Origin of the sequence: Fulvivirga imtechensis AK7 (assembly GCF_000331535.1) — a bacterium.
In the GTDB taxonomy this organism is placed as follows: Bacteria; Bacteroidota; Bacteroidia; order Cytophagales; family Cyclobacteriaceae; genus Fulvivirga; species Fulvivirga imtechensis.
This window is the reverse complement of the sequence record NZ_AMZN01000032.1, coordinates 1-83,821: the sequence shown is the minus strand read 5'-3', so window position 1 is coordinate 83,821 and position 83,821 is coordinate 1. Positions and strand designations below refer to the sequence as shown.

79 protein-coding genes and 1 pseudogene are annotated in these 83,821 nt (G+C 41.9%); 52 read left to right on the top strand and 28 right to left on the bottom strand.

Annotation, left to right across the window (positions count from 1 at the left end):
- Positions 1-43 precede the first annotated feature (43 nt).
- From C900_RS09785 to C900_RS09765, 5 genes are all read left to right on the top strand, one after another.
- Complete coding sequence (locus C900_RS09785) at positions 44-2,770, top strand: TonB-dependent receptor (RefSeq protein ID WP_083867473.1); 2,727 nt, start codon at positions 44-46, stop codon at positions 2,768-2,770.
- A gap of 505 nt (positions 2,771-3,275) precedes the next feature.
- On the top strand, positions 3,276-4,514 hold the full coding sequence (locus tag C900_RS09780) for an ammonium transporter (RefSeq protein WP_245558417.1): 1,239 nt from the start codon (positions 3,276-3,278) through the stop codon (positions 4,512-4,514).
- 105 nt (positions 4,515-4,619) lie between these two features.
- Positions 4,620-5,774, top strand: a complete 1,155-nt coding sequence (locus tag C900_RS09775) for an outer membrane beta-barrel protein (protein WP_009579650.1) — start codon at positions 4,620-4,622, stop codon at positions 5,772-5,774.
- 20 nt (positions 5,775-5,794) lie between these two features.
- Positions 5,795-6,331, top strand: a complete 537-nt coding sequence (locus tag C900_RS09770; protein WP_040496349.1) for a DUF4468 domain-containing protein — start codon at positions 5,795-5,797, stop codon at positions 6,329-6,331.
- A gap of 20 nt (positions 6,332-6,351) precedes the next feature.
- On the top strand, positions 6,352-7,374 hold the full coding sequence (locus C900_RS09765) for a glutamine synthetase beta-grasp domain-containing protein (protein ID WP_040496347.1): 1,023 nt from the start codon (positions 6,352-6,354) through the stop codon (positions 7,372-7,374).
- A gap of 34 nt (positions 7,375-7,408) precedes the next feature.
- Here the strand turns inward: C900_RS09765 and C900_RS09760 are convergent, their stop codons facing one another.
- Complete coding sequence (locus tag C900_RS09760) at positions 7,409-7,708, bottom strand: sll1863 family stress response protein (RefSeq protein WP_009579647.1); 300 nt, start codon at positions 7,706-7,708, stop codon at positions 7,409-7,411.
- A 64-nt stretch (positions 7,709-7,772) separates the two neighbouring features.
- On the opposite strand from C900_RS09760, the gene C900_RS09755 reads away from it, so the two are divergent.
- From C900_RS09755 to C900_RS09720, 8 genes and pseudogenes are all read left to right on the top strand, one after another.
- Positions 7,773-8,456: a hypothetical protein gene (locus C900_RS09755; RefSeq protein ID WP_051052815.1), complete on the top strand. Its 684-nt coding sequence runs from the start codon at positions 7,773-7,775 to the stop codon at positions 8,454-8,456.
- Between the two features lie 193 nt (positions 8,457-8,649).
- Positions 8,650-9,354 (top strand): (d)CMP kinase, encoded by a 705-nt coding sequence (cmk, locus tag C900_RS09750; RefSeq protein ID WP_009579644.1) that lies wholly within the window; start codon positions 8,650-8,652, stop codon positions 9,352-9,354.
- Positions 9,355-9,465: 111 nt separating this feature from the next.
- Positions 9,466-10,830: a Na(+)-translocating NADH-quinone reductase subunit A gene (locus tag C900_RS09745; RefSeq protein ID WP_009579643.1), complete on the top strand. Its 1,365-nt coding sequence runs from the start codon at positions 9,466-9,468 to the stop codon at positions 10,828-10,830.
- A 24-nt stretch (positions 10,831-10,854) separates the two neighbouring features.
- Positions 10,855-12,060 (top strand): annotated as a pseudogene (locus C900_RS09740) (NADH:ubiquinone reductase (Na(+)-transporting) subunit B).
- Positions 12,047-12,808, top strand: coding sequence for an NADH:ubiquinone reductase (Na(+)-transporting) subunit C (gene nqrC, locus C900_RS09735; protein WP_040496345.1), 762 nt, complete (start codon positions 12,047-12,049; stop codon positions 12,806-12,808). Before C900_RS09740 ends, nqrC begins: the two are co-directional and overlap by 14 nt.
- 44 nt (positions 12,809-12,852) lie before the next feature.
- Entirely contained in the window at positions 12,853-13,533 is a 681-nt protein-coding gene (locus C900_RS09730) for an NADH:ubiquinone reductase (Na(+)-transporting) subunit D (RefSeq protein ID WP_009579638.1), read from the top strand.
- A 13-nt stretch (positions 13,534-13,546) separates the two neighbouring features.
- Positions 13,547-14,158 carry an NADH:ubiquinone reductase (Na(+)-transporting) subunit E gene (gene nqrE / locus C900_RS09725; RefSeq protein ID WP_009579637.1) on the top strand — a complete coding sequence of 204 codons (612 nt, stop codon included), beginning with the start codon at positions 13,547-13,549 and terminating at the stop codon, positions 14,156-14,158.
- A gap of 79 nt (positions 14,159-14,237) precedes the next feature.
- Complete coding sequence (locus C900_RS09720; RefSeq protein ID WP_009579636.1) at positions 14,238-14,816, top strand: DUF502 domain-containing protein; 579 nt, start codon at positions 14,238-14,240, stop codon at positions 14,814-14,816.
- A gap of 285 nt (positions 14,817-15,101) precedes the next feature.
- On the opposite strand, the gene mnmA is transcribed toward C900_RS09720, so the two are convergent.
- A complete protein-coding gene (gene mnmA / locus C900_RS09715; protein ID WP_009579635.1) occupies positions 15,102-16,298 on the bottom strand; it encodes a tRNA 2-thiouridine(34) synthase MnmA in 1,197 nt (398 codons plus the stop codon).
- Between the two features lie 446 nt (positions 16,299-16,744).
- Here mnmA and C900_RS09710 point away from each other — a divergent pair, with 446 nt between their 5' ends.
- From C900_RS09710 to C900_RS09700, 3 genes are all read left to right on the top strand, one after another.
- Positions 16,745-17,857: a helicase associated domain-containing protein gene (locus C900_RS09710; RefSeq protein WP_040496343.1), complete on the top strand. Its 1,113-nt coding sequence runs from the start codon at positions 16,745-16,747 to the stop codon at positions 17,855-17,857.
- A gap of 191 nt (positions 17,858-18,048) precedes the next feature.
- Positions 18,049-18,258 carry a hypothetical protein gene (locus C900_RS09705; protein ID WP_009579633.1) on the top strand — a complete coding sequence of 70 codons (210 nt, stop codon included), beginning with the start codon at positions 18,049-18,051 and terminating at the stop codon, positions 18,256-18,258.
- 41 nt (positions 18,259-18,299) lie between these two features.
- Positions 18,300-18,500, top strand: coding sequence for a hypothetical protein (locus tag C900_RS09700; RefSeq protein WP_009579632.1), 201 nt, complete (start codon positions 18,300-18,302; stop codon positions 18,498-18,500).
- A 114-nt stretch (positions 18,501-18,614) separates the two neighbouring features.
- On the opposite strand, the gene C900_RS29850 is transcribed toward C900_RS09700, so the two are convergent.
- Positions 18,615-18,755: a pinensin family lanthipeptide gene (locus C900_RS29850; RefSeq protein WP_157493971.1), complete on the bottom strand. Its 141-nt coding sequence runs from the start codon at positions 18,753-18,755 to the stop codon at positions 18,615-18,617.
- A 529-nt stretch (positions 18,756-19,284) separates the two neighbouring features.
- Between C900_RS29850 and C900_RS09695 the strand changes: the two genes are divergently transcribed.
- The 14 genes from C900_RS09695 (at position 19,285) to ftsZ (ending at position 36,607) form a co-directional block, all read left to right on the top strand.
- Positions 19,285-20,493, top strand: coding sequence for a CaiB/BaiF CoA transferase family protein (locus C900_RS09695; protein WP_245558416.1), 1,209 nt, complete (start codon positions 19,285-19,287; stop codon positions 20,491-20,493).
- A 420-nt stretch (positions 20,494-20,913) separates the two neighbouring features.
- Positions 20,914-21,357, top strand: coding sequence for a division/cell wall cluster transcriptional repressor MraZ (gene mraZ / locus C900_RS09690; protein WP_009579627.1), 444 nt, complete (start codon positions 20,914-20,916; stop codon positions 21,355-21,357).
- A gap of 134 nt (positions 21,358-21,491) precedes the next feature.
- On the top strand, positions 21,492-22,409 hold the full coding sequence (gene rsmH, locus C900_RS09685; RefSeq protein ID WP_281168988.1) for a 16S rRNA (cytosine(1402)-N(4))-methyltransferase RsmH: 918 nt from the start codon (positions 21,492-21,494) through the stop codon (positions 22,407-22,409).
- Positions 22,410-22,411: 2 nt separating this feature from the next.
- Positions 22,412-22,780 carry an FtsL-like putative cell division protein gene (locus C900_RS09680; RefSeq protein ID WP_009579625.1) on the top strand — a complete coding sequence of 123 codons (369 nt, stop codon included), beginning with the start codon at positions 22,412-22,414 and terminating at the stop codon, positions 22,778-22,780.
- Positions 22,777-24,867: a penicillin-binding protein gene (locus C900_RS09675; protein ID WP_009579624.1), complete on the top strand. Its 2,091-nt coding sequence runs from the start codon at positions 22,777-22,779 to the stop codon at positions 24,865-24,867. The genes C900_RS09680 and C900_RS09675 overlap by 4 nt, the downstream gene beginning before the upstream one ends.
- A complete protein-coding gene (locus tag C900_RS09670; RefSeq protein WP_009579623.1) occupies positions 24,867-26,330 on the top strand; it encodes a UDP-N-acetylmuramoyl-L-alanyl-D-glutamate--2,6-diaminopimelate ligase in 1,464 nt (487 codons plus the stop codon). The genes C900_RS09675 and C900_RS09670 overlap by 1 nt, the downstream gene beginning before the upstream one ends.
- A gap of 3 nt (positions 26,331-26,333) precedes the next feature.
- Positions 26,334-27,539 carry a phospho-N-acetylmuramoyl-pentapeptide-transferase gene (gene mraY, locus C900_RS09665; RefSeq protein WP_009579622.1) on the top strand — a complete coding sequence of 402 codons (1,206 nt, stop codon included), beginning with the start codon at positions 26,334-26,336 and terminating at the stop codon, positions 27,537-27,539.
- Between the two features lie 200 nt (positions 27,540-27,739).
- A complete protein-coding gene (murD, locus tag C900_RS09660) occupies positions 27,740-29,098 on the top strand; it encodes a UDP-N-acetylmuramoyl-L-alanine--D-glutamate ligase (protein WP_009579621.1) in 1,359 nt (452 codons plus the stop codon).
- On the top strand, positions 29,095-30,255 hold the full coding sequence (locus C900_RS09655) for an FtsW/RodA/SpoVE family cell cycle protein (RefSeq protein WP_009579620.1): 1,161 nt from the start codon (positions 29,095-29,097) through the stop codon (positions 30,253-30,255). The genes murD and C900_RS09655 overlap by 4 nt, the downstream gene beginning before the upstream one ends.
- 95 nt (positions 30,256-30,350) lie before the next feature.
- Positions 30,351-31,460, top strand: coding sequence for an undecaprenyldiphospho-muramoylpentapeptide beta-N-acetylglucosaminyltransferase (murG, locus tag C900_RS09650; protein WP_009579619.1), 1,110 nt, complete (start codon positions 30,351-30,353; stop codon positions 31,458-31,460).
- Positions 31,457-32,854, top strand: a complete 1,398-nt coding sequence (gene murC, locus C900_RS09645) for a UDP-N-acetylmuramate--L-alanine ligase (protein ID WP_040496342.1) — start codon at positions 31,457-31,459, stop codon at positions 32,852-32,854. Before murG ends, murC begins: the two co-directional genes overlap by 4 nt.
- A complete protein-coding gene (locus C900_RS09640; RefSeq protein ID WP_009579617.1) occupies positions 32,847-33,611 on the top strand; it encodes a cell division protein FtsQ/DivIB in 765 nt (254 codons plus the stop codon). Before murC ends, C900_RS09640 begins: the two co-directional genes overlap by 8 nt.
- A 117-nt stretch (positions 33,612-33,728) precedes the next feature.
- Complete coding sequence (gene ftsA / locus C900_RS09635) at positions 33,729-35,027, top strand: cell division protein FtsA (RefSeq protein WP_009579616.1); 1,299 nt, start codon at positions 33,729-33,731, stop codon at positions 35,025-35,027.
- A 41-nt stretch (positions 35,028-35,068) separates the two neighbouring features.
- A complete protein-coding gene (gene ftsZ / locus C900_RS09630) occupies positions 35,069-36,607 on the top strand; it encodes a cell division protein FtsZ (RefSeq protein WP_009579615.1) in 1,539 nt (512 codons plus the stop codon).
- Here ftsZ and C900_RS29845 read toward each other — a convergent pair.
- Positions 36,604-36,783 carry a hypothetical protein gene (locus C900_RS29845; RefSeq protein WP_157493970.1) on the bottom strand — a complete coding sequence of 60 codons (180 nt, stop codon included), beginning with the start codon at positions 36,781-36,783 and terminating at the stop codon, positions 36,604-36,606. The genes ftsZ and C900_RS29845 overlap by 4 nt on opposite strands.
- A 174-nt stretch (positions 36,784-36,957) precedes the next feature.
- Between C900_RS29845 and C900_RS09625 the strand changes: the two genes are divergently transcribed.
- The 6 genes from C900_RS09625 (at position 36,958) to C900_RS09595 (ending at position 44,914) form a co-directional block, all read left to right on the top strand.
- Positions 36,958-39,339 carry an ABC transporter permease gene (locus tag C900_RS09625; RefSeq protein ID WP_009579613.1) on the top strand — a complete coding sequence of 794 codons (2,382 nt, stop codon included), beginning with the start codon at positions 36,958-36,960 and terminating at the stop codon, positions 39,337-39,339.
- Between the two features lie 842 nt (positions 39,340-40,181).
- Positions 40,182-41,198, top strand: a complete 1,017-nt coding sequence (locus C900_RS09620) for a glycosyltransferase family 2 protein (RefSeq protein ID WP_040496340.1) — start codon at positions 40,182-40,184, stop codon at positions 41,196-41,198.
- A gap of 489 nt (positions 41,199-41,687) precedes the next feature.
- Positions 41,688-42,335, top strand: coding sequence for a class I SAM-dependent methyltransferase (locus tag C900_RS09610; protein ID WP_040496338.1), 648 nt, complete (start codon positions 41,688-41,690; stop codon positions 42,333-42,335).
- A gap of 27 nt (positions 42,336-42,362) precedes the next feature.
- Positions 42,363-43,397: a metal-dependent hydrolase gene (locus C900_RS09605; protein ID WP_009579607.1), complete on the top strand. Its 1,035-nt coding sequence runs from the start codon at positions 42,363-42,365 to the stop codon at positions 43,395-43,397.
- 79 nt (positions 43,398-43,476) lie between these two features.
- Positions 43,477-44,190, top strand: a complete 714-nt coding sequence (locus C900_RS09600) for a hypothetical protein (protein WP_040496336.1) — start codon at positions 43,477-43,479, stop codon at positions 44,188-44,190.
- 7 nt (positions 44,191-44,197) lie between these two features.
- A complete protein-coding gene (locus C900_RS09595; protein ID WP_009579605.1) occupies positions 44,198-44,914 on the top strand; it encodes a hypothetical protein in 717 nt (238 codons plus the stop codon).
- 3 nt (positions 44,915-44,917) lie between these two features.
- On the opposite strand, the gene C900_RS09590 is transcribed toward C900_RS09595, so the two are convergent.
- The 5 genes from C900_RS09590 to C900_RS09570 form a co-directional block, all read right to left on the bottom strand.
- A complete protein-coding gene (locus tag C900_RS09590; RefSeq protein ID WP_009579604.1) occupies positions 44,918-45,448 on the bottom strand; it encodes an NADPH-dependent FMN reductase in 531 nt (176 codons plus the stop codon).
- Positions 45,449-45,451: 3 nt separating this feature from the next.
- A complete protein-coding gene (locus C900_RS09585) occupies positions 45,452-46,201 on the bottom strand; it encodes a head GIN domain-containing protein (protein ID WP_009579603.1) in 750 nt (249 codons plus the stop codon).
- Complete coding sequence (locus C900_RS09580; protein ID WP_009579602.1) at positions 46,186-47,292, bottom strand: acyloxyacyl hydrolase; 1,107 nt, start codon at positions 47,290-47,292, stop codon at positions 46,186-46,188. The genes C900_RS09585 and C900_RS09580 overlap by 16 nt, the downstream gene beginning before the upstream one ends.
- A 268-nt stretch (positions 47,293-47,560) precedes the next feature.
- On the bottom strand, positions 47,561-48,295 hold the full coding sequence (kdsB, locus tag C900_RS09575; RefSeq protein ID WP_040496333.1) for a 3-deoxy-manno-octulosonate cytidylyltransferase: 735 nt from the start codon (positions 48,293-48,295) through the stop codon (positions 47,561-47,563).
- Positions 48,296-48,413: 118 nt separating this feature from the next.
- Positions 48,414-49,766, bottom strand: coding sequence for an NfeD family protein (locus C900_RS09570; RefSeq protein WP_009579600.1), 1,353 nt, complete (start codon positions 49,764-49,766; stop codon positions 48,414-48,416).
- 55 nt (positions 49,767-49,821) lie between these two features.
- On the opposite strand from C900_RS09570, the gene C900_RS09565 reads away from it, so the two are divergent.
- From C900_RS09565 to C900_RS09555, 3 genes are read left to right on the top strand one after another with little or no spacing between them, the layout of a single operon-like run.
- Positions 49,822-50,613 carry a DUF4905 domain-containing protein gene (locus tag C900_RS09565; protein ID WP_009579599.1) on the top strand — a complete coding sequence of 264 codons (792 nt, stop codon included), beginning with the start codon at positions 49,822-49,824 and terminating at the stop codon, positions 50,611-50,613.
- Between the two features lie 6 nt (positions 50,614-50,619).
- The gene (locus C900_RS09560; protein WP_185113966.1) at positions 50,620-51,738 is read left to right on the top strand and encodes a LysM peptidoglycan-binding domain-containing protein; all 1,119 of its coding nucleotides are present in this window, start codon (positions 50,620-50,622) and stop codon (positions 51,736-51,738) included.
- Between the two features lie 5 nt (positions 51,739-51,743).
- The gene (locus C900_RS09555) at positions 51,744-52,517 is read left to right on the top strand and encodes a TIGR02757 family protein (protein WP_009579596.1); all 774 of its coding nucleotides are present in this window, start codon (positions 51,744-51,746) and stop codon (positions 52,515-52,517) included.
- 3 nt (positions 52,518-52,520) lie between these two features.
- Here the strand turns inward: C900_RS09555 and pyrE are convergent, their stop codons facing one another.
- Positions 52,521-53,156, bottom strand: coding sequence for an orotate phosphoribosyltransferase (gene pyrE / locus C900_RS09550; protein ID WP_009579595.1), 636 nt, complete (start codon positions 53,154-53,156; stop codon positions 52,521-52,523).
- A gap of 103 nt (positions 53,157-53,259) precedes the next feature.
- Here pyrE and C900_RS09545 point away from each other — a divergent pair, with 103 nt between their 5' ends.
- Positions 53,260-53,955 carry an NUDIX hydrolase gene (locus C900_RS09545; RefSeq protein ID WP_009579594.1) on the top strand — a complete coding sequence of 232 codons (696 nt, stop codon included), beginning with the start codon at positions 53,260-53,262 and terminating at the stop codon, positions 53,953-53,955.
- Positions 53,956-54,234: 279 nt separating this feature from the next.
- On the opposite strand, the gene coaD is transcribed toward C900_RS09545, so the two are convergent.
- The 4 genes from coaD to C900_RS09520 form a co-directional block, all read right to left on the bottom strand.
- Complete coding sequence (coaD, locus tag C900_RS09540) at positions 54,235-54,690, bottom strand: pantetheine-phosphate adenylyltransferase (protein ID WP_009579593.1); 456 nt, start codon at positions 54,688-54,690, stop codon at positions 54,235-54,237.
- 15 nt (positions 54,691-54,705) lie between these two features.
- On the bottom strand, positions 54,706-55,593 hold the full coding sequence (locus tag C900_RS09535) for a DUF3822 family protein (protein WP_009579592.1): 888 nt from the start codon (positions 55,591-55,593) through the stop codon (positions 54,706-54,708).
- Positions 55,594-55,597: 4 nt separating this feature from the next.
- On the bottom strand, positions 55,598-56,407 hold the full coding sequence (locus C900_RS28320; RefSeq protein ID WP_009579591.1) for a biotin/lipoyl attachment domain-containing protein: 810 nt from the start codon (positions 56,405-56,407) through the stop codon (positions 55,598-55,600).
- A 76-nt stretch (positions 56,408-56,483) separates the two neighbouring features.
- Complete coding sequence (locus tag C900_RS09520; RefSeq protein WP_009579590.1) at positions 56,484-56,969, bottom strand: NUDIX domain-containing protein; 486 nt, start codon at positions 56,967-56,969, stop codon at positions 56,484-56,486.
- Between the two features lie 81 nt (positions 56,970-57,050).
- On the opposite strand from C900_RS09520, the gene C900_RS09515 reads away from it, so the two are divergent.
- The 3 genes from C900_RS09515 to C900_RS09505 all read left to right on the top strand — a co-directional run bounded on the left by C900_RS09515 (position 57,051) and on the right by C900_RS09505 (position 59,393).
- The gene (locus C900_RS09515) at positions 57,051-57,497 is read left to right on the top strand and encodes a PaaI family thioesterase (protein ID WP_040496332.1); all 447 of its coding nucleotides are present in this window, start codon (positions 57,051-57,053) and stop codon (positions 57,495-57,497) included.
- A 2-nt stretch (positions 57,498-57,499) separates the two neighbouring features.
- Positions 57,500-58,903 (top strand): ATP-dependent DNA helicase, encoded by a 1,404-nt coding sequence (locus tag C900_RS09510; protein ID WP_009579588.1) that lies wholly within the window; start codon positions 57,500-57,502, stop codon positions 58,901-58,903.
- A 73-nt stretch (positions 58,904-58,976) separates the two neighbouring features.
- Entirely contained in the window at positions 58,977-59,393 is a 417-nt protein-coding gene (locus C900_RS09505; protein WP_009579587.1) for a DUF1573 domain-containing protein, read from the top strand.
- Positions 59,394-59,451: 58 nt separating this feature from the next.
- Here the strand turns inward: C900_RS09505 and C900_RS09500 are convergent, their stop codons facing one another.
- From C900_RS09500 to C900_RS09490, 3 genes are all read right to left on the bottom strand, one after another.
- Entirely contained in the window at positions 59,452-60,114 is a 663-nt protein-coding gene (locus tag C900_RS09500; RefSeq protein WP_085950827.1) for a DUF4136 domain-containing protein, read from the bottom strand.
- Positions 60,115-60,273: 159 nt separating this feature from the next.
- Positions 60,274-60,654: a DUF423 domain-containing protein gene (locus C900_RS09495; RefSeq protein WP_009579585.1), complete on the bottom strand. Its 381-nt coding sequence runs from the start codon at positions 60,652-60,654 to the stop codon at positions 60,274-60,276.
- Between the two features lie 117 nt (positions 60,655-60,771).
- Positions 60,772-61,440, bottom strand: coding sequence for a YggS family pyridoxal phosphate-dependent enzyme (locus C900_RS09490; protein ID WP_009579583.1), 669 nt, complete (start codon positions 61,438-61,440; stop codon positions 60,772-60,774).
- A gap of 66 nt (positions 61,441-61,506) precedes the next feature.
- Here C900_RS09490 and C900_RS09485 point away from each other — a divergent pair, with 66 nt between their 5' ends.
- Positions 61,507-63,051 (top strand): GH3 family acyl-acid amido synthetase, encoded by a 1,545-nt coding sequence (locus C900_RS09485; protein WP_009579582.1) that lies wholly within the window; start codon positions 61,507-61,509, stop codon positions 63,049-63,051.
- Positions 63,051-63,659 (top strand): LysE family translocator, encoded by a 609-nt coding sequence (locus tag C900_RS09480; protein WP_009579581.1) that lies wholly within the window; start codon positions 63,051-63,053, stop codon positions 63,657-63,659. The genes C900_RS09485 and C900_RS09480 overlap by 1 nt, the downstream gene beginning before the upstream one ends.
- Positions 63,660-63,723: 64 nt before the next feature.
- On the opposite strand, the gene C900_RS09475 is transcribed toward C900_RS09480, so the two are convergent.
- The 3 genes from C900_RS09475 to C900_RS09465 are packed head-to-tail and all read right to left on the bottom strand — an operon-like array spanning position 63,724 to position 66,548.
- Complete coding sequence (locus C900_RS09475; protein WP_157493968.1) at positions 63,724-64,776, bottom strand: vWA domain-containing protein; 1,053 nt, start codon at positions 64,774-64,776, stop codon at positions 63,724-63,726.
- Positions 64,769-65,677, bottom strand: a complete 909-nt coding sequence (locus C900_RS09470) for a hypothetical protein (protein WP_009579579.1) — start codon at positions 65,675-65,677, stop codon at positions 64,769-64,771. Before C900_RS09470 ends, C900_RS09475 begins: the two co-directional genes overlap by 8 nt.
- The gene (locus tag C900_RS09465; RefSeq protein ID WP_009579578.1) at positions 65,670-66,548 is read right to left on the bottom strand and encodes a DUF58 domain-containing protein; all 879 of its coding nucleotides are present in this window, start codon (positions 66,546-66,548) and stop codon (positions 65,670-65,672) included. Before C900_RS09465 ends, C900_RS09470 begins: the two co-directional genes overlap by 8 nt.
- A gap of 162 nt (positions 66,549-66,710) precedes the next feature.
- Here C900_RS09465 and C900_RS09460 point away from each other — a divergent pair, with 162 nt between their 5' ends.
- From C900_RS09460 to C900_RS09450, 3 genes are read left to right on the top strand one after another with little or no spacing between them, the layout of a single operon-like run.
- Positions 66,711-67,106 carry a DUF4296 domain-containing protein gene (locus tag C900_RS09460; RefSeq protein WP_040496327.1) on the top strand — a complete coding sequence of 132 codons (396 nt, stop codon included), beginning with the start codon at positions 66,711-66,713 and terminating at the stop codon, positions 67,104-67,106.
- A complete protein-coding gene (locus C900_RS09455; RefSeq protein WP_009579576.1) occupies positions 67,107-69,497 on the top strand; it encodes an endonuclease MutS2 in 2,391 nt (796 codons plus the stop codon).
- 41 nt (positions 69,498-69,538) lie between these two features.
- Positions 69,539-70,186, top strand: a complete 648-nt coding sequence (locus tag C900_RS09450) for a hypothetical protein (protein ID WP_009579575.1) — start codon at positions 69,539-69,541, stop codon at positions 70,184-70,186.
- 48 nt (positions 70,187-70,234) lie between these two features.
- Here C900_RS09450 and C900_RS09445 read toward each other — a convergent pair whose 3' ends face one another.
- The 6 genes from C900_RS09445 to C900_RS09420 form a co-directional block, all read right to left on the bottom strand.
- The gene (locus C900_RS09445; protein ID WP_009579574.1) at positions 70,235-70,693 is read right to left on the bottom strand and encodes a hypothetical protein; all 459 of its coding nucleotides are present in this window, start codon (positions 70,691-70,693) and stop codon (positions 70,235-70,237) included.
- A gap of 147 nt (positions 70,694-70,840) precedes the next feature.
- Entirely contained in the window at positions 70,841-71,467 is a 627-nt protein-coding gene (locus tag C900_RS09440; protein ID WP_009579573.1) for an ABC transporter ATP-binding protein, read from the bottom strand.
- Between the two features lie 11 nt (positions 71,468-71,478).
- Positions 71,479-72,258, bottom strand: a complete 780-nt coding sequence (lpxA, locus tag C900_RS09435) for an acyl-ACP--UDP-N-acetylglucosamine O-acyltransferase (protein WP_009579572.1) — start codon at positions 72,256-72,258, stop codon at positions 71,479-71,481.
- Between the two features lie 37 nt (positions 72,259-72,295).
- Entirely contained in the window at positions 72,296-73,690 is a 1,395-nt protein-coding gene (locus tag C900_RS09430) for a bifunctional UDP-3-O-[3-hydroxymyristoyl] N-acetylglucosamine deacetylase/3-hydroxyacyl-ACP dehydratase (RefSeq protein ID WP_009579571.1), read from the bottom strand.
- Entirely contained in the window at positions 73,690-74,748 is a 1,059-nt protein-coding gene (gene lpxD, locus C900_RS09425) for a UDP-3-O-(3-hydroxymyristoyl)glucosamine N-acyltransferase (protein WP_009579570.1), read from the bottom strand. Before lpxD ends, C900_RS09430 begins: the two co-directional genes overlap by 1 nt.
- Positions 74,749-74,779: 31 nt before the next feature.
- The gene (locus C900_RS09420) at positions 74,780-76,009 is read right to left on the bottom strand and encodes an HD domain-containing protein (protein WP_009579569.1); all 1,230 of its coding nucleotides are present in this window, start codon (positions 76,007-76,009) and stop codon (positions 74,780-74,782) included.
- A gap of 201 nt (positions 76,010-76,210) precedes the next feature.
- Here C900_RS09420 and porX point away from each other — a divergent pair, with 201 nt between their 5' ends.
- The 4 genes from porX (at position 76,211) to C900_RS09400 (ending at position 80,024) form a co-directional block, all read left to right on the top strand.
- The gene (porX, locus tag C900_RS09415; protein WP_009579568.1) at positions 76,211-77,776 is read left to right on the top strand and encodes a T9SS response regulator signal transducer PorX; all 1,566 of its coding nucleotides are present in this window, start codon (positions 76,211-76,213) and stop codon (positions 77,774-77,776) included.
- Positions 77,766-78,212, top strand: coding sequence for a tRNA (adenosine(37)-N6)-threonylcarbamoyltransferase complex ATPase subunit type 1 TsaE (tsaE, locus tag C900_RS09410; RefSeq protein WP_009579567.1), 447 nt, complete (start codon positions 77,766-77,768; stop codon positions 78,210-78,212). The genes porX and tsaE overlap by 11 nt, the downstream gene beginning before the upstream one ends.
- A complete protein-coding gene (locus C900_RS09405) occupies positions 78,205-79,431 on the top strand; it encodes an alanine dehydrogenase (protein WP_009579566.1) in 1,227 nt (408 codons plus the stop codon). Before tsaE ends, C900_RS09405 begins: the two co-directional genes overlap by 8 nt.
- A 212-nt stretch (positions 79,432-79,643) precedes the next feature.
- Positions 79,644-80,024 (top strand): GxxExxY protein, encoded by a 381-nt coding sequence (locus C900_RS09400; protein ID WP_009579565.1) that lies wholly within the window; start codon positions 79,644-79,646, stop codon positions 80,022-80,024.
- Positions 80,025-80,710: 686 nt separating this feature from the next.
- On the opposite strand, the gene C900_RS09395 is transcribed toward C900_RS09400, so the two are convergent.
- Positions 80,711-83,329, bottom strand: coding sequence for a valine--tRNA ligase (locus tag C900_RS09395; protein ID WP_040496326.1), 2,619 nt, complete (start codon positions 83,327-83,329; stop codon positions 80,711-80,713).
- 212 nt (positions 83,330-83,541) lie between these two features.
- On the bottom strand, positions 83,542-83,821 hold a 280-nt coding region (locus C900_RS09390), incomplete at its 5' end, for a transposase (protein ID WP_221408118.1).

The window sequence follows — 83,821 nt, the reverse complement described above, 5'->3', positions numbered from 1 at the left end:
AAATCGCTGATTACTAATTAGTTGAATGTGACAAAGTAGTACTATGATAAGAAACTTACGAATATGCCTAAAGGTATTACTCTTCTGGTTGGTGACAGCGGGGCTGGCTTTTGGTCAGGACTTTGCCATCAGTGGCAAAATCACTGATATAGAAGATGAACCCATGGCAGGGGTAAACGTAGTGGAAAAAGGCACTGGTAACGGTACCATCACAGATGTCAATGGAAGCTATCAACTTACGCTGAGTTCTCCACAGGCCACCGTTGTTTTTAGCTTTATTGGCTTTATCACAGAAGAGGTAAGGGTGAACAGCAGGTCTCAGATCAATATGGTGATGATGCAGGATGTGATGCAATTGATGGAAATAGAGATCGTGGGTTCTCGTAGCCTGACCAGATCAGCTACGGAAACACCGGTGCCGGTAGATATTATTCCTTTGTCGGAGATCGCTACTGCCTCAGGACAACTCGATGTAAATCAGATGCTACAGTATGTGGCGCCATCGTACAACGCTAACCAGCAATCAGGGGCAGACGGTAGTGATCATGTGGACCCGGCCAGTATCAGAGGACTTGGTCCTGACCAAACACTTGTGCTGGTAAACGGTAAGCGCAGGCACCAATCCTCATTGATAAATATTTTCGGAACAAGAGGTAGGGGTAATACCGGTACCGATTTAAATGCCATCCCTATTTCAGCTATCGACAGGATTGAGATCCTTCGTGACGGTGCCAGTGCACAGTACGGTTCCGATGCTATAGCCGGGGTAATAAATATTGTCCTCAAATCCAGTGTAGATGAACTTAGTGGGTTTGTTACCAGCGGAATAACGAAAGAAGGAGATGGTGAGAAGTTTCAGGTCAATGGCAACTATGGAGTAAGAATAGGGGATAAGGGTTTCGTAAACATGACCATGGATTACCTTCACAAAGGAAGGACCAACAGGCCCGCCGACCCTGGTCAGTTTGATATTTACAGACGACAATTTGGAGATGCTGAAGCTGATAACTTCGGTGTTTACTTCAATTCCGAAGTGCCAATAACGGGTGAAACCAAGTTCTATGCTTTTGGAGGCTTTAACTTCAGAGATACCGATGCCTACGCCTGGAGTCGTGGTGATATTGATGAACGTAATGTACTGGCTATTTATCCCAACGGCTTTGATCCGCATATTCTGTCCAAAATTGTTGATAAGTCTGTATCAACAGGTATTAAAGGTCAATTGAATGATTGGAAGGTAGATTTTAACAACACGTTTGGGCAAAACATGTTTCATTATTTTGTTGAGGGCTCTTTAAATGCCACGCTATTGGAAAATTCAAATACCCGGTTTGATGCAGGAGGATTCAAACTTAGTCAAAATACCACAGGCATAAACTTTTCACGGTTTTTTGAAAACACCTTTGAAGGAATAAATGTGGCTTTTGGAAGTGAATACCGGCTGGAAAATTATTCAATATTTGCCGGTGATGTCGGGTCATATTCGCGTTTCGATATTAATGGAAATGTGGTGGATAAAGACACGCCTATTGATGAAATTGTTTATTGGCAGAATGAAGCTGGTGACTACCTGGACAGTGACGGTAACGTTGTTTTATTTGATAATAACGATATCCTGGTAGATGAATTTGATAACCCAATCCTTGACGGCCAGGGAAATACACAAAATAAGTATGATATTGTAGTGGCACGTCCCGGAGGTTCGCAAGGGTTTCCTGGCTTCAGGCCTGACAATGAAGTGGATGAATACAGGACTAACCTTGCAGGATATGTGGATGTTGAAATGGACTTTACGAAGTCTTTCATGATGGGAGTGGCTATAAGAGGCGAGCGATACAGCGACTTTGGTAATACATTAAACGGTAAAATAGCTGCGCGCTGGGCTCCTACAGGCAAATTTGCCGTGAGAGGATCGGCAAGTACCGGCTTCAGAGCCCCCTCGCTCGCGCAGATCCATTTCAATTCTGTTTTTACCGATTTTGTATCAGGTAACGCTATTGATAAATTCATTGCTCCTAATAACAGTCCTATTACCCGGGCGCTGGGCATTCCTGAGCTAAAACAGGAAAAGGCGCTTAACTTTAGTGCAGGTATTACCGCTGAGCCTGTCAGTGGGCTTTCAGTGACAGTGGATGGGTATTTTGTTGATATTCAGGACCGGATCGTGCTAACCGGAGCTTTTGAGGATACTGATCCGCAGATTGGAGATGAGTTACAAACGCTTAATGTAGGCGCAGCTCAGTTCTTTACTAACGCGGTAGACACACGAACAACCGGAGTAGACATAGTGCTGCAATATTCAACACGACTTCGAGCAGGGGACCTAAGAACTACATTGGCAGCCAATTTTAACAACATGGAAATTGAGGATGTTAAAACAAATGAGAAACTACAGGGTAAAGAAGATATCTATTTTGGAAGGAGGGAGCAATATTTTCTACTGGCATCGGCACCTAATAGCAAAGTTAACCTTACGCTGGACTACACCTGGAAAAGACTCAATGCTAATTTGAGGCTGGTGCGGTTTGATGAAGTGGTGCTAATCGATTGGATAGATGAAAAGGATATATATGAAGCACGAATTACTACTGACGTTTCCGTAGGATGCCGGATAACAGATAATATACGAGTGGTTGTTGGGGGAACAAATATATTTAATGTACTCCCTACTAAACAGGACACTGAAACAGAAACAGGTGGCAATTGGGATCCTGTTCAGATGGGATTCAATGGTGCATTCTACTTTGCTAAACTCGGATTTAAGTTGTAACGACCTGGTTGAATCACACTTTTAAAAAGGCCCTTCAGGACATACTGGAGGGCTTTTTTGTTGCTTTTTCATTGGATTAGCACTCTATATTTTAATTTTAGCTTTTTTTAAGAGTTTATAGCACTTGTGGCATTATTTTACGCTATAGTGGCAAAAATTTTCACATTTTTAAAAAATCAGCTTCTGTAATTCCAATTCTGTTAATGCAAAGGTTTTCTAAATACCCATAATATTTATTTTTTGTAAATATTTAAAAATAATAAGGTTAAAAAACACCCTATTACATTAAATATAGGTATGTATATTTCCAATATAGGGTAAAAAATAACCCTAACGATTTCATAATTACCTTTTTTTGTATTTGTTTTGGTTTATAATTCGATACTTTCGAATGCTTTCACTACTTAAAACAATGCAAGTAATTATGGAGAAGCTATTTCTAAGCGAGTTCTTAATGGCATCCGGAGAGAGTGCTCTGGATGCAACAGCCAAGGTGGACGATCTTATGGCCATTTCGGTCGAAGGTTTGTTTACAGCCAACAATGTCTGGATGATGTTGGCCACAGTTTTGGTTTTTATTATGCACCTGGGATTCGCAGGTGTAGAAGCAGGGTTCAGTCAGTCAAAAAACACCGTAAATATCCTGTTTAAGAACACTTTGACACCAGTTATTGGAATTCTTACCTATTATATAATAGGCTTTAACCTGATGTACCCCGGATTTGAGGTCCCAGGATGGTTTTCATTCGGAGGTTTTTTTCTCGATGTTCCCCTTAATGGCAACTCCACAGAATATGCCAGCGGAGGTTATACCTATTGGACAGATTTTCTTTTTCAGGCCATGTTTGCCGCTACAGCAGCTACTATAGTATCTGGTGCTGTTGCCGAAAGAATAAAAATTTCATCATACCTCACCTTTACACTGCTTTTTGTGGGTATCGTTTATCCGATCATCGGAAGTTGGAAATGGGGTGGTGGTGCATTGGATGCTGCCGGATTTTACGATTTCGCGGGCTCTACCCTGGTACACTCGGTAGGTGGTTGGGGTGCATTAGCAGGTATTATTCTACTAGGGCCACGTATTGGCAAGTATGTCAACGGTAAAGTGATTGACAAACCAGGTTCAAGTGTGCCACTGGCAACTATTGGTATATTTCTGCTATGGTTGGGCTGGTTTGGGTTTAACGGAGGGTCAGTGCTATCCGGGAAGCCCGGAGCGGTATCGTATGTGCTGGTAACCACCAGCCTGGCAGCCTGTACCGGGGCGCTGGGAGGCCTATTTGCAGGATATTTTGTGTTCAAAAGGCTGGATTTTGGTATGGTACTCAACGGAGTACTGGCCGGTTTGGTAGGGATCACTGCCGGGGCTGATGTAATAAGCCCGGGATGGGCGCTTGTCGTGGGTCTGGTGGCCGGAATTCTCGTGGTGTTTTCAGCAGTTACTTTAGATAAATTCAAATTAGACGATTGCGTAGGAGCAGTATCTGTACACCTTACATGCGGTGTGTGGGGTACATTGGCTGTGGGTATATTTGGTGTGGATACAACGGGTAATGCCCTGCCTTTCCTGCCGCAACTATTCGGGGTCGCTGTATGTGGTATCACTGCATTTACATCAGCATTCCTGATCTTCTTCCTGTTGAAAAAGGCATTTGGTATCAGGGTTTCAGAGCAACATGAGCTGGAAGGTCTTGATAGCCATGAGCATGGCATTCGGGGATATACTATCGTCTACGATGAATAGACAACTCATAAATTAGAAGCCCTCCCGGAGAAAGATCTCACCTTTTCTCCGGGGAATACAGGCTTCTGTCAGTTAACTCAATTATTAACTTAACTCAAAAGTAAAATGAAAAAGTCATTTACGCTATTTGCAATGCTACTATTTTTCACAACTTTCAATCAACTACTGGCTCAGGACGAAGATACTAAAAACGAATTTTCTTTCTCAGGCTCCGTGGATGTGTACTTTCGGTCCAATTTAAATGCCAATAACAGCGGAGAAGGATATCAGGCGCCAGGAACTTCATTTGGTAACCTGCCGGGTTTTAGCCTGGGAATGGTCAATCTCATAGGTTCTTATGAGGGTGATAGAGGTGGCTTTGTTGCAGACCTTGTATTCGGACCAAGAGGAGAAGATGCTGTTTTTGCTTCGCCCTATTACAGTGCGGAAAGAGGTAGCTCTCAGATGATTAACCAGCTTTATGCTTACTGGAATGTTAGTAGATCAGTAACACTGACATTAGGTAATTTCAATACCTTTCTGGGATACGAAGTAATATCACCGGCAGGAAACTTTCATTATACCACTTCATATATGTTTTCCTATGGTCCTTTTTCCCATACAGGGTTGAAAGCCGACATTGCTCTGTCAGATGATATCTCGGTGATGGCTTCAGTGATGAACCCTTCCGACCTTACGGAATTTAATCCATTTGGTACCTATACCATGGGGCTTCAGGTTGGTTTGTTTGGTAAAACCTTCTTCAACTTTTTGTATGGAGATCAGGATGGTAAAATCAAAGACAACCAGCCCGTTGGAGGAATTGACGAGGTATCTGCCGGGAAGACCTTTCAGGCAGATCTTACCACTGGCTTTGATCTGTCAGATGCCTTTTACCTGGGCGTAAATGCTACTTATAACACTACTGGCGTAGGCGAAGTTTATGATGGCGCTGATGTGCATGATGCTGAAGGTGATGGCGCCGGTTTTTACGGAGCCGCGGGCTATTTGCAGTTCAAGGCATCTGAGGCAATAGCTGTAGGTACTCGCCTGGAATATTTCAAAGTATATAATGGCGGACTTGATGTAATCGGCCTTGATGCTCATGGAGATGGTAGCGTGGTGAATTTGACACTTTCTGCCAATGCAAAGGTGGGTAATCTTACAATAATACCCGAATTGCGATTGGATGCTACATCTGAAGATTCTTTCCAGGATAAAGACCTACATGCAAGTACTAAACTGATGTCATTTTTAGTGGCGGCAGTTTATACTTTCTAAAAATCTTAATAGATACAACAATGTTAAAGATTGCTTTGATCCTCAACTTATTGATGGTAGCCAGCCTCGATACTGGTTGGAGTCCGGCTGGTATACCATCAATTCAATATGAAGGTATAATAGCCTGCAAAGGGTATGATAAAGCAACAATATACCATGAAATAGTCGACTATTTTAAAACGCATAATATTTCGGAACTCAAACTGGATTGTGTTAATCAAATTAGCGGCTCAGGAAAGCTGAGAATTTACAACAAGTTGATTGGATCTATTAAGAATCCTGCTGGCGAGGTCGCTTTCGATTTTATAGTCGATGTAAAGGATGAGAAGTTCAGGTACACTATGCATAATATCTGGTTCACAGCAATTGAAAGAGACCGGTATGGCCGGTTCGAAAAATCTCAAGATGAACCGGTGCCAGTTGATAACGAGCATTTTAAGTTTAAAAGTGCCCTGTTACGAAAGATTGAAAAGCAAGTTCAGGCTCATATGGATGAAGTGCTTTGGGCTATCAAAAAAGAAATAGAAGCAGATAAATTAGAAACGACAGATTGGTAAATAATAAATATATTAAAACTATGGCAAAAACTAAATTAGAGTATGTGTGGCTGGATGGTAACAAACCAACCCAGTGTCTAAGAAGCAAAACAAAAATAGTAACTGATTTTGATGGCAGTCTTGACAACTGCCCCATGTGGTCATTCGATGGTAGCTCAACACAGCAGGCAGAGGGAAATTCGTCCGATTGCTTGCTCAAGCCGGTAGCCATATTCCCGGACCCTGATAGAAAGAACGCATACCTGGTAATGACGGAAGTGCTAAATCCTGATGGTACACCTCATGAAAGTAATGGGCGCGCGCTTATTGATGACAATGATAATGATTTCTGGTTCGGATTTGAGCAGGAATATTTTCTGTGGAATCCTGAAACCAATCTTCCGTTAGGCTTCCCTACCGGAGGGTACCCTCGCCCGCAAGGTCCGTACTATTGTTCTGTAGGCGCCACCAATGCTTTTGGCAGGTCAGTTGTTGAAGAGCATCTCGATCTATGCCTGGAAGCTGGGATCAATGTGGAGGGTATTAATGCCGAAGTGGCTACAGGGCAGTGGGAATTCCAGATCTTCGCCAAAGGAGCCGCCGAGGCTGGGGATCAGGTGTGGATTGCCCGTTACCTGCTGGAAAGGACCGCAGAAAAATATGGCTTGTCCATCAACTGGCATCCAAAACCTCTGAAGGGTGACTGGAATGGTTCAGGAATGCATGCTAACTTCTCTAACGACTTATTGAGAAATGCAGGTTCACGAGGGGTTTATGAGCAGGTGTGTGAATCTTTTGCTCCACTTGTAACAGAACATATTGAAGTGTACGGAGCTGATAACGATCAGCGGTTAACAGGCGCCCATGAAACACAATCTATTGATAAATTTAGCTATGGTGTATCTGACAGAGGTGCATCGATAAGAATACCTATAGGGACAGTGGAAAATGGCTGGAAAGGCTGGCTTGAAGACAGACGACCTGCCTCCAACGGTGATCCCTATAAAATTGCTGCCAGGATTATCAGAACGGTCAAAAAGGCAGAAGTAGAGGTCGCTGCATAACGTTGCAGTGTATTGCTTGTCGGGAGAAGCAGGTCTAGGCCTGCTTCTCTGTTTTTGATTTTTTCGAAAAGGCAGCATCAAAAGCATTCCGAAGTTCATTCCCGGCTTTTTCAAGGCTGGCTTCGATATCCTCCCAACGCTCTTTATTATTTTCCTTAAACTTATTGAAGCCACTTTTAAGCGTTTCTCCATTCCGCTTTAGCTCTTCGATCTCATCCGCATATTCTACTTTAGCACGCTCCTTGGCTTTATCAAGATCCTGAATAAGCTCATCGATCTTTTTTCCGATATCCTTGAACATTTTTTCTGCTTTTCCCTCAGGTTTTCTTCCCATAACACAATTTGTTTGTTTATTTGTTAATACGTAAAAGATCAGCAGGAAGTTCAAAGATCAATATATGAGCCAATACCAAGACCCGATGCAGCACATAGCCCATGTGCTGGAAACAAAATGTTGTGCAAAACAAGAGACCTATCGCAATCTGAAATCAGTCTTTGAGCTGCAAAAAGAAGAGGCCCTAAAGGTAATTGCCAGTATAAGCGGTAACCTGAAAAAGAAAGATAAAGACATAACTCTTGCTGTGATCAATGTTAGTGAAAATGAATTTCATGTAAAGGTGGCTGGAGACCTTTTGGTTTTCTTTATGCATACTAATATTATAACCCTGGATAAAGAGCACAGGGTCAATAAAAGCAGGTATGTGACGGATAATCTTATGAGGAAGTATTTGGGGCAGATAAATGTCTACAATTTCATGGCCGATTCTTTTAAATATAATAGGATAAATGACCCCGGCTACCTGATATCCAGGTTCTTTGTTAATGTCGAAAATCATTTTTTTGTTGAAGGTGACGGCCAGCTTAACTATATGTTTGAAGGTCTTTCAGGACACCCGTACACTCCGGCAGATATAAGTATATTCATACAGTTGGCCATATCTCAGGCTATTGATTCTGATCTGGTTACCCTTCCTTTCCCTTCAATAAGAAGTATTACACTGCAGCAAAAAATGGAGAAATCCCTGGCGTTGGGCGGTGGTCAGAAGATAGGATTTCAGATGTCGTATCAGCAAGAGCTTTAAAACAAAAAATTAGAAGCTTGCGAATCATAATTACATTATATTTGTAATTGAAAAATGAAACTGACATTACGATCCTTATTGATATTGATGATTTCAGCGTTGCTGTTGCTGGGTTGTGCTTCATCAAAAAAGAGAAATGGAAAGTTGAAGCCGGGCAAGCCTATACCTTGTCCGATGAAAGACTGCTAACAATATGAAAAAAATTGTTTTAGCCATTGATGGTTATTCTGCCTGTGGGAAAAGTACAACTGCCAAAGCCGTAGCAATTATCCTTGGGTATACCTACATCGACTCCGGAGCCATGTATAGGGCTGTTACACTTTATTTTCATCAACATCATGTTAGTCTCACCAATAAAAAAGACATCATAAAAGCATTGGCAAACATAGACATCACCTTTCACCCTAACGAAAAGACAGGTGTTGCCGAAACATTCCTTAACGGACTAAATGTTGAGAACGAGATCCGTAAAATGTATATCTCTGAAAATGTTAGCCAGGTGAGTAGCATAGTTGAGGTAAGAGAGGCTATGGTAGCTCAACAAAAGAAACTGGGAAAGAAAAAAGGGGTGGTAATGGATGGAAGAGATATCGGTACGGTAGTATTCCCCGATGCCGAGTTGAAGATATTTATGCAGGCCGATATATATGTGCGTGCAGGCAGGCGCCAGGCGGAGTTGCTCGAACGTGAACAGTTGATTGATCTGGGAGTTATTATTGAAAACCTGAAGAAGCGCGATCACATCGATAGTACACGTGAAGTAAGCCCACTACGGAAGGCAACTGACGCTGTAACGCTTGATACTACTTTCCTCACCTTTGAAGAGCAGGTAGATGAAGTAGTCAGTCTTGCTGTCACCAAAATCCTGGCTGACGAAAAACAATCCATAGATGCATAATAATGCCTTAATTTTTATTTGTTTAAAATTTTGCATTACATTTTTATTGTAGGAAAAATTGTTAATTTTGCCCTCGATTTTAATGATTAGATTTGAATCTTAAAGTAAAGCATGTCTAAATTCATCAAGCTAAAAAAAGGGTTTGATATCAACCTGGCGGGCAAAGCTGAAAAGAAGATCGCAGAAGTTGGGCAACCTGAAACTTTTGCGTACAAGCCTGCAAGTTTCCACGGTATTTTAAGGCCAAAATTAAAAGTCAAAGAAGGGGATACCGTTAAAGCCGGTACGCCCATACTTTTTGATAAGAAGAATGACAAGATACTACATGTTGCTCCTGTGAGTGGCGAGGTGGTGGAGATCAGACGAGGGGCTAAAAGAAAGCTCCTTGAGATCGTTATTCTGGCTGACAAAGAGATCGAATACGAAACCTTTGACAAATATACCGTTTCTGATATCTCCGGTTTGTCAAAAGAGAAGATACTGGAGCAGATGCTAACCGGTGGTGTTTGGCCAAGCATTGTTCAACGCCCGTATGGTATCATAGCTGATCCTGAAGAATCTCCAAAGGCTATTTTTATTTCAGCATTTGATAGCCATCCCTTGGCTCCTGACTATGATCTCATCTTCAAGGGTCAGGAAAACTACTTCCAGGCAGGGGTAGATATCCTTAAAAAGCTTACAACGGGTGCGGTACATGTAAATATTAATGCCAATGCCGAGGTGTCGCCAATCTTCGCTCATGTGAAGAATGTGGAATTGAATAAATTTTCGGGTCCACATCCGGCAGGCAATGTAGGGGTACAGATACATCATCTCGATCCTATAAATAAAGGTGATATTGTATGGACACTCAACCCTTTTGGAGTGATCCAAATCGGTAAGTTGTTCCTGGAAGGAAAATATGATGCCTCCAGAATCATTGCGGTGGCAGGGTCGGAAGTGAAGAACCCGCAGTATTACAAAACTTACACAGGTGCATCCATAAAGAAATTTATTGAAGGAAACCTTGCAAATGATCATGTTCGATTTGTGTCGGGCAATGCGCTGACCGGTCATATGATAGGCAGTGATGGACACTTAGGCTTCTTTGATCACATGCTTACGGTGCTTCCTGAGGGTGATAATTATGAGTTATTTGGCTGGATCAAGCCTACAACTCAAAAACTTAGCTTTCAAAGAGCATTCGGACTGTTCTCCTTCCTTTTCCCTAACAAGGAATACAAACTTGATACCAATGTGAAGGGAGAGCCGAGGGCATTTGTGCAGTCAGGTATATTTGAAAAGGTTACTCCTATGGATATTCTCCCCACTTACTTATTTAAAGCTATTTTGGCTGAGGATTTTGATGACATGGAGGCGCTTGGGATCTATGAAGTAGTGGAAGAGGACGTGGCCTTATGTGAGTTTATTGATGTTTCAAAGCACGATCTGCAGGAAATCGTCAGAGAAGGTATTGATTTGATGCAGTATAGTTAATTGATAAAGTAATAGAGCGATAAAATGAAGTTTTTAAGAGATGCACTTGATAAAGTAAAACCTCACTTCGAGAAAGGCGGAAAGTGGGAGAAGTTTTACTATATATATGAAGCTCATGATACCTTATTGTTTGCGCCCAACCATGTAACCAAACCTACAGGTGTGCAGATCAGGGATGCTATGGATATGAAGCGATTGATGATGACGGTTATCATCGCCATGATCCCATGTTTGCTTTTTGGTATTTACAATGTCGGCTATCAGCATTTTCTGGCTACGGGTCAGCCTGATGCCGGCTTCGGTGATATAATATGGATAGGACTTGTGCAGGTAATCCCTATTTTGGTGGTATCTTATGCCGCGGGTTTAGGCACGGAGTTTATTTTTTCTGTAATCAGGCAACATCCTATCAATGAAGGTTTTTTGGTTACCGGAATGCTGATTCCATTGGTTATGCCGCCAGCTATTCCCCTTTGGCAGGTGGCGCTTGCTACTATTTTTGCAGTAATTATCGCCAAAGAGGCATTCGGAGGCACAGGTATGAACGTACTCAACGTTGCGCTTACGGCAAGAGCTTTCTTGTACTTTGCCTATCCCAGCCAGATATCAGGCGATGTCTAGGTTTATATCGGAGAGCAAAGTCAGGCTATAGCCGGATTTACCGGAGCTACTCCTCTGGCTATTGCAGCTACCACTGTAGAATCAGGTGAGAATGTTATTGCTGCCCTGGGAGCTTATGGAAGCGGATGGGCTAACGATATTTATTCATTCTCTAATATGTTCTTTGGCTTTATACCCGGCTCAATAGGAGAAACATCAACCTTGATGTGTTTGATAGGGGCATTGATATTAATAGCCACCGGTGTTGGAAGCTGGAAGGTGATGTTCAGCGTGGTGTTGGGAGGGTTGGCAGGAGGCTTCTTGCTCAACGGAATAGCAGTTAATGAGTATATGGCTATGCCGGCTTATTATCATTTAATAATTGGTGGTTTTGCTTTCGGTACCGTATATATGGCTACTGACCCTGTAACCGCATCACAAACGGAAACGGGTAAGTGGATATATGGTTTCCTGATAGGTTTGCTTACGGTTGTGATCAGGGTGTTTAACCCTGCTTATCCGGAAGGTATAATGCTGGCCATTCTGTTTATGAATGTGTTTGCACCACTTATTGATCACTATGTAGTAATAGCTAATAAAAAAAGGAGGTTACAACGTGCGACAGTCTAACGGATATATCATATTATTTACAGCAATAATGACCGTAATAGTTGGGGGATTGCTGTCACTGACTTCTCAGGGATTGGCCCCTGCTCAAAAGAAGTCCATTGAGTTGGATACCAAGAGTTCTATACTATCATCAGTGATGGATAGGGAAGTACTTGGCAAAATGAAGCCCAATGAGGTTCTCACCAGGTATAATGAACGGATCACTTCATTGGTGGTGGATATTAATGGCAATGAGATCACCTCAGATGAAAAAGGCGGAGCGATAGTGGCTGAAGAGGTGAATATTTTAAAAAATTACAAGAGGAAGCCTGAAGAAAGACAATATCCCGTATTCAAATATATGAGTGCGGAAAATCCGGATCAGGTAGAAGCCTATATTTTGCCTGTCTATGGTGCAGGTCTTTGGGATAAGATCTGGGGATATGTGGCTCTTGATAGTGAGTTGAAAACTATTGTGGGAGTTTCTTTCGATCATAAGGCTGAAACCCCTGGTTTGGGAGCCAGAATAGGAACCCCTGAAATCCAACAGCGATATGTTGGTAAGGAGATTTACAATCAAAAAGGCGAGTTGGTTTCCGTGACTATGGTTAAAGGTGAAGGAAATGCTGGCTTGGACGACCATCATGTAGATGGGCTGTCAGGCGCTACACTTACTGCAAAAGGGGTGAACGCAATGCTGAAAAACTACCTGAATGCTTATCAGGGATACTTTAAGAAATTAAATTCTGGAGCAACCGCTACGCTGTAATATCAGGTGAGGTTGTCAGAAATAACAGATACTATAAAAACATTATGAGTACTGAAACTTTAGAGCAAAAGAAGCAGGAAGAAGTTGTTCAGAAGCCTTCTGAAGCCCTTCTTTCAAAAAGAAGAAAGAGATTAATATCAGACCCTCTAAACGAGGACAACCCGATCACTGTCCAGGTATTGGGGATTTGTTCTGCTTTGGCGGTAACGGTTAAAATGGAGCCCACGCTTATCATGTCGATAGCTGTGGTATTTGTAATTGTATTTGCTAACCTGATCATATCTGTACTCAGAAATCTTATACCTAACAGAGTAAGGATCATTGTACAGTTAGCGGTTATTGCCACGCTGGTTACTCTGGTAAGCGAGGTGTTAAAGGCTTATAGCTACGATATGTATAAAGTATTGGGTGCCTTCGTTGGGCTGATCATTACAAATTGTATTGTAATGGGTAGGCTTGAGGCTTTTGCAATGGGAAACAAGCCGTATGATTCAATTCTTGACGGATTGGGTAGCGGTTTTGGATATGCATGGATCATCCTTACTGTGGCATTTTTCAGGGAATTATTCGGCTCCGGATCTATATTTGACTTCAAACTTTTTGAGGCGGTAGGTATTACAAACTTCCCCACAAATGGGTTGATGGTAGATTCCATCGGAGCATTTATGGTGCTGGGAGTATTGATATGGGTACAGCGTTCAAAAACAGGTTACGTAGAACACTAAAATATTTGACAAAATGGAATTAGTAAGTTTAGGAATAAAATCCATATTTATAGAGAACATGATCTTCGCCTACTTCCTGGGCATGTGTTCTTTCCTGGCTGTTTCTAAAAAAGTGTCTACTGCTGTGGGCCTGGGAGCTGCTGTTATTTTTGTGTTAACTATAACTGTTCCGGTTAACTGGTTGTTGCAAGAATATATTCTAAAAGAAGGAGCATTGGCATGGATGGGGGCTGGGTTTGCCGATATTAACCTTGAATTTCTTCAATTCATCATGTTTATTGCCATTATTGCTGCTATGGTGCAGTTGGTGGAGATGATCATTGAAAAATTCTCTCCTGCTTTGTATGGTTCACTAGGTATATTTCTTCCTCTGATAGCTGTAAACTGTGCTATATTAGGATCGTCTCTTTTCATGGTTCAAAGAGACTATGTGTTGTCAGAGGCAACAGTTTTTGGATTTGGATCAGGAATAGGTTGGATGTTGGCTATTGTTGCATTAGCAGCCATCAGAGAAAAGCTTAAATATTCAAATGTGCCGGGTGGATTAAAAGGATTAGGCATCACTATGTTGATCACAGGCTTAATGGGTATTGCTTTTAAGTCGTTTATTGGTATCGCTATATAAGAAACACCAGTTTTATAAATAAGATTACAAGGGTTTTCGGTAGCGGAAACCCTTTTTTAGTGGCTTCAACTTGAAAATCATGAGCAGATTCACTTTTAACCGGATATTAACATATTTCTTCAGAGGGTTGCTGTTTGTGGTGCCATTGGCACTGACTATTTATATTATTTACCAAACGCTGGAATGGCTGGATGGACTGATACCTGTGAAATTTCCCGGCCTTGGACTTATTATTATCGTTATTAACATAACCTTTTTGGGTTATCTGGCTTCATTTTTTATTACCCGGCCTTTTTTTGATCAATTAGAAAAGTACCTGATCAAGATTCCCCTGGTGAACATTATATATACCTCCATTAAGGACCTGATATCTGCTTTTGTCGGGGAGCAAAAGAAATTTAATGTTCCCGTTACAGTTGCCCTTAATCAGGAGCAAACAGTTTTGAAGGTAGGCTTTATCACGAGAGATGATCTTGCTGAAATCAATCTTCCCGGTTACATGTCAGTTTACCTGCCACATTCATACAACTTCTCAGGAAATCATTTTCTTGTAGACAAGAGTTTGGTGCGTCCATTGCATATGAATAGTACCTCCGCGATGAAATTTGTGGTGTCCGGTGGAGTTTCAGGCCTCGAAGAGGAGAAACATAAAAAATAGCGCTACCCATGTAATTAACGTGAGTTCGATATAAAAATGCTTAAAAAAGGACAGGCAGAATGACTTCAAAAAGAGGTTTTTAGGTTATTTTTTGGATACGAATGCAATTTAATCGGTTCTACTATATCGAACCCAGGTTAATTAGTGTCTGAAAGCAAACGCCAATGTCGGTGTTACGCTCGCCCCAAAAATGCTCACCTCAAGTACGCTCCGCTTTTTGGCACTTCGCAAGCCTTGACCTTGACGTTTTCTTAAAGTCACTTAGAGTTTTCTTATAGACACTAATTAGCTGATTACCCCGGAACCGATTAATTCATCTTCTTTATACCACACGGCAAATTGTCCGGGAGCGATGGCTTTTTGAGGGTGCTCGAATATAATGTAGAGACCCTCTTCTCTCATAAAAAGGGTAGCATGTTCCAGGTCCTGCCGGTAGCGTATGCGTACCATATAATTGATCGTGTCACCTGCACTTAAAGCCAGATCTTCACGAACCCAATGAATATCTTCGTTTTGAATGAAAAGCCCCTTTCTATACAAACCCGGATGATCTTCACCCTGGCCTGTGTAAATGATGTTTTCACGCATATCTGTTTCGATAATAAAAAGTGGCTTAGGTGTGCCCCCAATATTTAACCCTTTCCTTTGGCCAATGGTATAGTAGTGTGCTCCGCTATGTTCACCTACCAGCCGTCCGTCTTGCGAGGTATAAGTAAACGCAGCGGTTATTTTTCTCAAGGTCTCCGAGGTAGCTCCATTAAGGCTCATTTGAGCAGGGTTATTCTCAAAAGTAGGTGCATCAGCGGGTATCTCTACTACTTTGCCTTTTTTTGGCTCCAGCTTTTGTTGTAAAAATTCCGGCAGCCGAACTTTTCCTATAAAACACAGACCCTGACTATCCTTTTTGTCTGCAGTAACCAACTCCTGCTCCTTTGCAATTTTTCGCACTTCCGACTTTTGCAGTTCACCTATGGGAAATAAGGCTTTTGATAGCTGATCTTGTGTGAGCTGGCAAAGGAAATAGCTTTGATCCTTGTTAGTATCCCTGCCGGCAAGTAATTGGTAGGTGCTTTTACCATTTACCTCAACAATGCTTTTTCGGCAGTAGTGACCAGTGGCTATAAAATCAGCCTTTAATCGCATAGCCGCTTTTAAAAAGATATCAAACTTTATCTCCCTGTTACATAATACATCGGGATTGGGCGTGCGGCCCTTTTGGTACTCATCAAACATATAATCGACAATACGCTCCTTGTACTCCTTACTCAGGTCTATAGCATGGAAAGGAATACCGAGCTTTTGCGCTACGATCATCGCATCGTTACTGTCTTCAAGCCATGGGCATTCTTTGCTAATAGTTACAGAGTCGTCATGCCAGTTCTTCATGAACATGCCTATTACATCATACCCCTGCTCTTTTAGCAGATAGGCGGCAACACTACTGTCGACCCCGCCGGACATGCCTACAACTACTCTCTTCATGTGTATATATTTAGTATTGAGATATTAGTATTGCGTATTGAAAATGATTTACGATTTACAATTTTTGATTTACGAATTAAGCTGAGAAGCCACAAGTTTCAAGCTGAATGTTTTCACTAATGACACCCGTGTTTATTGCACAGCCTCCTTTGCCTACTCCTTCTGCCAACCGCCTATTATTCATCTTGTTTGATAGGGCTTGGTCTTATGGTTATTTCATTAAGTGCAAAGTTAGGCGTTTTAATCCAATATGCTTTATATCAAGTATCCACCTGTACGAAAGGTTCCCCTATTAAAGTAAACACTCATACAAAGTATTAACCTTTAATCATATAATATACGCCCTCATTGAAGGTATGGTTAGCTTTTTGCTACGAATAAGTTAAATTCCCTGCAATTTTTTAAGGATTGGTTAAGTTAGACAAGATAGGGTGGTAAGGAATAATATGTTTGAAAGAAACGAAAAGATCTGGAATAATAGGTATCAGGAATTAATAGCATACAAAAACAGGTTTGGTCATTGTAAGGTGCCTTCGAGTTGGAAGGAGAATCCCTCGTTGGCGAAGTGGGTAACACGACAGCGCGAGAATGAGGAAACAATGCCCGAAGCCAGAAAAAAATTACTTAATGAGATAGGGTTTTTATGGCGGTCGGATATTAGAAAGAAAAAGAATGACAATTGGATGAGGTTCTATGAAGAACTTAAAGAGTTCTATTCAGAAAACGGTCCGTCCAAGGTGCCGGAGACACAGGAAGAGTACAGGTCCCTATCGCTGTGGGAATCACGGCAGCGTAAAAGAAAGAAAAAATTATCAGCACAACGAAAAGCTTTGCTGGACAAAATAGGTTTTCTATGGCAGGCAGATCTTGAAAGGCAAAAGAAGGATGCCTGGATGCGCCAGTATGAAAAACTTAAAAAATTCTATACCGAACATGGCCATAGCAGTGTCCCCTCACATAACGATAGCAGTGAGCTGAACAGGCTGGGAGGTTTTGTGTCGCGAATGCGGAACCGGGAACAGTACCTTGAGCCATGGCAGAAGAAATTGCTGGAAAAGGTTGAATTTGTATGGTCCCCGGACATTGAAAAGAACAGCAGAAAGAAATGGCTGACAATGTTCAATAAACTGAAAAGGTTCAAAAAGGACTACGGCCATTGCGATGTTCCCTCAAAATTTGATGAAAATCCTCCTTTAGGTAGGTGGGTGGAAGTGCAGCGTAAAGGATTTTCCAAGCTGGACGATTGGAAAAAGAAAAGTCTGCTTGATCTTGGCTTTAATACCTCAGCCATGCTCAAGAGGAATGATTGGCAAAAATGGCTGAAGATGTATAATAAGCTGGTAGCCTTTTATGAAAAATTCGGACATCCCAATGTGCCGGAAAATTGGCCGGAAGATCCTGATCTGGCGCGTTTTGTAGTTAACCAACGCTGGGCCAAAAATCCACCAAAGGAAAAAAGAGAATACCTGAAAAGGATAGGTTTTAACTTCAAAGGCGACCTTGCCGGCAGAAAAAGGAAACGCGATGAAAAGGGCAGGTATATTAACGAACTGGAGTAACGGCAAGTCATTTATAAATACCATCACTATTTACCATTAACCTAAAACCGTGGATTAATGATCACGGTAGTTGGTTATTTATTAAAACCCTGTGTTTTAGGGATTTTAGAAGTGGACACATTATTCGACATTAGTGTCATAATCGTTGCGCAATGTGAATACCTTATTTTAACTTTTAAAATTTCAAAAACATGAAAACGATCAATAATTTTTCAGAGCATGCAATGCTGAAAGGTGAATTAAAAAATCTTACAGGCGGAGGCCTTATGGATGCAGTTGAGTTCGGAGGCTGGATTCATGATAATCTGTCTCAGTTCGATTGGTACAACAATGGTGTCGACAACTTCTTCGGCTTCTTTGAAGGTTTGGGAGATGGTATGAATGATGCATTGCAAAACTAAATTCATTTTAAAAATTATTCAACCTAAAAATTTAATAAATCATGAACAAGATAAATAAACTTGAATTGACGCAATTAAACCGTGAAGAGCTTGCTGGCCTTATGGGAGGTAATGATGGTTATGACCTGGGGCATATGATCGGATATGTAATTACGGATGCATGGGTTAACGGAAACAACCTGATTTACAACGCTATAGGTGATCAGGATTGGTTTATAGATGCCGTAGATGCTATTTTCTAACAAGGAAAATGATAAGTACTTTGAATCCCCATAAGGAGTTTCAAAGTACTTTATATATATAAAGGGTAACCCCGATAGTGCTTACACACTACCGGGATTGAAACACACTAACCTTCACATTTCACATTCCGGTCCTACCAAGGTAGGCTCCAGACATGTTCCTCCTCTGAGTACATTTTGATTTTTAATTGAGGTAACAAAGCTTTTTACCTGTAACTTCTTCAACATAGACTTTTGTTTCTTCTGGTTTTTCATTGGTTTTAGAAATTTAATAGTAGTCCCTACTCTGTTTGTATACAGGCTTTTCGGGAAACGCCTGAAATTATGAGTTTCAGGGAGTCCAGCACCAATCTACTGATTCCACACAGGTTTTTGGTTGGGTTTTAAAGTATGGACAATCCGCTTGGAAAGTAAGTGCCGCTCCTCCCCGTAATTCCCGGGTGGAAGTAATGAAGCTGCTGATCTTCAATGTGCTGATTTTGAATTTTTTACGGTTTCCGAACATCATAGGTGCAAAAGGTTTAGTTAGGTGGTTTAAAGTTGGAGTTTTGCGAGTTAAAGAAGTAATCAAAAATCGCACTAAACTTACTTGTACAATTTTCTTTGGCAGATAGCAATGTTGGAAAGCCGTAAAGATGCTTTATGTAGAAAAATGCCCAATTTGGTTGTTTAAACATATTTTTTGAATACGTTAGTTTTACTTTGAATTCCTACTGATGGGCTTGTGCTGACGAGAATTATATGCTGTTGCGATGGAATCAAGAGGTAAATCTTGATATTTTTGATGCTCAAAATCAGAACGATTATGCAGGATCAGCAGTTTTTTTCGGGTGTAAAGGTGATAGAATTGGCCTCAGTTTTGGCAGGTCCCAGTGTAGGGCAGTTTTTCGCTGAACTTGGTGGTGATGTAGTGAAGATCGAGAATCCTGCAACGGGCGGAGACGTAACACGCTCATGGAAGTTAAAGGAAGAAACCGGAGATCAGTTGACCGCTTATTTTACCAGTATTAACTGGGGTAAGCGCTCTGTCAGTCTGGATATATCAAAACCGGAAGGATTGTCCATATTATATCGAATGGTGGAAAAGGCGGATATAATCATAGCAAGCTACAAACCAGGAGATGCGAAAAAACTGAAGGTCGATTACCGTTCTCTCTGCCAGATTAATCCAAACATTATTTATGGTCAAATAACCGGGTATGGCACTGAAAATGTCAAGGTAGGCTATGATGCAATCATACAGGCAGAGGCGGGCTTTATGTCCATGAATGGTGAGCCTGGGGGAGCTCCGACAAAAATGCCCGTGGCTTTAATGGATATTTTGGCTGGCCATCATTTGAAAGAAGGCATACTTTTAAGGCTGATCCATAAATTAAAAACCGGAGAGGGAGGTAAAGTGTCGGTATCCCTTATCGAATCAGCAGTAGCCTCTTTAGCTAATCAGGGAGCTAACTGGTTGGTTGCCGGCAAAGTGCCATCCAGGCAGGGTTCTGCGCACCCCAATATTGCTCCCTATGGAGATATCTTTGTAACAAAAGATAGTAAGCAAATAATATTAGCAGTAGGTACTGACAGACAGTTTGTTAATTTATGCAAGGTTCTGGAAATGACCGCTATAGCTAATGATTTGCAGTACGCTAGCAATGCCCTGCGTGTAAAGCATAGGCAACCTCTTTATGATCTTTTGCAAGGAAGGATCTGCAGGTATAACCAGCAATACCTGATAGACGAACTTAATGCGCTGAAAGTGCCTGTGGGCGCCATTCACGAAGTACCTGAAGCCTTGCAAATGCCCGAAGTGCAGCACCTGCTAATGACGGGTGGAGGAGTGCGTGGAGTGAGAACGTTTGTGGCGCATTTTGCAGACGAAGAGAGAAAGTCTGGCATCCTGCCACCACCCAGGTATGGAGAGCATACACAACAGGTTTTAATGGCCGAATTGGGATTGAGTGCTTCTGATATTCAGCGCTTGTCAGAAAACAAGGTAGTTTGAATAGTGCAAAAGGTACATGAAGATGGCTCAAAAGTCATTTTTCATCTTGTTCCCAAGTTATTAGAAGGGAATAGATCCGAAGCGTTTTTATTAAAAAATGCATGGATTAAGATTGATCCGGAAAAAATCTCCCACTTTCTCCCACTTGCGTAATTATGAGCTGTCATAGAGCCTAATCTTCTGATAATAAGTATGTAATCTTTTAAAAGTGCCTGTCACGGATGTTTCTGAGCAAATCCTGCTAATAATGTTTTCTTTTATTCTTCAATAGATTTATTGTCATTCCTATATCTTTTTTGCGCTTTTTCTGTTAGAAGTGTATGGCAAATGTAAAAAAGTGGTGGAAAGTGGTAAAAAGTGGTGGATTATGTCAAATATTTTTTTATGTTTGTTTATTAGAATCAGAGCATACAGACCACAATGGCATTTTTCACCAGTGAATATGAGTGCAAGATCGATGCTAAGGGAAGACTTGTTTTGCCTGCAAAGATCAAAGCAAATTTGCCGGAATCTTCTGGCAATGAGCTCGTTGTGAGACGTGGGTTTGAGCCGTGTCTGATTCTTTACCCCATGGTAGAATTCAAAAAGATCTATTCAAAAATTGCCGGATTAAATGAGTTTAATGAGGAGTATCGCAAGCTCCAGCGCAATTTCTTCAGGGGTAGTTCTGTGGTTGAGCTTGATAATAATGGTCGTTTTCTGATTCCGAAATTGATGTTGAACTATGCCAGTTTGGAAAAAGATGCAGTAGTGGTAGGTATGGGAAACAAAGTTGAAATATGGGACCCTATCACATATGAGCAGCATTTGATCAGTGATCCTTCTGAGTTTTCGAAGCTGGCGCAGAAGTATTTGGATGAGTAGCTGGTTGCTGGTTATTGGCTACTGGTGACTAGTCGCTAGTTGCCAAGAATAAGAAACGAGAGACCGGAAACGAGAGACCAGAGACCAGAGACAATAGGAAATGTAATGTCTATAACTGAAACTAGTATAAAGAATTGACGCCTGAGGCCAGTAACTACCATAATCCTGTCATGCTAAAAGAGTGCATTGACGGATTGGATATTAAACCGGATGGCGTGTATGTGGATTTGACATTTGGTGGTGGTGGGCATTCGAAGGCGATTCTGGAGAAGTTAAAAGGTGGGCATTTGTACGCATTCGATCAGGATCAGGATGCAAAACAAAATGCTCAGCAAATAAAGAATAGTTCTTTCACATTTATTGAAGGCAATTTCAGGTACCTGAAAAGATATCTGAAAATGTACGGGGTAAAGGCCGTTGATGGCATTTTGGGTGATTTGGGTGTTTCATCGCATCAGATTGACGATGCAGAACGGGGCTTTTCAACTCGATTCGATGCGGAGCTGGATATGCGAATGGATCGTTCGGCTGCTAAAACAGCCAGGCAGGTGATCAATGAGTATAGTCAGGAGGAGCTGCATCGAATACTTGGCATGTATGGGGAGGTGCGCAATGCTAAAACACTTGCTGCGGCTATAGTGGCGGCACGTGTAAATGCAGAGATCAGCACAATAAATGACCTGAAACATATATTGAGCAGGTATGCCAAGCGTGGGAAGGAAAATAAGTACTATGCCCAGGTATTCCAGGCTATCAGGATTGAAGTGAATGAAGAATTGAAAGCGCTTGAAGAAATGCTTGAACAAAGTAGCGAGGTGCTGACAAAAGGTGGACGGCTTGTAATAATGTCTTACCACTCTCTGGAAGACAGACTGGTGAAGAACTTTATACAGAAGGGCAAACTGGCAGGTGAGGTGGAAAAGGACTTTTATGGTAATGTGATTCGACCATTCGAGGCTGTAACGCGGAAGCCGACAACAGCTTCAGACGAAGAAATAAAGGAAAATAACAGAGCGCGTAGCGCCAAGTTACGAATAGCAGAAAAATTATAACTATGGCTACAAATACCTTTAGGATCAACGAGGGAGCATCGAGAAAGGGAAGTATTTTCTCCAGGTTGGAGAGCCTTGTTAGGCTTGATGCTGTTTTTGAGCATGGTTTGCCGGTAAAATACCTGCCTCATATACTGTTTGTGACGGCTATTGGGATATTTTATATCGGTAACAGCCACTATGCGGAAAAAAATATTAGAAAGATAGATCGGCTGAAGAGTGAGGTGGAAGACTTACGGGCCGATTATACCACGTTAAAAGCTGACTATATGTATGCCAGCAAGCAGTCGGAAGTTGCCAAAAATGTTAGGAAACTGGGAATAAAAGAAAGTTTACAGCCACCGGAAAAAATTGTGATAAAGAATAAGTGAATATAAAGAAGTCCATACTGCTGAGAGTAAGAGTGGCATTTTTGCTGGTCGCACTATTTGCCATTGCTATTGTGGCAAAGGTGGCAAAGGTACAGTTTGGAGAGGGTGAAAAATGGAGAGAATTAGCAGATCAGATTAATGTGAAGTATATGACAGTTAAAGCTACCCGGGGTAATATCTACTCTGATAACGGAAGCTTGCTTGCTACTTCTTTACCTTTTTATAAAGTCGCTTTTGATGCTACTATTGCTTCTGAGAAGGTATTTAATGAAGGAGTAGATTCACTGGCTTATCTTCTGTCACGACACTTTAAAGACCACTCTAAAGAGACCTACAAAAGAAAACTCAAAAATGCCAGGGCTACAGGAAGGCAATACATGATCATCAATCGTCAGCAGGTCGGATACCAGACAAAAAAAATGATGTCTGAGTGGCCGGTCTTCAGGCATGGAAGACTTGGAGGGGGGGTGATTTTTCATAAAGTAGATAAGCGATTTAGTCCCTTTTCCAACCTGAGTAAACGTACAATCGGATTTATCAATGAAAATAACCGGGGAGCCGGTTTGGAGTATAGCTTCAATGAACAGTTGGCGGGTAAAGACGGGGAAGCGCTGTATCAAAAAATTGCCGGGGGAAACTGGAAGCCTGTTTTTGATGGTAGTGAGGTAAAGACTGAGAATGGCTTTGACATAGAAACAACAATAGATATCAATCTTCAGGATGTTAGTGAAACCGCCCTTCTGAGGGCTTTGGAGTATCATGAAGCCGACTATGGTGTAGTAGTGGTCATGGAGGTGAAGACAGGCGAGATAAAGGCCATTTCCAACCTAAGCAGAAATAGCAAAGGCTATTATCATGAGCAGTATAATTATGCTGTAGGTGGCTTGCGGGAGCCTGGGTCTACCTTTAAGCTGGCTACAATGATTGCACTTTTGGAGGATTCAAATATTTCGCTTGGGGATAGTATCGATACCGGCAATGGCATATTCAAATTTTATAGCGACTATGTTCGAGATCATGATGAGGGGGGGTATGGTACCATTACAATACGAGAGGCATTCGAAAAATCATCAAATGTGGCAATGGCTAAGCTTGTAGATAGGCATTTCGGTTTAAAACCGGATCGCTTTCTTCATTATATTGATCACCTGGGGTTGTCTCAACCCCTGGGCCTGCAGATCAAGGGTGAAGGAATGCCCAACATAAAAAGGCCGAACAGCAAAGCATGGAGTGGTATCACCCTGCCATGGATGGCCTACGGGTATGGCCTTGAGTTGACACCTATGCAGACGCTTACTTTGTATAATGCAGTGGCAAACAATGGCAAGATGATCAAACCTGTGATCGTAAAAAAGGTGAGGAAGGCCGATAAAGTATTGGAGGAGTATGAAACCGTAGTGCTCAACAAAAAAATATGCTCTCACGAAACGCTGGCAAAGTTAAAGGTAATGCTTGAAGGTGTGGTGGAAAGGGGAACTGCTTCCAATATAAATAATGCTCATTATAAAATAGCCGGTAAAACAGGTACTGCGCAGATACTTGAGAATGGAAAGTACACCAAGAAATACATTACTTCTTTTGCGGGATACTTCCCTGCTGACAACCCTAAATATAGCGCTGTGGTTTTGATCAGGAACCCGAAAGGATGGAGGCAGTATGGTAGCAACGTGGCTGCACCCGTCTTTAAGGAGATAGCCGACAATATCTACTCTCGAGATATCAATATGCATGAGGAGATGCCCGGGGATTTTGTAGCGGATGCCGGAGTTTTTCCTGTGATACGTTCAGGCTATCATGACGAGTTAAAATTCTTGTGTAATGAATTAGGTATTTCCAATCATAGTGCCGGCGATGAAGATTGGGTGACAACACAGCGGTTTGGGAATTCTATAAAATGGAAAGACAATAAAGTAAATCCACAGTTCGTACCTGATGTATCGGGAATGACACTTCGTGATGCAATATATCTGCTTGAAAATTGTGGGTTAAGAGTAAATATAAATGGAAAAGGGCGGGTAAGCCGACAATCTCAGTTGCCCGGGACCAAAGCATTGAAGGGAAGTACAATTACAATCGAGCTGAGTTAATGGCGATATTAAAAGACATATTATATAAAGTATCTCTTGTGTCTACCTCCGGTGATATGGGCCGGGTGGTTGATCATATTGCTTTTGATTCCCGCAAAGTAAAAGAGGGTACTCTTTTCATTGCTGTCAAGGGTACGCAGGTAGACGGGCACGACTTCATCTTGCAAGCTGTTAATGCAGGGGCTGCTGCAGTGGTGTGCGAGATACTGCCCGAGGAAGTTACTGATAGCGTAACCTATGTGGCTGTAAAAAATAGCGCAGGTGCCTTGGGTTTAATAGCTTCCAACTTTTATGACAATCCATCGACAAAGCTCAAATTAGTGGGGGTGACTGGTACCAATGGAAAGACGACCATTGCTACCTTACTTTTCAACCTTTTCAGAAGCCTGGGCCATAGTGCTGGCCTGTTGTCCACTGTAGTGAACAGGATCAATGATGATCAGATACAGGCATCGCACACTACTCCTGATGCTATTCAACTGAATGAGATGCTTGACAGCATGGCGAGAAAAGGGTGTAAGTATGTGTTTATGGAGGTAAGTTCCCATGCCATACAGCAGGAGCGTGTGGCAGGGCAGCGATTTGCGGGAGCAATATTTACCAATATATCTCATGATCATCTGGACTATCACAAGACATTTGATGCCTATATCAGTGCCAAAAAGAAATTGTTTGATGAGCTAAGCTCGGAAGCCTTTGCTTTGGTAAATGTAGACGATAAACGGGGCAGAGTGATGCTGCAAAATACAAAAGCCGGCAAAAATACATATGCGCTTCGCAGTGTGGCGGATTTTAAAGGTAAGCTGATCTCCAATACCCTGCAAGGGTTGGAAATGGAGATAGATAATAAGAATGTATGGTTCCGGTTGATCGGAGATTTCAATGCCTATAACCTTTTAGCAGCATATGGAACAGCGGTATTGCTTGAAGAGGATCCAGATAAGGTATTGACGGGCCTTTCATTGCTGGATGGTGCGCCTGGCAGGTTTGAGCAGGTAGTCTCAGATGCCAACGTAACAGCCATAGTAGATTATGCGCATACACCTGATGCATTACAAAATGTGCTGGAAACGATTGCTGAATTAAGAACAGGGAATGAGCAGGTGATAACAGTAGTAGGCTGCGGGGGTAACAGAGATAAAGGCAAGAGACCTTTGATGGCCTCTATTGCGTGCAAGCTGAGTGATAAAGTGGTATTTACATCCGATAATCCGCGTGATGAGGATCCTGCTGAGATCATCAGGGATATGCAGGCTGGGGTAGGTCCTGCTGATTATAAAAAGACTGTTGTGCTGGCAGACCGGGAAGAGGCTATTAAAACAGCCTGTCTACTGGCTAATGATAATGACATAATACTAGTGGCAGGAAAGGGCCATGAGAAATATCAGGAGATAAAAGGGGTGAAGCATCCTTTTGATGACAAGGAAGTTTTAGGTCGAATGTTAAACTTATTTGCCAACTGATCTATGCTATATTATTTATTTGACTATCTGCAACGGGAATTTGATCTGGTAGGAGCCGGTGTATTTCAATACATCTCCTTCAGGGCGGGTATGGCTGCCGTTATTTCGTTGTTGATAACCATAGCATTTGGCAAACGGCTCATCAACTTCCTAAGGAAAAAGCAGGTTGGTGAAACGGTAAGAGACCTGGGCCTTCAGGGACAAATGGAAAAGAAAGGTACGCCTACCATGGGCGGGTTGATCATCCTGGCAGGTATACTGGTGCCGGTACTGCTTTTTGCCAAGCTGGACAACGTATATGTAGTGCTGTTGATTGTTGCAACCATATGGCTCGGGCTGATCGGTTTTCTTGACGACTACATCAAAGTATTCAAGAAAAATAAGGAAGGCCTGGCCGGCAGGTTTAAAATTGTAGGACAGATCGGCATCGGGATCATTGTAGGTGTTACTTTATACTTTCATGAAGATGTGGTAGTGAGAGAATATGACCAGGTAGTGATAGAGAATAATGAAGTAACGAGAAGCTATGAAGATGTGAAGTCAACCAAAACAACTGTCCCCTTTTTAAAAGACAACGAGCTGGATTATGACTCTATTCTATCCTTTTTGGGGCATGACTACACATGGGTCATGTATGTATTGATTGTGATTTTGGTTGTTACAGCAGTTTCTAATGGAGCTAATATTACAGATGGGATTGATGGCTTGGCGGCAGGGACCTCCGCTATAATTGGCCTTACACTTGCCATTTTTGCATACCTCTCAGGCAGGGTTGACTTTAGTGATTACCTGAATATTTTACATATCCCCAATCTGAGCGAGGTAGTGATTTTCTGTACCGCATTTGTAGGTGCATGCTTAGGGTTTTTGTGGTATAACTCTTTCCCGGCGCAAGTTTTTATGGGTGACACAGGTAGTTTGTCACTAGGCGGAATTATTGCCGTAGTAGCGCTTGTCGTGCGCAAAGAGCTAATGATACCACTCCTTTGCGGGATATTTTTAATAGAAAATCTATCGGTAATTATTCAGGTGTCCTGGTTTAAGTACACCAGGAAAAAGTATGGTGAAGGAAGACGAGTCTTTTTAATGTCCCCCCTTCATCATCATTATCAAAAGAAGAATTTACATGAATCCAAAATCGTAACTCGGTTTTGGATTGTAGGTATACTGCTGGCCATACTGAGTCTGGCCACATTGAAGTTAAGATAAACTGGTAGCTGGTTACTAGTAGCTAGTAGCTAGTAGCTAGCAACAAGCAACTTAAAATAAAAAATGTTGAACATAAGTGACATATACTCTTTCATTTTAGACCTTGTTCGAGGTCAGGTGAAGGTATTGTTGTCTATCGTAGTGGCTTATGTTTTAAAGAAAGTTAAAATAAATCCGTTGAACCGTCAGCTACAGATCGAATGGTAGGAAGGAAAGTAACCATATTGGGAGCAGGAGAGAGCGGAACAGGCGCTGCGCTTTTAGCCCATGCTAAAGGGTATGAGGTGTTTGTTTCTGATTTTGGCAAGATCAAAGACAGCTACAAACAAGAGCTGACGCAGGCGGGTATTGCTTTTGAGGAAGGTAAACATTCGGATGATAAGGTGCTTGCCGCCAGCTTTATCATTAAAAGCCCTGGTATTTCTGATAAGACAGATATTATCAAGAAGGTGAACAAAAAAGATATCCCCGTAATTGATGAGATAGAGTTCGCTTCAAGGTATACCAATGCTAAAATTATCGCTATTACCGGTACCAACGGAAAAACTACCACCACATTGCTTACCTATCACCTGTTGAAGGAGGCCGGTTTAAATGTGGGGCTGGCTGGTAATGTGGGTGCAAGTCTGGCCAAGCAGGTAATCGAAGATGAGTATGACTATTATGTTGTTGAGCTAAGTAGTTTCCAACTGGATGGCACCGTCTATTTTAAGCCATTTATAGGGGTATTGCTGAATATCACACCTGATCATATGGACAGGTATGAGTATAAGCTGGACAAATATGCCGATTCGAAGTTCCAACTGGTGCGGAATATGGATAACGGTGACCACTTCATCTATTTTTCGGACAATCCCTTGATCAGGGAAAGAGTTGAGCATAGGGCAATTAAAGCTCAGTTGCACCCTGTTTCGTTAACAGAACCTTCCGGTGTCAGGTATGCCAATGGAGAGATGTGCTTTGCCGATGATTTCACGGTCGACATAGAAGGGACGGCATTGCGGGGAGAACACAACGCTATTAACATGATGGCGGCAGTTTCGGCAGCTTTACTGGTGGGTATCGATAAGGAAAATATACGGCAGAGCTTGAAGACTTTCCGAAATGCTCCACATAGAATGGAGTATATCGGTACAATAAATCATGTGAATTTTATCAATGATTCCAAAGCGACTAATGTGGATGCTGTAAAGTATGCACTGGAGAGTTTTCAGGAGCCCTTGGTGTGGATAGCAGGAGGGATTGACAAGGGCAATGATTATAGTCTGATAATGGAGACCGTAAATGCCAAAGTGAAGGCCCTGGTATGCCTGGGAAAAGATAATTCCAGGTTAAGAGATGCATTTCACGAGCAGATCATCAGCCTGCTGGAAACTAACAATATGAAAGATGCCGTAAGATCGGCATTGAATTATGCGGAGGCGCATGATGTGGTGCTACTATCACCGGCATGTGCAAGTTTTGACCTATTTAAAAATTATGAAGATCGAGGGGAGCAGTTCAGGCAAGCTGTGATAGAGTTAAAAGAGGAGTTTGAAAGTAAAGCTTTAAAACAATGAACAGGATTAAAGCATGGGCAGATGAACATTTAAAAGGCGACCCGGTAATCTGGGTGGTGGTTTTTGCATTGTCACTTGTTAGCATTCTTGTGGTGTACAGCGCCACAGGTACCCTGGCATTTAAGCGTATGAGCCATCCCGAGACCTACCTGTTTAAACATACCGTGCTGTTGGGGGTAGGCCTGGTAGCCATGTGGTTTGCCCATAAAGTTGATTACCGATACTATTCAAAGCTTTCAAGGCTGGCGCTGTGGGTGAGCGTGCCGTTGTTGCTCTATACCTTTACCAATGGTGTGAGCCTAAACGATGCTTCCCGATGGATCATGGTGCCCGTGATCAATACCTCATTTCAGCCTTCTGATCTGGCTAGTCTGGCCCTGATCACGAGCCTGGCCAGCATGCTGTCGAAAAGACAGCAGAATATTGCAGATTTTAAAGAATCTCTTATCCCAATGCTGATCTGGTGCGGAGTAATCTGCGGATTGATAGCACTGACCAACTTATCATCGGCTATTTTACTATTCCTCACCTGCATGTTGATCATGTTTATTGGTCGTGTACCGGTGAAATACCTCGCTATGCTGGTGTTTGTTGGAGCGCTGGCTGGTGTGACGGCATTAAAATTCGGTGTACGGGGAGATACTGCTAAAAATAGGATTGAAAATTTTATCCAAGGTAAGGAGTTGCCTTTCCAGGCTAAGCATGCCCGGATAGCGGTGGCAACCGGTGGCATTATTGGCAAAGGGCCGGGACAAAGCCAGCAGCGAAATATTTTGCCACATCCTTATTCTGATTTTGTGTACGCTATCATTATTGAGGAATACGGGCTGATAGGAGGGGTTGTCGTTTTGGTGCTTTATCTCGTACTCCTTTCGCGGGGAATGAAAGCGGTCTATAAAAGTGAAAGAGCCTTTGGTGGACTACTGTCTGCCGGACTAAGTTTTGCCCTGGTGTTGCAGGCTATGGTAAACATGGGTGTTGTTGTTGGCCTGGGGCCTATTACCGGATTACCGTTGCCAATGGTAAGCATGGGAGGTACTTCGCTTCTATTTACCGGTCTTTCCATAGGAATAATATTAAGTGTGAGCCGGGGCGAAGTAGACCAAAGCTGGAGTAGTAGTGGTAAAGAAATTAAAAATATAGCAAAAGCAGCGTAGCAGTTCACAGTTCACGGTTCTGAGTTCACAGTTGGCTCAAGACAAGAACTGAAAACTGAGAACTGAGAACTGAAAACTGAAAACTGAAAAATTTTTTGAAAACTGAAAAACCATATCGATTCATTATCAGCGGTGGGGGCACCGGAGGACATATCTATCCTGCTTTGGCAATAGCTAATAAGATCAAAGAGCGTTATGCAGATGCCCAGATCTTGTTTGTAGGTGCACAGGGAAAAATGGAGATGAAGAAGGTGCCGGAGGCTGGTTACAAGATCATAGGGCTGTGGATCAGTGGATTTCAGAGGCGGGTTACTATAGATAATCTCTACTTCCCGTTCAAAGTATTGTTCAGCTATATCGCTGCGAATAATATTATTAAAAGGTTTAAGCCACATGCAGTGGTGGGTGTTGGTGGGTATGCCAGTGGTCCGATTATGTTGGCCGCTACTAAAAGGCGAATACCCTCTTTGATACAAGAACAAAACAGCTATGCAGGACTCACCAACAGACGATTGGGGAAAAAGGTAAATAAAGTTTGTGTGGCATATGATCAAATGGAGCGGTATTTCCCTAAGGAAAAAATAGTGCTCACAGGAAATCCGGTACGAAAGGACATTCTGGATATAGCCGAGAAGCGTGAGAAAGCTTTTAAGCACTTTGGTATTTCAGGAGACAAAAAGACTATTCTGGTGCTGGGGGGCAGTTTGGGGGCGCGAACCATTAACAACAGCATAAGTGGTGACCTGGAAAAGATAATTGCTGCTGGTGTCCAATTGATTTGGCAAACAGGTAGGTTCTATTACGATGAAATGGTAGGGCGGGCTAAAAGTAAAGATCTTGCTAATATCAGGATACTGGAGTTTATCAAAGAGATGGATTTGGCTTATGCTGCGGCTGATGTGGTGATCTCACGAGCAGGAGCTCTGTCTATTTCCGAACTTTGTCTGGTTGGAAAGCCGGTGGTATTTGTACCATCACCTAATGTTGCGGAAGATCATCAGACAAAAAATGCCCGTGCATTACTTGAGAAGCATGCTGCGGTACTGATAAAGGATCAGGTAGCAGAAAAGAAACTGGTAGATGAGGCATTGAGCTTACTTAAGGACGAGGACAAGCAAATGGAGCTATCAAAAAATATAAAAAGTTTAGCACGGCCAAATGCTGCAGATGACATTGTTGATCAATTGATAGGAATACTGAATTGAGATTAGAGAACTACGATAGCGTGTATTTTATAGGAATAGGTGGCATCGGTATGAGTGCGCTGGCCAGATGGTTTAAAGCTAACAACTACTATGTGGCAGGGTATGATCGTACTGACACTGATCTTACCAGGCAATTGGTGGAGGAAGGTATGGACATCCACTATGAAGATGAGGTGGACGCTATTCCGGCAAGGATCAGAGATAACAGAGAGCGATCGCTGGTGGTGTTTACACCGGCCATACCTAAATCACATAATGAGTACAACTATTTGAAAGAAAGTGGATTTTCAATTCACAAGCGTTCTCAGGTGTTGGGTATGATCTCCAATGCATTTAAAACTGTGGCTGTAGGTGGTACCCATGGGAAAACGACTACATCATCTATGGTAGCACATATTTTGAAAAATGCAGGCATGGATATTACAGCGTTTTTGGGAGGTATTGCTACCAATTATGATTCTAACTTCATCAGAAATGAGAAAATAGATGAAAATACAGTAGCGGTAGTGGAAGCGGACGAGTTTGACAGGTCATTCCTGGCGCTTAACCCGGATATTGCAGTGGTAACAGCCTCAGACGCTGATCACCTGGATATCTATGGTGACAAGGCGAGCCTGGAAACATCCTTTAAGGAGTTTATAGCAAAGGTAAAAGCAGACGGAAAACTCTTTGTAAATGAAAAAATAGCAAAAGATCTGGTGGATAGTTCTTATTCGAGAACTGTTTGCACCTACGGAATAAATCAGGGGCAGTTTTTTGCCAGTGAAATTACCATGAGTAATGGGTTTTTTGAGTTTAACTATTCTGACGAGAGGTTTAAGATTGAACGAATTAAGCTCGGTGTCCCTGGTTTTCATAATGTGGAAAATGCTACTGTGGCTATAGCCATAGCGCTGGAGTTGGGCCTTCATCCTGAGGAGGTAAAGCATGGCATTGAAACATACAAGGGAGTAAAAAGACGGTTTGAATACCTTTTGCGCTCCGATAAAATAGTGTTCGTGGATGATTATGCGCATCATCCGGTGGAGATAGAGGCGTTTTTGGGGTCGCTTCGGGCAATGTATCCTGACAGAAAGATCACAGCAATCTTTCAACCACATCTGTATTCGAGAACTCGTGACTTTGCGGAAGGTTTTGCGAAAAGTCTGAGTCTGGCAGATGAAGTGATACTGCTCGATATTTACCCTGCCAGGGAGGAGCCTATTGAAGGAGTGTCTGCCGACATCATTTTTAAAGATATATCGGCAGATAGCAAAATGATGTGTAGCAAAACACAATTGGTAGAAGTGTTGAAGAAGAAAGACCTGGAGGTGGTGGCTACAATTGGCGCCGGTGATATAGACCGGCTGGTGTATCCGGTTTTTGAATATTTAAAAGACAGGTATCATGCTTAAGAAGCTAAGACTAAAAAAAGGAGCTAAAGTAGTGATCGCTGCCCTGGTGTTGGTATCTGTTATCGGATTTACTGAAAATAAACAGGGGGGCGACAGGTGTATGGATATTGTCATCAGGATTAGCAATCAGTATGACAATTACTTTATCGATGAGCAGGACGTGTTGTCTTTGATGACAGGAAGCGGAGCTCACGCGGTAAAAGGTGTAAGTTTTAATGAGTTGAATTTAAAGGAAATAGAAGAAAGGGTTAAGAGTGAAAAGTTTATCAGGGAGGCCGAAATATATAAAGACTTAAAAGGGAATGTACTTGTCAATGTTGACCTGAGAAGGCCTTTTGCAAGAGTGATACAAAATGCAGCCCCTGATGCGTACATCGCCACTGATGGTGCGGTGTTGCCGGTATCGGAAAAGTTTTCTTCAAGAGTAGTGCTGATCACCGGAAGCTATATGAAGGAGCTGGTGAAAAACGATCTGAATCAAACTGAGGAGGGCAGGAAAATACTGAGTATGATCCGGTTTATCAATGGTAATAAATTTTGGAAGGCTCAGATCGCTCAAATAGACATTGACAAGAAGCTGAATATGACTCTCTATCCACAGGTAACCAAGCAATACATAGAGTTTGGACAGCCTGAAGAGTTGGAGGAGAAATTCAGGAAGCTGGAAATATTTTATAAGAGAATATTACCCCAGAAGGGTTGGAATACCTACGACAGGGTAAATCTCATGTATGAAGGACAAATTATAGCGGAGTAGCAGTTCACAGTTCTGAGTTCACAGTTGATGTTGAAATTAAAGAACTGAGAACTGGGAACAGTGAACTGAGAACAGATAAAGAAAACAACCACTAACAATATAAATTAATTTACAACCATGGAAAATGACAAAATAGTAGTCGGACTTGACATTGGTACCACAAAGATCTGCGCTATTGTGGGACGCAAGAATGAGTTTGGGAAGCTTGAGGTCCTCGGTATGGGAAAGGCCGAGTCTGATGGTGTTATCCGGGGTATTGTAACTAACATTGACAAGACAGTAAATGCCATAGAAAAGGCGGTAAGGGAAGCCGAAGACCAATCAGGCATCGATATCAGAGTAGTTAATGTAGGTATAGCCGGTCAGCACATAAAGAGTTCAATACATCACGGTAGCATCACCAGGTCATCAAACGATGATGAGATCACTATCGAAGATGTAAATCGCCTGACCAATGATATGTACAGGATTGTGATCCCTCCCGGAAGTGAGATCATTCACGTGATGCCGCAGGATTATACTGTTGACTATGAAGATGGTATTAAGGACCCTGTGGGCATGTCCGGTGTAAAACTGGAGGCTGATTTCCACGTGATTACCGCACAAACCAATGCTATCAATAATATCAATAAGTGTGTAAGAAGAGCCGGACTTGAAATAGAAAATCTTATCCTTGAACCGCTGGCTTCCAGCCTTGCTGTGCTTAGCGATGAGGAAAAAGAAGCTGGTATATGCCTGATCGACATCGGTGGTGGAACTACAGACATCGCCATTTTTCATGATAATATTATCAGACATACAGCAGTGATACCTTTTGGCGGCAACATTATCACCTCGGATATCAAGCAGGGGTGTATGGTGATGCAACACCAGGCGGAACTTTTGAAAACAAAATTTGGAAAGGCTATTGCTGAGGAAGCAAGTCCTAATGAGATCGTGTCGATACCTGGTATCAGAAATCGTGCGCCTAAGGAGATATCGGTGAAAAACCTGGCTCACATCATCGAGGCCAGAATGGAGGAGATCATTGAGCTGGCACATGCTGAAATTATTACCTCAGGCTATGAAAACAGACTTGCAGGAGGTATTGTGATCACAGGTGGCGGTGGCCAGTTGAGCTGCCTGAAGCAGTTGGTGGAGTATATGACAGGCATGGACGCCCGGATAGGATACCCTAACGAGCACCTGGGCAGAAGTAAAATGGATGCTGTGAAGAGTCCGATGTTCGCCACCTCTGTTGGTTTGGTGTTGTCAGGCTTTAGGGCTGTTGATGAGCGTGAAAACAGATACAAAGAGAAAGTAGTGAGTCGCCCTCAGCAGAAGAAAAAGGAATCCGGTGGGGATTTCTTTAGCAAGATCCTTAACAAAACAAAGGGTTTATTGATAGATGACCTCGATGGTAAGAACGATTATTAAACCCAATTTCAAAAATTCGCAACCACTAAATATTAATAGTTATGTCTGAAAATGCATACAAGTTTGATCTTCCCAAACACCATAAGTCGATCATCAAGGTGATCGGTGTTGGTGGTGGTGGAAGCAACGCAGTGAACCACATGTTTAATCAGGGCATTAAAGATGTTGAATTTGTAGTGTGTAACACCGATTCTCAAGCTCTGAAAACCAGTGCAGTTCCGGGAAAAATTCAAATAGGAGTTAATCTAACCGAAGGCTTAGGCGCAGGGGCCAATCCTGAGGTAGGAAAAAATGCTGCTTTGGAAAGCAGAGAAGATATAAGAGACCTTTTAGGCAATGATACAAAAATGGTATTCATCACAGCAGGTATGGGTGGAGGCACCGGTACCGGAGCTGCCCCGGTGATAGCCAAAATTGCTAAGGAGATGGATATCCTTACCGTAGGTATTGTTACAGCGCCTTTTGCTTTTGAAGGAAAGAAGAAAGCAAAACAAGCTGAGAATGGCATCAATGCCTTGAAAGAAAGTTGTGACACCGTACTTGTTATTCTCAATGATAAACTTCGTGAGATATACGGAAACCTGTCAATAGGTAGTGCTTTTGCTCAGGCTGACAATGTACTGACCACAGCAGCCAAAGGCATCGCTGAGATCATTACTGTGGCAGGTTATGTAAACGTGGATTTTCAGGATGTGAGAACCGTTATGCATAATGCAGGCGCGGCGGTTATGGGTTCTGCTCAGACCAAAGGAGAAAACAGAGCCAGAAAGGCTGCTGAAGAAGCGCTTGCCTCACCGCTTTTGGATAACAAAGATATCCTGGGCGCTCAAAAAATATTACTCTCTATCATCTCAGGAGAGCAGGCGGAGCTTCAGATGGATGAGCTTACTGAGATCACTGAATATATCCAGGAACAGGCTGGTGATGATGCTGAGGTGATCTTTGGTCACGGGGTAGACCCTGAGTTGGGGGACAGCATAAGAGTAACGGTAATTGCTACCGGCTTTGATCATGATGAAGCTTACCTTCCGGAAAATAGAATGAAGCAAAAGCAGGAAGAAAGAAGGGTATACGATCTTGAAGCCAACAAACAGATAGACATGTTCAGCAACGACAACTCTGTCAATCAAAGAAATAATGAGATCACCAAAAAAGAGGTAGAGAAACCCTCCAATAATGGCTTGCAGGAAGAAAGAGGATACTCATTTACCAGTCCGGTAAACGCCAGTGATGATGACGGAGACGATGGACTGTTTTCAGAGCTTGAGGATGAATTTGAATTCATGGATGATTATAACGATCAGCATATCAATGACGAAGGTATGATGGACAGGGTCAGCACGAAAGACAGGCTGCAGCAGAAGGCTCAGGAACGAATGCAGAAGCTGAAAGGGCTGAACAAACATGAGATGAATGCTGATGAATTCAAAGAAAAACTGGATGTGCCAGCTTATCTGAGACGTGACGTACGACTTCAAAACGTGCCTCACTCTTCGGAGCCTCATGTATCAAAGTACAATCTGAATGATGATAACCAAATATTGGGTAATAACAGATTCTTGCATGACAATGTGGATTAAAGGTACCTATTGACATCTGCAGCATCAACCGGCTTTACTTTCCAATTGTAGTGGTTGTTGGTTGTAAATTTTTTCTGCCGGTGCTGTGATGTCATTTTTTCAACTGAACCTCCTGGGTGCGCCCTGGAGGTTTTTTTCTTGGTATAATCGAGGTCGTAATAAGAAAGTCGCATCAAGTAACGGATGTCTCATTTTGGGACAATGAAATGTTTCAAATTAAGACGACAGTTTTATGTTGTTTTGTTGTAACACATTGATATACAGAATGTTAATTTTTTGGTATTGTAAATGAATAACCTTGAAATAACAGATAAAAATGAGTCTGTTGGAATTCAAAATAAAGAGCCATAATGCTTAAAAATTTTTACAAAATTGCCTATCGCAACCTGCTGAGAAATAGCCTTTTTTCTATTATTAACATATTAGGTCTGGCGTTTGGTCTGGCATGCTTCTTACTCGTAACCCTATGGATATGGGATGAGCTGAAATACGACCAGTTTCATGTAAAAGGGGAACATATTTATAAGGTCTTTGGTGAATTAAAAAATGAAGGCGAAGCTCAGATAATGCCCTATAGTCCTTCCGCTCTTGCTCAACCCATTGTAGAAAAGCTACCGGAAGTCAATAACCTGACGCGTGTTTTTCCCGCTGAAACGGTTATTGCATCAGATAACGCTAAATTTTTAGAGTCAGGCATCTATGCAGACTCCTCATTCTTCAGCATTTTTAGTTTTCCTTTACAGGAGGGAACTGTCCAGCACTTGTTTTCAGAACCCGGAACCATACTGATCAGCCACCAATTGGCTCAAAAGTATTTTCCAGGAGAAAGTGCGTTGGGTAAGTCTCTAAGCATAGTAACTCCTGATAATGAAAAAATGGACTGCAAAGTATCGGGCGTACTAGCCAAAATACCCCGACAGTCGTCATTACAATTTGATTTTGTAATGAACTATCAATGGTTCGAAGAAAAATACAGGCCGTGGTGGAGTAGTTTGCGCTCCCAATGGGCTTATACCAATTTCAATGTTACTACATATATGAAGGTGGCTCCAGAAGCAGATGTGCAGCGCCTGAACGAGAAGTTGGGCACTTTTATTAATGATTATACCGGCTTGGAAAGTGATGACGCCTTGTTTGTCTACCCGTTTTCAAAACTATATCTTCATTCAGACTTTTCTCAAGGCAGGGCTCCTACAGGAAGAATTCAATATATCAGACTCTTTTCCATCATTGCCATTGTTATTCTGCTTATAGCCTGTATCAACTTTATGAACTTGTCCACCGCAAGGGCCGGAAGACGGGCCAAAGAGGTGGGGCTAAGAAAGACTGTGGGCGCTGGAAAAGGCCAATTGCTTACTCAATTCCTGGCAGAGTCCTTTATAATTGTATTAATATCCATGGCCATTGCCGTTACATTGACTGATATTTTATTGCCGGGATTCAACGTACTAACGGAGAAGCATCTGAGTATTCCATTTGGTTCAACTTCATTTCTTCTTGTGGTTATGAGCCTCACGGTGTTCACAACCATACTGGCGGGTAGCTACCCGGCTTTGTATTTGTCATCTTTTAATCCTGCTAAGATTCTCAAAAGTGCCAACCATCAGCGTGGAGGCCTCACGCTCTTCAGAAAATGGCTGGTAATTATTCAATTTACCTTGTCGATCACCTTTATTGTCTATGCTGTAGTAGTCTATCGGCAGATCGAATACCTGCAGAACAAAGATCTTGGTATTCAAAAGGAAAATATAGTACACCATTTTCTCAGAGGTATAAAGGTGCATAAAGATGCATATAAAAATGAACTGTTAAACATATCAGGAATTGAGGCCGTGAGTTTTACAGAGCATCACCCATTCAACATTTCTAATGGTAACAGACATGTTATGTGGAAGGGAAAGCCTGAAAATGCATTGATCTATTTTAATGTGATGCAGGTTGATGGTGGATTTATGGAAACATTCGGCACGGAATTGTTACAGGGCTCTAATTTTCCGCATCATTATTCCGGGAATAGTGACAGGTACTTCATCATAAATGAGGCAGCCGCAGATGCCATGATGGCAGGAGAACCAATCGGGATGGAATTACAGGTATGGGGGAATAATGGTAAAGTTGTGGGGCTGGTGAAGGATTTTCACCACCAGTCACTGGAAAAGCAGATAGAACCTGTGATCCTGGTATTTAACCCTGAAGAGGTATGGTGTGCTTTTATTCGAATAGGAACAGGAAATCCATCAGTGCTGAGCGATATTCAAACGGTTTATGCCAAATATGAAAAGGAATATGCTTTTGATTATTCCTTTGTTGCTGACCAATATAGTAAATCGTATAACGATGTGGTGACTATGGGAAAGCTCAGCAATATTTTCTCCGTTGTAGCCATTGTTATTTCCTGTCTCGGTTTGTTTGGTCTGTCTGTATTCATGGCAGAGCAGCGGACAAAGGAGACCGGCATAAGAAAAGTACTGGGTGCGGATGAATTGAGTATTGTTTGGTTATTTTCCTCAGACTTTCTGAAACTGGTATCATTGGCTTTTATTGTTGCTTCGCCTCTTGCTTGGCTATGTACGGATTCTTGGCTTTCCCACTATGCCTACAGGACGGAAATAGGTGTAATGCCATTTGTTCTGGCTGGGACGCTTGCTGCTTCTATTGCCTTGCTGACAGTGAGCTTCAATACTTTTAAAGCCGCCCTTGCCAATCCGGTGGATTCATTGAAGTATGAGTAACTAAAATTATTCTCATCAGGCCTGGACCTGACGAGATTATTGTGGCATGTCGTCCCTCAATAATATTGAGTTAACGTTAAAATGCCTGAAAATAGGCGGTCATCCTATCCCGAAGGCTTTAAGGCTTTCGGGAGAAGGATCTTCCTAAGTTGTTGATAGTACCCTTGAACTTAGTAAGATTCTTCATTCTTCCCCGAAGGCAAGTTCGGGGACCTTAAAAACGGAGTTTTTTGGCCTGTTTTTCTGATATGCATACCTTTATCGGTACCACTATGTCGAACTCAAGTTAAGTTAAGAAAAGCGTTCTCAAGAAGCACAGTCGCCTTGCCTGTCCCGAACTTGCCATAACTTGCTTTCGGGGACCAGAGGGAGAGATCTATGCACCTTTGGAGCAGTTACACGTGCATAGATCCCTCCAACATACCAATGGCAAATTTTCATTACATGCTGATAGTCAGATAATTATTCAATTTCCCACTACTGTCATCCCGGACGTAACACAGTGATCCGGGATCTCCTCGCTACTGACTGTGACTGAACTTCAGCCTCTTCCACCGGATCAGGGGATCCTGAATATTTTCTCCGTTGCTCTACGAAAATTCCAGGATGACGTGGTGGTTTGTGATTTCTGTTGCCCCTCGGTGGTAAATGATGGCATAATGTCATTATCCACAAAATCAACTGAAAAGTTGTTGGTTTCCTACCGATGACGTATTATTCAACATGTTTGATTTGTCACCCCTGGCAGGTAAAACCACACATCTTACAGAAGGATATGAAGTAGTCATTTATAGCGCTAAAGTTGAAGCTGTATTGGGGTTTCCTTAACTTTGGTGTCTACTATGATAAACGCTAGCCCCTTAGTGTCTATAGTAATGGCTGTAAAAGACACCGAACCTTATCTTCCTGAGTGTCTGGAATCCATACTTGCTCAAACCTACCCGAATTGGGAGCTTATTGCCGTTAATGACCATTCTACAGATGCTACTCCTGATATACTACGCGAATATGCCACCAAAGACGAGAGAATAAGGGTGTACAACAGCGATCGCCCAAAACTCATTCCAACTCTACAAAAAGCACATGGTCATTGCCGGGGCACACTGATCAATCGTATGGATTCCGATGATATTATGCCGGAATACAAACTGCAGGTGATGGTGCAGGAATGGCAAAAGCATGGTAAAGGAACAATAGTAGCCGGAGGGACTAAACATTTTGTTGATGAAGGGGAAGTTGGAGAAGGATTTTTGCGGTACGAAAACTGGCTAAACGATGTGGCCAGGGAAAGCAGACATTATGAAGAGATCTATCAGGAGTGCGTTATTCCATCCCACTGCTGGCTGATTCACAGAGATGACTTTAATGCGGTAGGCGCCTTTGACCCTGAAGTGTATCCTGAAGATTATGACCTTTGCTTTCGGTTTTATCAGGAAAGATTGAAGGTGATAGGGGTGGACCGCATACTGCATTATTGGCGCGATCGCTCTGATCGCATTTCGCGTACGTGGGACTGCTACAAGGATAATCGTTATTTTGAGCTCAAAATCCGATACTTCTACGAACTGGACCGGGATAAAAGCAGGCCGTTGGTGTTGTGGGGAGCAGGCAAAAATGGTAAAGACATGGCCAGGCTGCTCAAAAAACACAAAGATGTATTTCATTGGGTATGTGACAATGAGAAAAAGATAGGAAAACACATTTATGGAGTATATATGAATCATTTTAGTATCCTATCTGAGTTGCAGAACCCTCAGATCATGATTGTCGTATCTTCTCCTGACGACAGAGTGGCTATTCGCCAGCAACTTAGGGATTGGAATAAACAACCAGCTACAGATTTTTGGTTTTTTGCATGATTTATGCGGGGCCATTTGTAGGTGGCTAAGGACTAATGAGAAGGTATAAAAATATAGCTCGAGATTCGGGTGTTACGGCTTTTGAAATTGGTAATGATTACATTAAAGTAAAATTCAGAGGACCGGAAATCTATATCTACAATTATATTAATCCAGGCAGGGAGAGAGTTGAGATAATGAAAAGTCTTGCCCTGAAAGGCCGAGGTTTAAGTACCTTCATTTCACAGGAGGTTAGAGATGATTATTATAGTAAATCGTAAACGCTAGGATAGACTTAGGGAGATCAGATGATTAATTAAAGTGAGTTTGACATCGCGATGTAATACGATGGCGTTCGAGCGAGGAGAGGATTTTTTTTGTAATGAGAGGTTATATCTTCAGGAGTGTTGTTGCCCATTTTTTGAATCATTTTACCATATCAATGAGGAAATATAAAAAGCTAGCCGGCCGGTGTTACCGTACTATCAGTGATTTCCCTAAATTTATATTATGAACCTGGACATTGCCTCATACTATGCTCGCAGAGCTAGTGAATACGAAAAAATCTACGAAAAACCAGACCGACAGGCTGACCTTAAGTTCCTTAGGCGGTTTTTGCCTGTTAAATTTTCCAATAAGAAACTACTCGAAGTGGCTTGTGGTACTGGCTATTGGACTCAATATATTGCTGAAACAGCTCAATCAATTGTTGCAATAGACATAAATAAGGAAGTGATTGAGATAGCTCAAAAGAAGAAGTATCCGCCCGGAAAAGTAGGGTTTGAAATTGTTGATATTTATAACCTGGCAGCTTTCAATGGCTTATTTGAGGCGGCCTTTGGTGGGTTTATTTGGTCGCATATACCAGTAGAAAAGCTCTCGGACTTTATTGATGTAGTCCATGAAAGAGTTTTAAAAAATGGTCTGATAATTTTTGTGGATAATAAATACGTGGAGGGTAGTAGTACCCCTGTTTTTAAAACAGATGATGCCGGCAATACGTATCAAAGACGCAGGCTTCAGGATAATACGGAGCATTTGGTGCTAAAAAACTTTCCGAAGGCAGAAGAAATATCAAGATTGCTCTCTTCGAGAGCAACAGATCTGGAATATATAGAGTTAGAGAACTATTGGGTCATTAAGTATAGAAAGGCCTAGAAAATCATTTAAAAGCTACAAGAAGGTTTGGATTCTGTAACACAAGTTCTACTGGGGGCTGCCGTAGGAGAGGCAGTGGCGGGGCGAAAAGCGGGTAATAAAGCGGTGCTGTGGGGTGCTGTAGCGGGCACCATTCCTGACCTGGATGTAATTTCACGGTATTTTATGGGCACTGTTGACGCACTCGAATTTCACCGCGGACCTACACATTCTATTGCTTTTGCCGTCTTATTGTCTCCTTTATTGGGTTTCCTCATCAGAAAATTATATCCGAACGGAGAAGCCACTTGGAGAGATTGGACATTTCTGGTGTTCATGGGTCTTTTTACCCATGCCTTGCTAGATTGTTTCACTACCTGGGGAACAGAACTATTCTGGCCGTTTAGTGATTACAGAATAGCTATAAAAAGCGTTTTTGTTATAGATCCGCTTTATACCATTCCTCTTCTGGTCTGTGTTCTCTGGCTTTTATTTGTTGAAAGAGAAAGTAAAAAAAGGAGAAGGATCAATCGAGCAGGTCTCTTATTAAGTACAGGCTACCTTATTTTAACACTGATTGTTAAATATCGCGCTAACCAGGTGTTTGCGGCATCCTTTGACAGACAGAACTTGCAAGTTGTTCGCTATGAAAGTAAACCAGCGCCTTTAAACATTATTCTATGGACAGCAACTATAGAGACCCCGGACGGCTATCTGATGGGTTTCTATTCCTTTCTTGATGAGGATGAGCGTATCAACTACCATTTCTTTCCTAAAAAACATGATCTTCTGGAGCCATTTGATGCTGATCTGAAAGTAAAAAAACTAATTGATATCACAGACAAATGGTATACAATAGAGCCAAACGACAAAGGTGTAATCTTCAACAACCTTCGCTTTGGGCAGCGTACAGGGTGGGAGACTGGCAAAGGGAAATTTGTTTTCTCTTATAAAATATTTGAGAAAGGTGAGGAAGTGCGCGTACAGGAAGTGGAAAAAGATCTCGGGGAAGGCAAGGAAATGTTGAAGCCATTGATAGAACGGGTAATGGGTAATAAGTTTAATACAAGTTCTGCCAAATGAAAGAGTATCTTACGAAAGAGCGCACCAAGTAGAGATAAATTCGTTAAAAAAATTTAAATTATCTTATATATTTAATATTTTGGCAAGCCAAATATTGCCGTTTGTTAAATTCAGATATATTTTAATCTTTTTATTATTTAGGCTGAATGTTGTTGCTCAGGAAAACGCTGCCGATGTACCATCCCAGCATAAATTTAATCATTATCTGTTTACTGTAAATCCGCTTCGTGCCTTTGTGGATGAGGTGACGGTTAACTGGGAATTGTTAAACAAAGATTTCAGTGGGCATGGTTTTTCATTAGGATATATTTATCCGAGCCATCTGCTCACTGACATATGGCGTAACATTGAGTTCACGGATAATATGTTGATAAGGGCTCAAAGCTCCGGGGGCCTGGTAAAGTATTACCGAGTTGTACCGATGGGAAGAAAAAGTGCTATTCATTTCCTAGGGCAGTTTAAATATTACAATGCAAAAGATGCTGTGCATGTTGTAGGTAATCATCTTTCCAGTGGAGCCAGGGAAGTACATTTAGATCGGCAAACGTTGGTTTACGGACTGCAATTCAGGTATTGTAGAAATTATAGAATAGCCGATGTTCTTATTTTTTCTTTATACATGGGCGGTGGGTTAAATTTATTTCATAACGTATACACAGAATACCACTACTATTACTATGGTGGAGTCAATCCTGATGTGCCCGTGGAGTATAGGCTGGAATCAGATGGAAAAATCAAGCCCGGCCTATGTATTAATCTTGGAATGAGAGTAGGCTTTGCTGTAAGGCGTTAATTAAAGTATGAAAACAATAAAGTTTGGTTATATTAGTCTCTTGTTCTTGCTTTCCTGCTGCCTCCAGGCACAAGACACATTAAGACAGGATTCACTCTCGATACAGCATAAATATTCCTACTATCTGTTTACCATAAATCCTGTTCGTGCAGCAGTAGATGAGGTGAGTATAAATTGGGAGTTTTTGGATGAAAACCTAAGTGGGCATGGAGTTTCCCTTGGCTACATATATCCTAACAGAATTCTTTATGAGTTACCAATCGAAGTTTTGGACGACACAGAGGATTTACAGATCCGGGCAAGTAGCTATGGAGGAGTTGGTAAGTACTACAAAGTAATCCCCTTAAAGACAAAGAAACCGAGATTTCTCCAGGTTGTAGGACAATTACGATATTATTACGCTCAAAATAGTTTATACGTTATTGGTAATTATTTGTCAGATGGAGCCCTTGATGTAGTCATCGATCGCCATATTGTAGCTTATGGCGGTCAGGTGCGATATGGAGGCAATGATATTGGAACTAAAGGTTTTGTGTATTCCTTTTACGCCGGTTTGGGTGTGAATATTTATCATAATATCTACACCCACTATGATTACTACCTGTATAGAGGAGAAAAATTCAACCACGTGCCATCGCAGTACCACTTAAAGTCAGATGGAGATATAACAGGCGCTTTCACTTTACATCTGGGCATCCGGCTGGGCTTTGCTGTTAGGCGCTAGTTATCAAAATTCAATCAACTTCTCAGCCTGTTCCTGGAGCAGTGTCATATACAATTCATTGATGATCGTACCTTCCTGAAAATGCCTTTCAATATGCGAGAGCTTAGGTTTGTGTGCCAGTACATGCATACCACAATAGTGAAATATATCTGTCAGATGGCTCAACGCCAGACCACCACCCTGAATACCGGAAGAGATCCCAACAAGGGCGCATTTCTTATCTCGGAAGGTGTCGGGGTATTTCAGACCATCAATAAAGGTCTTTAGCACCCCGGGAAAGGAACCATTGTATTCAGGAACAATGAAAACAAACTTTTTATGGTTCACCATGATTTCCCTGAAAGGATTAAAAGCGTCATTCCTGCCGGAGTTTTCGTAAAGTGCGGAAAATGCAAAATCATGTGGAAGGTCAGACAGGTCAATAAGTTCGTTTCCCACCCCCATATGATTTAGAATTTCCTTGTAGATCAGCGCTATCTGGTAAGAAACTGAATCAGAACGGTTTGTTCCACATACTATTACAATTTTCTGCATGACTTATTCGGGTTTATAGATGAGTTCTCCGAGATTCTCATCGCTAACATCCAGAGTGGTGGGCTGGGTTTTTACATAAACAATATTACCGGTGGAAAGTATTTCACCTGTCAGGGTTTCGGTGACGTAAACAATAATATCGTTAGTACCCCGGTGTTTTATAGTAGCATTTTTTACTTTGAAATCAGCCCCCTCAAATCTGCCATCACCAGAAGCAAAAAATATTCTCAGCACATCCGCAGTACCAGTGATATGAAAATTTGAGAGTTCATTACTGGTTACCGACAGTTGGTCACAATGGAGTTCCAGTTGAAAATCTCCGGTTTGTTCTTCGCTTAGCAGGGTGAGTTTCGGATAATTTAGCGCCCCTTCAGAGCTGATCAATCCACTACCACCTTGTCTTATTCTGGTGATATCAGGATGTATTATCGTTAATAAGGGATAGTTATACGACCGGACCCACTGACATGAATTTTTATTGCGAATAATGAATGTGCCATCTACTACTTCATAGACTATTTCGGGGATCAGGTTGGCTCCGGCGGTTAATGTCACCGCCTGTGCAGGACCCTCTTTCAGAATGACATTAAACTCGGTATTGATCTCTATAGCATTGAAATAATCTACAACCAAAGAGACTTCGGTGGTTTTGCCTGAGGTTTTAAGGCATTGGGGGGCATTTTCCGAATCACACCCCACTGCAAGTAAGAGCAATAATGCTATGTATCCGGTATATTTCATCTGAATCTCCATCCCAGGGCAAATTCAGCAGCCTCAGCTTTAGCCGCATGTGACTTCACTACAAGGGAGCTGTAAATATGGTCATTGAAATACTTTCTGACACCTAATCGCAGGTATATTTTGCCAAAGTAATTGTATTCGTCATAAACATAATAGCCTGCCTGCGAGATCAGGGAAACACTGTTGACAAACAGTTCATGACTCAAAGCTATACCCACGCGATGCCAGTCGGGCTTTTCCTGGTCAGTCAGCCAGACATCATACTTGATCTCATTACGCATGGAAAGCGAGGCAAACCACTCGAGTGTAATGCCCAACGCACTTTTATGATTCAGCCGTTTGTCAACAAGCCCACTAAGTACAAAAAAAGGATATTGTCCTGATCCTTGTTTTGAGTACTCATGCATTCCGGCAGAGAGGGTAAGCGTGTAACCTAAGCCTTTCTCCTCCACAGGCTCTTCTTCAATATATGTATAAGCAGTCTTCTGGTAGTTGATCAGGTAAGACACCCCCAGGTTAGAGCTCACAACGTTTATCCCCGAATTAGGTTTTTTAATGGAACCGTTTGAAAAATGTGTCAGAGCTACATGTAGATGTAAAAAAAATCGATCTGTTAGCTCTCGCTGGTATTCGGTTTCGAGGATAACTCCAAAATTCAGGTCTGTACCCAGTACATTATTTTTATTGTTATATTCTTTATGATACTTTTCAGTATTGTATCCAAGCCCCAGCCCCAGCTTGTACTTCAATTGATTTTTGGAGGCTTTATTTTTGTTGATGTAGAAGGTATAGTGAGGAATTACTGCAAAGGATTTTCCCAGGCGATCATCCCCATAGTTTACATATACAAAAGTAAGTCCAACATCGGGAAAGTTATAACGCTGCTGCCAAAGCTCTGAACCATAGGTCTTTTGGTCAAATGAAATTCTAAAACCCGTTGGGTGCTCAGTGATCAAATGAGCAATTTGCGGTTTATGCTTTAAAATAAATCCATGGAATACGTCAGCCTCTATCTTCTTGTTGCCCATACTTCTAAACTGACCAAATACCATAGCCGGTATGATCAGAAGGAGTGGGATCAAAATATTTCTCAAGTATTGCATTGGTTTGGGTAATAGCTTCAAAATTAATCATTATTAGTTACTCTAAGAAACTAAGTCGTCATTACCAAAGGTTGTGCTTATAAGAAAACCCCAAGTGGCTTCAGGAAAACGTCATTGGCAGAGTAAAGGGCTTGTGCTGCACCGAAATGCTATGGCACACCGTGCGAAGCCCCAAAAAGCGGAGCCCCGTACAATTCTTGCAGTTATCGGGATTAGCATTTTTGAGGCAAGCGTAATGCATACTCGGCCATTTTCTTAGCGACATTACTTAGTAAAGGTTTTTTAGTCTCTCAAGGTCCTCGGGTGTATCGACACCTATCGATTGATGCTGAGTTTCGGCTACTTTGATAGTATAGCCGTTTTCGATCCATCGAAGCTGTTCCAGAGATTCCGATTTCTCCAACGCCGATGCTTCCAGCAGCGTAATCTCATGGAGAACATCTGATCTATAGGCATAAATTCCAATATGCTTAAAATAGTCGTGCTGCTGCAGCCACTGGTTCTGTGGGATATTTCGGTTGTAAGGGAGCGTAGCCCGGCTGAAATAGATAGCCTGATGATACCGGTTGAATATGACTTTCACAACATTTGGGTTAAATAGCTCTTCCTCATCGTCTATTTTTTTAACCAGTGTGGCCAGTTGAGTTTCACCATCCAGCAAGCCAGCCAGCAAGTCTATTTGGTCAGGGGCAATGAAGGGCTCATCACCTTGAATATTGATGACATAATCATAAGCGCCGGGTTGCAGCGAAAGCGCTTCATAGCATCTGTCTGTACCACTCTGATGCGCCTTGCTGGTCATGCAGACCTTGCCGGCAAAGCCCTGAACTACCGATTGTATGGCTTCGTGATCGGTAGCCACAATCACTTCGTCCAGCATTCTGGCTTTTGACGCTTGCTCGTACACCCGCTGTATCATACTCTTACCCCCTATATCCGCCAGCGCCTTTGCTGGAAACCGTGTAGACCCATACCTGGCAGGTATCATCCCCAATATTTTCATTTGCATAATTTTAGTATCGAGATATGAGACATGAGTGTTGAGACTGCCGATAATTTATTTTCCGTCCGGTCAATCGCACCAGCTCATGACTCCATTTTGTCAACTCGCTGCTATTTTTTTACTGATCTAACTTTACCTTCAAAGATGTTCCTTCGTCACTAGTCACTATTATTCGCTGATCCCTTTCAATATAGTCTCCTCTGGTATAAGCATCGTAAATTTCATCGTCAATGAGCACCTTACCGCTCGGGCGTAGCACTGTATATGCGATGCCTTTCTTGCCTACCATTGAAACGGTCTTGAAATTGGAGGTATATCCCTGGTCTCGGCCCATAGTATCGGTTAGGGCTACGCGCGAAAAGATCTTTGTATCGGTAAGCCTGACCCCGCCTATGAAAAGCACTGCTATACTGCCCAGCATTCCCGCAAGTGTAGCTGCCACGGCAATGAGCAATTCATTGAACCCTACAAATGAAAAATCGAAGGTGTCATTGTTGAGCATGACCAGTACCAGCGAGCCCACGGTGATAATGATGCCTGATATACCTGCAACCCCAAAACCCGGGATTACCAGTATCTCAAGCGCTATTAGTACAATTCCGACAAAAAAAGCAATGATCTCCCAATTGGCAGCGAGGCCATTCAGGTAATAGGGCACAAGATAAAGTATGAGAGCCACTGTGGCTGCAGCAATTGGAAAGCCCACACCAGGTGTTTGCAATTCAAACCAGATACCACCTACGATCACCAGGATGAGTATGCCACTGATAAACGGGTTGAGGAAAAAAGCGATAACCCTCTCGGTCCCGCTCAGCTCGTATTTCACCATCTCATAGTCTTCTACTCCGTTTCTTTCCAATATTTCTTCTATAGAGTTTACTTTGGCTTCACAAAAGCCATGTTCGATCGCTTCAGCGGTAGAAAAGGTAATGACCTGCCCCGCCTTTGTTACACCTTCGATTTCTATAGATTCATCCACCATTGCCTCGGCAATTTTAGGATCCCGGCCTTTTTCTTCCGCCAGCGAGCGCATGGTGCTGCGCATGTAAGACTGGTACTTATCAGGGGCTGCCGTTCCATCCGGGGTTACCACTGTGGCAGCTCCTATATTAGCTCCCGGAGCCATATAGATACTGTCAGTGGCTATCGAAATAAGCGCTCCGGCTGAGGCGGCATCTTTATTGATGAAAACCCATATTGGTTTTTCAAAGTCTAAAATGCGCTCTACTATATCTTTGGCATCGGTAACGGCCCCACCATAGGTGTCCATATCAATTATGACATAATCAGCCTCTATTTCTTCGGCATGCTTAAGTGCTAAATCTACGTAGCGGTTCATTCTAGGATCAATTTCTGAACGAATATCCAGCACCATTACCTTATTTTTTTTCTCATTCTGCGCAAAGGTGCTCAGGCTGGTAAGGATGATGATCAATGAAAGAAAGAGGTATTTGAACTTATTCGAATTCACTTTGTTGCGATTATTTAAGGTGTAATTTTACATAAATTAACAAATAATTAAACAGGTGGGAAAGCTCAATTTAAACTTTTCACATTCATTTAACGGCAAAGTGTGGAATATAATTTCACACCCTGATCGTGAACTGCTTCTTATCGAGGTGAGAAACAAGGAGGCCATGGAGGTTTATTACAGTCTGCTGAATGTATCAACCCGTGAATTTTTATTAGAGGGCCTTCAGTTCGATGAGCATTGGTGGATTGGGGTATCCTGGTTTATAGATGATGTCATAGTTTTTCATACCTGGCCGGAAGAAGATAACCCTGACTTTCGGTATTATTTTGGCTTTGATATTTCCGGCAGACAGATATTATGGAAAATGGCAGATAAGAACATCCTTGATATTAAAGGATATTCTATGGAAGTAATAACCAAGGGAGAACAAGAAATTGAATTTTACAATGTTTTGTCGGGAAGTAAAATTAGTCCGGCCGATGCAATGAATGATTTTGGGAAAAAACAAAATAAATCTGTTGAGAAGCCGTTCCATTACCGGGAAGGGAGTGATTATTTTGATACCGTCAGCGATTTTATAAGGACAATGACAGGCAAAGAAGCAGTGAGAGGAACCGATTACTATGAAAATGATGAGGTGATGATCATGTCGGTCTATTTCTTAAATCAAAATGACAAGTTGGATAACCACCTGTTTGTGGTTGATCATCAGGGCGATCCGTTGATGGATATACAACTGGAAAATGATTCTGAGGGAATTAGTGCGGAGACTTTCTTCATTTACCACAACAAGCTTATCTTTGTAGCGCATACAAGAGATTTTTTTATATACCAGTTACCCTGAATGTTTATGAGATTTTTTTTAACAGGTTTGCTTTTTATCATTTCTCTTCATGCAATGGCCGGAGTAGCTCAGGCTGATTCAGTAGGCGTGGAGGAAGTGAATGGGAAATCATATATTCTTCATAAGGTTGAAGAAAAGGAAACATTATATTCTTTGTCAAGAAGGTATAATGTATCGATCTATCAAATCATTGAAAACAATCCGCCTGCCGAATTTGGTCTTACCATTGGTGAGATTGTACGGGTGCCGGTTGTGAAAAGGACGCAGATTGCTAAAAATGACACTTCATCACCCAGCTATGTGTCAGTTGAAGAGAAGATCCATGTGGTGAAACCAAAGGAAACTGTATTTTCCATATCCAGAATGTATAACGTTTCTATTGAGGATCTCAAAAGGTGGAATAACCTGACCGACAATCTTTTGGAAATAGATCAAAAGCTGATCGTAAAGGAAAAAATAGAAAAATCAAATACCGATCCGGTCAAAGCACCGGTATCCAGGGGTGGAAAAACTCATATAGTGGCTTCCGGGGAAACTTTATACGCTATCTCCAGGAAGTATAACATTACCATTGATGAACTCAGAAGCTGGAATGAATTAATAGGAAATGAGATTGGCATCGGACAGGAACTGATAGTAGGAAGAGAAGAGAGCCCCACAATATTTGAAAGCGCCAGCCTAAAAGAACCTGTTGATACTACATCAGATCCAAAGTTAACGGAACCTGTCAGTAAAAATGATGTGATAAAAACATCGGAAGAACCGGTAACCAGGCCACTGGCAGAACAAGGAAATAATACCAGACCTGTTGTCGGGGAAAAGGCGATAACTATAGAGAGGGGCTCCACTACTTTTGAAGAAGTCGAAGAATCAGGGCTTGCTGAACTCATAGATGGGTCGGAGAATACCCGTAAATATTTGGCGCTTCACCGAACGGCAAAGATAGGCACGATCATGAGGGTGCGGAATGAGATGAACGATCAGGAGGTATTTGTAAGGGTATTGGGCAGGCTGCCCGATACCGGAGTAAATAAGAATGTGCTCATCAAAGTTTCAAAGTCTGCATACGATCGTCTCGGAGCCATTGATCCGAGGTTCAGGGTTTCAGTTTCTTATATCCCTTAATTGCCTTGCAGCGCTCTGCCCTAAAAGCTTTTCTGGATGAAAAGGTAGCACAGTATAATCAACCGGGATTTATTGATGATGATCCTATTGTTATACCACATTCCTACTCGAGAAAACAGGATATCGAAATATCAGGTTTTTGGGCGGCTGTCTTAGCCTGGGGGCAGCGCATTACCATAATCAACAAATGCAAGGAACTATTTCGGATGATGGACAACGCACCTTATGATTTCATACTACATCATGAGGAGGCAGACCTGAAGCCTTTTGTTGATTTTAAACATCGCACCTTTAATGCTACCGATACACTCTATTTTATTGCTTTTTTCAAATGGTACTATTCTAGGTATAACAGTCTGGAGGATGCTTTTTTACAAGGTGTGGAGCATGATGCGGAACATTTGGGCGGGGGTATAATCAATTTCCATCGGCTGTTCTTTAGTCTGCCGGAATACCCCAACCGAACAAAAAAGCATATCGCCACCCCGGAAAGAAAGTCAGCATGTAAAAGGATCAACATGTTTTTGAGGTGGATGGTCCGCAACGATGGAAATGGTGTTGATTTCGGTATCTGGAGCTGCATAAAGCCCTCACAATTGATTTGTCCATGCGATCTGCATGTAGATCGCGTGGCGCGAAAACTCGGTCTGATCACGCGTAAGCAAACAGATTGGCAAACGGCTTTAGAGCTAACAGCTCATCTAAGGGAATTTGACCCTGAGGATCCTGTGAAGTACGATTTTGCCCTTTTCGGCTTAGGGATAGAAGAGAAGTTTTAGCCTTTATCCTTGCCAGTTTGCGGGGTCTCTTCTCCAGGCTTCGAGTGAACCCAATTGTTCTTGTTTGATATAATCTCTCTCAAGAGCTTCCTCTAGTAATAGATTGTAATTGCTCAGGCAGACTAACGGTATACCGGCATTCGCAAAGTTTTTATCTGCCAGATCAAATCCATAGGTAAAGATAGCGGCCATGCCCAATACTTCGATATTATTAGCCTTTAGTGCTTCTGCCGCCTTTAAAGAGCTTCCACCAGTGGATACCAGGTCTTCTATTACTACTACCTTTTGTCCGGGTGTTACCTTACCTTCAATCATATTTTCCATACCATGTCCTTTTGGCTTAGAGCGTACATACAGAAAAGGTAGTCCCATAGCCTCTGCTACCAGAGCTCCCTGGGGGATCCCGGCCGTAGCTACTCCAGCTATTGCTTCTACGTCAGGGTAATTAGCTTTAATAGCCTCCACCAGCGCATTTTTGATGTAAGTTCTGATCTCAGGAAAGGATAAGGATAGGCGATTATCACAGTAAATAGGCGATTTCCATCCTGAGCTCCAGGTAAAAGGATGCTCAAGATTCAGCTTAATGGCCTCTATGTCTAATAATTTTCCTGCTATGGTATGTCCCAGATCAGTAGTCATGTTTTTAAGTTTGGTTGCGAATTTATGGATTAAAAAACTTAAATTCTATTGGCGCGCTGCCAAATATTTTTTTCATTTGTGGGTATTAATCTTATTTTTTTAGATGAACCTTTTCATCAATGACATCCCGGTGACTATTGTGAGGGCAATTGAGAAGCCGGACGAACGGGAGTTCAATCATATCCTTAACGCGGAAACAGAGCCTGTTACGCAGGCCAAACTACTGCATAGGGTTTGGATAAAACATGCTAAGTATCAGGATGTTGATCATCTGTTTGATCTTCTTGATACTACAATCATCCCCGGGCTGATCTCTATCACGGTTACGGTAGATGACTATGAGGACATGCGGACATTTCTTAAAAAGAAGTTCAAGATCATTAAAGCTGCAGGCGGACTCGTAAAAAAAGGGGATAAGCTGTTGATGATCTATCGTCTTAAAAAATGGGACCTGCCAAAGGGTAAGCTGGACAAGGGAGAGAATAACTTTGAAGCCGCACAGCGCGAAGTGGAAGAGGAGTGCAATATTAAAGTAAATATGCTTGATAAAATTTGCACTACCTGGCATACCTATACTATGAAAAGGAAGAAGATTTTGAAAAAGACGGTGTGGTATGCTATGGAGATCTCCAAAGACTCCAAGATGAAGCCACAGGTGGAAGAAGATATAGAAGAAGTACGATGGATGACACGTAAGGAGGTGTTCCATGCCCTCCAGGACTCCTATAAGTCCATTGCATTTGTATTCGATCGCTTTTTTAAACAGGAAAAGGAGCAGGAACGCCAGTCAATTCCCTAGCGGGTTCTGTTTGCTGGTGGCTGGTTGCTTGTCACTGGCTGCTGGCTGCTGGTTGACCGCTTCACTGTTCAGTGGACACTAAACAAACTCGAAACATCAAACACATATCAATCGGCAGTAAGCAGTAGGCAAAATATAGTCGTGAGTATCGAGTATAGAGTTACGAATGATGCTTTACTAAGCCTATAAGGACTAGTAAAGCTTTCGTTGCAAGGAACCATTAACCATTAACGATCGGAAGAAACCAGCTTCAAGAAACCAGCCATCAGAATCCAGTAACTAGATCTTATAAGGGAGAAAATCGCTCACATCTCCGCCATAGCGGTGTACTTCACGGATAATAGTGGAGTTAATGGCTGCAAGCTCGGGAGAAGTGATGAGAAAAACAGATTCAAGATCTTCATTCAGGTGTTTGTTTACCTGAGAAATACTGTTTTCATATTCAAAGTCAGTTGTATTTCGTAAACCCCTTAGCAGGTACTTTGCCTGATGTTTTTTGGCTAATTCAGCAGTTAGTTCGCTATAAAGAATTACACTGATATTATCATACTTCTCAAAGGTCTGATCTATCAGTTCCGCCATCCTTTCTACATCAAAATAGCGGTTACTTTTTTTGCTGTTGTGTCCTATGGCGACTATAATCTCATCAAAAAGCTTGAGGCCTCTTATTACAATGTCTTCATGGCCTTTCGTAAAGGGATCGAATGAGCCTGGGAAAATGGCTATTTTTTTCATAGGGTTGGTAATGTGCTAATCACACAGGTGAATGCTGTACAAATCGAAGAAATGGTGATCCTGAACTTCATCAAATAAATACCCATAGCTCAGATACTTCGGACGGTCACCAAATGAAATGTTTTTTATAAACTTATAGAACTCATTGTAGTGTGGGGACTGTTTACCAATATATCCCCAGAGTACGACATCACTGGTCTTTTGATTTTTGTGCAATCCCTTCATCACCAGCATGATATACCTGATATAGTCATTGAACTGTTTGATGGCAAACTGATTGTAGTATTCCAGTTTGTCATTTTTCAGGGTGATGATATGCAGCCTGAACCTGTCAATATACAGGTACATGGTATTCTTCTTATTGGTCTTTTCAAAGTTAATGACACCTTCTATGAGTGCACTGCTTTGGTGAATAAAACCGACCTCTGCATTGGGGTAAAGCTGCTTTAACCACTCTGATATATCACGGTTTACAGCAAATACACATACTGCGTCTGATTTGATGTGCTTGTAATAGTAGATATCCTCTCTTGCAGGATCGTACGTGCTATTAAGGCGTAGATAATCTACCAACGCTTCTTTTACAAAGAGCGCTGAGGGTATGAGGCAAAATTTATTGTTTTTAATACTGATCCTAACACTTTTCCAGAAGCCTGCCATCAGCAGGTGGTGTTCTTCGAAAAGGGTGATGAGTAATTCCCTGAGTGCCTGGTGAGATTTGACACTGGCTAATATATAATCTTCTAAAAGAAGGCAGCGATTGTTAGTTGAATCAACAATCGCTATCTGAAGGTCCCTGATCCCCAACTGGATCATAAGATTATACTGATGAAGTTTGTCTACATCAAACTTCTCATCTTTGATTTTCTTTACAAGTTTATAACCAAGTGTCGCAGTATCCAAGGTATTATTCCCAGTTTCCTGAAGTTGTTACATCTGTTTTGGAGCCAAACCTCAAAGGCTTCTTAGTTCTTACATCTGCATCTTCCGATCTTTCACGATTGAAGGGTTTTGGATTGGCTACTTCTATTACATCAACCGAAACCCCACTTTTGTCTACCTTAGCAGCATAAACTGTAAACTTTACATTGTCATAGCCAGGTACATAAGCCAATCTGTCAATATCAATGTCAGGGTCGAATTTTTGCTGCTCTAAAGTAATCAGCAGATCACCCTTAGTAACCTGTTGTCCTTCAAAAATGTTTTCCAGCTTCACTACTTTACCGGCATGCCGGAATTTGTGAGTAACATTTTTGCCGTTCTGGTTGAGTACATATGCACCTTGTCCCTGGGCCACCTTACTGCCGGTATTGACTAAAAACTCCTGGAATACACCATCGTTAGCAGCATTAATGTTATAAGATGCCCTGAAGATCCTTTCTTTGGCAGAAATGATTCCCAGTGTGTCGTAAGTTATGATAGAGCTATCAGCTCCATAACTTAAAGTGACCACTCTTTCTTTTCTTTGTATAATTGGAAAACTGTCGTATTTGATGAAATTTATAAGTTTGTCCCAGTCGCTGGTATAACTTCCTTTTACCTCCAGATAGGCAATTTCTGCTTCACGGATGAGCTTGAGTTTCTCAATTACTGCTGCTTCTCTCTGAGCAATTGCTTCTTTTTCGTCAATTTCTGACTTCACGCTATTTACCAGATAATAACCCAGCGAAAGACTCGCGAGCAGCAGAACTATAGAGATAATTTTCGTAGCATTCATTTCTTAGGTATTTTTGATTGCAATAATAAAGATTTTGTGGTGTAATACATATTAATCAAAGTGCTATTTTATGTAATTATTGGCAAAATTTAAAATAGCCAGACATATTTAATAGCGATTCGGGACCATTAACATGATGCAGGGCATTATGTAATATTTCATTATCCATAACCGCTAATTCCCGGAAAGTCACAAATTTTATTTCCTTTAATATTTGTTTTCCGGGCGCCATCTCAGGGTCTGTTCCCAACTGTGGGCATCCGTCAACTATTTTTACTTTAAAAAATAGTTCTACCGCATGTAGTGGTTTTTCTATAAACTCGTTTACAAAGAGAAAATCTCTAACTTCAACCTTCAGTCCTGTCTCTTCAAAAAATTCTCTTCTAAGAGCTTCCTGGCTTAATTCGCCCGGCTCTACACCACCTCCCGGAGGAGCCCAAAGAATATTTTTGCTGCCGACCCCCTCATGCTTTACCAGCAGTATGGCATTATCTCTTACAGCTATACCGGAGGTCCTTATCCTGATTCGATTACCATAGGTGGCTTTGATATCTTCATTCATTTGAAAGGCAAGTTATTAATAATTGCTGTTGGCAGCACTTGTTATCTTATATTTGTTGTTTTTATGGAAAATGGAATAACAATGATTAAAACTTCTAATCCTGAATATAGAATCAGAGTAGAAAAATACCTGGAACGTCAACATTTTATGAAGCACATCAATTTTTCGCTTGACGTAATTGAGGAAGGCGTGACAGAAGGATGGCTGGATATTAAGGAGATACATAAACAGCAGAAAGGGCTGGTTCATGGTGGTGTAATAGCTACTCTTGCTGATATCACTGCAGGCTTTGCAGCCTATACCCTTGTGCCGGAGGATCAACATGTGGTAACGGGTGAAATTAAGGTTTCTTATTTAAACCCCGGAATAGGAGAAAAGTTATATGCCAGGGGATGGGTACTTAAGCAAGGCCGGAAAATGAATTTTTGCGAAGCAGAGGTATGGTGTGTAAGTGGGGCTCAACGTACTTTGATCGCAAAAGCAACTACCACCATGGTCACTATTTTTCCTGAGGATATACCAAAATAAATATGCCCAGGCCTTCGGAAATATTATTGAACAAGTTTCCTTTTACTGCCACTACCGGGCAGGAGAAGCTATTCCGGCTTGTTGATGATTTTCTGAATGAAAAGCATGAAAAGTCGGTTTTTATTATCAAGGGTTATGCCGGTACGGGGAAAACAACTATTGTCAGTACGCTGGTAACCACCCTTCCTTTGTTTAACAAGAAATTTGTGCTCATGGCGCCTACAGGCAGGGCTGCCAAAGTGATGTCTTCTTATTCCAAAAAACTGGCCTTTACAGTACATAAAAAGATATACAAACAGGTGGGTGATCAGGGAGAGGGGCCGGCTTTTAAACGGCAACAGAATTACGCACGCGATACTGTATTCATTGTGGATGAGGCATCTATGATCAATGAAGACAGAAGCTTCGGTGGCGCTGGCCTGCTTTCAGACCTGTTTAATTATGTTTTTTCCGATAATTCAAATAAACTGATATTGATCGGGGATAGTGCTCAGTTGCCACCTGTTGGGCAGAATATTAGCCCCGCTTTGGATAGATCATATCTGGAAGCCAACTTTCATGTGTCGGTACAACAAATAGTGCTTACCGAAGTGATGCGCCAGGAGAGCGATTCGGGAATTTTGTATAATGCCACCAACCTGCGAAATGAACTTACTTCTAATGATCCCAAAATCGGTTTTATTACAAAAGGGTATAAAGATGTGTTTAGAATGACCGGCGAAAAGATGGAGGAGGGATTGCGGTATGCCTATGATAATTTTGGAGTGGAGAGTACTATCATTATATGTCGCTCTAATAAACTGGCCAACAACTATAATCAGTACATCCGAAACCGCATTCATTTCTATGAATCAGAGCTTGAGGTGGGGGAAATACTGATGATTGTCAGAAATAATTATTTATATACGCCTGATGGCATAGCAGGTAATTTTATAGCCAATGGAGATTTTGCTGAGGTAACGAAAATTGTCTCCTTTGAAGAGATCCACGGTCTTCGATTTGCCACTCTACAGTTGCGTATGGTAGATTATCCTTACGAGAGTTCCTTTGAAGCCAAAGTGATCCTGGATACCCTTTATACGGAAACCCCGGCTCTTTCTGAGGAACAGAACAAGCAACTTTATGAATCAGTAGTTGAAGATTACAAAGACCTTGATACCGTTAAGGCCAGAAAGGAAGCTATCAAAAAGGACCCGTACCTTAATGCCTTGCAGGTGAAATTTGCTTATGCACTTACCTGCCATAAGTCACAGGGCGGTCAGTGGGACGCTGTTTTTGTAGACCAGGGTTACTTAAAAGACGATATGGTGGATAAAGAATATGTTAGATGGTTGTATACCGCTGTGACAAGAGCAACAAATCAACTATTTTTGGTGAACTTTAATAAGAAAATGTTCGTATCATAGATGACAAACAGGCAGGATTATTGTTTGTGGAAGATTAGACCTATATTTGTGGACCCTATTAAATAAGAATTGTATGAAGACTTTTGTAGTATTTATTTTTGGTGTTTTTATGATCTATAACGCCCTGGCTCAGGAGTCAGCTACTGTTGCTGAAAACGGACCTGTAATGACCTTTGACACTGCCAAACACGATTTTGGAGATATTCATCAGGGAGATAAGGTACAGCATACGTTTACCTTTGAAAACACTGGGAACGAACCGCTGATCATCACTAATGTGCAGGTAACCTGCGGCTGTACGGCATCAGACTGGCCCAGAGATCCTATTGCGCCAGGTCAGGAGTCAAGTATTACGATAAGCTTTAATAGTGCCGGTAAGCTCGGTATGCAAAACAAGGTGATCACTATTGTGAGCAATGCTGCCAATCCGAATAACCGCTTGACAATAATAACTAATGTATTGCCCAAAAAGGATGATGCTGGCCGATAATTAAGGTCAATAAGAAAATATAAAGGCGGTTATCTCATTGGGAAACCGCCTTTTTTTTTTAGCGAGCTGCATATTCAAATTTATCAAATATTTGCCTTACTGCTTCACGTACCCTTTCTTCTCGAGTGTCCGCAATGGTCATCTCTTCACTAAGCGGATCTTTGTTAATACGGTCATTTTGTGAATCCCAGTCACCTTGTTCATTACCTAGGGGTTGCTCATTCATGCCGGCATTATCCGTAGAGATAAAATCGTCAGAGGTCAGAATGCCGGAAGCAAATCCCTGCCAGACAATAGTGCCCTCGTCTCTATCGAGGAGTTGGACGACCAATGTGCCGGCTGCTACATCATAGGTCCGTAGTTCATGACGTGCGGTGGTAGTTGGCGACATGTTTGGAGTCTCAGGTCGGCCCTTCAATTGAGTATCCTCTGTTAAAATCCTGTAACTTACAAGGAAATCGGGGTCACCGCTATTCCTGGTATACCCCAGGTCGTCCAGTTCGCTGCTAATAGCTTCCTGAATAGTCAGGTTTAATGACCGATCACTAATGTAAGTGTCAGAAGCAGTATTGTTCATGTCTGATGTCCAGGTATAACTTTCATAGCTGCCAAGATCAGCATCCGCGCTTTCATCAACAGCTACCAGTTCCTGTCCAATAGCGGGAGACATACAGATGCTTACCAGCATCGTAATAGTCAATAGAGCTTTTAAATGTTTCATGACTTTTAAAGTTAGGTGGTACATTTATTTTGACTTAACTATTGGAAATACTGTGCCATCAACCTTTGGTTAGAGTTATGGCAATAGTGATATTCATGATAGAGGAATGCCGTTCACAAAGTATGTATATAATGAAACACTTGTAATCGAACGGGCCGCCTAGAGAGAACGGGCCACACCGATCGAGAGGAATAGCCACCCACATATAAACGCCAGGCCACCCAATGGAGTGATCGCACCCAGGAAGGTCATATTGGTAAGACAAAGAATGTATAAAGATCCGCTGAAAATAACTATGCCAAGCATCATGAAGCCTGCTGCATATAAAAAGAGCTTACTATGAAATCTCATCATAAGCAATCCCAGAGCCAGCAGTGCAAGTGTGTGGTAAAAGTGATATTTCACCGCAGTTTCAAATGTGTCAAGCCTGCCGTTTTCCACTAGAAGTTCCTTAAGACCATGTGCACCGAAAGCACCAATGGCCACTGCCAGGGCTCCGAAAACACCTGCTATTATTAATGTATTTTTTGCTCCCGTCATTTCTAATAATTCTAAAAATCAAACATCAAACTTATTAGTCGGCAATTGGCAGAAGCAACAGGCAAAGTTTAAAGACCATTACGACTAACGAATAACCATTAACAATTAACGATTGCCCTAACCTCTTTCTCCAAAAATGGCACTACCCACTCTTATCAGAGTGCTGCCTTCTTCTATGGCTATTTCATAGTCGCCACTCATCCCCATAGAAAGCTCTTTTATTATAACATTTTGAGGTGTGTTTTGTCGGGAAACCTTGTCAAACAACTTTTTTAGTCCACGAAACTCCCTTCTAATCTGCTCTTTATTATCAGTAAAGGTGGCCATCCCCATAAGTCCAACTATTCTGATGTTTTTCATTTCACCGACTTCTTCAGATGAAATTAACTCCAGTAATTCCTCTTCTGAAAGTCCGAATTTAGTTTCTTCTGCTGCAATGTGCATTTGCAGCAGACAATCTATTACCCGATTATTTTTTTTTGCCTGTTTATTTACTTCATTTAATAGCTTAAGGCTATCGACAGAGTGAATAAGCGCTACAAACGGAGCAATATACTTCACCTTGTTGCGCTGTAGGTGTCCGATCATATGCCATTCAATATCTTTTGGCAACTTTTCATATTTATCGGCCAACTCCTGCACTTTATTTTCCCCGAAAATTCTGACCCCTTCATGATAAGCTTCCGCAAGTAAGGACACGGGTTTTGTTTTACTTACTGCCACGAGTTTGCAGGATTTCCCGGATATTTTATTTTTAAATTCCTTAATATTGTTTTTGATATCCATTTTATAATTTTAATATGGAGGTCAATAATTGTAGACAACAAAGTAAGAAATTTTAAATGAGAGCCTATGCCTATTTTAGGTACTTTATTAAAGAAGGGAATAAGAATAAGGGAAAGTTTAGAGCAAGAGTATTCAAACCCTTTTGATCTACAAAAGGAAGAGCTGAAGAAGCTTTTGATAACGGCAAGTCAAACATTATTCGGAAACTACTACTCATTCAATAAAATACTCAGCGGTTATAAGAATAGGGACCCAAAGGAGTTCTTCCGGCTTTATAAAGAGCTGGTGCCTATCCATAACTATAATAAGATATATAATGACTGGTGGCATCTGGCCAAAGAAGGTAAAAGGAATGTATGCTGGCCCGGGCATGTTAAATATTTTGCGCTAAGTTCAGGCACCTCAGAAGCCTCCTCTAAGTATCTTCCGATCACCAAGGATATGAAGAAGGCAATTCAGAAGACAAGCATCCGGCAGATATTAACATTATCAAAATATGATCTGCCCGCAGGATTTTTCGAAGGGGGTATTTTAATGTTGGGCGGAAGTACTCAGTTGAACAACCGGGGGAGTTATTTCGAAGGTGATCTTAGCGGAATTCAGGCAGCACAACTGCCCTTTTGGTTCCAACACTTCTATAAACCGGGAAAAAAGATTGCTAAAACACGTGATTGGGAGGAAAAGCTCAATGGTATTGCACGCAAGGCACGGGATTGGGATATAAGCATAATAGTAGGTGTGCCCGCATGGATACAGATATTAATGGAAAAAATACTTGATTATTATCAGGTCTCCAATATCCATGAAGTATGGCCCAACTTGCAGGTTTATGTTCATGGTGGTGTTTCTTTTGATCCATATCGCAAGGGTTTTCAAAAGCTACTGGGCAGAGATATCTACTATATTGAGACTTACCTGGCTTCTGAGGGTTTTATTGCTTTTCAAACCAAGCCTGACCACAGGGCCATGAGGTTGGTGTTGAATAATGGTACTTTTTATGAGTTCGTGCCATTTGACGAACGGAATTTCGATGAAAATGGAGATATCCTTCCGGATGCGGAGACCCTGATGATCGATGAAATAGAAGAGGGAAAAGAGTATGCCCTGCTGCTATCTTCCTGTGCCGGAGCCTGGCGATATATGATAGGTGATGTGGTGAAGCTCGTGTCAAAAGAGGATTCTGAGATCGTTATCACTGGCAGGACAAAGCATTTTTTGAGCTTATGTGGTGAGCATATGTCGGTGGATAATATGAATAAAGCCATTGAGCTGGTGGCAGATGATTTTAATATAGACATTCCGGAGTTTACGGTGGCCGGTATTCCGCATGGCACGTTGTTCGCCCATCACTGGTATCTTGGCACGGATGCTACTGTGGATCCAAAAGCCATTAGGGATAAACTGGACCAGCATTTGAAAGCGCTTAACGATGACTATGCGGTAGAAAGAAGCGCTGCTTTAAAAGATGTAATTGTTGACATACTACCTGTACACACTTTTTATAAGTGGATGGAATCCAAAGGAAAGGTAGGGGGGCAAAATAAATTTCCACGTGTGATCAAAAATAATCAATACGATGACTGGAAGAACTTTATCAACAAGGTAAATTGATGGCTGCAGTTAATGGCGCTCTCTTTGGACTTCTGCTGGCGGTTCTTATTGGTCCCGTATTTTTCACGTTGATTCAAACCAGCATTGAAAAGGGACTGGATAAGGCCGTATTGGTAGCAATAGGGATATTCTTCAGTGATGTGTTATATATTGGTCTGGCCTATCTGGGGATATCCCAACTCATCAATAATTCAGGTTACGATCAATGGATCGGTTATGGAGGAGGCTTGATCCTGATCTTATTTGGGGTGTTTACCTTGTTCAGGTCCAGAAAGAAAACGGGGATAGTAGAAAGGCCGGTTACCGTGAAAGGGTTTTTCAGATTTGTATTCAAAGGGTTTCTCATTAACGGTGTTAGCCCCTTTGTGCTGATATTTTGGCTTGGCGCCATGAGTCTGGCAACTGTCGAATACCGTTATCAAGGTTCAGACCTGTTTGTTTTCTTTACTGTAATATTGCTGATCGTATTTTCTACCGATGTTTTAAAAGCTTATCTGGCAGGCAAACTCCGGCAGTTGATCACACCACGGCTATTTAAAATATTGAATATTACTGTGGGGTTATTCCTCATAGCCTTTGGAGTTAGAATGTTTTCCTATGTAATGTAAAACTGCTATCAGTTGACAGTTTTGAATTCACAGCCGATTGTCTCCAGTTGGTCGTTTCGAGGTATTAGTCCTGGAGCACGTTTGAAATGAATGTGGACTTTAGTGCCAGCCATAACAGGAAGAAACATATAGCCCAGATCAGGTAATTTCTATAAAAATCACTGGTGTCCTTGTAGCGGGTTTCCTTGATCTCGGCTTTCTCATACTGATCAATGAGCTTAAAAACCCTTTCCAGTGACTGGCTGTCGGATACGCGATAAAACTCGCCCTCTCCGATCTTGGCAATTTCTCTAAGTGTAGTTTCATCCAGGGTATTGTCCACCATCCTGGGCCTGCCAAAAAAATCTTTACCAAAGGGTACTTTTCCCTCTTTGCCAATAGCGATTGTATAGATCTTGATATCGTACGCGGTGGCCAGCTTTGCGGCTGTCAGAGGATCAATATTCCCTGCAGTGTTATCTCCGTCACTCAGTAATATGAGTACCTTTGATTTTGATTCGGATTCTCTCATGCGGTTAGTGGCTACTGCCAACGCACTACCTATGGCTGTTCCGCGGTTTTCTATCATCTCAAAATTGACATCTTTAATATATGATTTGAGAAGCTCATAGTCAGTTGTTAATGGAGATAATGAGTAGGCATCTCCTGAAAAGATCACCATTCCAATTCTATCCTGGAAGCGTCCTTCAATGAATTCCTGGGCTACTCTTTTCGCTTCCTCGAGCCGATTGGGTTTAAAGTCCTCGATCATCATCGACTGAGAGATGTCAAGCACAAGCATAATATCGATACCTTCAGTCCATTGTTCTACCTTTTCGTTGGACTTCTGCGGTCTGGCCAATGCCACCACCATGAGTGCCACAGCCAGTGTTAGCAGTATGTCAGGGATAAGACGGATTATGTTCGCTGGATTAGACCGGATCTGGCTTTCTGTTAATGCTATTGGCAGCTTTTGGTTGAGACGATACTTCAGAAGCCACCGGACGATGATAAATATTGGTATCAAAAGCAAGCCGTAAAGCACGAGACGGTACTCCCAGGTGAAGTTATTGAAGGTTACAGGGTAAAACCACTCCAGGCTATACCAGGGCATGTCCAAATTTACCTGCTTATCCATGCTTCACCTCCTCCACTTTTTCTTCATACCGTTTCTGTGAATATTTTTTTAACGCTGTATAATCACCCATAAGTTCACCATTAGCTTTAGGACTATATATTGTCCTGTCCAATGCTTTCAAAGATGTTTCAATGCCTTCCGGCTGATAAAATCTGATGATCTCTTTTGTAGTAAGTTTTGTATAAGGCCTGGCTTCCAGTTGTTCATGGTATTTTTTCCATACCACCAGCAGCTTTTCAGCCTGAAGCTTCACAGACTGGTCTTTGGCCAGAGCGATGGCATCATAGGTTTCGATAAATTTTCGATGTGATTTTTCCATGCGTCTAAGGAAAAAATACCGCCTGATCTTGTTGCCAAAAAATATAAAGACCAGAACAGCAATTATCACCAGTATTATGGCCCCTATTATAAAATATGGATAGTTAAATTGAAAAGCGACCCTTTTATAGGTGGTATTTTCTTTCAGTGGCATAGCCTCAACGGCCACGGAATCAGGTATTTCTGTTACGAGTTGTTGAAGAACCACTGTATCCGATGATGCATATACAGCCGTGCTGTCTCGCCCATGAAGTACATATACCGGTAGCGAAATATGCTGAATGGAATCCACCTCAAAAGAGGTGATGTAATACACAGCGCTGTCATAGCTGTATACACTGTCCGATCGGGTGGGGAAATACCTTTTTTTGTCAAACTCAAACGGTGCATAGTTATACAGCGAATCCGGGAAGATAATATCCAGTTCCTTGGGATATTTTACAGCCAGGGAATAAGCCACAGGAACCCCAATTTTGATACTATCACTTAAGAATTGGCCACGAGGTTCTATTTGCTGACCCTGAGCATTCATTGCAACAAAAAATAAAACCAGTACCAGGCTACTTATTATTCCTTTAAACACTCTTCAAAGTTTTATTTCTTATTTTAAACAATTTCAGAAGTTTGGGCACATAATCCTCTTCTGTGTCTATGGAGACAAAATTAATTTGATGTTTTTTTGCAAATTTAATCAGTTGCTCCTCATTCTCAGCATAGTTGGCTTTTATCCTTGACCTGAAGTTGCCAAATGAGGTATTTACCCAAATGGTTTTTCTGCTCTCATTTTCAAAAACAGGCACTATACCTAGTTTGGGCAGCTTGGTTTCGCGCTTGTCAGTAATCCTGATCATGACCAGGTCATGCTTTTTAGCAAGGCCTTTTAAATTGTGATGATAGCCCTCATCAATAAAATCAGAGATAAACACCATAACACTCCTTCTCTTGATGGTATTCAGGGTGAATAATATCGCTTTGCTGAGGTCCGTTTTGTGAGAAACAGGGTTGAGGTGGATGAGGCTATTGATGATTTCATAGGCCAGTTTAGGGCCCTTTCGGGGTTTGACATACTTTTCCTTTTGATCAGAGAAGCAAATAAGTCCGACCTGACTGCCTTCCTTTACCGCTGATAGTGATAATACACCACAGACCTCTTTACCGATGTCTAGCTTTTGCCTTCCTGTACTACCAATTTCCTGGGAGCCACTGACATCCAAAATAAAAAATACGGTCTGTTCTTTCTCTTCCTTAAAGGTTTTTACAAACGTTCCATGACCCTTGGCGCTCACATTCCAATCAATAGTTCGAATGTCGTCACCATATTGATAGGAGCGTACATCATCAAATTCCAGGCCCGACCCTTTGAAGATCGAATGAAAATCTCCCTGCATCTGACTATTGATAGCCTTTCTGATCTGAATTTCGTATTTTCGTAGCTTTTTTAAGAGATCCTTCATTGGCTCAATTTTCGCTATAACGTATTAACAAATTTGTGGAATATTCCTTTCTATAAAAAATATGATTTATTTGGCAGGAATATTTGCCGTATTAATGGACAAACTACAATATTAAAAAAGTAATAGTAGATAGCTTTACCATCGTTGAAAGAGTTATAAAAAATGAGAACGAAATTATTGATATTATGTTATGTGGTGCTGCTGGCATGTGGAAATAAAGATAAAGTCCCTCAAGGCATCCTTCCAAAAGACACAATGGTCTCCTTCCTGATCGATGTGTATATTGCAGAGGGAAAGGTTCAGAATCTGCGCGTCCCCAGAGATTCGGCTATCGCTATATTTGATGTGTACGAACAAAAGCTTCTTGAGAAGCACGGTATAAACAAAGATACTTATGTGAAAAGCATGAGCTATTATTATGATCATCCTCAGAAACTGGAGTTGATCTACGAGACGGTACTTGACAGCCTCAATTTGAAGGAACAGCAGCTTAGGGAGAAGAAAGAGGAGGATGTGAAGTTAGAAGAGGACAAAAAGAAGCCGACAAAGGAGAGATAAATGCTTTACCCCACTGATATAGAGCAAAAGCTGGGTTTTGACAAGGTCAGGTCGTTGCTCAAGGAAAAGTGTCTTTCTACACTGGGAGCTAATATTGTAGATAAGATCCGTCTTAGTCATAGCCCGGACCAGATCCATAAGCTGCTGCTACAAACGGATGAATTTTCAAAGATCATCACTGCAAATGAGCCCTTTCCGTCCAATCACTTTCTGGATGTCTCTTCTGCGCTTGGAAGAGCGAAAACAGCAGGTGTTTTTCTTACAGAAGAGGAATTTTTAAACATTAATAGATCGCTGCAGACGGTTTTGGCCTGTGTGCGCTTTCTGAATAACAGGCAAGAAAGTTATCCCCAACTGCACGAGCTAACCGGAATGGCAGACTTCGATCCGGAGGTTTGTGATCATATAAGCGCCAAAATTGATGACGCAGGGTATGTTAAAGACAATGCCAGCGACCAGTTGGCTAATATCCGGCAGCAGCTTAGAGCAAAGCATGCCCAGGTGAGGAGAACCCTGGACCAGATCTATAAAAGCGCTGTAAAAGAAGGCTACGTTCCTGAAGGCGCATCCATGACTGTTAGAGATGGCCGGATGGTCATTCCTGTGATGGCGGAGTTTAAAAGAAGGATCAAAGGCTTTGTTCACGATGAATCTGCCACCGGGCAAACGGTGTACCTGGAGCCTACGGAGGTGCTTGAGGGAAATAATGAGATCAGGGAACTGGAAAACTCTGAGAAAAGAGAGGTAGTCAGAATATTGACCAGGCTTACGGATATGCTCCGGTTTAACCTTGAGGGAGTGCAAAAGGCCTATCAATTCCTGTCATTTATTGATTTCATTCGCGCTAAAGCGAGGTTGGCTATTGAGATGAAGGCAATTATGCCGGAGGTGAAAGCCCTTACCGATATGAAATGGAGGGAGGCAAGGCACCCTCTTTTATACCTGGCCTACCAGAAGCAAGGGAAAAAGGTAGTGCCATTGAGCATAGATCTTGATAAAGATCAGCGACTAGTGATTATATCAGGACCTAATGCTGGAGGTAAATCAGTTGCGTTAAAAACTGTAGGACTCATCCAATATATGCTTCAGTGTGGGCTGCTTGTGCCGCTTGGTGAGCAATCGGTGGCTGGTATTTTCAATAACATTTTTATTGATATCGGTGATGAGCAGTCTATTGAAAATGACTTGAGCACCTATAGCTCTCATCTGACCAATATGAAATTTTTCCTGAAGCACACGGACAAAAAAACGCTGTGCCTGATCGATGAATTTGGTACAGGTACTGATCCACACTATGGTGGAGCTATTGCCGAAGCCATACTTGATAAGCTGGTAGAACTGCAGGGTAATGGAGTGATTACCACCCACTACAGCAATATTAAACATTACGCTGAGAATAAGCCGGGTGTGGTAAATGGCGCTATGAAGTTCGATATGGCCCATCTGGAGCCATTATATGAGCTCGAAATAGGGAAACCCGGCAGCTCCTTTTCCTTAGAAATCGCACGTAAGATAGGCTTGTCTTTGTCTATCGTTGATTATGCGCGTGAGGTTATCGGTAGCAAAACCATAGATGTTGATAACCTGATCATGAAACTGGAAAAGCAGGAACAGGAGATCGCTATGCGCGAAAAGGCTGCCAGGGAAACCGAGCAGCAGATGAAGAACCTGAAAAATAAGTATGATCAGTTGTACGATCAGTTGGAAGGAAAGAAAAAGGAGATCATTGATGCGGCTAAAAAAGAAGCGGCTCAACTGTTATCAACAACCAACCGTGAAATAGAAAAGACCATCCGGCATATAAAAACCACCAAGGCAGAGAAAAAGGAAACCAAAAAGATGCGAGAGCGGCTGGGGCAGCTAAAAGAGAAAATATCAGCCGAGGAAGTAATCAAAGAACATCAGGAACAGAAGATAAAAGCTGTGCCCGGAGCCATTGCAGTAGGGGATAGTGTACGCATTATAGATAATGATGTAGTGGGGGAAGTGCTGGATATGCGCGGGAAAGATGTAGAGGTACAGGTCGGGGACCTAAAGACAGTGGTGAAGCTTAAGAGACTGGAAAAGGTATCCCGCAGCATTGCTCGTCAGGCCAGCAGAACTGGGAAGGTATCTTCCGGCATGGATATTAGCAAAAAGATGGCAGAATTCAGCCCTACGCTAGACGTCCGTGGCAAGCGGGCCGAGGAAGTATTGGGTATTATTGATAAATTTATTGATGATGCCATCCTGTTCAATATGCAGGAGGTCCGGATCTTACATGGAAAGGGAAATGGAATACTTAAGGATTTGATCAGGAATTATTTAAAGGACTCTAATGTCGTGAGCACCATAGCTGATGAGCATGTGGAAAGAGGGGGAGCGGGGATAAGTGTGGTGGTTTTGAAATAGGGGGAGTAAAAATGTAGTGCCCAATTTTTTATCTGTTTACAATGAATATTGCCACTCTATGCACGTGCCTGACAATATTCTACTGCTACAGCTTTCTTAAAAATGCATTGGATAAAAGAATTGGTTTGAATACTTATTTGCTAGATACTTCAAGCCAAAAGCTGAAGAAAGTCAGAGGATACGACAGGTTTATTGAGTGGAGTGAGAAAGGCGATTCCATTAGTCTAAATATCAATAACGGTCCACTCTATTATCCGGACAAGTTGTATTATTCTTCAAATTCATTAATGATTAGAGAATCGAAGAGCTTGTTTGAGTTGAGAAATGATGCATTGTGGTTTCCAAAAGGAGATACATTTCTCAAGTTTACCCAGAATTCTACTCCATGGGTATTAAAGGATTATTTTGGTTATCGTCAGTTAACAATTGCTCTAAATGGAGCGTCCTATGATACTTTTTTAACGGATACGGTGTTTCACTTTGTGATAACGGGAGAGAAGAAGATGGGGCATTATGATTTTATTACCGATCTATATTTTAGCAAGTGCAATGGCATAATTAGAATGGACTATGATGTAAACTTTTCAGGAGAGAAGCTGGTGGTCTTGGCAGATTTTTATGATACCAGCGAAAGCCGAAGGAAAATCTTAGAAAGCTTTTTAGATAACACCAGAGAGGATAAGAAATAAAAAAGGGTCTTTTAAAACTAAAAGACCCTTATATATCTTTTTGTCTTTTTACTGCTTCGTAAAAACAAAAGTCCAGTCACCTTCAACACTACTCTGACGGGTATTTGTGAAGCCGTCACCAGTATAAGAGAAACTCCAGGTAAGTTCAGTACCATCAGCAGAAATAGAATAGCTAACAGCAGTATTTGCATTATTGGGCTCCAATACAAGTTGTGTTTTTACATTAGCTCCAAATTCAAAAGGTGCTGCTTTGGGCATAGGCAATAGGTCTGGTCCACCAGTGGTAGTATAGGTCTGGTTAGACCCGTTAATGGCCAGTACGAAATCATCATAGTCTTGCCTGTCAGTTGTGCCATCATTTACAGAAGTTGCAGCCCACGTTCCTGTAAGAGCAGCCAGTTGCTCCTCTTCTTCAGAAAGTCCCCCACCATCATCTTTTTTGCAACCAACAATGGTTAATACTGCTAAAAGTACGCCTGCAGTCAATAAATAAGTAAGCTTTTTCATTAAATATATAGTTTACGATAATGTAATAGAATCCGAAATATAAAAATATTTTTATTTATTCTTAAGACATTTCGCTAAAATAAAAGATTTTAGCGTAAAAGAATACGGTTATGGTTATAAATATCTTCCCTGTTAGCTATGTAACCCCTATTTTTTATAATCATGAATATTTACCTGGGCCGTACAGAAATCCTGGTACTCATATTTTTGATTGGAAGCGATGATGACAGTGGCTGAAGTATTCAACAATTCTGTCAGCTTGTCCTGGTACCACGCAATACCCTGTTCATCCAGGTTGGATGTAGGTTCGTCCAGCAGCACCAGGTCGCTCTCTGTATAAAAGGCGAGGGCCAGCTTTAATCGCTGCTTCATGCCTGAAGAAAAATTCTTTACTATTTTATCTCGCGATTGCTGCAGATAGCAGCTTTTCATAATGTCTTCTATGCTATAGTTTTCCCTTCGTTTCCTGAATTTAAAATGGAAGTTCAGGTGCTCATAGAGAGTGAATTCCTCAATTAGCTCCATATAGGGGGTAGCTATCGAAATAAAGCTGAAAACTTCGTCTGCAGGCACTTCTATACGATCACTTTGATAAATGATCTTTCCTGACGAAGCAAGCCGGTAACCTGACAGAATTTGTAGCAAAGTTGATTTGCCACTGCCATTGGCGCCCACAAGTGCGTAACTTTTACCCGTATTAAAAGTATAGGTAAGATCCTTAAATATCCATTCTTTATTATAGCGTTTTGCAAGCTGCTGAAGGGATATCTCCATGGGGCATCCTATTAGTAAGAATAACCTTTCATCACTCCCCGGTCGGAGTTTCTTATAAAATGGATGATCTCGTCCCTTTCTTTTGAAGGGGGCAACTCCAGTTCTACCAAGTCCAGCGCTTTTGAATTGTTCAATCCCTTTAGGAATACGTACCTGTATATTTCCTGGATCTCATTGATCTTTTCAGATGAGAATCCTCTTCTTCGCAATCCGATTGAATTGATGCCGCAGTAGGTTAGCGGCTCACGGGCTGCTTTTGTGTAAGGGGGAACATCTTTTCGCACCAGGGAGCCTCCCGAGATCATCACATGAGAACCCACTTTTACAAACTGATGAACTGCACTGGAACCACCAATAATAGCAAAATCGTCAATAGTAACGTGTCCTGCAATTTGCACAGCATTTACAAGTATACAATTATTACCAATGATACAATCATGAGCTACATGCACATAGGCCATTAGCAGGCAGTTCTGACCAATAACAGTCTTATTCCTGTCATCAGTACCTCTGCTTATGGTTACGTATTCCCTGATCACAGTATTGTCACCGATAAATGTCTCCGTTTCCTCTCCTTTGTATTTCAGGTCCTGGGGAACGGATGAGATGGATGCTCCGGGGTATATTTTTACGTTTTTACCGATCCTGGCACCTTCAAATATAGTTACATTGGGGCCTATCCATGTTCCCTCTTCGATAACTACATTTTTATGTATAGTACTAAAAGGTTCAATTACAACGTTTCTGGCAATTTTTGCCTGAGGGTGTATATATGCTAATGGCTGATTCATTTGTCAAATCTGATTTTCATTGGCATGTGTTTTTATATCATGCATCTTTTCTTACTATACTCGCGGTCATCGTTCCCTCACACACAAGTGTATTTCCTACAAATGCCCTTCCCGTCATTTTGGCGATACCTCTTTTAATGGGAGCGATAAGATCACATTTGATCACCAGTGTATCTCCGGGAAGCACCATTTTTCTAAACCTGAAACTTTCAATTCCCAGGAAATAGGTCCAGTAATTTTCAGGATCGGGAACGGTGTTGAGAACCAGAATGCCGCCAATTTGAGCCATAGCTTCTACTTGTAGCACACCAGGCATTACTGGGTTGCCTGGGAAGTGCCCCATGAAAAAGTGCTCGTTCAGGGTAACATTCTTTACACCCGATACACTTTCTTCATCCAAATGAATGATCTTGTCGATCAATAGGAATGGATACCTGTGAGGCAGTATGTTTGAGATCTGGTTGATATCCAGAACCGGGGGTAAGTTCGGATTATATTTCGGTATATTCTGCTTGGCGGAACTGGCCATAGCTTTCTTAAGCTTCTTGGCAAATGCCACATTTGCAGCATGGCCCGGCCTTGCAGCCAGGATCTGTGCTTTTATTGGCTTACCTGCCAATGCAAGGTCACCCATTACATCCAGAAGCTTGTGTCTGGCCGGTTCATTACGATACCTTAGCTCGACATTATTAAGGATCCCTTCTTTCTTTACTTCTACCTTGGGTTTATTAAATAGCTTTGCCAGGCTTTCCAGTTCGTTATCCTGTACAATTCTGTCAACCACAACAATGGCATTATTTAAATCCCCCCCCTTGATCAGGTTGTTCTTATGTAGCATTTCCAGTTCATGAAGAAAGCAGAAGGTCCTGCACGATGCTATCTCTTTTTCAAACTGGCTGATGTCAGTAAGTGAAGCATGCTGGCTCCCCAATACAGGAGAATTGTAGTCGATCATTACCGTTACGCGGTAATCATCCAGGGGAAGGGCTGCTATTTCAACATCACGCGAACTGTCACGATAGAATATACTATCCTGAACCTCATAAAACTCACGAAGTGCATTCTGCTCTTCTGTGCCCGCTTCTTTCAGGATATCAACAAATTGCTTTGAACTACCGTCCATAATAGGAGGCTCGGGGCCATCCAACTGGATAAGCACATTGTCTATTTCCAATCCTACCAGTGCCGCCAGGGTGTGTTCCACTGTATTGATTCTGGCACCGCTTTGTTCTATAGTGGTACCCCTCGAAAGGTCGACCACATTGTCTACATCCGCATCAACGGTAGGTTGCCCTTCAAGATCGATCCTCTGAAATTTAATGCCATGACCAGGCTTAGCGGGAAGAAAGGTCATATTCGTTTCCACTCCGGTATGTAAGCCTACCCCCGAAAGTGTAACGGATTTTTTTATAGTATGCTGTTTGGTATTCATTATTGCTTCTCCTGAAATGTCGGCAAATTTAGTACTTTTTCTTCAAGTTGCTTTAATCTGACGCTTAAATCGGGAAGGTTTTTAAATTCTGCGTAAGCGCGGTAATATTCTTTTACATCAAAGGCAGGGCTGCCCATGAGTTTTGCATTTTCGTCTTTTATTGACTTTCCTAATCCCGCCTTGGCCCCGATAGAGGTTTTGTTCGCCAGTACAATGTGTCCTGCTATACCTACCTGTCCCGCAATCACGCAGTTATCCCCGATTTTTGTTGAGCCGCTAACACCTGTTTGGGCAGCAATCACCGTATTTTTTCCTATTTCAACATTGTGGGCGATCTGGATAAGGTTGTCAAGCTTTACGCCATTATTGATCTTAGTGGAATCACCATGAAAAGTGGCGCAGTCTATAACTGTATTGGCGCCTATGTCTACATTATCGCCAATTATGACGTTTCCCATCTGAGGGATTGTTTTATAGGTGCCATCACTTTGTGGAGCAAATCCGAAGCCATCGCTGCCAATAACTACGCCAGAGTGGATGACGCAGTGGTTGCCAACAATTGTATTGGTATAAAGTTTCACGCCTGCATTTAAAATGGTGTTGTCACCAACGGTTACGTTATCGCCAATATATACATGCGGGTATATCTTCACATTATTGCCGATCTTTACGTTGTTGCCAATGTACGAAAAGGCTCCGCGATATACATCAGCGCCAACAGTGCTGTTCTGTCCTATAAAACTGGGATCTTCTGTGCCTGATTTTTGATAGCTGAGAAACTTATGATATTCTTCAAGCAGAATAGTAAAGGAGCTGTACGGATCTTCCACCAGTATTAACGAAGCTTTGATCGGTCTTCGAGGCTCAAAATCTTTCTTGACGATAACAGCACTCGCTTCTGTGCTATAGAGGTGATTTTCATATTTAGGGTTGGAGAAAAAAGAAAGTTGGCCAGGTTTAGCATCCTGTATTTTTGCCAACATATTAATCTTGACTCCTCCATCTCCTTTCACTTCACCATTTAAAAGTGATGCTATCTGATCAACGGTAAACTCCATTAAAACTGTGCAGAAGGTTAGTTTTTAATTTTCACAAAGATACATTTTTAGGACAGCATAGGTAGTATTTTTTGACAATTTTGCTCATAGCCTTGATATTAGGTAGGTCAGCAGCTTCCGCGATATCGATCACTTTTCCCTTTTTGGTAAGGATGTTGATCTTTTGCCCGCCGGCTATATAAGCTTTATTGGTTACTTCGCCATGTGCATAGAAGTACCTGCTGTCGGTCCTTAGTACGTTGTACTGATCCGCTATTTTATTTCTTAGCAACTTGAGATCTTCCTTGCTTAAAGGATCATTCGATAGTTTGATTTTAAATAGCTGTCTGTTTAATAATCTTTTACTCAAAGTGTTGAGTATTTTGTCTTCATCGCTTTGCCAGACTTTGATGGCGCCCCAAATATCATAATCGTCCAGTATACCGAAGGTCTCCAGCAGCCCCTCGTCCTGCTGGAAGTCGTCCAGTGTTTTGTCTGTGCTTAAAAATGTTTTTAGCGCCGGGCTGGCAAATACTTCTCTACCGCCGAGTGTCAGGTCTCTGGCCCTTACGATCAAGTTGATCAACATTTTTTCAGCGCTTACGGAAGCTTTATGCAAGTACACTTGCCAGTACATGAGCCTTCGGGCATTCAGAAAGTTTTCGATGCTATAAATGCCTTTTTCTTCCACTACTATCTGATCATCAACCACATTGAGCATGCTGATAATACGCTCCAGGCCTATTGCTCCTTCAGATACACCTGTGAAAAAGCTGTCCCGTTTTAAGTAATCGAGCCTGTCCATGTCCAACTGACTGGAAACCAATTGATGGAGGAAACGTTTTTTGTATGTATTTTGAAAAATTTTCAAAGCCATTTCCAGGCGATTGCCCAGCATTTTGTTGAGGTATTTCATGAGTAAAAATGACAGGCTCTCATGCTGAATGCCCTTTAAAAGACTATATTCGAGCGCATGTGAAAAAGGGCCGTGGCCAATATCGTGGAGTAAAATAGCTGCCTGTGCTGCTTCGTACTCACTATCGGTGATCTCTATGTCTTTGCTACGCAGGCTGTCGAGTGCACGTGTCATCAGGTGCATAGCACCAATAGCATGATGAAATCGGGTATGTAGAGCGCCTGGGTATACAAAATCAGTAAGGCCCAACTGCTTGATCCGCCTGAGCCGCTGGAAAACCGGATGCTCGATAATATCGAACACCAGGTCGTTTTTGATGTTAATAAATCCATAGACCGGATCGTTGAAAATTTTCTTTCTGTTCAATCTACCTACCTTTGATGAGGTTTTAAAAAGGGACTTAATTTAAAATACTTTTCCAAACGACTCAAAAATAAGAATTATGTTAGTCGGAAACCGAAAATTAATCGTTTATATAGAGAATAAAATATATAAGTATCGTTTAGGAATAGTTGGAATTTAATAACTGTTAACTGAACATTAAATAAAAAGCAATGCTACCTCGATATGCAGAGATATAATATACTATGGGCTGATGATGAAATTGATCTGTTAAAGCCGCACATCATGTTTTTGGAAAATAAGGGTTATGACATCACCCCGGTAAACAGCGGTACAGATGCCATTGAAAAATGTGAGCAGGATCATTTTGATGTAGTTTTTTTAGATGAGAACATGCCCGGAATGTCAGGTCTTGAAGCGCTGACGCATATTAAGTCGATACGACCCGGCCTACCTGTGGTAATGATCACCAAAAATGAAGAAGAAATGATCATGGAGGAAGCCATAGGAGCGAAAATAGCGGATTACCTCATCAAGCCTCTCAATCCTAGCCAGATACTGCTTTCTGTAAAAAAAATATTGGAAAATAAGCGGCTGATCACGGAGAAGACCAACCTCTCCTACCAGCAGGAGTTCAGGAATATAAGCATGGCATTTCAGGATGACCTGGACCACCAGGAGTGGGCTGAGATATACAAGAAGCTGGTTTTTTGGGAGTTGGAGATTGATGAAACAGAAAATAAGAGCATGGCCGAAGTGCTCTACATGCAGAAGGATGAGGCTAACAGCCAGTTCACAAAATTTATAGATGAGAATTATGAGTCATGGCTCAACGACCCCGATGCAGATAAGCCCCTTTTGTCGCACCAGGTAATGAAAAAGAAGGTCTTTCCAAAAATTGAACAGGGAAAGCCGTTGTTCTTTCTTGTGATCGACAACCTGAGGTATGACCAATGGAAAGTGATCGAACCTGCCATATTGGAACTCTTTAATGTGGAAGAGGAAGAGACATATTATTCTATACTACCTACCACTACTGCTTATTCCAGAAATGCGATCTTTTCAGGCATGTTGCCTTTGGAAATGTCTCAGAAGTACAGAGAACTATGGGTAGGGGAAGACGAAGAGGAAGGCAAGAATAATTATGAGCAGGATTTTCTCGAGCGCCAGGTGAGAAGGAATAACTTGAATATAAAAACCAGTTACCATAAGATCAAACAGATCAGTGAAGGTAAGCAACTGGTAGATAGCGTTCGCAATTTAATGAACAATGACCTGAATGTGATTGTCTATAACTTTGTAGATATGCTGTCGCATGCACGTACAGATATGGCTATGATCAGAGAACTGGCACCTGATGAGTCTGCTTACCGGTCTATTACCCGGTCATGGATCGAGCATTCGCCTCTTCTTGAGGCTTTGAGGCTGATAGCTGAAGATGGCGCACGACTGATCATAACTACCGACCATGGTACGATACGTGTAAAAAGACCTTTTAAGATTGTTGGTGATAGAAATACAAACACCAATTTAAGGTATAAGCAGGGTAAAAATCTGGGCTATGACCATTCAGATAAAATTATGGAGGCTATGAAACCCGAGCGTTTGCACCTGCCCAAAGTGAATGTTTCTTCTACATATGTGTTTGCTACGGAAGATCAATTTTTTGCTTATCCTAATAACTATAATTACTATGTGAATTACTATAGAGATACGTTCCAGCATGGAGGTGTCTCTATGGAAGAAATGATTATTCCAATAATTTCACTAAATTCGAAATATGGTAGATAGTTCTTTGCCGCAACTGGTGCTGAAGTGTGAGGGTTTGGAGCAGTTAAGCGCAGTGGCCAGACGTATTATTGAATTTGCCGGGAATAGCAAGGTCTGGATATTTGAGGGAGAGATGGGCGCGGGGAAAACCTCGTTGATCAAGGCTATATGTAAAGAATTTAAGATAGAAGATACGGTGAACAGTCCTACATTTTCTATTGTGAATGAATATAGAAATGTTGAAGATGAAGTCTTCTATCATTTTGATTTTTATAGGATAGATGATGAAGCAGAAGCCATGAATATTGGCGCTGAAGAATATTTCTATTCAGGAAATTATTGCTTTGTGGAGTGGCCCTCAAAGGTGACGGGGTTGCTTCCGGATGAAATAGTAAAAATTGACATAAGCATTACAGGCCCGCAATCACGGGTGTTAGATATCGCCAGATATGACTAAGAAAGAACGATCAGGGTTTGCACAGTTAGCGAAAGAGTCCAGCCTTTATCCCCAGGAAAAATTGATGCCGGTAAAAAAGAGTAAGCATTCTTTTTTTATCGGAATGCCCAATGAGATATCACTACAGGAGAGAAGGATTACCCTTACACCTGATTCCGTGGCGCTTTTGGTGAATAACGGGCACGAAATATGGGTAGAAACCAAGGCAGGTGAGGGATCCAAGTTTTCAGATAAGGAATATAGCGAGGCTGGTGCCAAGATCGTATACTCTTCAGAAGAGGTATATAAGGCAAACGCTATTTTAAAGATCGAACCGCCAACACTGGAAGAAATCGAACTGATGCAGCCCCGGCAAACACTAATATCGGCCATCCAGATGGGAAGTCAGTCACCGGACTACATCAAGGCGCTGAACAGAAAGAATGTAACTGCACTGGCCTTTGAGTTTATAGAAGATAAAGTAGGTGGGATGCCTATTATCCGCGCCATGAGCGAAATAGCGGGTAATACGGTAATGGCGATAGCTGCGGAATACCTGAGCAGCTCGAATGGAGGGAAGGGAATTATTGTTGGCGGAATCACCGGAGTGCCTCCTACAAAGGTGGTCATTATAGGAGCCGGTACGGTGGCAGAATATGCTGCCCGTGCCGCCATCGGCCTGGGTGCCGAGGTGCAGGTGTTCGATAATCATATTTACAAGCTACGCAGGATCAAGCATACTTTAGGTCAGCAGATTTATACTTCCACTATAGACACGGTGACACTAACAGAGTCGTTAAAACATGCTGACGTGGTAATTGGAGCGCTAAGAGCGGAAAAAGGAAGGAGCAGGTATGTGATCACCGAAGAAATGGTAGCCGATATGAAACCCGAATCAGTCATTATTGATCTTTCTATCGACCAGGGGGGATGTGTAGAAACTTCGGAGCTCACCACACACAAGCAGCCGATATTCAGAAAGTATGATGTCATACACTACTGTGTCCCCAATATCGCCTCACGGGTAGCACATACAGCAACAACAGCATTGAGCAATATCTTTACACCTACAATCCTGAGAGCTGCCGAGGAAGGTGGCATTGAGGACATGATCTTTGCCCATAAATGGTTCATGAATGGCGTATACACCTACAAAGGCAGCCTTACCAATGAGCATGTAGCCAGGAAGTTTGGTATGAAGCATAAAGACCTGAGGTTGTTGATGGCTGCGAGGTTTTGAGGCACGGATTGAAAACGGATTAATTGGAATACTCAGATTAAAGTGAGATGATGACGATTAGCCGGTGGAGCTGAAACTCTTGTGCGAGACTGTTGAGAATAAGCATTTTATTTCTTTATTTTAAAATAATAAAGTTAAATTTATATTTTTTCCTACATTAGGAGCGAAAAAATCTGTGCAATCAGGAAATCCGTTCTAAATCCGCGTTCCATTTGGGTGAGTTGAAATATAAAGACATAACAGAAAAAATAATCGGTGCTTCTTTCGAGGTGCATAAGTTTCTGGGTAATGGTTTTCAGGAAGTGATCTATCAACGAGCGCTGGCTTATGAACTGGGTATGGTGGGATTAGATTATGCCCGGGAGATCTCGCAACACATCTATTACAAAGAGCTTACAAAACCCATTGGAACAAGAAGAGCTGATTTTGTTGTGGAAGGGTGTGTGCTTGTTGAACTAAAAGCGGTCATTGAATTGCAGGATGTGCACATGGCTCAGGCACTGAATTATTTAAAAGCTTATAGGCTAAACGTTGGCTTGCTTATCAACTTTGGAAGCAAAAGCTTAACTTTCAAGAGGTTGGTGCGTGGGTAGCTGTTACTTGTCAGTATCGCGGATTATATGGATTAAAGGATTGCACTGATTTCGTGAATTGTGCTTTTGAGGCTATGGGGCGTCAAAAAACTACGGGTGTATTCTAATTCTTTTTGTAGTTCTTGGCTCCTCCAGTAAAAAAATAATAACAATGGCAATTGAACAATACTGATCCTTTTTTTGCAAAATGGCAAAAAGTGGGCACAAATAATCCGTGTTATCCTTCGATCCGTATAAATCCGCGCCTTTTTTTCTTTTCAAGATTAATATTTTTTTAAAAGGATGAAGAATTCCTTACCCCTTACCCTTATCCCTGGTAGCATTAATTACTTGTCAGGATCATGGATTAGGCGGATTGAAGATTGCACTGATTTGACAAAGACCGCAAGAGAGTCTATCTGCTTTTGAGGCTATAGGGCTCCTTCAGTAAAAAAAATAATAACAATGGCAATGGAACAATACTGATCCTTTTTTTTGCGAAAATGGCAAAAGTGAGCACAAATAATCCGTGTAATCCTTCAATCCGTATAAACCCGCGTCACAGCTTCGCCAGACTCTCCTCCAGCACCTTCAACTTAGCCTCCGCATCAGCCTTTTTCAATGGAACAATACTGATTCTTTTTGCGAAAATGACAAAAAGTGGGCACAAATAATCTGTGTAATCCTTCAATCCGTATAAATCCGTGTTACAGCTTCGCCAGACTCTCCTCCAGCACCTTCAACTTAGCTTCTGCATCTGCTTTCTTTTTCTTTTCCATCTCCACTACCTGCGCAGGAGCACTGTTAACAAATCTTTCGTTGCTTAGCTTCTTATCTACTGATACAAGAAAGCCACGGGTATATTCCAGCTCTTTCTGTAGTTCCTCTCTTTCTTTTTCAAGATCGATACTGCCCTCCAGTGGAATAAAGAACTCATCACCTTTGATCACAAAGCTGGCCGCGTTATCCTCTTTTTGCTCTGTAGCTTCTACTGTGGTGAGGTTAGCAAGCTTGATGATTACAGGAGTAAAGGTGCTGAACTGTTCGAAGTGCTCTGAACGTACTTTTAACGTTAAAGGCTCTTTTGGAGATATCTGCTTGGCATTTCTGATGTTTCTGATGTTTGTTACAATCTCAAAAGCCTGCGCTCCCGCTGCTAGTATCTGCTCGTCAGGCTTACCGGCTTTTGGCCATGATGCCACGATAATGCAATCTTTGCTGTCCCGTGCTTTCAGCTCATGCCAAAGCTCTTCCGTGATAAATGGCATGAAGGGATGTAACATCTTCATAAGCTTCTCAAAGAAGTTAATGGTGCTCTCCAGCGTTTTCGGATCAATGGGCTTCTGGTATTCAGGCTTCACCATCTCCAGGTACCATGAACAGAAGTCATCCCAGATCAACTTGTAAATTGACATCAGGGCGTCCGAGATCCTGAACTTGGAGAAGTGATCTTCCACTTCTGCCAGTGTCTGATCAAAGCGGGCGCTAAACCAGGCAATGGCTGCTTCATTTTGCGCTCCATCCAGATTTTCGTCTACCATCCAGCCTTTTACAAGCCGGAAGGCATTCCAGATCTTATTGGTAAAATTTCTGCCTTGTTCGCATAGTTTCACATCAAAAAGCAGGTCATTGCCAGCGGGCGAACTGAAGAGCATACCTGTGCGAACACCATCCGCGCCATATTCTCTGATCAGGTCCAGTGGGTCAGGCGAGTTGCCCAGTGATTTGGACATCTTCCTTCCCTGCTTGTCACGTACTATACCTGTCAGGTACACATTTTTGAAGGGCTTCTCACCCCTATATTCATACCCGGCAATGATCATACGAGCTACCCAGAAAAACAAGATCTCGGGAGCAGTCACCAGGTCATTGGTGGGGTAGTAGTAGTTAATGTCTTTATTGTTAGGGTCTTTAAATCCATCAAAAACAGAAATAGGCCACAGCCAGGAGGAGAACCAGGTGTCGAGCACATCTTCGTCCTGTGCCAACTGATCAATAGTAATATTCGCATCTTTCTCTTTGGCTTTTTCGAGAGCTTTTTCCTTGGTTTCAGCCACTACAAAATTGCCATTGGGCAGATAATATGCCGGTATCTGATGTCCCCACCATAGCTGTCTTGAAATACACCAGTCGCGGACATTTTCCATCCAGTGGCTATAGGTGTTTTTAAACTTAGGAGGAATGAGCTGTATCTCATCATTCATTACATTTTTCAATGCCGGTTTGGTGATATCTTCCATCTTCAGGAACCACTGCATCGAAAGCTTAGGCTCAATAACAGCATCGGTTCTCTCGGAGAAGCCAACACTATTGACATACTCTTCCACCTTTGCCAATTGCCCTGTATTTTCGAGCTCTTTGGCTATTTTCTTTCTAACCACAAAACGATCTTCACCAATAAAGATCTGTGCCTTTTCATTAAGCGTGCCATCATCATTAAGAATGTCAATTGACTCTAGTTTGTGCTTTCTTCCCAACTCGTAGTCGTTCAGGTCGTGAGCAGGCGTCACCTTCAAACACCCCGTACCAAACTCCATAGTCACATAATCATCTTCTATGATCGGTACAGGCCTGTTGATCAGTGGTACCAGGGCTTTTTTGCCTTTCAGGTGCTGATAGCGCTCATCATTTGGATTAATACAGATGGCGGTATCGCCCAGGATAGTTTCCGGCCGTGTAGTGGCGATAGTCACATGAGTATCTTCTCCTTCGATCTTATAGTTGATGTAATACAGTTTTGACTGTACCTCTTTATAAATTACCTCGTCATCCGAAAGCGCGGTCTTCCCCTGTGGATCCCAGTTTACCATCCTGACCCCCCGGTAGATCAGCCCCTTGTTGTATAGGTCTACGAAAACTTCAATTACAGCATCCGACAGCGATTCCTCCATTGTGAAGCGTGTTCTGTCCCAGTCGCACGAAGCGCCAAGCTTCTTCAATTGCTCCAGGATAATGCCTCCGTATTTCTCCTTCCACTCCCAGGCATACTTCAGAAATTCTTCCCGGGTAATGTCGCTTTTGTTGATCCCTTTTTCTTTCAACATGGCCACCACCTTTGCCTCGGTAGCAATGGAAGCATGGTCTGTACCGGGTACCCAGCAAGCCTCTTTGCCTTCCATACGCGCCTTTCTGATCAGTACGTCCTGAATAGTATTATTCAGCATATGGCCCATGTGAAGTACTCCCGTGACGTTGGGCGGAGGTATTACAATAGTGTAAGGCTCCTTATCAGGATTGGGCTCCGAATGGAAAAACTTATTATCCATCCAGTGTTTATACCACTTATCTTCTATTGCAGACGGATCGTACTTTGTTGAAAGAGACATAAATATTTATTGCTTGTTAATTGAAGACCGCAAAATTATGAAAATGCTTGAAAAGTAGCCTTGGGTTTGGTGTGGTTTTCTTTCAACTCGCTGAGAAAGGAGAAGACACAGGGGTAGAAGAGGTTTTCTCCGTGTTTTCTGGACCTTGTGGTGGGTCATATTCTAAATTGCCACGCCTTAAAAGGACGTGGCAATTTAGAATATGACCTGTTTTAACTTTTTGAGAAACCATATCTGCGCACAAACTCCTGATGTTCTTGTTCGAAATCCTTTTTTTGATGATGTATTTCCTGGTTTTTAATATATTCTCTGACTCTGTTAACCTGCGACTCACTAACAGATACTGCATAATATTCATCCTGCCAGCCGAATCTTGATTCCGTTAACTTTTTCTGATTAATCCAAAATGAAGATTCACCTTTGATCAATTGCATAATTTCGGATATGGATTGTTGAACCGAACACCTACGGTGGAGGGCACAACGGATTACA

Bases quoted from the DNA above. Each gene is read 5' to 3' on its own strand.
- C900_RS09545 (WP_009579594.1), top strand. From the start codon at position 53,260: ATGAACCTTTTCATCAATGACATCCCGGTGACTATTGTGAGGGCAATT.
- C900_RS09695 (WP_245558416.1), top strand. From the start codon at position 19,285: ATGCTCAAAATCAGAACGATTATGCAGGATCAGCAGTTTTTTTCGGGT.
- C900_RS09430 (WP_009579571.1), bottom strand. From the start codon at position 73,690: ATGAATACCAAACAGCATACTATAAAAAAATCCGTTACACTTTCGGGG.
- C900_RS09595 (WP_009579605.1), top strand. From the start codon at position 44,198: ATGAAAACAATAAAGTTTGGTTATATTAGTCTCTTGTTCTTGCTTTCC.
- tsaE (WP_009579567.1), top strand. From the start codon at position 77,766: ATGGTAGATAGTTCTTTGCCGCAACTGGTGCTGAAGTGTGAGGGTTTG.
- C900_RS09755 (WP_051052815.1), top strand. From the start codon at position 7,773: ATGAGCCAATACCAAGACCCGATGCAGCACATAGCCCATGTGCTGGAA.
- C900_RS09500 (WP_085950827.1), bottom strand. From the start codon at position 60,114: ATGAAACATTTAAAAGCTCTATTGACTATTACGATGCTGGTAAGCATC.
- C900_RS09445 (WP_009579574.1), bottom strand. From the start codon at position 70,693: ATGAAAAAGCTTACTTATTTATTGACTGCAGGCGTACTTTTAGCAGTA.
- murD (WP_009579621.1), top strand. From the start codon at position 27,740: ATGGTAGGAAGGAAAGTAACCATATTGGGAGCAGGAGAGAGCGGAACA.
- C900_RS09705 (WP_009579633.1), top strand. From the start codon at position 18,049: ATGAAAACGATCAATAATTTTTCAGAGCATGCAATGCTGAAAGGTGAA.
- C900_RS09730 (WP_009579638.1), top strand. From the start codon at position 12,853: ATGAGTACTGAAACTTTAGAGCAAAAGAAGCAGGAAGAAGTTGTTCAG.
- C900_RS09610 (WP_040496338.1), top strand. From the start codon at position 41,688: ATGAACCTGGACATTGCCTCATACTATGCTCGCAGAGCTAGTGAATAC.
- ftsZ (WP_009579615.1), top strand. From the start codon at position 35,069: ATGTCTGAAAATGCATACAAGTTTGATCTTCCCAAACACCATAAGTCG.
- C900_RS09495 (WP_009579585.1), bottom strand. From the start codon at position 60,654: ATGACGGGAGCAAAAAATACATTAATAATAGCAGGTGTTTTCGGAGCC.
- C900_RS09460 (WP_040496327.1), top strand. From the start codon at position 66,711: ATGAGAACGAAATTATTGATATTATGTTATGTGGTGCTGCTGGCATGT.
- C900_RS09700 (WP_009579632.1), top strand. From the start codon at position 18,300: ATGAACAAGATAAATAAACTTGAATTGACGCAATTAAACCGTGAAGAG.
- C900_RS09765 (WP_040496347.1), top strand. From the start codon at position 6,352: ATGGCAAAAACTAAATTAGAGTATGTGTGGCTGGATGGTAACAAACCA.
- C900_RS09450 (WP_009579575.1), top strand. From the start codon at position 69,539: ATGAATATTGCCACTCTATGCACGTGCCTGACAATATTCTACTGCTAC.
- C900_RS09760 (WP_009579647.1), bottom strand. From the start codon at position 7,708: ATGGGAAGAAAACCTGAGGGAAAAGCAGAAAAAATGTTCAAGGATATC.
- C900_RS09475 (WP_157493968.1), bottom strand. From the start codon at position 64,776: ATGGATAAGCAGGTAAATTTGGACATGCCCTGGTATAGCCTGGAGTGG.
- C900_RS09485 (WP_009579582.1), top strand. From the start codon at position 61,507: ATGCCTATTTTAGGTACTTTATTAAAGAAGGGAATAAGAATAAGGGAA.
- mnmA (WP_009579635.1), bottom strand. From the start codon at position 16,298: ATGAAGAGAGTAGTTGTAGGCATGTCCGGCGGGGTCGACAGTAGTGTT.
- C900_RS09590 (WP_009579604.1), bottom strand. From the start codon at position 45,448: ATGCAGAAAATTGTAATAGTATGTGGAACAAACCGTTCTGATTCAGTT.
- C900_RS09775 (WP_009579650.1), top strand. From the start codon at position 4,620: ATGAAAAAGTCATTTACGCTATTTGCAATGCTACTATTTTTCACAACT.
- C900_RS09480 (WP_009579581.1), top strand. From the start codon at position 63,051: ATGGCTGCAGTTAATGGCGCTCTCTTTGGACTTCTGCTGGCGGTTCTT.
- C900_RS09720 (WP_009579636.1), top strand. From the start codon at position 14,238: ATGAGCAGATTCACTTTTAACCGGATATTAACATATTTCTTCAGAGGG.
- C900_RS09490 (WP_009579583.1), bottom strand. From the start codon at position 61,440: ATGGATATCAAAAACAATATTAAGGAATTTAAAAATAAAATATCCGGG.
- C900_RS09520 (WP_009579590.1), bottom strand. From the start codon at position 56,969: ATGAATGAAGATATCAAAGCCACCTATGGTAATCGAATCAGGATAAGG.
- C900_RS09395 (WP_040496326.1), bottom strand. From the start codon at position 83,329: ATGTCTCTTTCAACAAAGTACGATCCGTCTGCAATAGAAGATAAGTGG.
- C900_RS28320 (WP_009579591.1), bottom strand. From the start codon at position 56,407: ATGAATGCTACGAAAATTATCTCTATAGTTCTGCTGCTCGCGAGTCTT.
- C900_RS09620 (WP_040496340.1), top strand. From the start codon at position 40,182: ATGATAAACGCTAGCCCCTTAGTGTCTATAGTAATGGCTGTAAAAGAC.
- C900_RS09585 (WP_009579603.1), bottom strand. From the start codon at position 46,201: ATGGAGATTCAGATGAAATATACCGGATACATAGCATTATTGCTCTTA.
- pyrE (WP_009579595.1), bottom strand. From the start codon at position 53,156: ATGACTACTGATCTGGGACATACCATAGCAGGAAAATTATTAGACATA.
- C900_RS09780 (WP_245558417.1), top strand. From the start codon at position 3,276: ATGGCCATTTCGGTCGAAGGTTTGTTTACAGCCAACAATGTCTGGATG.
- ftsA (WP_009579616.1), top strand. From the start codon at position 33,729: ATGGAAAATGACAAAATAGTAGTCGGACTTGACATTGGTACCACAAAG.
- C900_RS09560 (WP_185113966.1), top strand. From the start codon at position 50,620: ATGAGATTTTTTTTAACAGGTTTGCTTTTTATCATTTCTCTTCATGCA.
- C900_RS09670 (WP_009579623.1), top strand. From the start codon at position 24,867: ATGGCGATATTAAAAGACATATTATATAAAGTATCTCTTGTGTCTACC.
- lpxA (WP_009579572.1), bottom strand. From the start codon at position 72,258: ATGAATCAGCCATTAGCATATATACACCCTCAGGCAAAAATTGCCAGA.
- mraZ (WP_009579627.1), top strand. From the start codon at position 20,914: ATGGCATTTTTCACCAGTGAATATGAGTGCAAGATCGATGCTAAGGGA.
- C900_RS09785 (WP_083867473.1), top strand. From the start codon at position 44: ATGATAAGAAACTTACGAATATGCCTAAAGGTATTACTCTTCTGGTTG.
- C900_RS09515 (WP_040496332.1), top strand. From the start codon at position 57,051: ATGATTAAAACTTCTAATCCTGAATATAGAATCAGAGTAGAAAAATAC.
- C900_RS09580 (WP_009579602.1), bottom strand. From the start codon at position 47,292: ATGCAATACTTGAGAAATATTTTGATCCCACTCCTTCTGATCATACCG.
- C900_RS09745 (WP_009579643.1), top strand. From the start codon at position 9,466: ATGTCTAAATTCATCAAGCTAAAAAAAGGGTTTGATATCAACCTGGCG.
- C900_RS09710 (WP_040496343.1), top strand. From the start codon at position 16,745: ATGTTTGAAAGAAACGAAAAGATCTGGAATAATAGGTATCAGGAATTA.
- porX (WP_009579568.1), top strand. From the start codon at position 76,211: ATGCAGAGATATAATATACTATGGGCTGATGATGAAATTGATCTGTTA.
- C900_RS09505 (WP_009579587.1), top strand. From the start codon at position 58,977: ATGAAGACTTTTGTAGTATTTATTTTTGGTGTTTTTATGATCTATAAC.
- C900_RS09455 (WP_009579576.1), top strand. From the start codon at position 67,107: ATGCTTTACCCCACTGATATAGAGCAAAAGCTGGGTTTTGACAAGGTC.
- C900_RS29850 (WP_157493971.1), bottom strand. From the start codon at position 18,755: ATGAAAAACCAGAAGAAACAAAAGTCTATGTTGAAGAAGTTACAGGTA.
- C900_RS09405 (WP_009579566.1), top strand. From the start codon at position 78,205: ATGACTAAGAAAGAACGATCAGGGTTTGCACAGTTAGCGAAAGAGTCC.
- C900_RS09770 (WP_040496349.1), top strand. From the start codon at position 5,795: ATGTTAAAGATTGCTTTGATCCTCAACTTATTGATGGTAGCCAGCCTC.
- C900_RS09510 (WP_009579588.1), top strand. From the start codon at position 57,500: ATGCCCAGGCCTTCGGAAATATTATTGAACAAGTTTCCTTTTACTGCC.
- C900_RS09655 (WP_009579620.1), top strand. From the start codon at position 29,095: ATGAACAGGATTAAAGCATGGGCAGATGAACATTTAAAAGGCGACCCG.
- cmk (WP_009579644.1), top strand. From the start codon at position 8,650: ATGAAAAAAATTGTTTTAGCCATTGATGGTTATTCTGCCTGTGGGAAA.
- C900_RS09680 (WP_009579625.1), top strand. From the start codon at position 22,412: ATGGCTACAAATACCTTTAGGATCAACGAGGGAGCATCGAGAAAGGGA.
- mraY (WP_009579622.1), top strand. From the start codon at position 26,334: ATGCTATATTATTTATTTGACTATCTGCAACGGGAATTTGATCTGGTA.
- coaD (WP_009579593.1), bottom strand. From the start codon at position 54,690: ATGAAAAAAATAGCCATTTTCCCAGGCTCATTCGATCCCTTTACGAAA.
- lpxD (WP_009579570.1), bottom strand. From the start codon at position 74,748: ATGGAGTTTACCGTTGATCAGATAGCATCACTTTTAAATGGTGAAGTG.
- C900_RS09465 (WP_009579578.1), bottom strand. From the start codon at position 66,548: ATGAAGGATCTCTTAAAAAAGCTACGAAAATACGAAATTCAGATCAGA.
- kdsB (WP_040496333.1), bottom strand. From the start codon at position 48,295: ATGAAAATATTGGGGATGATACCTGCCAGGTATGGGTCTACACGGTTT.
- C900_RS09440 (WP_009579573.1), bottom strand. From the start codon at position 71,467: ATGGAGATATCCCTTCAGCAGCTTGCAAAACGCTATAATAAAGAATGG.
- nqrE (WP_009579637.1), top strand. From the start codon at position 13,547: ATGGAATTAGTAAGTTTAGGAATAAAATCCATATTTATAGAGAACATG.
- C900_RS09625 (WP_009579613.1), top strand. From the start codon at position 36,958: ATGCTTAAAAATTTTTACAAAATTGCCTATCGCAACCTGCTGAGAAAT.
- C900_RS09640 (WP_009579617.1), top strand. From the start codon at position 32,847: ATGCTTAAGAAGCTAAGACTAAAAAAAGGAGCTAAAGTAGTGATCGCT.